Annotated in this window: 95 protein-coding genes and 5 tRNA genes (2 of these 100 cut by a window edge); 55 read left to right on the top strand and 45 right to left on the bottom strand. The window is 33.2% G+C overall.

The window, feature by feature from the left end:
• A protein-coding gene (locus ITJ86_RS09100; RefSeq protein ID WP_195871323.1) for an NAD(P)H-hydrate dehydratase crosses the window boundary here: on the top strand, positions 1-972 show its 3' portion. The gene continues 597 nt to the left of window position 1, outside the view; only the last 972 of its 1,569 coding nucleotides appear in the window; its start codon lies off the left edge, out of view; the stop codon is at positions 970-972.
• A gap of 59 nt (positions 973-1,031) precedes the next feature.
• Here the strand turns inward: ITJ86_RS09100 and ITJ86_RS09095 are convergent, their stop codons facing one another.
• On the bottom strand, positions 1,032-2,069 hold the full coding sequence (locus ITJ86_RS09095) for a TlpA family protein disulfide reductase (protein WP_195871322.1): 1,038 nt from the start codon (positions 2,067-2,069) through the stop codon (positions 1,032-1,034).
• 351 nt (positions 2,070-2,420) lie between these two features.
• Here ITJ86_RS09095 and hutH point away from each other — a divergent pair, with 351 nt between their 5' ends.
• Both hutH and ITJ86_RS09085 read left to right on the top strand, forming a co-directional pair.
• Positions 2,421-3,950 carry a histidine ammonia-lyase gene (gene hutH, locus ITJ86_RS09090; RefSeq protein ID WP_195871321.1) on the top strand — a complete coding sequence of 510 codons (1,530 nt, stop codon included), beginning with the start codon at positions 2,421-2,423 and terminating at the stop codon, positions 3,948-3,950.
• Between the two features lie 15 nt (positions 3,951-3,965).
• Entirely contained in the window at positions 3,966-4,451 is a 486-nt protein-coding gene (locus ITJ86_RS09085) for a hypothetical protein (RefSeq protein WP_195871320.1), read from the top strand.
• A 6-nt stretch (positions 4,452-4,457) separates the two neighbouring features.
• Here ITJ86_RS09085 and ITJ86_RS09080 read toward each other — a convergent pair whose 3' ends face one another.
• Positions 4,458-4,829: a hypothetical protein gene (locus tag ITJ86_RS09080; protein ID WP_195871319.1), complete on the bottom strand. Its 372-nt coding sequence runs from the start codon at positions 4,827-4,829 to the stop codon at positions 4,458-4,460.
• A gap of 79 nt (positions 4,830-4,908) precedes the next feature.
• Complete coding sequence (locus ITJ86_RS09075) at positions 4,909-7,458, bottom strand: ATP-dependent Clp protease ATP-binding subunit (protein WP_195871318.1); 2,550 nt, start codon at positions 7,456-7,458, stop codon at positions 4,909-4,911.
• 262 nt (positions 7,459-7,720) lie between these two features.
• Between ITJ86_RS09075 and gyrA the strand changes: the two genes are divergently transcribed.
• Positions 7,721-10,258: a DNA gyrase subunit A gene (gyrA, locus tag ITJ86_RS09070; RefSeq protein WP_195871317.1), complete on the top strand. Its 2,538-nt coding sequence runs from the start codon at positions 7,721-7,723 to the stop codon at positions 10,256-10,258.
• 26 nt (positions 10,259-10,284) lie between these two features.
• Positions 10,285-11,571 carry a tetratricopeptide repeat protein gene (locus ITJ86_RS09065; RefSeq protein ID WP_195871316.1) on the top strand — a complete coding sequence of 429 codons (1,287 nt, stop codon included), beginning with the start codon at positions 10,285-10,287 and terminating at the stop codon, positions 11,569-11,571.
• 52 nt (positions 11,572-11,623) lie between these two features.
• On the opposite strand, the gene ITJ86_RS09060 is transcribed toward ITJ86_RS09065, so the two are convergent.
• Both ITJ86_RS09060 and ITJ86_RS09055 read right to left on the bottom strand, forming a co-directional pair.
• Positions 11,624-12,373 (bottom strand): C40 family peptidase, encoded by a 750-nt coding sequence (locus ITJ86_RS09060; protein WP_195871315.1) that lies wholly within the window; start codon positions 12,371-12,373, stop codon positions 11,624-11,626.
• A 9-nt stretch (positions 12,374-12,382) separates the two neighbouring features.
• A complete protein-coding gene (locus tag ITJ86_RS09055; RefSeq protein ID WP_195871314.1) occupies positions 12,383-13,561 on the bottom strand; it encodes an acetyl-CoA C-acyltransferase in 1,179 nt (392 codons plus the stop codon).
• 223 nt (positions 13,562-13,784) lie between these two features.
• Between ITJ86_RS09055 and ITJ86_RS09050 the strand changes: the two genes are divergently transcribed.
• The 3 genes from ITJ86_RS09050 (at position 13,785) to tssD (ending at position 17,225) form a co-directional block, all read left to right on the top strand.
• Positions 13,785-15,836, top strand: coding sequence for an HD family phosphohydrolase (locus ITJ86_RS09050; protein ID WP_195871313.1), 2,052 nt, complete (start codon positions 13,785-13,787; stop codon positions 15,834-15,836).
• Positions 15,837-16,125: 289 nt separating this feature from the next.
• Complete coding sequence (locus ITJ86_RS09045; protein ID WP_195871312.1) at positions 16,126-16,815, top strand: hypothetical protein; 690 nt, start codon at positions 16,126-16,128, stop codon at positions 16,813-16,815.
• Positions 16,816-16,832: 17 nt separating this feature from the next.
• A complete protein-coding gene (gene tssD, locus ITJ86_RS09040; protein ID WP_195871311.1) occupies positions 16,833-17,225 on the top strand; it encodes a type VI secretion system tube protein TssD in 393 nt (130 codons plus the stop codon).
• 152 nt (positions 17,226-17,377) lie between these two features.
• On the opposite strand, the gene ITJ86_RS09035 is transcribed toward tssD, so the two are convergent.
• Positions 17,378-17,773, bottom strand: a complete 396-nt coding sequence (locus tag ITJ86_RS09035; RefSeq protein WP_195871310.1) for a hypothetical protein — start codon at positions 17,771-17,773, stop codon at positions 17,378-17,380.
• Between the two features lie 149 nt (positions 17,774-17,922).
• On the opposite strand from ITJ86_RS09035, the gene ITJ86_RS09030 reads away from it, so the two are divergent.
• Positions 17,923-18,915, top strand: a complete 993-nt coding sequence (locus ITJ86_RS09030; protein ID WP_195871309.1) for a hypothetical protein — start codon at positions 17,923-17,925, stop codon at positions 18,913-18,915.
• A gap of 12 nt (positions 18,916-18,927) precedes the next feature.
• On the opposite strand, the gene ITJ86_RS09025 is transcribed toward ITJ86_RS09030, so the two are convergent.
• From ITJ86_RS09025 to ITJ86_RS08985, 9 genes are all read right to left on the bottom strand, one after another.
• Positions 18,928-19,563, bottom strand: coding sequence for a response regulator transcription factor (locus tag ITJ86_RS09025; protein ID WP_195871308.1), 636 nt, complete (start codon positions 19,561-19,563; stop codon positions 18,928-18,930).
• A 6-nt stretch (positions 19,564-19,569) separates the two neighbouring features.
• On the bottom strand, positions 19,570-21,477 hold the full coding sequence (locus tag ITJ86_RS09020; RefSeq protein WP_230080260.1) for a tetratricopeptide repeat-containing sensor histidine kinase: 1,908 nt from the start codon (positions 21,475-21,477) through the stop codon (positions 19,570-19,572).
• Positions 21,478-21,560: 83 nt separating this feature from the next.
• Entirely contained in the window at positions 21,561-23,804 is a 2,244-nt protein-coding gene (locus tag ITJ86_RS09015; RefSeq protein ID WP_195871307.1) for a tetratricopeptide repeat protein, read from the bottom strand.
• Positions 23,801-24,460 (bottom strand): DUF1266 domain-containing protein, encoded by a 660-nt coding sequence (locus ITJ86_RS09010; RefSeq protein WP_195871306.1) that lies wholly within the window; start codon positions 24,458-24,460, stop codon positions 23,801-23,803. The genes ITJ86_RS09015 and ITJ86_RS09010 overlap by 4 nt, the downstream gene beginning before the upstream one ends.
• 4 nt (positions 24,461-24,464) lie before the next feature.
• A complete protein-coding gene (locus ITJ86_RS09005; RefSeq protein ID WP_195871305.1) occupies positions 24,465-27,017 on the bottom strand; it encodes a hypothetical protein in 2,553 nt (850 codons plus the stop codon).
• Positions 27,018-27,039: 22 nt separating this feature from the next.
• Positions 27,040-28,086 (bottom strand): SMI1/KNR4 family protein, encoded by a 1,047-nt coding sequence (locus ITJ86_RS09000; RefSeq protein WP_195871304.1) that lies wholly within the window; start codon positions 28,084-28,086, stop codon positions 27,040-27,042.
• Between the two features lie 90 nt (positions 28,087-28,176).
• Positions 28,177-29,313, bottom strand: a complete 1,137-nt coding sequence (locus ITJ86_RS08995; RefSeq protein WP_195871303.1) for an adenylosuccinate synthetase — start codon at positions 29,311-29,313, stop codon at positions 28,177-28,179.
• Complete coding sequence (locus ITJ86_RS08990; RefSeq protein ID WP_195871302.1) at positions 29,313-30,176, bottom strand: hypothetical protein; 864 nt, start codon at positions 30,174-30,176, stop codon at positions 29,313-29,315. Before ITJ86_RS08990 ends, ITJ86_RS08995 begins: the two co-directional genes overlap by 1 nt.
• A 2-nt stretch (positions 30,177-30,178) precedes the next feature.
• Positions 30,179-30,529 carry a hypothetical protein gene (locus ITJ86_RS08985; RefSeq protein WP_195871301.1) on the bottom strand — a complete coding sequence of 117 codons (351 nt, stop codon included), beginning with the start codon at positions 30,527-30,529 and terminating at the stop codon, positions 30,179-30,181.
• A gap of 184 nt (positions 30,530-30,713) precedes the next feature.
• Between ITJ86_RS08985 and ITJ86_RS08980 the strand changes: the two genes are divergently transcribed.
• The 15 genes from ITJ86_RS08980 to ITJ86_RS08910 all read left to right on the top strand — a co-directional run bounded on the left by ITJ86_RS08980 (position 30,714) and on the right by ITJ86_RS08910 (position 43,723).
• Positions 30,714-31,619 carry a DUF6892 domain-containing protein gene (locus ITJ86_RS08980; protein ID WP_195871300.1) on the top strand — a complete coding sequence of 302 codons (906 nt, stop codon included), beginning with the start codon at positions 30,714-30,716 and terminating at the stop codon, positions 31,617-31,619.
• A 105-nt stretch (positions 31,620-31,724) separates the two neighbouring features.
• Entirely contained in the window at positions 31,725-33,635 is a 1,911-nt protein-coding gene (locus ITJ86_RS08975) for a tetratricopeptide repeat-containing sensor histidine kinase (RefSeq protein WP_195871299.1), read from the top strand.
• Positions 33,636-33,650: 15 nt separating this feature from the next.
• Entirely contained in the window at positions 33,651-34,403 is a 753-nt protein-coding gene (locus tag ITJ86_RS08970) for a LytR/AlgR family response regulator transcription factor (RefSeq protein WP_195871298.1), read from the top strand.
• Positions 34,404-34,515: 112 nt separating this feature from the next.
• On the top strand, positions 34,516-35,226 hold the full coding sequence (locus ITJ86_RS08965; RefSeq protein ID WP_195871297.1) for a vWA domain-containing protein: 711 nt from the start codon (positions 34,516-34,518) through the stop codon (positions 35,224-35,226).
• 225 nt (positions 35,227-35,451) lie between these two features.
• On the top strand, positions 35,452-36,099 hold the full coding sequence (locus tag ITJ86_RS08960; RefSeq protein ID WP_195871296.1) for a hypothetical protein: 648 nt from the start codon (positions 35,452-35,454) through the stop codon (positions 36,097-36,099).
• 53 nt (positions 36,100-36,152) lie between these two features.
• Entirely contained in the window at positions 36,153-37,409 is a 1,257-nt protein-coding gene (locus ITJ86_RS08955) for a hypothetical protein (RefSeq protein WP_195871295.1), read from the top strand.
• Between the two features lie 220 nt (positions 37,410-37,629).
• Positions 37,630-38,781 carry a hypothetical protein gene (locus ITJ86_RS08950; protein WP_195871294.1) on the top strand — a complete coding sequence of 384 codons (1,152 nt, stop codon included), beginning with the start codon at positions 37,630-37,632 and terminating at the stop codon, positions 38,779-38,781.
• Positions 38,782-38,896: 115 nt separating this feature from the next.
• Positions 38,897-39,322 carry a DUF2262 domain-containing protein gene (locus ITJ86_RS08945; protein WP_195871293.1) on the top strand — a complete coding sequence of 142 codons (426 nt, stop codon included), beginning with the start codon at positions 38,897-38,899 and terminating at the stop codon, positions 39,320-39,322.
• 11 nt (positions 39,323-39,333) lie between these two features.
• On the top strand, positions 39,334-40,041 hold the full coding sequence (locus ITJ86_RS08940) for a DUF1963 domain-containing protein (protein WP_195871292.1): 708 nt from the start codon (positions 39,334-39,336) through the stop codon (positions 40,039-40,041).
• 33 nt (positions 40,042-40,074) lie between these two features.
• Entirely contained in the window at positions 40,075-40,830 is a 756-nt protein-coding gene (locus ITJ86_RS08935; protein ID WP_195871291.1) for a DUF2314 domain-containing protein, read from the top strand.
• A gap of 20 nt (positions 40,831-40,850) precedes the next feature.
• On the top strand, positions 40,851-41,264 hold the full coding sequence (locus tag ITJ86_RS08930; protein WP_195871290.1) for a C40 family peptidase: 414 nt from the start codon (positions 40,851-40,853) through the stop codon (positions 41,262-41,264).
• Positions 41,261-41,866: an SMI1/KNR4 family protein gene (locus ITJ86_RS08925; RefSeq protein ID WP_195871289.1), complete on the top strand. Its 606-nt coding sequence runs from the start codon at positions 41,261-41,263 to the stop codon at positions 41,864-41,866. Before ITJ86_RS08930 ends, ITJ86_RS08925 begins: the two co-directional genes overlap by 4 nt.
• Before the next feature lie 105 nt (positions 41,867-41,971).
• The gene (locus tag ITJ86_RS08920) at positions 41,972-42,481 is read left to right on the top strand and encodes an endonuclease V (RefSeq protein ID WP_195871288.1); all 510 of its coding nucleotides are present in this window, start codon (positions 41,972-41,974) and stop codon (positions 42,479-42,481) included.
• Positions 42,482-42,500: 19 nt separating this feature from the next.
• Complete coding sequence (locus ITJ86_RS08915; RefSeq protein ID WP_195871287.1) at positions 42,501-42,935, top strand: hypothetical protein; 435 nt, start codon at positions 42,501-42,503, stop codon at positions 42,933-42,935.
• Between the two features lie 323 nt (positions 42,936-43,258).
• Entirely contained in the window at positions 43,259-43,723 is a 465-nt protein-coding gene (locus ITJ86_RS08910) for a DUF4168 domain-containing protein (RefSeq protein WP_195871286.1), read from the top strand.
• A 193-nt stretch (positions 43,724-43,916) separates the two neighbouring features.
• Here ITJ86_RS08910 and ITJ86_RS08905 read toward each other — a convergent pair whose 3' ends face one another.
• The 10 genes from ITJ86_RS08905 to ITJ86_RS08860 form a co-directional block, all read right to left on the bottom strand.
• A complete protein-coding gene (locus tag ITJ86_RS08905) occupies positions 43,917-44,687 on the bottom strand; it encodes a hypothetical protein (protein WP_195871285.1) in 771 nt (256 codons plus the stop codon).
• A 33-nt stretch (positions 44,688-44,720) separates the two neighbouring features.
• Positions 44,721-47,096 carry a leucine-rich repeat domain-containing protein gene (locus tag ITJ86_RS08900; RefSeq protein ID WP_195871284.1) on the bottom strand — a complete coding sequence of 792 codons (2,376 nt, stop codon included), beginning with the start codon at positions 47,094-47,096 and terminating at the stop codon, positions 44,721-44,723.
• 70 nt (positions 47,097-47,166) lie between these two features.
• On the bottom strand, positions 47,167-47,541 hold the full coding sequence (locus tag ITJ86_RS08895) for a hypothetical protein (protein WP_230080259.1): 375 nt from the start codon (positions 47,539-47,541) through the stop codon (positions 47,167-47,169).
• A 76-nt stretch (positions 47,542-47,617) separates the two neighbouring features.
• Entirely contained in the window at positions 47,618-48,232 is a 615-nt protein-coding gene (locus tag ITJ86_RS08890) for a DUF1444 family protein (protein WP_195871283.1), read from the bottom strand.
• A gap of 198 nt (positions 48,233-48,430) precedes the next feature.
• Entirely contained in the window at positions 48,431-49,132 is a 702-nt protein-coding gene (locus ITJ86_RS08885) for a hypothetical protein (protein WP_195871282.1), read from the bottom strand.
• Positions 49,133-49,136: 4 nt separating this feature from the next.
• Complete coding sequence (locus ITJ86_RS08880; RefSeq protein ID WP_195871281.1) at positions 49,137-49,652, bottom strand: GNAT family N-acetyltransferase; 516 nt, start codon at positions 49,650-49,652, stop codon at positions 49,137-49,139.
• 118 nt (positions 49,653-49,770) lie between these two features.
• Positions 49,771-50,502, bottom strand: a complete 732-nt coding sequence (locus ITJ86_RS08875) for an SIMPL domain-containing protein (RefSeq protein ID WP_195871280.1) — start codon at positions 50,500-50,502, stop codon at positions 49,771-49,773.
• 22 nt (positions 50,503-50,524) lie between these two features.
• Entirely contained in the window at positions 50,525-50,857 is a 333-nt protein-coding gene (locus ITJ86_RS08870) for a hypothetical protein (protein ID WP_195871279.1), read from the bottom strand.
• A gap of 9 nt (positions 50,858-50,866) precedes the next feature.
• Positions 50,867-51,280, bottom strand: coding sequence for a hypothetical protein (locus ITJ86_RS08865; protein WP_195871278.1), 414 nt, complete (start codon positions 51,278-51,280; stop codon positions 50,867-50,869).
• Positions 51,281-51,399: 119 nt separating this feature from the next.
• Complete coding sequence (locus ITJ86_RS08860; RefSeq protein WP_195871277.1) at positions 51,400-56,403, bottom strand: DUF4132 domain-containing protein; 5,004 nt, start codon at positions 56,401-56,403, stop codon at positions 51,400-51,402.
• Positions 56,404-56,623: 220 nt separating this feature from the next.
• Between ITJ86_RS08860 and ITJ86_RS08855 the strand changes: the two genes are divergently transcribed.
• Positions 56,624-59,134, top strand: coding sequence for a leucine-rich repeat domain-containing protein (locus tag ITJ86_RS08855; RefSeq protein ID WP_195871276.1), 2,511 nt, complete (start codon positions 56,624-56,626; stop codon positions 59,132-59,134).
• Between the two features lie 79 nt (positions 59,135-59,213).
• The gene (locus ITJ86_RS08850) at positions 59,214-61,715 is read left to right on the top strand and encodes a leucine-rich repeat domain-containing protein (RefSeq protein WP_195871275.1); all 2,502 of its coding nucleotides are present in this window, start codon (positions 59,214-59,216) and stop codon (positions 61,713-61,715) included.
• Between the two features lie 76 nt (positions 61,716-61,791).
• Here the strand turns inward: ITJ86_RS08850 and ITJ86_RS08845 are convergent, their stop codons facing one another.
• The 6 genes from ITJ86_RS08845 to ITJ86_RS08820 all read right to left on the bottom strand — a co-directional run bounded on the left by ITJ86_RS08845 (position 61,792) and on the right by ITJ86_RS08820 (position 62,937).
• Positions 61,792-61,968, bottom strand: a complete 177-nt coding sequence (locus tag ITJ86_RS08845; RefSeq protein ID WP_195871274.1) for a histone H1 — start codon at positions 61,966-61,968, stop codon at positions 61,792-61,794.
• Positions 61,969-61,989: 21 nt separating this feature from the next.
• Positions 61,990-62,071: transfer RNA gene (locus tag ITJ86_RS08840), tRNA-Tyr, on the bottom strand.
• A 94-nt stretch (positions 62,072-62,165) separates the two neighbouring features.
• Positions 62,166-62,238, bottom strand: a tRNA-Gly gene (locus ITJ86_RS08835).
• Between the two features lie 373 nt (positions 62,239-62,611).
• A tRNA-Arg gene (locus tag ITJ86_RS08830) sits at positions 62,612-62,685 on the bottom strand.
• Positions 62,686-62,718: 33 nt separating this feature from the next.
• A tRNA-Pro gene (locus ITJ86_RS08825) sits at positions 62,719-62,793 on the bottom strand.
• A gap of 55 nt (positions 62,794-62,848) precedes the next feature.
• Positions 62,849-62,937: transfer RNA gene (locus tag ITJ86_RS08820), tRNA-Ser, on the bottom strand.
• 191 nt (positions 62,938-63,128) lie between these two features.
• Between ITJ86_RS08820 and ITJ86_RS08815 the strand changes: the two genes are divergently transcribed.
• The gene (locus ITJ86_RS08815; protein WP_195871273.1) at positions 63,129-63,722 is read left to right on the top strand and encodes a hypothetical protein; all 594 of its coding nucleotides are present in this window, start codon (positions 63,129-63,131) and stop codon (positions 63,720-63,722) included.
• 4 nt (positions 63,723-63,726) lie between these two features.
• On the opposite strand, the gene ITJ86_RS08810 is transcribed toward ITJ86_RS08815, so the two are convergent.
• The 7 genes from ITJ86_RS08810 to tsaD form a co-directional block, all read right to left on the bottom strand.
• Entirely contained in the window at positions 63,727-64,908 is a 1,182-nt protein-coding gene (locus tag ITJ86_RS08810) for a class I SAM-dependent methyltransferase (RefSeq protein WP_195871272.1), read from the bottom strand.
• Between the two features lie 7 nt (positions 64,909-64,915).
• Positions 64,916-66,004, bottom strand: coding sequence for an AI-2E family transporter (locus tag ITJ86_RS08805; RefSeq protein ID WP_195871271.1), 1,089 nt, complete (start codon positions 66,002-66,004; stop codon positions 64,916-64,918).
• 179 nt (positions 66,005-66,183) lie between these two features.
• A complete protein-coding gene (locus ITJ86_RS08800) occupies positions 66,184-66,687 on the bottom strand; it encodes a TrmH family RNA methyltransferase (protein ID WP_195871270.1) in 504 nt (167 codons plus the stop codon).
• A 304-nt stretch (positions 66,688-66,991) separates the two neighbouring features.
• A complete protein-coding gene (locus tag ITJ86_RS08795) occupies positions 66,992-67,633 on the bottom strand; it encodes a DUF4159 domain-containing protein (RefSeq protein ID WP_195871269.1) in 642 nt (213 codons plus the stop codon).
• Positions 67,634-67,637: 4 nt separating this feature from the next.
• The gene (locus ITJ86_RS08790) at positions 67,638-68,342 is read right to left on the bottom strand and encodes a 16S rRNA (uracil(1498)-N(3))-methyltransferase (RefSeq protein WP_195871268.1); all 705 of its coding nucleotides are present in this window, start codon (positions 68,340-68,342) and stop codon (positions 67,638-67,640) included.
• A complete protein-coding gene (locus ITJ86_RS08785) occupies positions 68,342-68,974 on the bottom strand; it encodes a peptidylprolyl isomerase (RefSeq protein WP_195871267.1) in 633 nt (210 codons plus the stop codon). Before ITJ86_RS08785 ends, ITJ86_RS08790 begins: the two co-directional genes overlap by 1 nt.
• 278 nt (positions 68,975-69,252) lie before the next feature.
• The gene (gene tsaD / locus ITJ86_RS08780; RefSeq protein WP_195871266.1) at positions 69,253-70,275 is read right to left on the bottom strand and encodes a tRNA (adenosine(37)-N6)-threonylcarbamoyltransferase complex transferase subunit TsaD; all 1,023 of its coding nucleotides are present in this window, start codon (positions 70,273-70,275) and stop codon (positions 69,253-69,255) included.
• A 138-nt stretch (positions 70,276-70,413) separates the two neighbouring features.
• On the opposite strand from tsaD, the gene ITJ86_RS08775 reads away from it, so the two are divergent.
• From ITJ86_RS08775 to ITJ86_RS08755, 5 genes are all read left to right on the top strand, one after another.
• Positions 70,414-74,835 carry a translocation/assembly module TamB domain-containing protein gene (locus ITJ86_RS08775; RefSeq protein WP_317190621.1) on the top strand — a complete coding sequence of 1,474 codons (4,422 nt, stop codon included), beginning with the start codon at positions 70,414-70,416 and terminating at the stop codon, positions 74,833-74,835.
• Between the two features lie 135 nt (positions 74,836-74,970).
• Positions 74,971-75,957: a 6-phosphofructokinase gene (gene pfkA, locus ITJ86_RS08770; protein ID WP_195871265.1), complete on the top strand. Its 987-nt coding sequence runs from the start codon at positions 74,971-74,973 to the stop codon at positions 75,955-75,957.
• Positions 75,958-75,988: 31 nt separating this feature from the next.
• Positions 75,989-76,990, top strand: a complete 1,002-nt coding sequence (gap, locus tag ITJ86_RS08765; protein ID WP_195871264.1) for a type I glyceraldehyde-3-phosphate dehydrogenase — start codon at positions 75,989-75,991, stop codon at positions 76,988-76,990.
• An 83-nt stretch (positions 76,991-77,073) separates the two neighbouring features.
• Entirely contained in the window at positions 77,074-77,943 is an 870-nt protein-coding gene (locus ITJ86_RS08760) for an N-acetylglucosamine kinase (protein ID WP_195871263.1), read from the top strand.
• Between the two features lie 118 nt (positions 77,944-78,061).
• Positions 78,062-78,244: a hypothetical protein gene (locus ITJ86_RS08755; protein ID WP_195871262.1), complete on the top strand. Its 183-nt coding sequence runs from the start codon at positions 78,062-78,064 to the stop codon at positions 78,242-78,244.
• A 53-nt stretch (positions 78,245-78,297) separates the two neighbouring features.
• On the opposite strand, the gene ITJ86_RS08750 is transcribed toward ITJ86_RS08755, so the two are convergent.
• Together ITJ86_RS08750 and ITJ86_RS08745 are read right to left on the bottom strand one after the other, a co-directional pair.
• Complete coding sequence (locus ITJ86_RS08750; RefSeq protein ID WP_195871261.1) at positions 78,298-79,563, bottom strand: MFS transporter; 1,266 nt, start codon at positions 79,561-79,563, stop codon at positions 78,298-78,300.
• Between the two features lies 1 nt (position 79,564).
• Positions 79,565-81,193: an acyl-CoA carboxylase subunit beta gene (locus tag ITJ86_RS08745; RefSeq protein ID WP_195871260.1), complete on the bottom strand. Its 1,629-nt coding sequence runs from the start codon at positions 81,191-81,193 to the stop codon at positions 79,565-79,567.
• A gap of 185 nt (positions 81,194-81,378) precedes the next feature.
• On the opposite strand from ITJ86_RS08745, the gene ITJ86_RS08740 reads away from it, so the two are divergent.
• From ITJ86_RS08740 to ettA, 6 genes are all read left to right on the top strand, one after another.
• Positions 81,379-81,909 (top strand): NADPH-dependent FMN reductase, encoded by a 531-nt coding sequence (locus tag ITJ86_RS08740; RefSeq protein WP_195871259.1) that lies wholly within the window; start codon positions 81,379-81,381, stop codon positions 81,907-81,909.
• A 3-nt stretch (positions 81,910-81,912) separates the two neighbouring features.
• Complete coding sequence (locus ITJ86_RS08735) at positions 81,913-82,194, top strand: GNAT family N-acetyltransferase (protein ID WP_195871258.1); 282 nt, start codon at positions 81,913-81,915, stop codon at positions 82,192-82,194.
• Positions 82,195-82,225: 31 nt separating this feature from the next.
• Positions 82,226-82,663 carry a MarR family winged helix-turn-helix transcriptional regulator gene (locus ITJ86_RS08730; protein ID WP_195871257.1) on the top strand — a complete coding sequence of 146 codons (438 nt, stop codon included), beginning with the start codon at positions 82,226-82,228 and terminating at the stop codon, positions 82,661-82,663.
• Between the two features lie 31 nt (positions 82,664-82,694).
• Complete coding sequence (locus ITJ86_RS08725; protein ID WP_195871256.1) at positions 82,695-83,420, top strand: pirin family protein; 726 nt, start codon at positions 82,695-82,697, stop codon at positions 83,418-83,420.
• A 93-nt stretch (positions 83,421-83,513) separates the two neighbouring features.
• The gene (locus ITJ86_RS08720) at positions 83,514-83,696 is read left to right on the top strand and encodes a CAL67264 family membrane protein (RefSeq protein WP_157361696.1); all 183 of its coding nucleotides are present in this window, start codon (positions 83,514-83,516) and stop codon (positions 83,694-83,696) included.
• A gap of 97 nt (positions 83,697-83,793) precedes the next feature.
• The gene (gene ettA / locus ITJ86_RS08715; RefSeq protein WP_195871255.1) at positions 83,794-85,485 is read left to right on the top strand and encodes an energy-dependent translational throttle protein EttA; all 1,692 of its coding nucleotides are present in this window, start codon (positions 83,794-83,796) and stop codon (positions 85,483-85,485) included.
• Positions 85,486-85,535: 50 nt separating this feature from the next.
• Here ettA and ITJ86_RS08710 read toward each other — a convergent pair whose 3' ends face one another.
• Together ITJ86_RS08710 and ITJ86_RS08705 are read right to left on the bottom strand one after the other, a co-directional pair.
• Positions 85,536-85,739: a hypothetical protein gene (locus ITJ86_RS08710; protein ID WP_195871254.1), complete on the bottom strand. Its 204-nt coding sequence runs from the start codon at positions 85,737-85,739 to the stop codon at positions 85,536-85,538.
• Positions 85,740-85,748: 9 nt separating this feature from the next.
• A complete protein-coding gene (locus ITJ86_RS08705) occupies positions 85,749-85,976 on the bottom strand; it encodes a hypothetical protein (protein ID WP_195871253.1) in 228 nt (75 codons plus the stop codon).
• Positions 85,977-86,290: 314 nt separating this feature from the next.
• On the opposite strand from ITJ86_RS08705, the gene ITJ86_RS08700 reads away from it, so the two are divergent.
• The 11 genes from ITJ86_RS08700 (at position 86,291) to ITJ86_RS08650 (ending at position 98,534) form a co-directional block, all read left to right on the top strand.
• Positions 86,291-87,637 carry a microtubule-binding protein gene (locus tag ITJ86_RS08700; RefSeq protein WP_195871252.1) on the top strand — a complete coding sequence of 449 codons (1,347 nt, stop codon included), beginning with the start codon at positions 86,291-86,293 and terminating at the stop codon, positions 87,635-87,637.
• Positions 87,638-88,246: 609 nt separating this feature from the next.
• On the top strand, positions 88,247-89,308 hold the full coding sequence (locus ITJ86_RS08695) for a hypothetical protein (RefSeq protein WP_195871251.1): 1,062 nt from the start codon (positions 88,247-88,249) through the stop codon (positions 89,306-89,308).
• A gap of 8 nt (positions 89,309-89,316) precedes the next feature.
• Positions 89,317-89,679 (top strand): four helix bundle protein, encoded by a 363-nt coding sequence (locus ITJ86_RS08690; RefSeq protein WP_195871250.1) that lies wholly within the window; start codon positions 89,317-89,319, stop codon positions 89,677-89,679.
• 243 nt (positions 89,680-89,922) lie between these two features.
• A complete protein-coding gene (locus ITJ86_RS08685) occupies positions 89,923-91,878 on the top strand; it encodes an AAA family ATPase (RefSeq protein ID WP_195871249.1) in 1,956 nt (651 codons plus the stop codon).
• Between the two features lie 137 nt (positions 91,879-92,015).
• Positions 92,016-92,600 (top strand): NUDIX domain-containing protein, encoded by a 585-nt coding sequence (locus ITJ86_RS08680; protein ID WP_195871248.1) that lies wholly within the window; start codon positions 92,016-92,018, stop codon positions 92,598-92,600.
• A gap of 132 nt (positions 92,601-92,732) precedes the next feature.
• A complete protein-coding gene (locus ITJ86_RS08675) occupies positions 92,733-93,968 on the top strand; it encodes a DUF6638 family protein (protein ID WP_195871247.1) in 1,236 nt (411 codons plus the stop codon).
• Between the two features lie 58 nt (positions 93,969-94,026).
• Positions 94,027-94,329, top strand: coding sequence for a GIY-YIG nuclease family protein (locus tag ITJ86_RS08670; protein ID WP_195871246.1), 303 nt, complete (start codon positions 94,027-94,029; stop codon positions 94,327-94,329).
• 107 nt (positions 94,330-94,436) lie between these two features.
• Entirely contained in the window at positions 94,437-94,979 is a 543-nt protein-coding gene (locus ITJ86_RS08665; protein WP_195871245.1) for a YqkE family protein, read from the top strand.
• Positions 94,980-95,092: 113 nt separating this feature from the next.
• Positions 95,093-96,787 carry a hypothetical protein gene (locus tag ITJ86_RS08660; protein ID WP_195871244.1) on the top strand — a complete coding sequence of 565 codons (1,695 nt, stop codon included), beginning with the start codon at positions 95,093-95,095 and terminating at the stop codon, positions 96,785-96,787.
• Between the two features lie 551 nt (positions 96,788-97,338).
• Entirely contained in the window at positions 97,339-97,947 is a 609-nt protein-coding gene (locus ITJ86_RS08655) for a hypothetical protein (protein WP_195871243.1), read from the top strand.
• A 116-nt stretch (positions 97,948-98,063) separates the two neighbouring features.
• Positions 98,064-98,534 (top strand): hypothetical protein, encoded by a 471-nt coding sequence (locus ITJ86_RS08650; RefSeq protein ID WP_195871242.1) that lies wholly within the window; start codon positions 98,064-98,066, stop codon positions 98,532-98,534.
• Between the two features lie 11 nt (positions 98,535-98,545).
• Here the strand turns inward: ITJ86_RS08650 and ITJ86_RS08645 are convergent, their stop codons facing one another.
• Positions 98,546-99,895 carry a DEAD/DEAH box helicase gene (locus tag ITJ86_RS08645; protein WP_195871241.1) on the bottom strand — a complete coding sequence of 450 codons (1,350 nt, stop codon included), beginning with the start codon at positions 99,893-99,895 and terminating at the stop codon, positions 98,546-98,548.
• 52 nt (positions 99,896-99,947) lie between these two features.
• A complete protein-coding gene (locus ITJ86_RS08640) occupies positions 99,948-103,484 on the bottom strand; it encodes a TraB/GumN family protein (RefSeq protein WP_195871240.1) in 3,537 nt (1,178 codons plus the stop codon).
• 140 nt (positions 103,485-103,624) lie between these two features.
• Between ITJ86_RS08640 and ITJ86_RS08635 the strand changes: the two genes are divergently transcribed.
• Positions 103,625-104,926 carry an anthranilate synthase component I family protein gene (locus ITJ86_RS08635; protein ID WP_195871239.1) on the top strand — a complete coding sequence of 434 codons (1,302 nt, stop codon included), beginning with the start codon at positions 103,625-103,627 and terminating at the stop codon, positions 104,924-104,926.
• A 106-nt stretch (positions 104,927-105,032) separates the two neighbouring features.
• On the opposite strand, the gene ITJ86_RS08630 is transcribed toward ITJ86_RS08635, so the two are convergent.
• Positions 105,033-105,722, bottom strand: a complete 690-nt coding sequence (locus tag ITJ86_RS08630; protein ID WP_195871238.1) for a hypothetical protein — start codon at positions 105,720-105,722, stop codon at positions 105,033-105,035.
• Positions 105,723-105,945: 223 nt separating this feature from the next.
• On the opposite strand from ITJ86_RS08630, the gene tilS reads away from it, so the two are divergent.
• The 5 genes from tilS to ITJ86_RS08605 all read left to right on the top strand — a co-directional run.
• Positions 105,946-107,259, top strand: a complete 1,314-nt coding sequence (gene tilS, locus ITJ86_RS08625) for a tRNA lysidine(34) synthetase TilS (protein ID WP_195871237.1) — start codon at positions 105,946-105,948, stop codon at positions 107,257-107,259.
• An 80-nt stretch (positions 107,260-107,339) separates the two neighbouring features.
• Positions 107,340-108,962, top strand: a complete 1,623-nt coding sequence (gene ade / locus ITJ86_RS08620; protein WP_195871236.1) for an adenine deaminase — start codon at positions 107,340-107,342, stop codon at positions 108,960-108,962.
• A gap of 88 nt (positions 108,963-109,050) precedes the next feature.
• Positions 109,051-110,958 carry a CocE/NonD family hydrolase gene (locus ITJ86_RS08615; protein ID WP_195871235.1) on the top strand — a complete coding sequence of 636 codons (1,908 nt, stop codon included), beginning with the start codon at positions 109,051-109,053 and terminating at the stop codon, positions 110,956-110,958.
• A 184-nt stretch (positions 110,959-111,142) separates the two neighbouring features.
• A complete protein-coding gene (locus tag ITJ86_RS08610) occupies positions 111,143-112,111 on the top strand; it encodes a YheT family hydrolase (protein ID WP_195871234.1) in 969 nt (322 codons plus the stop codon).
• Positions 112,112-112,135: 24 nt separating this feature from the next.
• Positions 112,136-115,343 carry the 5' portion of a T9SS type A sorting domain-containing protein gene (locus ITJ86_RS08605; protein WP_195871233.1) on the top strand. The gene runs 329 nt beyond the window's last position, so only the first 3,208 of its 3,537 coding nucleotides appear in the window; the start codon lies at positions 112,136-112,138; its stop codon lies beyond the right edge, outside the window.

Below are 115,343 nucleotides of genomic sequence, written 5' to 3'. Positions count from 1 at the left end.
ACAGAAAAATACACCACGCAATGGGAAGTGTTAGATATTGGTATAGATCGGGACTATTTAATGCAAACCGAAACCGAAGTTGAATTGATTTCTAAGCATGAAGTTTTACCCATTTATCAGCCAAGAAAAAAGTTTGCGCATAAGGGTGATTTTGGCCATGTTATGATTTTAGGAGGAAGTTATGGTAAAATCGGAGCTGTTAATTTAGCGAGTAGAGCCGCCTTAAGTGCTGGTGCAGGTTTGGTTACTGCATATACTCCTAAATGTGGTTATCACAGTTTACAAACAGCTATACCAGAAGTAATGGTTATTACAGATGACTCTGAAACACATATTTCAAATATTAATTTTGAAATTGAACCAACTGTCATTGGTGTTGGAGTAGGCCTTGGTACTTCGGAAGAAACGGTGAATGCCATTGAAGCATTTCTGAAGAAAAATAAAACAGCATTAGTTATTGATGCCGACGGCTTAAATATAATAGCACAAAACAAATCGCTCTTAAAACTGTTACCAAAACAAACCGTTTTAACTCCACACTTAAAAGAGCTAGAGCGCTTAGTAGGCCAATGGACAGATGATTTTGATATGCTTAAAAGGGTTAAAGCATTTTCAGAAAAGTATAATGTTATTGTCTTAATTAAAGGAGCACACTCTATTACAGTAAACAAAAACAAATTATATATCAACACCACAGGAAATCCGGGAATGGCAACAGCAGGAAGTGGAGATGTATTAACAGGAGTGATTTCTGGATTAATAGCGCAAAACTATTCTCCTTTGGCTGCAACTATTTTTGGTGTGTATTTACATGGAAAATCAGGCGATATCTCTATAGAAGATTACGGTTACCAAAGTTTAATAGCGAGACACATTATTGAAACTCTCGGAGAGGCTTATATCGATTTGTTTAAGCAACCAGAACAGCAACAGGAAGACAACCAACAAGAGCCAGAACAGAAAAAGCAATAAAAAAAAAGCCTATTTAAGATTGCTTAAATAGGCTTTTTTATAAATGTTGAGTTTTTAATTTAGATATTCAACTCGTTAAATAAATCTATTAAACTAGAACTAGAAGGTCTTGGAGCATCAGCACTCACGATATCTCCATTAGGGTCAATTAATATAAATCTTGGAATACCATTAACCTTATAGTCTTGGATAAACTGTGACATAAAACCATTGTCTGCTATTAATTGCATACCACTTAATTCTTTTTCATCTACCATTTTTTTCCAGCCTTCATATGCTGCATCAGCATCACCTTTGTAGCCACGACCTTCATCAACTGAAATGCTAACGAATTCAATGTTTTTGTCTTCGTATTGCTTTTCAACTTTTTTAAGCGAAGGTATTTCCTTAATACAAGGACCACACCAAGTTGCCCATAAATCAATATATACAAACTTACCTTTTAAGTCAGAAAGTGATGTTGATCCACCAGCGTAATTTTCATAATCCTCAAAGCTTGGAGATGGAGTCCCTTTTGGAAACGCATTAAGAGTCGCTTGTTTAGCCTCCATGAATTTTTTAATTTGATCCACAGACATGTTTATATTTCTGTCCATCATAGCAACATGAGTAGAATCTACATCTGTATATTTCTCCTTTAACGCTTCGTAAGCCGATTTATAATCTGCAATAGCTTCTTCTACTTTGTTCATATCGCTTGAACCGACGAGTTCTTCAGTAAAGTAAGTTTTAGAAATTAAAAACGATTGTACTGAAAAGTTATTTAGATCTGAAGCATCTCCTTTAAAAACCATAGAGTCAATAAAACTCTCATAATCAGTTTCTAAAGATGTTTCATTGTCGTTCTCTAAGTAGATTTGCCCATATTCTTTTCCATGTTGAAAGTTAAAATCGCCAGCCTCAACTTTTAGAGTATCGCTAAAAGTACCATCATCATTTAAGTTAATGATTTTTTCGTAATTATCTCTATTAAAAACCTTTAAGGTTTTACTTTCATCAGGATTTGCAATTTGTCCAGATAGTGTTACATAATTTTTAGGTTCTCCTTCGCAAGCAAAAATTGTAGCTGTAATGCAAAGTAATAATAATCGTTTCATGTGTTAGTTTATTTTTTCAATGTTTATAAGCAGGATACTGTTAGTTCATTAGTTAAAATGATTACAGTTTAATATGCTTTTTTACCAAAATTTGAAAACAAAAATAAGAATTAAAGCGCGAGGAGTATATTATAATTATGATAAAATTATCTATGAGTTGTTAATTGCTAAGAAATCAAAATTCAAGTGTAAACCGCTGTTTTTTTGTATAATTTGCAAATGAGTTGTGCTTATATTTTTAAATTATCAAAAAACCGAAACTATTTTGTGTTAGAATTCAATGAAATTTTAATTATTGTATGGTAAAATCCAAAATAATTCTCAATTTTGAAGACCTTTAATAAACTCTTCATGGATAATTATCATATTATTTCTTCAGATGCTTTAGATATTGTAACAATTTATAATATTTTTTATAAAAACAAGAAGCTAAAACTATCAGAAGCATCGACACATAAGATACAGAAATGTAAAACCTATTTAGATAATAAATTGGCGAATGAAAAAAAACCAATGTATGGCATTAATACAGGGTTTGGTTCGCTTTATAATGTAAAAATTTCTGACTCAGATTTAAGTCAATTGCAAGAAAACTTAGTGATGTCTCACGCCTGTGGCACTGGGGAACGGGTTCCAGAATCTATAGTAAAAGTGATGTTGCTTTTAAAAATTCAATCGTTGAGTTATGGGCACAGTGGAGTACAGCTAGCAACCGTAGAGCGCTTAATTGAATTTTTTAATAATGATATTTTTCCATTTGTATTTACGCAAGGTTCTTTAGGGGCTTCAGGAGATTTAGCTCCATTAGCTCATTTGGCATTACCGTTGTTAGGAAAAGGAAAAGTAGTGCATAACAATAAAGAATATGAGGCTGCTACACTTTTAGAAGAATTTAATTGGGAACCGATTAGGCTTGAAACCAAAGAAGGTTTAGCCTTATTAAATGGTACACAGTTTATGAGTGCGTATGGTGTGTATTTATTATTAATGTCTCATAAAACATCGTATTTAGCAGATATCATTGCTAGTATTTCTTTAGATGCTTTTGATGGACGTTTAGACCCTTTTCATGATTTGGTTCATGCCGTAAGACCACATCCTGGTCAGCGTAAAGTGGCAAGACGATTTAATGAGTTTTTAAAAGGAAGTGAGCTCATTTCACGCGAAAAAGAACATGTTCAAGATCCATATTCGTTTCGTTGTATTCCTCAAGTTCATGGAGCAACAAAGGATACTTTAGACTTTGTTGAAAAGGTAATTTTAACTGAAATCAATTCAGTGACGGATAATCCTAATATTTTTCATGAAGAAGATTTAATAATTTCGGGTGGAAACTTCCACGGTCAACCTTTAGCTTTAGCCTTAGATTATTTAAAAATAGCTATGGCCGAAATAGGAAACATTTCTGAACGTCGTGTATTTCAATTGGTATCTGGTTTAAGAGGTCTGCCAGCTTTTTTGGTGGATAATCCAGGATTGAACTCTGGTTTTATGATTCCGCAATATACAGCAGCAAGTATTGTGAGTGCTAATAAACAAATGGCATCTCCAGCAAGTATAGATAGTATTGTGTCTAGTAACGGACAAGAAGATCACGTAAGTATGGGAGCTAATGCAGCCACACAAGCGTATACCTTAGTTAAAAATGTAGAACGTGTTATAGCAATTGAGTTGATGAATGCGTCGCAAGCTATAGAATTTAGAAGACCTTTAAAAACATCACCATTATTAGAATCGTTTTTAGAGCAATACAGAAAAGTAGTACCTTTTATTAAGGTTGATGAAGTATTACATGATTCAATAGAAGCTTCAATTCAATTTTTAAAAGATGTAGATATAGAAATAGAAGAGTTATTTTTGAATTCTTATAACTTAAAATAAGACGAGTCCATACAAATGAAAATTCAACAGTTATTACTAGTCTTTATTAGTCTGTTTACTCTAAATTCTTGCTCAAAAGATGATGATAGTGTTCCTTGTCCTCAAACGGAATCTGCTACAATGAAAATTAACGGAGATATTATGGAATTTCAAATTTTTGGAAGAGGAATTGATTTAGATTCTGACGGTTCAGGTCATACGCTAAGTTTGTATATGTCGTACGGAGTTTATTCGCCTCAGCAAAATACACATGCAATAACTTTAAAGCTTCCGTATAAAAAAACTGGTTCTGATATTGTTGAAGAGTTCAATTATTTACGTGTTCAAAATGCAAGTTCAGCTGAAGGTGATTTTGTTCAATCAGAATTGCTAAGTAACGTAACTGTGAATAAAAACACTTGTTTTAGTGCTACATTCTCTGGAAGTGCTATAATTGGAGGTGACGATGTAATTATTACCGAGGGAGTTATCAATCATGTCTACAGTGACCCATTCGATTAGTATATTTTATTTTTCGGCAACTAAGTCTTCAGCCCAAGCTTTAGCATCGTCTAATTCTGAAAAAATCTCAAAAGGTTTCTTGAAAAACATTTTTTCAATTTTGGCATTAATTTTTGCTTGGTAATTCTTTGAAACTACAACCAAACCAATTAAATTCTTAATTTGAGCAGTTTTAGAATAAACTTCAGGATTTACAGAATAGGAATGGATTCTGTGTGTAATATAAACAAAGGGTTTGTTGGGAAAATAGGTTTCTGTTATTTTAATAAGTGTATTATTGTGTTCTGTAGAGACAATAACGCCTTCATTTACAACAACAATGACATAATGATCATAAATTGTCATATTACAAAAATCGAAGTTTAGGGTTTCGTTCATGTCTAATGTTGGTTTCAAACGTATAAGATAAAAAAAACTCTTTCGATTAGAAAGAGTTTTTTTAACAATTTGAGATCAACTAGGACTCTGTTGTTTTACTGGGAGACTTAATTTTAATACTTAAAACATCATTTTTTTCATCTAAATCCATTGAAATGGTATCACCTTCGTGAATTTTAGAATTAATGATTTCTTCGGCAAGTGCATCCTCAACATACTTTTGAATTGCTCTATTAAGCGGTCTTGCACCATATTGTTTGTCGAATCCTTTTTCAGCAATATAACCTTTGGCTTTACTTGTTAGTTTAAGATGATACCCTAAATCTTTAATTCTATCGATAAGTTTAGCCAATTCGATATCAATAATCTTAGTAATATCGTCTTTCTCTAAGGCGTTAAAGACAATAACATCATCTATTCTATTTAAGAATTCTGGTGCGAATGCTTTTTTAAGTGCATTTTCAATTACTGCTTTTGCATGGTCAGACTCTTGAGCTACAGCTGCTGCTGTACCAAATCCTACACCAGACCCAAAATCTTTTAGTTTACGCGCTCCAATGTTAGACGTCATTATAATGATTGTATTTCTAAAATCAATTTTACGACCTAAACTATCTGTTAAATACCCATCGTCTAATACTTGAAGTAACATGTTAAAGACATCTGGATGTGCTTTTTCTATCTCATCCAATAAGACAACAGCATATGGCTTACGTCTTATTTTTTCTGTTAATTGACCGCCTTCTTCGTAACCTACATAACCAGGAGGTGCGCCAATTAAACGAGAAATTGCGAATTTCTCCATGTATTCACTCATGTCAATTCTCACTAAAGAATCGTCACTATCAAATAACTCGCGTGCTAAAACTTTGGCCAATTGAGTTTTACCAACACCTGTTTGTCCTAAAAATATAAATGACCCAATAGGTTTATTTGGATCTTTAAGTCCAGCTCTATTTCGTTGAATAGCTTTAACAACTTTTGCAACAGCATTATCTTGACCAATAACTTTGCCTTTAATTAGTTCTGGTAATTTAGACAATTTATTGATTTCTGTCTGTGCAATTTTATTTACAGGAATTCCGGTCATCATAGAAACGACATCGGCAACATTATCTTCTGTTACAATTTCTCTGTGTTGTTTGGTTTCTTCTTCCCATTTTTCTTGTGCTGCAGATAGCTCTTTCTCAATACGCTTTTCGTCATCTCTTAATTTTGCAGCTTCCTCGTATTTTTGCTTCTTAACGACGCTATTCTTGGTTTCTTTAACTTCTTCAAGTTCCTTTTCTAATTCAAGAATTTGTTTTGGTACATCGATATTTGTAATGTGAACACGAGAACCAGCTTCATCCAAAGCATCAATAGCTTTGTCTGGTAAAAAACGTTCGGTCATATAACGGTTCGTTAATTTTACACACGCTTCAATGGCTTCATCTGTATAATTAACATTGTGATGTTCTTCGTATTTACCTTTAATATTGTTTAGAATTTCAACCGTTTCTTCAACAGAAGTTGGTTCAACAATAACCTTTTGAAAACGACGCTCTAAAGCACCATCTTTTTCAATATACTGTCTGTATTCATCTAAAGTCGTTGCGCCAATACACTGTATTTCGCCTCTTGCTAAAGCAGGTTTAAACATGTTAGAAGCGTCTAAGCTTCCTGTAGCTCCACCAGCACCAACGATAGTGTGTATTTCGTCAATAAATAGAATGATGTCATCATTCTTTTCTAGCTCGTTCATTACGGCTTTCATACGTTCTTCAAACTGACCTCTATATTTGGTGCCTGCTACTAAACTTGCTAAATCTAAAGTAACGACACGTTTATTAAATAAGGTACGAGATACTTTTCGTTTTACAATGCGTAAGGCGAGACCTTCGGCAATGGCAGATTTACCAACTCCAGGTTCTCCTATAAGTAACGGGTTGTTTTTCTTTCGTCGACTTAAAATTTGAGAAACACGTTGTATTTCTTTTTCTCGTCCTACGACAGGATCTAGTTTGTTTTCTTCTGCAAGAGCCGTTAAGTCTCTTCCAAAATTATCTAAAACAGGGGTTTTTGATTTCTTATTCGCTTTGTTAGCTTGTCCACCAAATGGATTTTGCTTAGCCTCTTCTTCATCATTCATATTGTCATCAGAAAACGATTCTGCTTTTGGAGTGTCTAAATAATCATCTTCGCTAGTAATCATAGATTTAAATTCTTCTTTAACGTTATCATAATCTACTTTAAGCTTATTTAAAAGCTTAGATGTAGGGTCATTTTCATTTCTTAAAATACATAATAGTAAATGTGCTGTATTAATGGAAGTGCTTTGAAACAGTTTTGCCTCTAAAAAGGTTGTTTTTAACGCACGTTCGGCTTGCCTTGTTAGGTGCAAGTTCTTTTTTTCGTTCGATTTGGTTACGATATTAGGATTCGCCGGACTTAATATCTCTACCTTACGTCTTAGGTGATTGAGATCTACGTCTAATGCGCTTAATATATCTATAGCCTTGCCATTGCCATCTCTTAATAGACCAAGCATTAAATGCTCAGTTCCAATAAAATCATGACCTAAACGCAAAGCCTCCTCTTTGCTGTAAGCAATAACATCTTTAACTCTTGGGGAAAAATTATCATCCATATTAAATTCCTTTCTGCTTTAAAAATAATAAAAACATATTGAGTATAAGGCAAAAACTATACCTTAATTATATGTTATAAACGAAGAGACTAAAAAAGTGTTTTAAATCAAAGGAAATAAACAGATACTTATCAACTAAAAAGATATCAAATATTGTTAATAAAAATTCCCAAAAATTGAATGGATTTTGTTTACAAACAGTAGTATTTTGGTTATCTTAGCGCGTTACGAAAACGTACGAAAAAACTAATTAAATTTATATATGTCAGAAGGAGAGAAGCTCATTCCAATTAACATTGAAGATGAAATGAAATCGGCTTACATTGATTATTCAATGTCGGTCATTGTGTCACGTGCATTACCAGATGTAAGAGATGGTTTAAAACCAGTTCATAGACGTGTACTTTATGGTATGCATGAACTAGGAATTAGGGCCAATTCGGCACATAAAAAATCAGCAAGAATAGTTGGTGAAGTTTTAGGTAAGTATCACCCTCATGGAGATACCTCAGTTTATGATGCTATGGTACGTATGGCTCAAGAATGGAGTTTACGTTACATGTTAGTAGATGGTCAGGGTAACTTTGGGTCTGTAGATGGTGATAGTCCGGCAGCAATGCGTTATACAGAGGCAAGAATGCGTAAGATATCTGAAGATATGTTAGCCGATATTGATAAAGAAACTGTAGATCATAAATTAAATTTTGACGATACGCTTAAAGAACCAACGGTCTTACCAACGCGTATTCCAGGTCTTTTAGTAAATGGAGCCTCTGGTATTGCCGTTGGTATGGCTACCAATATGCCACCACATAACTTAACAGAAGTCGTTAATGGAACCATTGCCTATATCGATAATAACGATATTGAAGTGGATGAATTAATGCAGCATATAAAAGCACCAGATTTCCCTACAGGCGGAACAATCTATGGTTACGATGGTGTAAAGGAAGCTTTTCATACAGGTCGTGGACGTATTGTAATGCGTGGTAAAACGATTATTGAAGAAGTACAAGGTAGAGAGTGTATCATTGTTACTGAAATTCCTTACCAAGTTAATAAAGCAGACATGATTAAAAAGACTGCAGACTTGGTTAACGATAAAAAAATGGATGGTATTGCATCTATTCGTGATGAATCGGATAGAAATGGTATGCGAATTGTTTACGTTTTAAAACGAGATGCTATTCCTAATATCGTTCTTAATAAATTATATAAGTATACAGCACTTCAAACGTCTTTTAGTGTTAACAATATTGCCTTAGTAAATGGACGTCCAGAGTTATTAAACTTAAAGGATTTAATCCATTATTTTGTAGAACACAGACATGAGGTTGTTGTAAGACGTACGAAGTATGAATTAAGAAAGGCAGAAGAACGTGCTCATATTTTAGAAGGTTTAATTATAGCTTCAGATAATATTGATGAAGTTATTAAAATTATTCGTGCCTCTTCAAATGCAGAAGAAGCTCGAAACAATTTGATTGAACGTTTTAAATTGTCAGAAATACAGGCTAAAGCTATTGTAGAGATGCGTTTGCGTCAGCTTACAGGTTTAGAGCAAGACAAGTTACGTGCAGAGTACGAAGACATCATGAAAACAATTATAGACCTTAAAGATATCTTAGACAGAAAAGAACGTCGTATGGATATTATTAAGGAAGAATTGGAAGTTGTAAGAGATAAGTATGGTGATGAGCGTCGTTCTTTAATTGAGTATGCTGGAGGAGACTTGAGTATCGAAGATATGATTCCAGATGCACAAGTAGTAATTACCATTTCTCATGCTGGTTATATTAAACGTACTCCGTTATCAGAGTATAAAACACAGCATAGAGGTGGAGTTGGACAAAAAGCATCAACTACGCGTAACGAAGATTTCTTAGAAGATTTATTTGTAGGAACAAACCACCAATATATGTTGTTCTTTACACAAAAAGGTAAATGTTTCTGGATGCGTGTTTATGAAATACCAGAAGGTTCTAAAACGTCAAAAGGTAGAGCAATTCAGAATTTAATAAATATTGAGCAAGATGATAAGGTAATGGCTTTCATCTGTACACAAGATTTAAAGGATGAAGATTACATAAATAGTCATTATGTCATAATGGCAACTAAGAAAGGTCAGGTTAAGAAAACGGCTTTAGAACAATATTCTAGACCGCGTTCTAACGGAATTAATGCCATAACAATTAAGGATGATGATGTTTTATTAGAAGCAAAACTAACAACAGGTGAAAGCCAAGTGATGTTAGCTTTAAAATCTGGTAAAGCCATCCGATTCGAAGAGGCCAAGACAAGACCAATGGGTAGAAATGCATCTGGTGTACGTGGTATAAGACTTCAAGATGAAAAAACCGATGAAGTTATAGGAATGGTTGCCGTAGATGATATGGAAAGCAATATTCTTGTGGTATCGGAAAACGGTTATGGAAAACGTTCTAGTTTAGAGGATTACAGAGTTACTAATAGAGGAGGAAAAGGTGTAAAAACTATTTCTATTACAGAAAAAACAGGTAACTTAGTGTCTATTAAGAATGTAACAGATGAAGATGATCTAATGATTATAAATAAATCTGGAATTGCAATTAGAATGGCAGTATCCGATTTACGAGTTATGGGAAGAGCAACACAAGGTGTTAAGCTAATTAACTTAAAAGGAAATGACTCTATAGCAGCTGTAGCTAAAGTAATGAAAGATGAAGAAGAGGAAATAGATATAGATGCTGAGGTTCGTGACAATGAGGATGTCAATGAGGATGGCACGGCTATTGATAATAATAACACAGAAAGCGAATAATTAACAACAAAACGATTTAATACAAGATGAAAAAATTACTGACAATAATGCTAGTTTTTGCAATTACTTCATTGTCTTATGCACAAAAAAAAGAGATAAGAGAAATTGAAAAAGCACTTAAAGATTCAAATTTTGCTGATGCTAAAGCAGCGGCTTCTTCAGCTGAAGCGTTGATTGGAAGCATGGATGATAAGTCTAAAGCTAAGTTTTACTTATTAAAAGCACAAGCATTATACGCCAATGGTGCAGGTACAAATGCTGAAATAGATGACGCTATTACAAGTTTAGATAACTTGAAAGATTTAGAATCTAAAATGGGGAAATTAAAATATACCCAAGAGGCTAATGAAATGTCGAAAAATATGGTTAATTCTTTTTTGACCAAAGCTAATGATGCTTTTACCAATAAAAATTATAGTGTAGCAGCAAAACGCTTTGAGAAAGTATATAGAATGTCTCCAAAAGACACCTTATATTTATATTACGCGGCCTCGTCTGCAGTTACAGAGCCAGATTATGATACAGCTTTAGAGTATTATATTGAACTTAAAAACATGGGTTATGATGGAGCAGAAATGAACTATTATGCTACAAATGTTGAGACTGGTGTAGAAGAAAGTTTTGGTGACAAAGTATCTAGAGATTTATCAGTAAAGGCCAAGTTACATAAGTCTCCAAGAGATCAAAGAAGTCCGTCTAAAACGGCTGAAATTGTGAAAAATATTGCTTTAATCTATGTCTCTCAAGGTGACAATGAAAAAGCCTTAGGTGCCATGGCAGATGCTAGAGAAGAAAATCCAGATGATATTGGATTATTACTATCTGAAGCCAATGTATATCTTAAAATGGGTAACAGAGAGAAGTTTAGAGAGTTGATGGAAGAAGCTACTGAAAAAGACCCAAACAATGCAGAATTGCAGTATAACTTAGGTGTATTAGCAGCAGAAGGAGGAAACTCTGAAGCAGCAATAAAGTATTACGAGAAAGCAGTTGCTATTAATCCTAACTATGTAGATGCTTATACTAATATAGCAGTGGTTATTTTAGAGGGTGAAGCTAAAATCGTTGAAGAAATGAATGGCTTAGGAACTAGTAAGGCTGATAACATTAAGTACGATGAATTAAAAGAAAAGCGTATTGAAGTTTATCATAGTGCAATTCCTTATTTAGAGAAAGCTTTGGAATTAAAAAACACAAACATTGATGCTGCTAGAACTTTAATGAATATTTATAGTGCTATAGGTGAAATGGATAAATTTAAAGCTATGAAAGCTAAAGTTGAATCTATGCAGGCTTCTGCAAATGGTAATTAAAAACAACTACTTAGTGTAAAAAAAAAGCGACTCTTAAAAAAGTCGCTTTTTTTTATACTATTTTTTTAATGACCCTTAGTTTGTGGGTATGTGTGTTCTTTTCAATATTATAAATACCACTATGGTCTAAACGATCAATTCTTACCTTTCCATGTGCATGAATAACGTAATTATCTTTCATTATAATGCCAACATGTGTAATATCACCTTCTACATTATCGAAAAAAGCTAAATCACCTGGTTCGCTTTCTTCAATAAAACTTAAAGCTTCACCTTGGGTTGCTTGGTCTGAGGCATCTCTTAATAGTTTATATCCATTAAGTTTATAAACCATTTGGGTAAAGCCAGAACAGTCAATGCCAAAAGGTGTTTTTCCTCCCCATAAATAGGGCGAATTCAGAAATAAAAATGCTGATTTTACAATATTTTCTTTCGGACTTTTTGAAGTTAGTGCAACACCATCAAATTGATGCTTAAATAGTGATAAGCCATTTAGGTCAGATCCAACCGGAATAGGATATAAGTTATTAGAATTATCTGAAACAAATTCAATTAAATCGTTAGATAAATGTATATCAGATGTATTTAAATCGTTATAATTAGATTCATCTATTTCGAGATATTGTTTATTATCTATCCAACCTTCATACTTATCGAAAGCAAAACGAATACGACTCCATTTTTTGCGTTGTTCTAAGACCTTAAAATAATCACCATACAAAGCTTGCGTTACCATTTCACTGGTATCGCTAGGTTCTAGTCGTATCGGTACAATTCCAAGATTGCAAATGCCGTATTGCATAAGGTTTAGTTAAGCGCGTTCTATTACAAATGCTGATGCTCCACCACCACCATTACAAATAGCAGCTGCTCCAAGTTTTGCATCATTTTGGTGTAAAACGTTGATTAACGTTACTAGAATTCTAGCACCAGAACAACCTAATGGATGTCCTAATGATACAGCTCCACCATTAACATTAACGTTACTATCTTCTAATCCTAAAATTTTCATATTTGCTAAACCAACAATAGAAAAAGCTTCGTTAAACTCAAAAAAGTCAACATCTTTTATATCAATATTAGCTTTTGCTAGTGCTTTTGGTAATGCTTTAGCAGGTGCAGTTGTGAACCATTCTGGCTCATGTGCTGCATCTGCATATCCTTTTACTATGGCAATGGGTTGTAAACCTAATTCTTCAGCTTTTTCTCTACTCATTAATACTAATGCAGCAGCACCATCATTAATCGTAGAAGCATTTGCAGCTGTTACTGTTCCGTCTTTAGAAAATGCAGGTCGTAATGCCGGAATTTTATCCATTCTCACATTCGCGAATTCTTCATCTTTATCAACGATAACAGGTTCGCCACGACGTTGAGGGACTTCAACAGAAACCACTTCTTCTTTAAACTTACCTGCTTCCCAAGCTGCTTTAGAGCGTTCGTAAGATTGAATAGCATAAGCATCTTGATCTTCTCTTGAGAATTTGTATTCTGTAGCACAGGCATCTGCACAAACTCCCATGGCATTATTATCATAAGCATCTACCAAACCATCTTTTTGCATACCATCTTCTAAAGTAGCAGGTCCAAATTTAGTAGCGCTTCTGGCGTGGTAATAATGTGGAATTAAACTCATGTTTTCCATACCACCAGCAACCACAATGTTTGCATCTCCTAGTTGAATAGCTTGTGCAGCTTGCATTACAGCTTTCATTCCAGAGGCACACACTTTATTAAGTGTTGTACAAGGAATAGTATTTGGTAATCCTGCATAAATAGCCGCCTGTCTTGCAGGTGCTTGTCCTGTACCAGCTTGTACTACATTTCCCATAATAACTTCATCTACCAATTCAGGTTTTAAGTTAATTTTATGTAAAGCTCCTTTAATTGCTGTAGCTCCCAAACGTGGTGCTGGCACTGTAGATAAACCTCCTAAAAAACTACCGATTGGTGTTCTTACTGCTGAAACTATAACGACGTCCTTATTCATTGTGATTATGTTTGATGTTATTTGATGCGAAATTAAACATTTTTTAAGAGATTTGAGAATGTATTAATGATATTAGCCGTCTAAAATTCTAATATTTATTACATTTGATTGTATATGAAACATTAGGAATTAAATTTTATTTCCTAAAGGTATAATTATATGGATGTTCCACCTGCCAGCCGGCAGTCTGGTGTGACCGTTAAAAAACGATGAGATTAAACATATGAATGTGTTCTACAATAAGTGGTATAAGAATCACGCTTTAGTCTATAAGATTTTGTTGTTCATTGTAACAACTTTATTTATCGTTTACCTGTTTCCCAAAACAGGAAAGTTTAGGTATTCATTTGAGAAAGGAAAACCATGGCAGTCTGAAAATTTATATTCGCCATTTAATTTTGCTATTAAAAAGTCTAACGCTGAAATTGAATCTGAACAGAATGAAATTAAAAACAGTAGTCTAGTTTATTTTGAAATTAATAGAGGTATAGAAGATGACGTCTTATCTGATTATTTAATGAGATTTAATCAGGTATTTAAAGACTCTAGTAATTTTAGTAATGAAAACTCTGATTTATATAATAAAGGAAAATCCATTATTACAAACTTATACAGTTCGGGTATATTAGATTTAGATTATAACTACGCTGATGACAGACCAGTAAAACTAGCAACCGCAAATAAAGTTGAAAAGGAAATTAAGTACGGAAGCTTACTGGAGCTTAGTAATCTACGCCAACACATTGAGGCTGACTTAGGTAATTCAATACCTACAGAATTAAAAAAACAATTAATTTCTGTTTTTTTCGACGTTATAAAACCGAACACTAAATTAAATAGTAGCTTAACAGATAAAGCACTTGAGGAAGAGTTATCCAGAATATCGCTGACTAGAGGTCGCGTAGAAAAAGATCAACTTATTATTTCAAAAGGACAAGTTATTGAAGATGCTCAGTATGAAATTTTAAGATCCTTAAAGTCTGAATATGAGTCTCAGGTATGGAATTCTGCTAATTACAATTGGGTGCTAATTGCGTATACGTTGCTGGTGGCATTAGCACTTTTAATGCTGCTATTATTTCTAAGTAAGTATAGAAAGGAAGTCTTTTTAAATAATACAAAGGTGACCTTTATATTTTTCAATATTGCCTTAATGATATTGTTAAGCACCTTGGTTATCAATTTTAATTCTCAGTTTATATATGTAGTGCCTTTATGTATTTTACCCTTAGTTTTAAAAGCGTTTTTTGATGCTAGGTTAGGCTTGTTTACTCATGTACTCACCGTTTTACTGTTAGGTTTTATAGTGCCAAATAGTTATGAGTATATGTTTCTACAAATTATAGCTGGTATGGTGACTATTTTAACGGTTTCAGAATTGTATAAGCGTGCCAATCTTTTTATTTCAGTAGGTCAAATAACATTTATTTATATCATAGCATACTTTGCATTTTTTGTTATTCACGAAGGACAATTAACAGGTTTAAAAATTGAAGTTTTTGGAATGTTTATTCTTTGTGGTTTAGCGACGTTGTTTGTGCAACCTTTAATCTACATTTATGAAAAAATCTTTGGATTAGTCTCTGATGTATCACTTTTAGAACTTTCTGATACTAATACCAAGTTGCTAAAAGAGTTATCGAATAGAGCACCAGGAACCTTTCATCATTCGTTAAATGTGGCCAATTTAGCTGAAGCATCAGCCAACGAAATTGGTGCAAATGCCATGCTAGTTAGGGTAGGAGCTTTATATCATGATATTGGTAAGATGAATAATCCAACGTATTTTACCGAAAATCAAAGTACAGGTATTAATCCACATGATGAATTATCGAATAAAGAAAGTGCGAAAATTATTATAGATCATGTGATAAACGGCATTGAAATCGCTAAAAAAAATAATTTACCTGATCGTGTTATAGATTTTATAAGAACGCATCATGGCACCAGTTTAGTTTATTATTTCTACATGAAAGAAAAGGCAGCAAATGAATCTGTAGATATTAAAGATTTTAGATATCCTGGACCAATACCATTTAGTAAGGAAACTGCAATTCTAATGATGTGCGATAGTGTAGAGGCGGCTTCAAAGAGTTTAAAAGAACCTACAACTACTAAAATTAATGATTTTGTAGAAAACATTATTAACAAACAAATGGAAAGTGGTCAGTTTTTAAATGCGAATATTACTTTTAAAGAGATTCAGTCACTTAAAAAAGTTCTAAAATCTAAATTGGCAAATATTTACCATTTAAGGATTGAGTATCCTGAGTAAAATAAAATTACCTCATTTATTATGTTCAATTCTGAATTAAAAAGAGACTTATCTGAAACCTAAAAACGGATACTATTTTTGTGCAATTAACTTTTTAGGACACTTTAATAAAGATTGTTATCTAAGCATAATACTCCTTGGGTTTAAGGCCTTTATATTCAATACAGTGCTTTTTAAGAAGCATACAGTTGTTGTAAACTAAAATTACTAATGTTACAATATCCCTGAATACGGTTAGAAAAGTATGTGTTTAAATGTTCAATTTTGTAAGGAACAAAAACTTACAAATATGGATTTTAAAACAATGTTACAATTACCGGTATTAGATACTAATGAGGTTTTAGCAATAGTACAAGAAATAGCAGATATAGAAAGAAAAGAAGAAAGACCGCGTATGCCTAAGGTTGCAATCTCTACACATTCAGACACTGCTTCTGGATTTTTTGTCAACTATGATGCAGAGAAAAAAGTAGTTTTATTATGTGATATTTATGATCGCGATGCGCAATTTCAATATATAGAAGTACGCTCTATTTCATCGATTTCTTTGAGTAACATAAATAAGCATACTTACCTTTTATCTGATGGAAATATTCCTTTTACTCCAGATGCAGATGATATACCAACAGTACTTCAGCTTAAGAAAGATATTAAAAACTTAGAATTAGAAACTAAAGACGCTTTAGAAAAAGAAATGTCTATTGGTTATGTGCACGACGGAACTCCTGAAGATTTGGATAAGTTTTATGCTTCAAAAGTTGTACCGTTATTAAAAGAAACGCTTTCTATAATAGCAACAGATCACTTGGCAAAAGCTGCTTTTACAGAGGCTTTTTCTACTATTAATTTCTGTTTAGGAAGCGAAAATAGCTTAAAACGAGATAAAGAGGTTGTTACAATTACAATAGATACCTCTAAAGGCTTAAAGAGTTTCTTTAAGGCGAAACAATTACAAGATCAAATCGAAAAATTTTTATAACCTTTAAATAAATCAATATGCAAGATTCTAATGTAGTAAGTCGAATAGAATTATTAATAAGAAAAGATAACAATACAACGAAATCTTTTGTCTTAAGTCATTGTGATTATAGCTTTAGTAATGATTATTATACAGAGGAAAAAAAACCGATAGAAGTCAGTTTTTCAGGGACAATAAAAATGATTAATGATCCTTTGTTTATGGAATGGATTTCTAATCAACCTGGCGAATGGTCTGGTAGTGCTAAGGTTTATCATAGAGATCAAGAATCAGCTTCTGTAACTATAGCATTTGAAAAGGCCACCGTAGTCAGTTTTAGTCAGTCTTTTTCTGAATATAATGCCCACAGTGATGCGTACTTTAACGTAATTATGAAAGGGGTGTCCTTTAATAATGTGAAACTAAGTTAGTACAAAGTTTTCCATAAACAATTATAAAAAAAAGCCTTTAAGGAATTATCTTAAAGGCTTTTTTTTATGCTACTATGACCCCTTTATTATTTGATAAAAAAAAGGAGAAACACAATCTTGGCTTCTCCTTGTTTTTAATTATAGTGTTGAGACTATAAATTATTTTCTAGATATTCACGGATTGTTAAATCTATAAAATAACCACTGTGATGACCACCCCAGCATGCTGTTAAAGAAAATACTCCATCCTCTAATTTTAATTCTTTTTTAGCTTCAGCCCCTTCATTTGGGATGCAGTATACTTCAATCGAATTTACACTCTCTGCCATTGCCTCTTTTCCCATATCGTCTTTACAAACCAATTTTATACCGTCAGTAAGACGTTGTAAACATACACTTGGCACAAACTTTATAAAATCTAATTCAAAAGTGTCCCAATTAATATGAATTGGCAATTCTTTACCGACAATCTCATTAATTTCTTTTTGATAATCCGCTAAATATTGATCCTCTATAGATTTTGCTGCTCTTTTTTCTTGTAATCCCATAATTCGTTATTTTAATTTAATTAATACTTCAAAGGTATAGGAAGTCATAGGTTTAAAAACACCCTTAATAAGGGAATAAAGAAACTCACTGAATTCCGTGAGTGCTTTGCTTATAGATTACGCTACATTTATTTTTTAATTTAAAAACCATGAAAATTACAATTATATCTATAGTTTGTTTTCTAATATTAATCCTTGTTTTAGCTGGGTGCTCCAAGTATATCGGAATTCCTAAAAAGAAGGCAGCACGTAATCTAGAAGAATATTTACAAAACAAATACAAAGGAAAACTCGGTTATAGTGATTTAAGTCTGTTTTTTAATGCCGCAACCATGGATCCTAATATGTACGGTGTACTTATATATGATAAAGATATTCCTGAAATTGCATTTTACACCCATCTTAACCTGAAGAACATATTAGAAAACGACACCTTGTCTATGTATGCTGCAGCAGATAGAATAACGGTAGACGATTTATATAAAGATGCAATTGCCCGTTACGAAGCTAGACAAGCTGTGGTTACCGATTTTAAAAATGATATTCCAGAAATAACCTTTTCTACAGAAACTATTGATTTAAATTTTAAACGAGATATAGAACCACAGGAATTAGAGGACGTAATAATGCGTTTCATTAACAGACTAAATAAATCGTTTAAAGAGATAAATACCGCTTTTCAATTTAGTTTACTAATTAAAACAGCGACACACCCTAATGGATTTATAACGATTCCATTAGAGGTAGACGATGATAAGTGGCAAGCAAAGTCGATGGTGTTGTCTAAAAAAGCAGCGGGATTTGAACGTCTAAAAACAATGGTTCTAAAAAACATACAAAGTAAATTAGAAATCCCATACCCTCATTATATAGCCACTGAAAATAGCAAAATTTATATGGATAAATCGTCTCTATCTAGAGGCGCCTGGTTACAGTATTTAGAGGATAAACGAATTGTAAATAACGGAAAAGGAAAATGGAGAAATCCACAAACAGGTCTTTATGTGGTATATTTTGATTTCGATACTAAATTTATCTATCGTGGCGAGTTATTAACTGATGCAAATGATACTACGTCTTACTCAGAAGAACTAAGACAAATAATAAGCACCATAGAGGCTGAAGGTATTAGAACAAAATAATAAATTATTTTGTTAATCAAATAGGCCAGATTCTATAGCATATTTTACAGCACCTGTAGTCGTTTTAGACCCCGTTTTTAAGAGTATATTTTTACGATGCGTTTCTACTGTATTAACCGAAATAAATAGTTTCTCTGAAATTTCCTTTGACGTCAATTCATCTCCCAAAAGACTTAAAACTTCTTTTTCACGTGGGGACAATTCTATGTTTTTATATTTTTTACGTTCAAAGACACTTTCCATATAGCGTTGTTTAATAATTTCAGAAAAATAGTGTTCATTATCCAAAACAGTTCTGACAGCTGTTTGTAACTCCTCTTTGCTCGTAAATTTAGGGATAAATCCATCGGCTCCTTTTTGAATCACTTTATGTACCGTTCTGTGATTGTCTAGCATGCTCAACATAATAATTTTTACACTATCATGTTTTTTCTTAAGCTCTGTAAGTAGCTCTATACCATCCATTTTTGGCATACTGATATCGCTAATAATTAAATCAATTTCAAATTGATTCAACAATCTTAATACTTGTTTGCCTTCAGTTGCTAAATGGACGTCACCTATTTCTTGCATATCGCTTAAAATGGTGTTTATACCTTCTAGAAACATTAAGTGATCGTCTGCTAATATTATATTTGCTTTTTTCAAAATATATTAATTTGTAGGAATGTCTATAGTTATAGAGGTGCCATGTCCTGAATTACTATCAATATCTAAAGTCCCTTTTATCTTTTGCAATCGTTCCTTAATATTTCGGAGCCCTATGCCTTGTTTTTTACTTTTTTGAAACCCTTTTCCATTATCATTAACCACAATATTTAAATGATCTTTATGTTTGGTGAGTTGCACATCTGCATGCGAGGCTTCCGCGTGTTTTATGATATTATTAATTAGTTCTTGAACAATGCGATAAACATCTGCCAAAAGTTCGTCTGGTAATAAATCAATGTCTTCTCTCGGAAATAAATACGTTTGTATATTAAGATCAGATTTTTTAATAACCTGATTAATGAAATCACTTAAGAAACTTGTAAAACCTATTTTTGAAAAGGGTAGGGGATGTAATTGATGCGATAAGCTACGTAAATCAATACAGGCGTTACTTATAGCGGTTGCAATGCGTTTCGATTTTAGGTCTTCTTCGTGCTGTTCTGTATAATGCTCAAAGGCAATTTTTATACTTGCCAAATCACTTCCAATACCATCATGAATCTCGCGTGCTAAGCGCGATCGTTCTTCGTCTTGTCCTTCTTGATAACGTTCAATCACTGATAGTTTGTGATCTTTCATCATTTCAGAAAGTTTCTGCTTAGCGTATTTCTCTTGCTGAACACTCAATTCTTTTTGAATACGTAAGCGCTTCACATACGATAATCTTAAAATAACAAGACTAATTAAGACCAAAATAAAACCGGCAATTAAGGCATTTCTTAAAACATGCTGACGCTTTACAGTTAATTCTGCTTTTTGCAATTCGGCATCGCTTAATTTCTGCTCTTTTTCTAACAGTTGAATTTTGGCTTCTTTTAACTCTGTCTCATAACGCTCTTGAATTTCTACGACGTATTTTTCCTTATCTAAAGAGTTCTGTTCAGCTACGCTTGCAACTCCCTTTTTATAAAACTCTAATGCTTTTCTGTAATTATTTTCTTTTTCATAAAGTTGCGCTAAGTTTTTATAAATGTCAGATTTATATTGAAATAAGGATTGTTTCTCTCCAATGGCTAAGGCACGTTGAAAATAATTGATGGCAGATTTTGTATGTCCTAGTTTGCTTTCGCATAGCCCTAAATCGTTTAATACAATAACAATGTCAGAGTGAAATTTGAGTTCTTCTAATAATACTAAGGTTTTTTTTAATGCAATTATGGCCTCTCTACATTTACCTTCGAGCACTAACATCTGTGAGAGATTAATATTTATATAAGCCACAACTGCATTGTTTCCTTCTTTTACTCTGTACTCTAAAACAGTTTGGTAATGTTTTCGTGCTTGCTCGAATTTACCTTGTTCTTTATAGATATTTGCAAAATTAAATAGGGTAGTGAACTCTCCGTCTACATCTCCTTTTATGCGATACAATTCCGCTGCACGATCTAAATTTTCTGCAGATTTTTTATAGTCTTTTTGAAGTAAATATAATGTAGCAATATTTTGATAGGCATTAGCCTCTTGCACTTGATTATTCGTTAGTCTTGCATATCGCAAACACTCCATAAAGTTATCAATAGATTTAGGGTATTCGCCTAAACTTTTATAAGCAGAGGCTAAAATATTATAACATGCGGCAAGCCCTTTCTCAATATTTGATGCTTTAAGTAAGGCAATGGTTTCATTGGTATACTTTATGGTGCTTTTATAATCGCCCATAATATTAGCCAAATTCCCCAAAGCATAAAGTGCTTGGGCTTCTTGAAGGTTTTTATTTAATCGTCTACTTTCCTTAAGCCACTGCAGTGCTGCTTCTTTAGCGGCTTGAGGTTTTGTATGTAAATTTCTGGAATAAGCACCAGACAACGAGTCTAATAGTTTGTCTTCTGTAGTTTGAGCAGAGATCGACAAGCTTATGCCTAGCATAAGGCAAACAGAAACAAAAAAATGTATAGGAAACAATTTCATGAAATGGTGTGTAAACGTAACACCTTTTAGTTGAAATGTAGATCCCTAATTTTAGATTTGGTCTTTTTTAACAGTTCTTTTTCTTCATTTTGAAAATCTTCATCGTGTTGTGAAAGTTCTTCTAATATATTATGTAGTAAAAAATCATCCGATGCGAAATGGGTTTTTACATGCGTTAATTGATCACATAAGGCCTGAACTGATGGTTTATCTTTACTTAAAAACATAGCGTTGTATTTGGTAAATCCGTCTACATCTTCTAATTGTTGAGATAGCATTTTATGGCTTCTCAACATCATATTATATTCATCCCTAGGAAAATCAAAAAAGGTGTAATCGGGATAACTTTGTATAGAATGCTGAAGTGTTTCTAATGCTTTTTTTGGCTCATTTTCTTCATTATAAAAATTATATAACTTAAAAAACGTTTTGTAATCGCTTGCTTCTGGGGCCTGCTCTTTTGCGGTTTTGTAAGCGGATAAAGCTTCCGCACTATCAAAACTATCTTCTGCACAACTCGCTACCATTTTAAGGTAAAAGGCTTTGTTATTTGCCATATGTGCGGCTTGACTAAGATTACCGATGGCGGCATCAAAATTATTTAAAATCCAGTGGATTAAACCATTATTTCTAAACTCTATAAACGTAGTTGGCATTTCAACCAAATCGGCTTCAGAGGCTGGTGCTAAATCTTCGGGTAATGGTAAATAATCATAATAACAAATCCACTTAAAAATAGGATACAATTCTGGTGCTAATTGTCCTTGTTCGTGATTATAAATGGCATATTTGTGGCATTCTTTATAATCGCTCATTTCTAAAAGGGCTTCCACACACAAATTCATAGTGCTGCAGTAATCTGTATCGCCAATCTTATAATAATTGATTTCAGATTGCATATCTTCAAAAAACGCGGTGTAGTTTTGATTATTCATATGAATAATCATTCTTAAATTATACAGCCAAGGCGCGTAAGAATGTGATGGTAACGGGAAATCTTCTAAGGCCTCATTCAAAACAACCAATGCTTCATCAAAACGCGACAATTTCACCAAAGCACGTGCTTTAAAAAATAAGGTTTTAAGCGTTGTAGGCTGTCTTCTATGAAATTGTTCCACAATATCTAAAATCCCTTGCCAGCTTTCTATACGGCTATTCACTTCTAGTAAATAAAATAGATACTCACTCATTCTAAGGCCGTTTCTAAAGGCGTCGTGATAAGCTTCTCCAGTTTGCTTGTAATTTTTAACAAAGAAAAAAGCACGTGCTTTTAAAACGAATAGGTTCGGGTTTTTAGGATTTAAGGTTAACCCCTGTTGTACACATTGATTTAAAACATTTCTGTCTTTGGTATGATAGTAAGCCGAATCGCCATAGCGTAGGTAATAATGCTGCGCCAATTGCCATCCCGAGTTTGCAAAATCTTGCATATAGATTTTAAACGCTTCAAAATTACTATAGTCTTCTTCTGGTAGCTGTGGCTCGCCAGGGTCTTTTATAATTTGAGACACCATATCGTACCTCATAAACGATTGGAAATAATCTACCAATAGCATACGGGTTTTATCCGTTATCTCTAAATGTTTCCATTCTGAATTCCACAAGGCTTTATTGTCTATAGATTTGTTTTCCCACATAGACACTTGCATATTGGCTAAAGTTTGGCTAGGTAGGTCTAAACGCTCATCTAATTGTAAGCCTTTTAAAACGGTTTTGTTGTGCGTTGCCGAAGCTAAATCTAATAACTCATTACAATCTGCCTCTTCATCAGCATCACAAATATGTTCTAATTGTGCGGCTTGGATATCCCAAAGTAAAAAACGAGCTTCTGTTAAGGCTGGATAGCACTCTAAAAGATACTTTAAAACCAAAATAGCGTCTTGGTAACGTTTTTCATTTTGCAATTTAAAAGCATAATGTAATTGTAAGCTGTCGTTATACGGATAACGAACTAAAGCATCCTCGTAAACACTTTGCTCACAGTCTTTGTAAAAACTACAGACGTATTCAAAATCTGATGCTTGTACTTGTCCACAATCTATTAAAGCTTGTAAATACGACTTTAAAACAGGCATATTCATTTCTTCATAAACGCCTAGATAGCGCATGTAAATGCGATAAAACCTGGCGAAATCTTCGGGTTCACTCAATAAAGTTACATATTCTTGAATTTTATCAATTACCGTCTGTAAAGCCTGGTACTGGTTATTTTTATAATACGCTTCTGCTTGTTCTATGTAGGTGATGATGTCTTTTGATGATATAATCATTTGTTCCAGTTTTTAAACCATTCGGCGTGTTCTATGTGTAAGCGTTGATAGTGATCCCATAAGGTGCTCATATTAGGAAATGTACTAACGTCCTGTTCTGTAACTCCTAATACATATTCATCTCCTATGCATACATTTCTATGAAATTCTCCCCAGCTTGAAAAGGTAGATTTTATGGTGGTATTTACTTCTTCTAAACGTAAAATCATTTCTTCGGTAGTGATAAAACCTAAAACTAGACCTAATCGCATTTGAAAAATATACATTGCTATTTCATATCCCCTTAGTTTTTGGTTTTTTAAACTAAAACGATATTTCCACACCGTTTTATAGGTGTTTTGTGTTTGAGGGTTATTTAAAGCTCGGTATTTGGCTTCAAAAGTTTCTGTGGTGTCGTTTCTAAACTCAGCTGCTAGTTTCTCAAAAGCTTGAGAAACCATTAATCCACTTTCGTAATGCTGTAAACTATTGCGCAAATGTAAGCCTGATTTTATACCTAAAATGGTTAATAATCTTTCGGCTTGCTTTACGTGCTTTTTATCTTCTAAGTTAAAGCCGGACCAACTGCTTAAGTTAGCTTGCTTATGATTTTTCTTTAAAATCAAGGCCGATAAATTTAATTGGTCTTGAATTTTCGGTGTGATATCTTGTGTCATTATGTTAAGCATTTAATTGGTCCGCCACTTGCAATAATGCATTGGCTAGTGGGTCTGAATAGGCTCCAGACTTTGAAATCGCTTTTAATCCCATAGCGTAAGAGTTCGCTAAATTGCTGCCTTTTACCAAGTGTACAAATATGTTTTTGCTAAGGTTACCGTAAGTTTCTAATGGGGTTCCTGGTGCTAAATCGACATCTAATAAAGTCATATATAGGGTTTGACCAAATCGCATTTCTAAACCAGTATCATCATTACTTAACCACGTTTTTAAATCTTCGATATGCGTGTTGAAAAAGTTTAACAGTTCGGTTTCACAACCTGCCGTTTTATAGGTTTCTAAATTGGTGAGTAGCGCCTCAATATAATGCTGATTCACTTCAATAGCATTTATATCAATCGTTGAAGAAGGAACAGCATTTACGAATTCCTCTGCGGATTCTGATTCTTGAGTTTCCTCAGCATCTTGTTCTGTGGCTTCTTCTAATTCAGCAGCTTCAGTTTCTAAAACAAACTGACTATAACTTTCAATTTGGTCGTATAAAGCATCATTACTACTGAAACGAGAATCGTCACTATTACTATATTCGTATAGATGCGTGATGGTGTTTAGATGAAGTTTTTCATTTTTTAACTTGCCTAGAAAATCAATTAGAAAGACTTCTATATCTGCGGAAATAGTTTTAAAAATAGGATTAGATGCTTCCTTACTTTTACAACGTTTATGAAAACTAAGCACGCGGTTTACCAAGCGGTCTAAAAAGAAACCTACATCTTCATTCTGAAGGTTAAAGTATTGCGCCACACGCTCACCTTGGGTGGTTAAAGCTTCGGGAACCCAAACGGCTTCTTTGGTTACACTGTAATAATAATCGCCTAAATAATTAAACCAAGCTTGAATAATATTTAGGGTTAGCGGACGGTTTTCGTTGATATAATGCTTACGTGCAAATTGGTTACAAACCTCAATCGCATTGGCATCTAAATCTTTAAGGGCCCAAATTTCATTAACACGCGTAAAGTTTCCTGTTTCCACACATAAAAATCCTAAGGCTTCTGCTATAAGCGGAATATTTTTTGCTCTAACAACAGCGCTTGCATCCCGAGATGAATAAGCTAAAGTTAATAAAAAGCGTTGTAATTTTTCTTGCTCCTCTGCAGGGAATAATTCTAATAATGCTTCACCAGCATCGCATAAGGCTCTAATTAAAAACTGATTTAAAGGGTTTTTTAGACCATCCATTTGTAAACGTTCAAACCAAAGCAATACGTTTGAATGCGATTGCGCTATGGTGCGAATTACAAATGATCCTGTAATCTGAACATCTTCGCCTTTATGTCGCATTGTGGGTAGTAAACCGAAACTGTCATCTTCTAAAAATAGTTTAGAAAAAAGAGAATTGAAGGTTTCAGAATGATTTTTAAATCCCGTTTGCGGATGTGCTATTTGAAACCAAAACGGAATACATTCTATAGGTAAATTGTTAGCGGTATTTTCGCTTAAAATTTTAATACCATAATCTTTAAAGGCTTCCGAGTTTAAGTTGGCACCACTATCGGCAATTAACCACTCTAAAAAATTATTATAACCTGCATCTTGTTGTCGCTTCGGGATATTTGTATCTCGTGTATTGAATAATAATACATCTCCAGAATCCCATTTTTTGTTCGCCAATGCTTGGATTAACGGGTAGTTCCCTTCGGCTGTTGTTAAGTGTAACAGGGCGTCACTTTGAGCATCTGCCCAAATTAAACGTTCCTTTAAAGCTTCAGTTGCATTCAAAGCACGGTTTGGGTTGACTTCATAATAAGAGGCCAAATCACTACTGAACCAAGGTGTCATAATATCGTATGCGGATTTCTCATACACACGACCAACCGGTAATAATTGATGGAATTTGTGAATAAACAGTTCCCAATTCCCTTCAAAAAAGCAATTAATAAAGTTGGAATCTATGGTGAAAGGAAACGTACTTATAGTATCGTCGTCTTGTTTTACGGCATAGGTTCCGGAAAGTAAATTGTGTTTTAAGCAATTCTGAATTAAATACTCAGAACTCAACACATCTCGAATATCAAAAATACGTAGTATTAAAAACTGAGCGATAGGCAATGCGGCTTCGGAAGGGCTTTTAGCCAAAATCTTTATAACTTGAAAGAGTTGCTGTTCTGTTGCTTCAGAAAAAGCTTCCGACTGAAAATAGCCTAGATTAAAAGTCAAAAATTCAACTAGCTTGTTTACACTTTTTTCATCTGGATAAATGCCTTCATTTAATAAAGGCAACCAAGCAGTGACAAAAGTAATCCCTTCTGTGGTGTCGGTATAGCGTTTAGGATGAAAGTAAATGTGTTGCGCGACTTGCGTTGTGAAATTAGTAGTAATTCCGCTGAAATCACTATTACTTTGTATGTTTTTATAAGCATCCGTATCTGTAGCTTCCAATAGTTCTAAAACCTGATGTATGGCTTTTGTTTCTGAAGTTTCTAAAGTATCAAGCTTTAGATTTGGGATGATATGTGTTTTAAAAATGGCAGACATATGCTGAGTGGTATTCAAAATTAATAGGTTTCTATCAAGGTTATTGAGCGATATAAAACCATTCGTTGTCTTCAATTTCGCTTTCTGGTCCTCTTAAGCTTTCAAAAAAGGAAACAAGGTCGTCGGCTTCGATATATCCAATTTCTTGATCAGCACCAAAACGAATAATTTGCCCTGCTTTTCCTTTGGTATTAGGCGCAAAATCAAAAGCTAAAAAATTACCATTTTCTAAATCAAAAAACGGAATCCAATACGACGTAGTATACATTAATAATGTTTTTCCCTCGTTAGTAGAATAGGTATCTAATAACTCTTCTTGCGTCCAATCGTCGTAAATATCTTTCCACTGTTTCCATTCTTCATAAATATCTTGAGCACTCATTATGGCACAACGGTCTATACCGTTATGAAGGCTTAAATAGTCTTTAATTATCTGCGGAAACGGATATCCGGCTTCCTTTTCAAATGCTTCATAAATAGCCTCGTTATTTGTAGGTGGATGAAGCGTTAATCTTTTTTCTGAAATTAAACCGATAAAAGAGGCGACCAAGGCTTTCATATCTATTTCTGCATCAAGTTGAATATGTGGTGCTAGAAAATCGGTTTTCTCTTTGGCCAATTGTTCCGCTATAAATGCATTCGGAATAAAATTATTTATAAAAGCCCCTGTATGTTCTGAAAACGTAATGTCTTTTAAGTTTGAAGTGGGTTGCGAATTATAGCCATTATCACTAAAATTATAGACTGTAGCACTTTTGTGCTGTTCATCATGAATAACGGTAAACCACGCTTCAAATGCTGTAGTATTTTCTATTTCAACAGTGAAAACAGTTTTGTCTTCTAAATACGCAACACCATAGAAATTATGAATGGTTTCATGATCTGGTGTAATAAAAATGAGGCTTAATAATTTCTTTCCAGACGCTTTTTCAATAGCTTCTAAAAGTGAATCTCTAAACGTAAAAGAATTACTATAATGTTCTGGATTTTCAAGTATTGGAAAGGTATCGATTTGAATGGTTTCAAAATTAAAATCTGTCCATTGTAAATCCTTAAACTCGTCTGAATATGCTATGTGATTGGCCATTTGCGCTTGTAAATTTAGAATGCTAAGGTACTTTGGAACATTGTTGTTTTTATCACTGAAACTAGTGATTTTGAAAAAAATGAATACAAATTATTTTAGAGAAATTCTCTTAATATCTTGACGTTTTGGCCCATAACTTCCATATACCGTATTGAATATACAATCTATTTTTTGAAGTAAATTACTATAAGAAAAACAAGGTAATTGATCTAAACACGTTATTACAAGATGTTTGTTGCGTTGTAAATCTTGATGATGAATGGCATCGCAAGTTAAGGCGTAATTCAGTAATTCGGCATCTAAAGCTTGTGTTCTAAATACGCCTTGAAATTCGTTAGTGACATTCGCCTCATTTTCATTATTCTGAAGGATTACAGCTTCGGTTTCTGCCATTGGGCCGTTGCCGTGACGCGTTTGGTAACAGCGGGTCACATAATAAATATCAATTTCTGAAATCGATTTTAAATGTGATTTGATAAGCTGAATCGCATTTTTAGATGTGGTATAACTCCACGTGGTATGCGGATGAAAACCGTGTTGGGTATCGAGTAAAATGCCTTGACTGCCTTCAAAAATAAAATGCTCGAACTGGTCTGCTAAATCAGATAATGAGGCGATCCTGTAAAACTTTTGTATGGCCGAACAACTTTCCATAAAATAGGCTTCGTTATAATCTTTCAGCTCGTTTTTATAATAGTCTTGTACAGCTTTTGGTTGACTTTCTAAACAGGTTTCGTAGTAGTTTTTGATACTTTCTAAACGTTGTTTTAAAACCCAATCAAACTGTAAGTCGTTTGCATATAGGTAAACTTCAGCTTTATGTCTCGCAATGGTCGTTCCAAAACCTAAGCCACAAGAGCCGTGATGCTGTTGCTTTTCAATCGCTCTATTAAAAGCAATATCATAAAATGTAGTGACCATCGTTAACGGATGGAAATATAATTTGGGCTGGTAACTTTTTAAAAATTCCCCTTCGCCTAAAACAGCAGGAGGGAAGATGGTAGTATGTTCAGAATAATAGGTTGGTACGCCTAATAAAGTCGCTGATCCAAAATTGCTAAACGTATGCGTTAGTGCCTCTGTACTTACAGTATGCCCAATTTGGTGTCCGCCCGAAAACCGAACGACAAGACTTTCTTCAGGATGTTGCGATGCCAGAAAATCGGTTGTTAAGCCTTTTCCAGCATCTCCAAATCCTAAATCTATAACTAAACTACACTTTGACATTACAACATGTTTTCTACTTCTGTACTATCAGAAGCGGTGTTGGTATCTGCTGAAGCATTATAAGGTTTATGGTTTTCAATTACCACATTAGCAATACGTTTAGCAACGGTTTTAAAGTCCGGGATCTCAATAAAATGATCACCTAAAAGTACTTTCCAGTTTCCTTTACGACTTTCTTGTTTTGCCCATTCGTTATGCTCCAAATGCATATGAAATACATTATATTTTTCTTGAGCTTCTGCAATAATAGCTTCTGTAGTTATCGTTTCTGCTTCGTCTACGGATGTATATCTTTTAATAATTTCAGCAGGAATAGTAGGGAAAACAGGCTCGTCTCCAATAGTAAATAAAAAGCCTTTTTGTTGTCTTTTTTCCCAACAATCAATCGAAGTATGACGCGCAGCAAACAAATGTGCCAAGTTATACCCTTCTTGATTGTTTCCACCGCCACCGCCTTCTAAATAAACGCGCGTTAACCAGCGGTCAAGCAATTCTGCAGACGATTCAAATTGCCCGACTTGCAACGGCGCATGATCATAAATAAAATCGCCAATCCCTAAAAATAAGACTTGCGGATCTTCAATTCCGGCTTCCATTAAAGAGCCAATAAGGTCTGGTAAAGCTTCTTTAACAATATGTTCTGGTACAAAGCCCATACTACCAGTAACATCTAAGGCTACAATAATAGATACGGTTTCCGGATGTTCTTCAGAGTCTCTAGACTCTCTAACTATGGCTTTTGTTGGATCCATTTCTGGATCTATTTCTCTAGAGGTAAAAATCTCTTCTCTAGACTTATTGCCGTAATCTTTTATTTTTCTTAATCGTTTGTAAGCATCGTTACTAAATCTTCCTCCTCCCATAATTATAATTCGTTTATTGTGCCTCCAAATAAATGCGCATAACGCTTTTTGGCTAATTCTAATTTAATTTCTAAGTTTCTTATTTTAACCGACATTTCTAAGTCTTTTGCCACATAATCTCTCGCATCAAAATCAGACGCCAGAACCAAACTGTTGGCATCTGTCGGGCTCATATCTAGCATATTTTCTTGTTCACGTTTTAAACGTTTTAAAGCCAGGGCTAAATCTTCGGTTTCACGTTTGTACATTAATTGTGCATCTTCTGCAATAGCATTGGCACGATCGTCTCTTATTTTATCGTTGTTGCGTTTTAAAGATTCTAAAAACGCAGCCGTTTTGGTATTATCTTCCATAAAAAAGGTTTTCCACAAAGTTAAATTATGTCCTCTTGGTTTTTATCCCTGAAAACTGTGATATTTAATTTCAGATGGAAACTATTTAATTGAGTTAGTCTTATTCACCACGAAAAAATCACGGAATACAGGCATTACTTATTTCAAGAAGCAACTTACTTTTGAAACTCTTAAAAACTAGCTTATGATTGCATTACATTTATCCTCAAAAGGGTTTCAAATTAATTCAGAGACCATCACATTTCCAGTGTCGTTAACACAGTTAAAAGCGTGTTTGAATGAAGATTACAGAACTACAGAAGGAAAAAATACGACGGTTTTTACTTGGGACGACTTAGGAATTTTGGCCTATTCTAAAAATAGAGAGGTAGCAGAATCAATAACTGTAGCTTTAAAATTGGAGGGCTATGAATTTAGTCCGAAGCAAATTTTTGGTGGTATATTTTATTTTAACAATCAGGATATTGTACAGTATTATAAGTCGCATAAACAGCAGCACGTTAAATTATTTAAAGGAGATAGAAGTGGTGCATTGGTAGTCAATGACATTAGTGCTTGGTTTGCTGTAAGAAGCGAAAAAACTGAGGCTATTGAAATTAGTGAATACACGCCTTATGTACGTGGCGCTGGAATTCCTAAAGATAAATACATCATAAAACCTTTAGAAGAAGAAGTCCTGACGTTTGTAGATTTTGGGTTTAAATTATCTATAATTGAAGAGTTGATGTATATGAAAGAACTGATGCAACCTGTATTTGATCTGTATGAATTTGCAGATTGGTTTCAAGGTCGTGAGATTGATATTGATGAAGAAGGTTACGAAACCATTGCGGAAGTCACCCAATATTTTAAAGATCTACCGATACCAAAACGCTTAGCTTCCGAAATTACCGATTTTTACCAAGACGGCGGAAACGATATTTATATGAATTTATCTCCGTTTTCTGGTGGTGATGTGGAGTATTGGGATATTAAAACCGCTATAGATGCCAAGCAATTTCCTAACTTAAAAAAAGTAACTTTGTGTTATGCTACCGATGAAGCTTATAAGGAGTTTGAGCAGATGGGGATTGAAGCGGAGTGGTTGTAAGTTTTTTGACCACTGAAATGAATCTTGGTTTTTTTAAGCTTGTGTATGTGCAGAAGGTTAAAAACGTAAGTTCACTAGTATAGAATTTTATAAATTAATTAAGTTATGACCCATCGGGCAGTCAAAACGTATAGCATTGGCTTTAAACTTACGTATTATACAAGCAGAATGTCTACAGGTGGGATGGGGTATTTTTATATACTATTGCTTTTCGTTCTATGTGGAAGATCTTATGTATATTCACAAAACACTCCTAATGAAATTGCTGAACTCTTAGAGCGATCTAAAACTTTAGCACAAACTCAAATTGACAGTTCGTTTCTTTACGTCAATAAGGTTTTAAAAATTGCAACAACTTTAGAAAACGACACCTTATTAGCCCAAGGACGTTTACAAAAAAGTGGACTTTATATATTGAAAAACGACTTTTCAAAATCGGAAGCTCTTCTTCATAATATGATAGCGGGTCCTTTGTCTAACCGTTTTAAAGGTTTAGCGTTACATAACTTAGCAACGATTCAGTATTACGAACAAAATTTTGAAGCTGCGTTAAGTTTGTTTATGCAAGCTGCAGAACTTTTAGAGCAAACGGCAAATTCTCAAAAATTAGTGAGTACTTACTCTAATATCGGGACCATAAATGCAACCTTAAAAAATTTTAAAAATGCCCAGATTTATTTTGAAAGAGCCTTAGAATTAAGTGACTTTAATACTGGTATAAAGCTTCAAGTATTGGTGAATTTATCGAGTGTTTATTACAGTAAGAAGGAATATTCAAAATACTTAAAACACCTATTTGAAGCCGAAGAATTGGCCTTAGAACTTCAGGCGACTAAAGTGTTAGCAACCATTTATACCAATTTGTCCTTATACTATTCTACAGAAGTTAAGGATTATGTCAAGGCTATATATTATGGTGAAAAAGCGCTCGGCTTAAAAAAAGCATCCAACAAGATTAATACGCTAAGTAAAACCTATAATAATATTGGTTATGCCTATTTAAAGAAAAAAGAATTTTCAACGGCGATACGATATTTAGATAGTGCGCTTGTAGGGGCGGAAATTAATTTAAAGCCTCATATCTATAATAGTTTAAAAGCTTCGTATCAAGGTTTGCAGAAGAATGAAAAGGCCTTGTATTATGCCGATTTAAAAGACGAGATAAAGGATTCTATTGTAGAGGCCCATCAAAAGGAAAAGGTAGCGGAACTCACAGAAAAATATGAATCTGAAAAAAAAGCGCAGCGTATTACTGTATTAGACACAGAAAACAAATTGCAAGCACTGACCATTGCGCAACAACATAATCTACTATTAGCATTAGGACTATTTGCGATATTGATTGCTGTATTAGGCTATTTTGGGTTTAAAAATTACAAAATGAAACAACAGCTGGATAAAGTTTTGTTACAGCAACGCTTAAGAAAAACACAGTTAAATCCCCATTTTCTATTTAATGCCTTGCAAAGTATTCAAAATTTTATTCAACAAAATGATAAAGAAAAATCTAAAACCTATCTTACGAGTTATGCAAAATTAATTCGGCTTGTTTTAGAAAAATCAGATGAGGATTTTATTAGTGTTGAAGATGATAAAATAGCTTTAGAATCTTACCTTAATTTACAATTACTTAATTACAATAAGGCCTTTACTTATAGCATTGATGTTGCGGACTCCGTTACCGAGGATTTTGATTTGCTGCCTACATTAATAACACAACCTTTTGTTGAAAATGCCATTTTACACGGTTTAAACGCTAATCATGAAGGGCATATTGCGGTAGCTTACTATAAAAAGGAAAGTGTTTTATATGTGTCTATTTCAGATAATGGTAAAGGGTTTGAGGTAAAAGAAGATGAGGCGAAACGCTTACATAAATCCATGAGTATGGCCATCATCCGTGAGCAACTAAAAAATCTTAATCGAAGCTCAAAGGGTTTTAAAGGGACTATTTCGGTCACCTCAGACACGCAAGGAACAAAGGTGATTTTAAGTTTTAAGACCATTGAAATGTAGTATCTTTGTCGTCTTATGCAACAACAAATTTCTTGTTTTATAGTAGAAGACGATCCACAAGCTTTGGCTTATGCTTCAACCATTTTAGAGGCATATGACAATATTAATGTCATCGGAAACGCCAAAACTATTGTAGAGGCGGCTAGTGCAATACAATTAAAACAGCCCGATTTTATAATTTTAGATGTGTTTCTAGACGATGGCAATGCTTTTGAATTCCTCGCCCTTTTTAAGACCATTGATTTTAAAATTATTTTTACCACCTCTTATGCCAAATTCGCGATTGAGGCGTTTAAGTTTAGCGCAATAGATTATCTGTTGAAACCTTATGACGAAACAACCTTAATAACAGCTATCGATAAAGTTTTTAAAGCCTTAACTAAAACTAATTACCAACGTCAGCTAAAAGCGTTAATGCATAATGTTTCTGAAAAAACGACTTCAAAAAAGTTGGTTTTAAAAACTTCTGAAGCCATTCATATCGTAGAGCTTAAGGATATTTTATTTGCCCAATCCGACAACAACTATACCTCATTTTTACTCAAAGATGAAAGTCGAATTTTAGTTTCTAAACCACTTAAGTCTTTTGATGAAAAATTAAAGAAGGATCATTTCTTTCGTGTCCATCAGAGTTTTCTTATCAACTTAAATTACATTTCATCTTACCATAAGCGTCGAGAAGAAGTTGTTTTAGATGGAAACCATGCGATTCCGGTGTCTCAAAGTCGAAAAAAAAGTTTGTTGGAATATATCGATGCTTTAGTCTAGTTGAATTCTCTCTCAAGTAGGGCATTTCCTAAATACTTACCGTCAAATTCTTATGCAAGCCTATACGAATACGATATAGGGTTAAATTTGTGCTCTAAAATAAATTTAATTGATGATTGATTTCAAAACCATAACCAAAGCTGTCACATTAATAACCTTGTGTGTTTTATTACATTCGTGCTATGCTGTGAAAACATCCGATGAATTTTACGACATTAAAACTTCAGAGTTAAATACGCTATACCTCATTGATATTTCAGGAAGTATGGAAGGTATTGATGAAGGTTCTGTTGAAGATCAGGTGATGAGAGAAGTTGGAAATACAGCAGGAAACAAAGTTAGTAAAGCTATTGGTGGAAAAATAGGCGGCATATTAGGGAAGCAAGTGACTAAAGAGGCTACCAAGTTAGGGGCTGTTAAACGTAATTTAATACCGGCAATAAAAGGCTTGCCAGATGGGAAAAAGTTTCTAGTTTTTGCGTTTAATAATTCAGTTACAAAACAATCTAATACGTTTAAGGTTGCAGATAATATGGCGCGAACATCAGCTAATTTATTTGTGAAGAACTTAACGGCTCAAGGCGGGACTGATACCTTAGAAGGTTTGCTACAGGCTATAGCTACGGAAGACGTTCAGGAAATTGTTTTAATGAGTGATGGCTTACCTAATGACAATCCCAATACGGTAATAGAGGAAGTTAAAAAAAGAAATACAAATGATGTTATTATTCATACCATTGCTTTCGGGGAAGATGCAGACTTAAATTTTATGCAAACTTTGGCTGAAGATAACAATGGAACTTTTATTACGTCAAAAATGTAAGGGATAATGGGGGTTAATTGGCATAGAAAGATAAGGGGCTTCTAATGCTGGGTTTTACTAGTTTAATTAAAAAACACGCTATTTTTTAGCGTGTTTTTTTGTGCGTTTTAGGACCTTAATTATCTAAGGCAAATATTCACGATTTAAAATTATCACTAGATTCAGTGATAAAAAGCGTCACGTTCCGCTCTAATTTTGTCATGTAAAAATAAAACAAGCAATATTATGGGATTAGCAATTACGAGCGGCATTTTAGCAGACTTTATAGAAAACGAACCAGAAGGGTATCAGGCTTATAAAGTGATTTTTGAAAATATCAATAGCATCTTAGCTAAAAATAATGTAGAACCACACCACGAGCCAGAAACTTTAGATCGAGCATCTTTACATTCAGGAGGTTTTCCTTATCTGTTTTTACATTTTTTAAAACGTTTTGCTGCACACGTATGGGAAAATAGAGATAATGAAAATTGGGATTGGACGCCAACACCATTTCCTATCGATGATGAACCTGGAGAAGATCCTATTTTAGAGGAGCACTATTCGTATATGTCTAGTCATCTTTTAACACACTCTGATGCAGAAGGTTTTTATCTTCCTGTAGAATTACCTGAGGTTCTTTTTGATAATGATGAGCATCCTGTTCCTGGAGCGATGATTGGGTCTTCTTATGATTTGTTGAGAGAATTAAAAAGCTTAACCAAGTACTTAGATATTCAGTTAAACGAAGATGATATCATCTCTAATTTATCGGAAATCAATCAAAAAATACAAGATAAAGGCGATTTTTGGGTGGAAACCTTGGTTTGTGCTACACTTTTAGATGCTGCTAAATTTAGCCTTATCAACAAAACAGCCATCTTATTTCACTAAGCCCACAATTAACATAAAGCCACATTAGTTTCACTATTTCAACATCATAACACATGGAAAGGACAAATAAAGATATGCAACAGATTAAAGACGAATGGAATCGACAGGGACGTAAATATGCTACTGATGTCAATGCTATGGTTGAATTTGGTGAAACTAAAGGTTGGGAAAACTGGAAAGGCGAAGAACCTAAGGATGATAGAGGACATTTAAGCGAAGCGATTTTTCAAGGGTTAAAAGCGGCCAATGAGAATAATACAGTGACTCAATTCAGAGCAGATTTTCCGCCTGCGCACACGCCTTTAGTTGAATTAATGAAAGAGAAAGGGCAAAGTATTATGCAGTTACAATTTATAGATGAACAGAAAATTATATTTGTAACAGGAACAGCCTATGAGCAACGACAGGCTTACATTCTTAATAATAAGGATATTTTAGAGCTTGATGCTTCTATTAATGCTGTTGGAAAATCGAAACAAAATAATGTATTTGCAATTGCAACAAATAACACCATTAGTACCACACAAGGTTGGGAAGGAGATATTATTGCAACATTCCGTTTAGATAAAGCAAAAGATATTGGAATTACAGAATTGATTCCTTTTAACGACGGACTTAAAGTGCTCTTAGTATCCTCTGACGGAATTTATATTATTTCAAATACAGATGAAAATATGATTCACCCCTTACCAGATCCTGAAGATGACGAGTGGGAACCTTATATGGACATGGAAAATGCAACGCTTTCTAATGACAATAAGTACATTGTAGTTGGCGACCAATGTTATGACCATAGGGTTTTAGATCATAATGGTAAAGAAATTACAGAAATAGGCACGCAATCTGCTTATCCAGATTTCTGTATGTTCTCTAAAGACGATAAACAGTTAATTACCAATTCGTGTCATTTTTATAACGGTATTACCATTGGTGTAGCCACTTCTGATTTTGAAAACATTAATATTCCAGCCTATGAAGCCGGTGAAGATTGTATCACTATTGACGATGGAATGCGCGTTTACTGTGGTATTTCAACTTCAGAATTCTATATTTTAGGAGATGCTTTTGGTTATATAAAAGCCGTTGATACTAAAGGAAATTCTATTTGGAAACACTTTTTAGGATCTACAATTACCGGAATGACCATTTCTGATGATGAGAATACGTTGTGGATTGGTGCTGCTTCAGGCATGCTTCATAAATTACAATTAAACAAAGGTCTTAGAGATAATCATACCATTGGGACCGCAAATCATTACGAAGACTTCCGTATGATTTTCTGGAAAGATGAACCCGTTATAAAATGGTAGATCTATAATAAAGATGAATCGGATGTTTGTCATAAAAGTAATGACACTTTATGGTAATATGTAGCAAGAAAAGCACGTTTGTAAAAATGTGTTTTTTTTGTTTTAAACGGTCTTTATAATAGATTAACCTGAATTCAGTATGTATCAAATTCACTAGTTTCAGGGATAAAATAGAGTGGTGTAAATTCTAATTTTGAATTGTTAAATAAACACATTCAATATGAAAAACTCTTTACTTTATATAGTGCTAATCTTAGTCCTATGTTCTTCTTGCAGTAAAAAAACGTATTCAGCATTATATCAGGATAATTTGGTTTTAGAACCAAATGACACGAAGTACTATTTACCCAAAAACCTATTAAAATTTGAAATTATTTATACACTAAATGAGCCAAGGTATCAAAAAGGAGACGTGAACAGAGTCTTAAAGGTGCAACCGACAAAAATTACGATTGAAGATCCTATCGTTATAACAAAGCTTTCGGTGCCTGATACATCTAGAGTATTTGTAATACAAGGGAAACAACTGTCGGATGCACGTTTTGTAGATATGGAGTTAGATTCAGAAAACGCTGCTTTAGAAAAAATAACAAATACGTCTGTTGAAAACAAGGGTAGTAAAACACATGATTATTCGTTATTTACAACGTCTCATTTGGAAACAAAAATGTATGATGCAGTCACGGAATTAAAGAACAAATTACCTGAAATAGTATCTAAAAAAGAAGCAGAACGCTCTTTAAAAACTATGTCATTCTATAAAAGTCAGTTAAAAATCCTGAATGAAGATTTTCAACCTTATATTAAACAGTATAAGGTAAAATATACTGTAGTTATCGATCCGTTACAGCTCTATTATGAAGACGGAAATTGGTCTAGTATTGAAGGGGATAATATATACCATTCTATTTTTCCAGAACATATTTTTGAAGATAAAGGTGATTTAACTGATATCGTAACAGTAAAAATAACAAAGCCTAAACGGTCGTCATTAGATGAATTGTTAAACAAAGAACCTGTAGAAGGTATTATTTATCGAAATAACTCTCCGTTAAATATAGAAATAGCATTAAATGATTACACCATTTCAAAAGAGACCTTCTCATTGACTCAATCGGAAACATTTAAAACCATCTCTGCTAAGCGATTTGAAACTGAAGAACCGACATCAATATTGTTGTTTAAACCAAAGTCATCTACAAATGTTGCAGATGCTATTCCTGACTTTCTAGAAAGTGTAGAGTTTTTAGATTTTGATTCTGATAAAATCAGCGAAGTGTCGCAAACAGCTATTAAAAATAAATATGAAGAGAAATTAAAAAGTATCGACTCGCTCATTCAAAGTCTTAAAGCGCATAAAGCAACCTTGTAAAGCTTCTCATATTACAATATCACTGAAATCCGTTACTTAAAAACACAAGGAAAGTTTAATCTTTGTTAGTGTACTTAACAATAACTTAAACCTGTTGTTATTTAATATATTCAAAATGAAAATAACAGAAGATACGCTCAAAAAAGATCCACGAAGTGAAGATTGTTATAGAACAACAATTGAATTAGATCAGAAAAAAATTGATATCAGCCTTAATTTAGAAGACATTAGTTTAGAGGACATGATTGCTTTAGGAAATTCATTTTTTGAAGATTTTGAAGATAAAAAGAACAAAGCTACAGATGAAATCGTAAGTGCGTTTTACGAAAATTATAATGAAAACTGGGCCGATGAAGACAATGGATATCCAGAGTTAAGCAAGCCAGAATTCAGAGAGAAGTTAACGATAACAGCTATTCATTTTTACGCCAAAGATTTGATAGACGTCATTTATAATGAAGATGGCATGTTTGGGAATCATTATTTAATTGCACAATCTTACGATGGTAAAACTTTTGAGGATAGCACCATGTTTGGATAAAACACACACAAATGACTGTAGAAGACCTAAAAAATAAAATATCTAAACCGATTACCAAATTTACCACAGGCGGCTTTAGACCAAAAAATACCATTGAAGAAAGTTGGATTGGTAAAGTCTTTGCTTATCACGACGATGAAGACATTCCGTTAGATAAAAACGGAGATCAAATGTTTCCGTTAGCGCAGTTTTACCTTCCTAATTTGCCTTACGTGCATCCAAGTTTTAAGCATACAAAACTCATCACCGTTTTTGTTTCTGCAGAATGGCCAGAATGTTTTGAAGATATGGGAGACCGTTGGGTAATAAGAGAATATAGCAACTTAGAAAATATTCAAATTAAAAACCTAGAAAATTCAGACTCGTTTATAAATGCTTTTCCGTTACAGGCAGAATTAGACGACAATGATTTCCCGTTATGGGATGGTGGCGGTTTATCTCTAGAGGATGAAGCCGAAATTTTAAAGCTAGAAAACGAAGGAGTTATCGACGATTATTTTGATATCACAGATCATATTTACGATCATAAAATTGGTGGTTATCCCTCTTTTTGTCAATCTGGTATAGGAGATGCTGATGGTTTTGGAGAAGGCTTTCAGTTTGTGTTTCAAATTGTATCAGATTATAAGGCAAATTTCAACGTGGTTGATGGCGGCAGTTTAATGTTCGCCAAAAATAACGACACCAACCAATGGAGTTTGTATTACGACTTTTATTAAATCACGATAATTAAACTTAAAAAAAATAAAACAATGAGTCAAGACAACAATATCGTTTTTGCTAAACAAAACGAAAAAATGAAAGCAGCTTATCTCAAAGCACAAGACACGTTTAACTATTTCTGGAGAGAACTATATTGGGAAGCAAAACGTGTGGTTCCTGCACATAATTTAGCGTTGGTAAAGATTCCTTTTCAACAAATGGCAGAAGGAGATGACCAACCTACTGTAGAACATATGTGGATTAGCGAAATAGCTTTTGATGGGGAACATATTACTGGTGTTTTAATGAATTCACCTAACCTATTAACTAATGTTGCCGAAGGCGATACGGTTACCAGAAAAGTTTCAGAAATATCAGATTGGATGCTAGCTATAGACCGCAAAACGTATGGCGGTTATACCATTCAAGTCTTACGTTCTGATATGACGGAGGAAGCTAGAAAGCAACACGATGAGGCTTGGGGATTAGATTTTGGAGACCCTAACAATATTCTAGTGGCTTATCAGCAGGAAGACAATGAAGAGAACCTTATTGAGCACCCAATGAGCAAAGTGATGGAACAACCTGCTAAAGACTATTTTGAAGCTAATCTAGATGTTGTAAAAGCTGCAGATAAAAATGGAGTCACGAGATTACACACAGAAACTATTGCGGGAAATAAAATAGCTGTAGACATTTTATTAGAATTAGGTGCCGATAAAAACTTAAAGACCAACACAGGAAAAACAGCTTTAGACTTTGCAACAGCTTTAAATTGGGAGCATATTATTCCTGTTTTAAAATAATGTAACGCATTCTTTTTAAAATGAAAACCACATTTACATACATTTTATTAGTGATTCTATCCCTACTTGCATTTTCTTGGTTGTTTTTTAACTGTCAGGAAGATGTAAGCATGGATTTAGTTTTTGATAAAAAAATTATACATGGCGACCTTGTTTTTCGTTCTGTAAATACGGGTACTTTAGACGCAACACATTATAATGAGTTTGGGGTTATCGAAAAATCTTTAGGTAAATTATATGTCTGGGATAACCAGAATACCATGAGAAAAAGTTTTCAAGACTGGGTAAAAGAAGGAAATGGTGGGCATATTAAAGTTTATAGTATAAAATCTTCAGATTTTTATATCGATACGTTAAAACTACAAAATGGATCTTATGATCATGTAATGAATTCCGATGTATTAGAATTTATAACTGAAAAAACAATAGAATGAATAACACTGTAGACAGATACATTTCTGGATTAAAAAACGCTTATTATAATGCTAAGGGCAAAGCCATTTGGGATCATTTTGAAAGCGTAAAACACGGTGCGTCTCAAGACAAAATAAATGAGCTTAAAACCGATTGTCCTGCGATCCCTGAGGCATTAATTCATCTATTACAGTATGTAGATGGCACGTATTGGAGAACCTATGGCGATGAAGATATTGCGTTAACCTTATTGGGTTCAGATCTGTTTAAACTTGATTATTATTTATTGTCGTCTCAGCAAATTTTAGTTAACCAAGGTGATGCACCCTATAATTTTCAAGATTATTTATATGAAGGATATGATGGTGTAGACATCGATGAAAAACTCTTAAAACACGCAAAAGACCTTAATTGGCTTCATTTTGCAAATTGCACAAATAACGGCGGAACCTCTCAGCTTTATATAGACTATAGTCCTTCTGATAAAGGAAAAATAGGTCAAGTGGTGAGGTATCTTCACGATCCAAATGAGTTTGAAGTGATTGCAGATAGTTTTGAAGCCTATTTACAAATGCTGATGGATAAAGAATTCTCTTTTATTCGAGAAGGTTACTTAGAATAGAATAATCTTTAACCAAGTCATAAAATGAACTTAGAAAACACCATCACACAAATTGAAAACTTCCAAGTTAATGACGCTATGGAAAATGAAAACTAAACTAAAATTATGATACTCGCTTTTGATACTTATTATTACGACGGAAAAGCCAAAACCATAGCGGTAAGTTTTAACGATTGGGAAGACGACGTACCAATAAAAATTTACACTGATATTATTGAAGGTGTAGAACCGTACGAACCTGGTTCCTTTTATAAGCGCGAATTGCCGTGTATTTTAAGTCTGCTTAAACAAGTGAATTTAGAGGAGGTAGACTTAATTATCGTTGATGGTTACGTGATTCTAGAAGAAAAACATTTGGGTTTAGGGGGCTATTTGTACCAAGCTTTAGACCATAAAATTCCGGTTGTTGGAATTGCGAAATCTGAGTTTGTGTCTAAAACGTCTGTATTTAAGGAAGTGTGTCGTGGCGAAAGTAAAAAACCATTGTATGTAACTTCTATTGGTACAGATAGAGATGAGGTTTGTAACGCCATAGAGCGTATGCACGGTAAATACCGAATGCCAACATTACTACAAATTGTAGATACAAAAACAAAAGAAAATACGAAGAACTAATATTAAAAAAAATATAATTATGAGTACAGATTTTATTATAGAAAGCATTGATCTTGCTAAGAACTTGTTTAGAAAAAATTATAGAGATTTCATTTCAGAAAAACCGAGAACAGTTACTGTAGAAGATGAAGATTTTAAACTATTTAGTTTTGAGAAAATGATTTCCTTAACAAATATTGATGGTATGGAAGTGAGTGAAGCTCGTGCCTTAAGAGCTCATGCCATTACATTAAATGATATTATGGGATCTACGATGTACGACCAAAAAGGAAAACAATGGTCTACTTTAATGTTATCTGCGAGCATCACTATTGGTAAAAATTCAGAAGGGGATTTGTTATTTGTTGATAGACACGATGGTAAAACACTTTATATTTTTCGTCACGATGATGGAGGTTTATTTAAAACCAAAATGACGTTACACAAATTAATTAAAGCCTATTCAGCAGAATAAGCCTTAAGAATAAAAATACTGTTACTCAATTTAAGAAAGTCCAATAACGCCATGTCATTGGACTTTTTGATGTATTAATACTTAACAGCTTTGACAACAGTGTGAGTACTAAACCCTAATAGTTCTTTAAGGGAGATTTTATTTATGATACTAAATTCCCGATGCGCCTTATAGTTTAAAGTAATATTCTTACAAAATATTTTGCCTATTAAAGGTTTCTTAAAAAGCCTTAAATTATTATAAAGTAACGTTAAGACCGACGTTTTAATTGTTGGTATATAATATAACTTATAAGTTTGAGTAAATCTTATAAAACAATTACTATGATTAAATCACTGAAAAACAAAAGTTTATTTCTATTCGCCTTTATTGTGGGATCGATGAGTCTTTTTGCTCAAGAACAAGACGTTTCTGATAAGGAATTGGGACAATTTGCTGATGCCTTTACAGAGGTTCAAATTCAAAATCAGAAATCCCAACAGAAAATGATAGCCGTAATTAAAGAAGAAGGTCTAGAGGTAGAGCGCTTTAATGAAATTCAACAGGCGGTTATGGATCCAAATAAAGAATCGGATGCTACGGAAGCTGAAAAAGAAAAGCATGGAAATGCAACAAGTAAATTAGAAAAAATGCAACCTGAAATTGAAAAAGAGGTTATTGCGAGTATAGAGTCTACAGGAATTTCTATAAATGATTACGAGTCTCTTGCTGCAAAAATTCAACAAGATCAAGGTCTTCAACAACGATTACAAGCTATTATTGTAAAGCGTCAAGGCGATAAGTCTTAAGCTTACGAGATATAACAGAAATTAATTGTAATTTTAGTTATAATATAAAAGCCAAGTTTCTTTCTTCTGAAGAAACTTGGCTTTTATATTTTTAGGTAAGGCAATATTAACTTCTCATAACTTTACATGAATTCCATATAGAGAATATTATATGTTATGACGTGTTTAATTTGCTTTTCTTTTAGTCCTGAAATTACTCTGTATATCTTAAAAACAAATGATTTTTATCTTTAATGATGTCTGCTAATTTTTCAAACTCTGATTCTGTGGTATTATACAATTTTGCTAAGTCAATTACCAATGTTTTTAATTCATTGTCTTCTAATTTTTCATTTCTAATAAATCCTAAAAAAGAAGCCCCTATGCCAAAAAGTTCAAGATTATAGGTGTCAAAGAGGTGTTTTGATAACGCATAATTTTCAAAAGGACTGAAGTCGGCATCAAAATATCCATTCGGAAAGCCAGTAAGTCCTTCGTATGGTTTATCAACAGGAAGAATTTTAAGAATCACCTGTTGGTCTAAAAAAGCCAATGGAGATTCATTAATGTTTTCTAAATCTAAAACATCGTCATCAGAATTGTCTATGCCTTTTTCACAAATGGTTTTAAAATCAATACCTTTTGTTTGTTTCAAAAAGTTTTCTCGGATAATAAAATATTCAGAAGGTGTAGAAAGGTGCCCCAAATGCTCGTCATCTTCATCATAACAAGCTTCATCGAGTCCAGATAAATCATAACCGTCTGTATCTAGCAGAGAATTGTAATCACAAGCATGACCGCTAGTATATTCGGCTTGACCTAAATCATCAAGCGTTAGGATTATGGTTTTGTCAGGATGATTTTGTTTATAGGTTTGATAAACGTCCATAAGTTCTTCGTACGACTTTATGTTTTCGATTAAAAAACTGTCAAATAATTTTTCTTGGTAAGGCTCTCGAGTTCTAATTAATTTTTCTATGTTCATAGTTTTGGTTTAAATACTAAATAGCATCAAAAATTATACATTTGCTTCTTTACTGAATTCTTTTTTCAACTCCGTATAACCTGGTGTTATTAAGTTGTTGTATTTTTTTTGATTCATATTATATCCATCAAAACCAGAGATGTAATATTTTAGTTCTTTCAGTTTTAGTTTCTGAAAGTATTCTGGCACGGCATTTTCAAACTTACAACCATCAATATCTAAACGTTCTAAATGAGGTAAATCGGCTATCCAAGTTGGTAAATCTACAAAGTCATTTCCGCCTAAGGATAAGGTTTTTAAAGTGGTCATATGCTGAATGAATTCTGGCAACACTTCAAATTTATGGTTGATTAAAAACTCGGTTAGTTTTAATTCTGAAATACGCTCCGGAATACTATTTACCTCGTCACTAATGCCTCTAAAACTTAATTTTTTCAAGGCTTTAAACTGATTTAATTTTGAGTAGCCTTCCATTCCAAATTGATAACTTAAAGCGATGTATAAAGATTCTAAAACAGGTGCTTCTAAAGTTTCAAGACTTTCAAAAGTGGTATAACTTAAATCTAAAGCTTTTAAATTCGGCAACGTTACTTTAGGAAACGTAGTTGAAACGTCATAATGTGCCATATTTAAGCCCTCTAAATTGGGCATATTTTTAATAATAGATTCTAAGTTGTCGCCTTTATAAAAATCTAATTTAAAATATTTTAATTGAGGCGCAGGTTTAGACGTTAAAGGCACAAGACTAGCTTCATTATTATCTAAATGTAAATGCTCTAAGTTTATACAATAGAGAAGTACATCTTTAAAATGACCGGTATTGGTATAAGCTTTTAGTGTGGTTAATAGTTTTGGTTTTGGTAAGTATTGCGTTAAATCTTCTTGCGTATTTTCGCATTCATTAATACCCGAAAAATGAAGCGATTTAGTTATTAAGTTGCTAAATAAAACCTTAGGTTCTTCAATAGCTAAATTCCCAAAATAAGCCTGTTCTGTTTCAAGTAATTTTTCAGCAGGAACATAGGCTTTAATATCAAATAGGTATAATTCTTTTATTTTAGAAGGTAAATTAGCAGCATTTAATACCAATTCACGACAACTATTAAAACTTAAATACTCTAAATATTCCAAGTCTTTTAAACCTTCAGGAATACTATCTATACTGGCGCCGTACATTTTTAAATAGCGTAATTGCGTACATTTTTCAATATCTTGAAACAAGGTTTCCATATGAATTCCTTGATGAATATCGATAGCTTTAAGTGTTGTTAATTGTCCGAAACCGAGTGTGACTTCAGAAAAATCTGTGATATATTGAATTATTATTTTTTCTAAAGAGGTAAAGCGTTCAGGATGAGATAATACGTAATTTAAGGTTTTAGTATCTCTGATTAATAATTCAGTATTTGGAATGACCGTATTTCCTGGTACAATTTGTAAACTATCATCTAAAGTGATGTATTCACAGCTCTTGGTAAATATTTGATTGTCTTCAATGGTTTTAATTAGAGGAATTGCTTTAAACTTAAGAACAAAAAGCTTGTTTAAATTGTGAAAGACCTTTGGTATTTCAACTAACAGTGGACATTTAAATAAATTAAACTTTTCAAGGTTTACGAGTGTAGCAATACTTTTAGGAAGATTTGTTAAGTGTTCTAATCTTATAAAATCTAATTCTTTTAAACTTGTAGGAAGTTGTAATTGAGAAGTGTCTTTTAAATTGACGACGTAGAAGCCTAATTCTTCTAGTTTTGTGAGTTTTTCTAGCTGAAGCGACGCTTGGAAATCTGTTTCTATGTCGCTTAATTCTAGTTCTTTTATGTTTTTTAAAGACCAAAACGATTCAGGAAAGGAAGCGAGTTTTGGTAATTCTAGAGTAACACTTTCTAGTAGTTGTAAATTCCCTATGGAAACGGGTAATGCTTGGTAATCGCCTTTAATTTCTAAAGCCGTTAAAGAAGTAATATCACAAATTTCTCTTGGCAAACCATTAGTAAATACATTGGCTATTTTTAGTCTGGTAACACCGTTTAAACGCGAAATAAGATCGGGTTGCTTTTCTAGTGTTTCTGCAATACTTTTTGTTCTAATAGAAAGCAAAGAAAATTGAAAAGCGTTGTAGATTTTACCTATGGGAAATAATGGGTCTTTAAGTCCATACTTAAGCAAGGTCTCTAAGATTTCTCCTGAATTTTCACCATCTTCAGGCAATTTATTACGGGTTTTAAAAGCCGCAATAATCTCTGCTGTACCATATTGCTCTATAGTTTTAGTAATTTCTGAAACAATAATTTCATCTCTAGACGTTTTACCAATAGCAAAAAGCTCATATAAATAAGCTTTTGGATAATTGGGTTGCGTCTGTAATTGCTTGTAATATCTAGTAAGGTTGGAAGGGTTTAGAATCATTGTATAAAGTTATAATCTAAAGCGTTAGTTATTCTTAGGTTAAAAAGAATTTAGGTAATGTGAAAAGATATTAAGCCGACATACGGTTAATTGCTTCCATACGTTTTAAAATAATAGGCACAAACAAAGCAAATTTTGCATTAAATTCTTCTTGTGTTTTAGCCGTGTTAAGGTTTTCACCCATAGTTACCCAGGTAGCAAACAAAGCATCTTCAAAATTAGCCCCATTGGTATCTATATTTAAAGCTTTAATAAGATTGAAATTTTCATCTTGGTTGTAAAATCCTGATGCATTCACAATGTCGAAGACGAGCTCAAAAATGCTTCTTGTATCTAAAAGTTCATTGATTTTAACTTCGGTTTCCTTGGAAGCGCTCACCGACTCAAAAACATCTACCATTAAATTTTGTACTCTACCGTTAATACTGAAATCTAGATTTTTCAATTGTTGTGTGTTTAAGGTTTAAAATAATTACCGATGCTTGTACATCGGTAATTATGGTTTTAATAAATTCTAGAAATTATAAAGGAATATGTCCTACAATACTACCGTCTTTTACAATAAAAAATGAATTTGTAATAGGTGCGTTACCAAAACTATCATCTTGCCAAGTATGGTTGTGCAAAAAAGCAAACTTATTAATAGTGTCTTCATCTGCTTGTCTAGAAATAATAGTCATACAAGTTCTTCTAGGGATAGATACTAGTAATTCTTCAGCGTCTAACATAGCATGTGCTTTTAGCATATGCGTTCTAGAAAGAATGGCTTCACTAGAAAAGTCGTTTCCGTTAGCACCAACGGCTTTATTATCTAATGCTCCAACAAATTCTAATCCTGGATCGCAGTTCTCTAAATTGGTGAAGGCTTCTTGCGTAATTTGTTTAGCATCCATAGTTTCTAAATGCTGTTTGGTTAAAAACACAAAGTTGTCAGGTGTATCCATACCGTAACCAATTACAACTTCAGCACCATCTTCAGACGGAATTAAAGTTGAACTCAATGCGCCTGCTTTTAATCCAACCCAGTCGCCAGGTTTTAAAATAGGATAGATTTTTTTATCGCTATTTTCAGTTTGCTCTACTATTTTAGCTATTTCTTCAGGTGTTTTTTCTGGTCCGTGAATGGTATTACTCATAATATTGAATGTTTTTTGTTTCATACAAAATTAGAGCAACACTTCTTTTTTTTTATCACTGTTTTCAGCCATTATGAGATTTAGTGGTTTATCTAAACAGGATGTTTTTATTTAATTTATTGAAAAAGAAAAGCTGTTCTTACGAATAAGAACAGCTTAATTATATCTGACAATTAGCATGTTTGGTGCTGACGATATTTACGGACAGTCTAATGACGAAATTAAAAACAGGCCATCTTTATTTTTACTTATTGCCACACTGCGTGTGATGCCTACTCCTTTAAATAGGTATTGGTTGTCTTTCTTTTCTATAAACTTAGGCATGAGAATAAAATTTCCTTTTGAAGTGATATCAATTTTAGGATTATGCACAGGTAATTGGTGATAGACTTCATGCAATCTCATGTCTTTATATAGATACGTGTTCTCAAAACAATCATTAAAATCGGTATAGGTATGAACGATATGCTCATAGGTGGTTATATCTTCCTCAATTTCAAAAGGCTTATTGTTAAAATTTTCAATTCTTTTATCCGTTGTTTTATGTATTAGTTTTCCTTTAAAATCAGGAATAAAAACGCTATCGTATACCTGTTCTAATTGAGGTCTAAAAGTTGTCAAGTCTGAACTGTGAATAAAGCCAGAACAGCCTTGATGTTTTACTTTAATAAAATGTCCATGAAGTCGAAAGCCTTCACCAATGTGTATGGATTGTTTGGTTTCAAGAATGTGCTCTGCAACAATTTTATCTCCAACGGTTATGCGTTTTATCAATTTTGAATCTAACGCAGGTTTATCGTAAAGTTGCGCTCCAAAAACATTGATGACAAAGAAGGTGTTTTTGTCACTTTTCTCTTTTGAAGAATTATCCGTTGTCGTTTCAAGACCTGCGCTTTTCATTGTTTTAATATTCTAAATACATAATATGATTAGGATTGCTATGCGTCTCCGATATTTTAAAATCAAAAGCGCCTACAATTTTAAAGCCCATGGTCTGATAAAATTTTACAGCCTTTTGGTTTTCTGTCCAAACCGCAAGCCAAATGCCATTCTGATGCTGTTTTTTTGATAGTTCAATAGTAAATTGAAACAATTTAGCCCCTACTTGTTTGCCGTGAAACGCTTCTAAAAGATAGATGCGGTCTAACTTCGTAATTTTTAAATCAGCTATGTTTTTGTTGGTTGTATCTAATTGAATTTTTGAAAATCCTGCAATAACACCATCACAAGAAATAAGATGATAACAGACTTTCTCATTGTTAAATTCTTCTAGGATAGCTTCCTTGTTATACGTTCTAGAAATATAAGTTTCTATGTCGGCTTTAGAAGCACTATGTCCGTGAGACTCTCTAAACGCTTGTGTTCCGATGTCTACAATGAGTTTAGAATGTGAGGCGTTTGCTTTTATAATTTCAACCATTGTAATGTGTTTTACTTCGCTCTACTGAAGGTCTTTTTTGAATATTTAATTTCAGATATAAAGAAAGGTATTCTCATGGATAAGAATACCTTTTTTAACATATAAATCGAGTAGGGGATTAGTCTACTTTGTAAACTAATTTCATAGTAATAGAAGCTGTTTTTTCTCTAGAACTGGTGTTTAAAGTACCACCCCAAGAATAATCTTCGCCTGAATTTTGTCCTGTAATTTGAAAGATTCCCATTTTAGCCGATTCTAAATCGCTCAATTCGCCTCCTGAAAACTCTGCAATTTTTTCGGCACGTAATCTCGCGTCTTCGGTCGCTTTAGAAATCATTTCAATTTTAAGGTCAGCTAATTTGGTGTAATAATAGCGTGGTGCTTGCGAATAGAACTGAACACCTTGATTTAATAATTCGGTGATCTCTCTAGAGACTTTCTCTATTTTATCGACGTCCTCAGATTTAATTTCTAAAGACTGGGTTAATTCATAACCCACAAATTCCTCGCCTGCATAATCACCATTAATAGTGTATAATTGCTTGGTTTTTTGTCGGGTTTGCACAGCAGAATAGACAATCTCTTCAGATGGAATTCCTTTCTTTTGTAAATAGGTATTTATAATACTTTTATTCTCCTCTAGAGAGATATAAGCTTGTTTTAAATCTATACTTGTAGAACCAAAACTCCCTTCCCAAACAATTAAATCGGAAGAGAAATCTGTTTTTCCTAGGCCTGTAACTTGAATTTCACCGTCTTTTTTATTTCGGTCGGTATAGGCTTTTCCTAAGAAAATGGAAGATGCAACGATGGCTATTCCAAAAATAATGGCGTTTGAATAATTTTTCATGATGTTTATATTTTGAATTTGTTTATTTAATGGTTGTGATTTTATCTGTATTTAAAGTTTTAAGTTCAATAGTTTTGGAATCTTTAGATTGAAACGTGCCGTGTCCGGAAACCTGTTTTGTGTATTGGGAATGGTCATCACCAAAAGATAATCCAGCTTCGACATCAAATTGAAAATTAGCGTGTTGAAATGTGAATGTTTTATCATCACTATTTATGGTAACATCTTCTGGTTTTAGAGTGACGTTCCATAAGCTTGAAGCATAATTCCCCAAATTGGTATTGGCTAATAATGCTGCCCAAACCGAATGCTCATTCATGATTTGTTCTGCTAAGTCTTGTTCAAAGGTTTTCATAGCTACAATTTACCAATAGGTGCCGACTAAAAATGTAAGTCTGATAAAGGCAACGACACTATTAGACGTAAGTTGTAGCGGTGCTTTTAAATCGGTGATTTCATCATCGTTTACAAAAACCACGAATAATCCGTCTTTAAAGGCTAGCAAGACATTGTCTATAGCTTCTTGATAATTGGCTAGTGTTGTGTTGGAAATCTCTCCAAAATCAACTTTACCCCTTTGGGCTTGTTCTTGTATTTCGGCTGGACTTAAAAATCCGATGACGTTTACTTCGGTTCGTTTTTTATTATACGCCTCTACTTGATGGTTGACACAGCCAATTAATAATTCTTCTAAGTTTTTAGGATGCGATTCTAAGGTAAAAGGCACTTCTTTTACTTTTTTCTTTCCTAGTCTTTTAAGTTGTAATGTCAGTTCCATTGGTATACGGATTTTTTTTGCGTTAGGGATTGCCGTGGAAAGCCCACAGTGCGATAGCACGAGGACTTGTAACAGAAAGCCCGACCTCGCCTAAGCGAGGTAACGCCCTAATACTATTATTAACTATTAATTTGTGCCAAAATCGTTGGATCTTGGATTTTGTTATCTTCTGCAAGTAATTTCATTTTAGAAATAATTTCTGCCGATTTTGGATCTTCGTCTACAAATGGCAAGAACATACGTCCGCGATGCTGACTGTGCACCGGAATGATGGATAATGCCAATCCGTTTTTGCTCACTAAACCACTACCTAAATGAATGGTATACTCGCCTAAAGTTCCTTTTATAAAAATATGACGCTCTTTAACCGTGATGTTTGGAAGCTTGAATAATTGAGCCGAAGCTTTGGCCAAGGCAGCACGCATTTCCATTGTACTATGGCTGGCTTCTGGGTCTACACCACCAACGTGCGCAACGCTAACTACCAAATCAATGTCTCGCAAAATTTCGCTAAAAATTACTGGCGGAATCTCTGTAAGTGGAATGTTTTTATAGCTATCTATAGCGTGAAATTGAATCACTTCTAAAGTTGGTGCTTCTGTGTCTGATGGTGAAAACCAATCTGCCATAGCGTACATTGTAGCAATAAAACCTTGCTTGTGATATACTTTTTGTAAGCCGTCCTCCATACTCACCGTCCAACCACGACCACGTAATAAAGCAATCGTTTTTTTAGGTTGAATTTGATGCCCTTGGTAACGCTCAGACCTGTTACTATGCTCACGCTCGTCATTAGTGATTAAATACAGCTCTCTAAAAATTTGTTTAAAGGGTTGGGTAATGCGCTCTGCAAACACATATTTCTGATACAAATCCCAAGCAACCGATTGGTGTAGATGAGAGGCGTGTGCAATAAGCAACACATCGTCTTCTGCCAATGCTTGTACTTTACCATCGGTATCTACCAAGGTGCCATTGTTGTAAAAACCGGAAATTTCTTTTTCTGGCACATACAATACTAAGTTTTGCAACATGGCTTTTACAATAGGATGTTGCATTAACTCGTGAATTTCTTTAGCCGCAAATTCATCTTCATTAACCATTGCGTTTTCTAATGATAAACGCGTTCTGCTGTATTGTTTAGATAGGTAGTTTTTATTTTCTTTTAAAGCGACGACTTGCTTGTCTTTACGCAGTTTTGCTGGTATGTTTTTTAGAGTTTTACCGGCTTTGGTCACTTTAATTGTGGTTTTACCTAAGTCTGTAATACCAAGTTCTATAACTGTTTCATCTATAGTGACTACCGCGTTTTCCATAATGGCTTGTGTGCCTTTGGCCTCCATTGCCCAACTGAAACGCACGCGGTCTTTATACCCTGCATTACGAGATAAATTGTCTAATGCAATTTCTACAGCGGTAGCTTCACTTTCTTGACGTTGCGCTCCAAATTGTTTGCTTTCTTTTAAAAAGGTTTGCAACAGGTTGTAACGTTTTAATAAATCTTTTTCTGGTACGGTTTTACTTAACGGAATTAAACCTAAAGCGCGCACGTAATCTTTATCACGTTTGTCTTTAATTTTCTTTAGTGTTTCGGTGATTTTAACTTCACCAAGCATCACGCTAGAATAGAGTTTTACTTGTCTATGCCCATTACCATCGGTAATATATTTGGCGGCATCGTGAAGCAGTTTCCAATTAGTTTTTCCTAAATTTTTGTACACTTTATTAAACCAATCGATATCTATGGCACCAAGTGCAAAGTCGTTTTTAGGAATGTTAGAATAACGCGCGATAATGGTTTCTTTTTCGCTATTCATATATTCTGAAGCGTGCGCTTGAAACCACCAAACGGCATTTTCTAGATTTTCAATTTTTAAATATTCACCCACAACATTGGCCCATTGTGTGGCGTAACATGCTAATTCTATCAAGCGTTTTTTACTTACTTTAGAAGCATCGGCTAGTTTGGCAAAATCGGCATAAGATTCTGTATCTTTAAAGGCCGTTCGTTTAAGAATTGTACTGAATTTTGATTTTTTACTGTCGCCGTAATAACTATAACCACGCTCAAACGTATCTTTTCCTAAACGTTCTAAAATGCGAAACACATAATCTACTCCTTCTACACGATGAATACTACTAATATAGCCAGAAGCCGGTGTTGCTAAATCACCACGTTCTAATTCTGTTTCTAAAAGGTTGGTTTTTAAAGGTAGAAAAACGTGTTTTGGGATGCTATTACGTTTTAATCCTTTATTAAAGTTCATTCTGTAATTAAAACCACCATCCATAATGCTCATTATAGAATGATTGTTCAGCGATTGGAATAATAAATCGTCATCATTTATTAAACCGTATCTGTATAATTTTAGGGTAACTTCTACCTCTGGAAACTTTAACGTTCTCTTATTGATATTCTCTTCGGTAAGCACTTTAATGGTAGTGGCCTCACTAGGATGTTCCATATTTTGAGCCGATAAATACATTTGAATTGCCCAATATTTATACAGTTGCTCGTTAGTTAGTTGCTCTAGATTATCTAAACCAAAATTAGGTGTATTTGCTTGTACTATGCTTGTCCAATTATAAGTTACGGTACTGTAATAGCTACTTTTCTCTTGATATTGAGTGAGTTTGTATTTTTCTGGAAAATTAGCAATCATATCCTCATATAGCTTAAACTTAAAATCACCCACCATTTTATCATCTGCGAATGCTCTAAACAAACGCTTTAGAATTTTGTTGTAGGTTTTAGATTTAGAATAATAACTTTGTGTTTCTCCTAAATTTAAACCAGACAAATCTGGATAATATTGTTGTAAATAAGGCTGAAGAATCGTGTAGGCTCCAAAAGGGGCTTCTCTGTTATTGATGTAGCGAATGACCGAATACATTTCAAAATCGTTAAGCTTGCTTTTTTCATACCAAGAAATCCAAAGGTCGGCTAGAGGTAAACTATGCAGTTGTTCTAAAGCTGTAGCATCTTCCCCTAAGTTTTTCATATCGTGAATCCCTTTGTTAAGGTACGTGGTACGCATTTCACCATCGTAGGCTAACATTTGATATTCGTGGTCGCGATGTTCTATGACTATATCAATTAATTGATTGACTTGAGTCACAATTTTCTTTACATCAATAAAATCTTTGAATTTAAACCCAGAAGCCTCTGAAGTGGAAATTCCTAGCTTATCAAAAATATTGGTCTTGGTTTTAAAATGTGACTGTGGGATGTAAAGCGGGGATAAATTATCATAATCTATAGCCCCAAAACCGTTAGTGTAATTATATTCTTCTGTGTTGTCAGAAAATTTATCGAGATAAACTTGCTCGTTTTTAGTGATTTTAGGGCGCTGTTTATAAAGTGCTATTTGCTCTTCAGTAAAATTAGACTGTCTGTTATTATCGTGTAAAATCGTTAAAATTTCTAAAGCGGCTATACGTTGTTCTATGTTTTTAGCCTGAATTAAATTAGTGGTGCTATGACGTAAAGTATCTACAGGTAAGTTTATTAATAACTGTATTAGCGAAGTCCGTAACATTTTACTTTTTCGCCTTAATAAATCTTCAATAATCTCTAACTCGGTATCGTACAAGTGCATTTTAAAGAACAGGCTTAATCCTGTAGCCATTACCAATTCGTTTCTGTTATAAATGGCTCGTCTTGCTAAAGCGCGTTTCCAAGAATTCTTATCGTAATTTAATTCTACTTTGTGCTTTATTTGTTCTTTGTTGTAGTATAACGAATAGCTGTAGTTTTTAGGAAATACTTTTCTAAAATAAGCCTCTCTAAATTCTGAAGGAAAGTCTTCAAAATCAGGTGCCATTAATTCTAATTGTGCTTCCGTAGCACTATTCATTATAAAATTGAAGAAATAGTCTGACCTTGGGATAAAACTCCACCACGAGAATATTTTACTTTCGTAAACCTTTCCTTTATCTGAAGCATTTTTAGCGACAGTAAGTAATTTTTCAAACGTAGTATCATCTAAAGACGTTTCTGGTAAGTTTACCGCCATCCAATGGTCTAAGGCGTAATCTTTTCCAATATTCTCTATAAAATAAGGTACTAGCGCATCATTTGTTTTATCAGTTTGACTCATAAAATACAACGCGAGTATCTTTTTATTTCGGTCGTCGTTGTCAAATACAATGTCTAATGCTTTTCTATTGGCTGTATCTACATCTAAAATACCAATGGCCCAAAGCCCAACAAGCACTTCAATATTATCTTTACTTTTTAAATAAGTATCTACTTCTTTTAAGTTAAAAATTAAAGATTGCGCAAGGGTTAATATACGATTGATAAGCGCTTTTTTAGGCGTTTCCCAATTCAGATTAAACCAGGTACAAACCGCTCTATTTACACTACTAAAACGGGCTAGATCATTATCTATAATAACTTGTAACATATATTTAAATGCAGTAAGACTACAGCTATCCAAAGCTTCTATTATGGTTTGGCGTAAACCTTCTTGACGTTGCGCTGCAAGTAGTAATTTGGCAACCATTTCCCAATGTTTCTCCTCTTCAGAATACAATAAGGCCTTGATAATATCTGAACTTACGCCACCAATCTCATCTTCTCCTTGAATAATATCGTCAAGCAAGGCATCAAATGCGCCTTCTGCATTGTGTAAAACAATGGCTAGAAAAAGGTCTTGGTTACCAGAAAAATACGTGTTGTATTGAAATTGTTCCACTAAAGATAATCCACCAAATCCCATTCTACTAGAATTCAGAAATGCTCTAAAACTGACTATTTTTTTGTGTATAACATCTTCGCCATCTCGCGATCTAAAGGCTTGCCTGTTATAAGAATCTTGATACGGTAAGGTGTTTATAAAATCCCACATTGCTGCTAAGTATGGCGCTTGAATAACACCATATAATTGCATTCCTAAACGCATTCCTTCTGGTGTGGTCCAAGGATTTATATTGAATGGATCTTCAAAGGCGGCAATAAAATCGTGCTGATTATAATAAACGTGTTTCTCTTTTTCTATACCACCAAGTACTTTTGCTAAAACACGATAAGGCTCAGAATACGCACGAAATTCAAACCGGTCTACGGCTGGTTTTGCGTATTTCTCCAAGTGTTTTCTAGCATCTTCTATAGGGATCATATCTCTTAAATATTTTTAACTATGGTCATTAACAATGGTTTGTCTTTTTCTAAACAAACTGAATTACTGATGGCAAGGTAAAAGAAATCTGTTTGTTTAAACTCACGGTATTTAGTGATTTTTATAAAGGCTTTTTTTTTAGGTTTCAAATATCACAGAATACAGTGACAAAACACAGCTACATTTAAAATAGGTTTGTAACATAAACTTAAACGGCCTTATGATACTTGCTAAACACGAATTTGGTTTCAACTTTTATGAAGACGAAACATCTTTTGAAAAAATTAAAGGATGTAAAAATTACCCAGAAGATTTTTATTACGAGATTTTTGTACTTGCTAAATCTACTAAAAACAAGCAGATTAGAACCGAATGTGCCAATATCATAAAAAAACAGGCACCAGAAGCTTTACAACTCGCCTTTAAGAGCCGAAAAAAAATAACGACAATACAAGATTCTCAATCTTTTAACAAGAAGCTGATCACTATATTAGAGTACGGTGTACTTTCAGAAGACTTAGACCTTTGTAAACTATACACACTTGTTTGTAAGCGTTTAACGCTTTCGCTTGAATATAGAAGTAAAGAAGTTATTGAACTTTTCATAGAAACACCACGGCTTTTAAGTCAGTTTAATGGCATTAAAGAATTAACAATTAACACTTCTAAACAGAAAGAAGGTTTTAGTAACGTTGTAAACAACATAACGCAACTTACCTCATTAGAGAAACTTGAGCTTGAAATTGATTATAAATACATACCAGAAGAACTAGAACGATTAGTTAACTTAAAAGAGTTTATACTAGCAGCACCTAATTTGGTATGGATTCCCGTAGGAATAACCAAGTTAAAAACACTTAAAAAGTTGGAGTTTAGGGGGAGTTTTTCTTTTGGTAATGACGAGCCTAATCCTAACATAGTTAACTTTACTTGGCTTAAAGAATTGACAAGTTTAAAGCATTTAAGAATAGGTTCTTTTACGGTACAAGACCTCTCTAATGTAGAGCTTCCGGCAAGTTTGAAAAAATTAGAGCTTTTTAGGTTAGAAAATATAACCGCTTTACCAGAAACACTTGGTCACTTACCAAAACTAAAAACATTAAGGCTAAGTGGTATGAGGGAGCTAGAACACTTTCCTGCATCTGTTAGTGAATTTAAAACCTTAGAGGTTTTAGAAGTTATTCATTTATCTAAATTAAAGAAAGTTCCAGCATCTTTTATTTTTGGACCAAATATTAAATGTTTACTAGGTTTCCATACAGAGTTTATGCCTTACGGTGAAACACCTGTAACTAAGCTAAAAAGAATCGATTTCACTCATCCAGAGCTTCTTAGTTTTGTATTAGATAATGCCTTGTCTTTTACTAATTTAAAAGAGATAGAAATTAATTGTGATGCACCAAAAAGAAGAAGTGCACATACGCTTTCTGCATTTAAAAAACTTAAAAATCTTAAGTATAGATTAGCACATCATTTAGAATGGGTTTTAGAGGGTGTTCACGAATGTAAAAAGCTAGAAGACGTTCTTATTTTCGGAATATACGATGCGACTAATGCCAAAATGACAAACGCTGATGTTGCTAATTTCCCTCAAGCATTTTCTAGAATAGAGCATTTGCAAACCTTAAAAGTGCACCGTGCAAAAGCATTAGTTTTAAATACAGATTATTTACCTATAAAGACAGATAGTCTTACCATTACAGATATAAAAGTCATTGAGCCAGGTGTTGAAGATTTTGAGGTAAATCATATAAAAGTAATAGATACACCTATTACCGCATTGCAAAAATTTTATTCGGTAATACGTGCTAAAAAAATGAAGTTAGGCGATGAAAATAGAGTTAAAAATGAGATTCTAGATTTTGATAATTTTAAAGACCCTGAAAACATTAAAAATTTCATATTTAATAGTAATGTAAAAGGCTTAGATAAGGCATTAAAAGCACTTTGTAATTTACAAACACTAACCATTGATTTTAATAAAGATAATGCCGAACAAAACAATGGTTTAACCGCTTATACACACCATAATTTAAAAAACTTAACCATTAAAAATTTTAATGGTGACACTAGTGTTATTAAATTATTATTAGAGCATACGCCTCATCTAGAATTTTTAGAAATTTACGATTGTGTAGGACTTGCCGACTTACCTAAAGTTACTTTAAACAAACTAAAAACACTGAAATTATTTTATAGCGATGATATACAGTCTATAGAAAACTTAACAGTGCCCAACATAGAACTTTTTAAAGTTTTATTCTGTGACAATTTTGGTTACAATGCTATGGTTACGGCATCGCATTGGAAAACGCTTAAGTTTCTTTGGTTAGAACACATTAGTAAAGATCTTGAAACCTACCCAGAGACCATTGCAGACTTAAATTTAGACACCTTTTTTATTGATGGATTTTTAACTAAAAGACAAATACCAAAATGGATAGGCAGAATGAAATCCTTACGAGTTCTAGGAATAGAACAGTTTTATTGTCCATTACCAGAAGAATTAGCCGAATTAACCCAATTAAAAATAATGAGTATCAGAGGCTGTGATTTTACAGAACAAGTCTCTGATAAATTTAAGAATCTGAATTTAGAGGATTTAATTTACAGGTATTCAAAATTTAATGGAAACAATATGAAATCCTCTAAATTTTACGCATTAGCTGGAAATAAAATATTAAAAGAGGATTTTGATAACAGAGATGAAAAATATAATCTGTACTGTTAAAGAAATTAAAGCACAACCTACCGCAATTCAAAAAAACTGTTTCAAAAAGAAATTTATACTTTAAAAATTAACGATTACTATGACAAAACCAGTAGAAACACCTGTTTTCAAGTTTTATACAATGGATGAATATTATGAAGACATTAAAAAGTGTAAAAACTTTCCAGAGGATTTTTATTATGAAATTTTTGTGATTGCAAAAGCAACATCTAATAAAAAAAATAGAACAGAGTGTGCTAACATCATAAAAAAACAAGCCCCAGAAGCTTTGCAATTAGCTTTTAAAAGTCGAAAAAAAATAACACAAAAAGGAAAGCGCGTAGCCAGAATGATTTCTATTTTAGAATATGGATTGCTATCTGAAGACTTAGACCTTCTTAAATTATATAACCTAATTGGTGGAGCATCAGAACTATGGTTTTTTCATTCTTCGACAGATTTTTTAGATCGCTTGTTAGAACATCCACATATATTAAGCCGATTTAACGGCGTAAAAAGTTTAGAAATCCATTTAAAACGACAAGGCAATAAATATGATAGTATTATTAAAGAGATATCAAAATTAACGTCTTTAGAAGAAATAGATCTAGAAGGTGATTATGAACAGCTACCAGAAGATTTTGGTAATTTATCAAATTTAAAAAAACTAAAGCTTGTTGCGCCTTCTTTAAAAAAGTTTCCAAGTACAATGTCTCAGTTAACAGCCTTAAAAAAAATACGTATTGAAGGTGATTATTGGATTGGAAAAATTATTCCTAATATGAATCTAACCGATTTTAATTGGCTAACAAACCTTACTGAATTAAAAGTATTCAAACTACGTTATGTAGGCGTGCAAGACCTGTCTCAAGTCGTGTTTCCTGCATCTTTAAAACGTATAGAATTGTTTTACTTAAATGAATTAACAGCATTACCTAGAGATGTTAGCCATTTAAAGAAACTAAAAGAGTTTCAGGTTTTATCTAAAAGCATAGCTAGCTTACCATATGGTTTTGAAGATTTACCAAAATTAGAACTTTTTGAACTTCATGCCCCTAAGATAGATTCCATATCATCTACCTTATTTTTTGGAGATGAGTCTAGACCTAAATTAGTGACCAAAATTGGGAATAGTTATATAAATATTGCACCAATGACGGAAGTTAGTCTGCGAGAGTCTATAGGAATAGATTCGCCTAAACTTCTGAACTTTGTGTTAGACAATGCTTCGTTTTTTCCTAATTTAAAGACGATTACAGTAGATTGTGAAGCACCAGAAATTCCGCATAAAACATCATTAGCTGTATTTAAGAATCTAACTACGCTTCATTACAAACTAGAGCATAAATTAGATTGGCTTTTTGAAGGTATTGAGCAATGTACAAAACTTAAAAATGTAGAATTATACAGATTTAAAGAGTGGCATACTAAAGATATAAAATTAGCTGTTAGAATTTTTCCTAATGTGTTTTCAAAAATAACGCAGTTAGAAAACCTGACCATTAAAAATGCGAGTGCTTTAGTTGTAGACACCGACCATTTACCTAAACATATTACCAATTTAACTATTTCAGAAATTAAAGGCATAAAAGCAGGAACAGAACAGTTTGATGTGTCTCATTTGGAAGTTAAGGCCACACCAATACTTAATTTACAAGAATTTTATACGGTAATTGGTGCTGCTAAATTTGATTTAGGACATAGAAATGATGATGTAAATAATGTATTAGATTTTGAAAAATTTAGGTATCCAGAAAAAATTGAATCGTTTGATTTTACCAGTGATGTGAGTCAATTAGGAAGTTTACTTAAAAACTTCGTGAATTTAAAAACGCTCACGATTACGTTTAAGAAAGACAATCCAGAACATAACAATGCATTAACCGTTTTTAAACACCCGAATCTAAAAGTATTACGAATTGATGATTATAATGGAAGTACCGAAGCTTTAGAGCATTTATTAACACATACACCAAACCTTGAGTTTTTAGGGGTATTTGAAGCCAAAGGTTTTAATGCTTTTCCTGCTGTAACTTTACCGAAGCTTAAAAAATTAAGAATGCAAAGTGTCGCGCTTAAAACCATAGACAATCTAAATGTTGATACTATTGAAGCAGTGAAACTGATACATTGTAATAACATCAGTGATGAAAGTATTGAAGCAATATCGCGTTGGAATACTTTAAAGCACCTTTGGTTAGAAGGGTTAGATGAAAATGGAGATAAATATCCTGAATCGATTTCTGAGTTGAATTTAGAAACGCTTTTTATCAGAGCACATCATAAAGAGGAAAAAATACCAACTTGGATTGCCAATCTAAAAAATCTACGTGTTTTAGGAATAAACAATTTCAAACAAGTTGTTTTACCGGTAGAACTAGCATCATTAACACAGCTGGAAGTATTAAGTATTAGCGGTTGTGAATTTTCTGAAAAGGTATCCGAAGACTTTAGAAACCTTAACCTACAAAAATTAGTGTATTGGACCTCTAAATTTAATGGTAGCAATATGAAATCTGAACTCTATGAACCTTTAGAACATAAATTAGTGTCTCAACGTAATTTTGATGATATAGATAGTGAAGTACCTTTTAGGGTATAAACGGGAATAGAAATTAATAAGTAATTACTTTGTAAAAAAAAACTCCTCTTTATTTTTAAAGAGGAGTTTTTAGTAATTATTTTTTAGATTCCGCTACAGAAACCTTACGGAATTCTTTTAAAAGCTTTTCTAAAGCTAAAGAAGCTTTTCTAGCTCGTGTACCTGCTGCTTTATTTCCACTTTCTAATTGTGAATCTGCATCAGAGTTAAAAGATTCGTAAGTACTTTGGATATTTTCAATAAGTTCTTTCATAAGTTTTGTTTTAAATTATAGTGGGGAGAGCAGGATTCGAACCTGCGAAGACGTAGTCAGCAGATTTACAGTCTGCCCTCGTTGGCCGCTTGAGTATCTCCCCCAAAGCTTAAAAATCTATATTTAATACACTATAAAATTAATTAATGTGTGTTTTATAAATTTAAAAAGACTTCATAAACTGATGAAGTCTTTTGAGCGAGAGACCGGGTTCGAACCGGCGACATTCAGCTTGGAAGGCTGACGCTCTACCAACTGAGCTACTCTCGCATTTTTGGTAAGCGAGCGCAAATATATAAATATTTCTTAGAAATACTGTGATTTTTTTAAACTATAAAAAATATTGTTCGTCCAACATAGAACTTGTTTTAGGATATTGTGAATAAAATATAGATTGTAGAATACGTACCGAAACCACACTAAAAAAAGCCTCACTATTTCTAGTTAGGCTTCTTGTGATCGCACTAGGATTCGAACCTAGGACCGTCCCGATTATAAATTGGGATGCTCTATTTCATAAGGTCATTAATCCGTTTATGTATAATCTCTTTTGCTTTTTATTTTTTAATTCAGAATAAAATATAGCTAGTAAACATCATTATAAAACACAAAAAAGCCTCAACATAAATGTTAAGGCTTCTTGTGATCGCACTAGGATTCGAACCTAGGACCGCCTGCTTAGAAGGCAGGTGCTCTATCCAGCTGAGCTATGCGACCATTTAGAGTAAAACTCTAAAAATTCAATAAAAGTCGGGGTGGCAGGATTCGAACCTGCGGCCTCCACGTCCCAAACGTGGCGCGATAACCGGGCTACGCTACACCCCGAAAATGATTATCATTAATATTACTTACAGAATCGCATAAGCTGCAGTAAAACTAGCGGAGAGACAGGGATTCGAACCCTGGGTAAGTGTTTCCACCTACGACGATTTAGCAAACCGCTCCTTTCGGCCACTCAGGCACCTCTCCAATATATAAAAGAACATTCCTTCAAATGCGGATGCAAATGTAACGCAACATTTTAAAGAACGCAACAATTTTTTTGAGTTTTTTTATAAAATTTTATATCATTTATTTAAGTGTATATTTATCAGATTGGTATAAGAATAATTTGTGTTGTAAATCCACCAAAAGTAAAACTATAACTTTGAAATTTTAAAATGTCTAAATATAAAAATGATAGAGCTTTTACAGATTATGTGCATAAACATATTGCATTACCTAGCATTTATAAACCCATTAACTGGAAAGAAGTTAAATTAAAGAAAAGTTACGCTAAATATATTGATATGACTGTCGGTATTGATTACGTTTTTTTAAATGAAAATGTTGTAAAAACTGTGCAAGAACGTTTTAGAGAAAAGACATATAAATCTTTTACTGATTTTACAATTCGTTATAGGCGTGATGAAAATAAACACCAAGACCGTCACGAATCAGAATACTTTAAAATGAAAGCTCATTATTTTACTTACGGAATTTTAGATTGCTCAAAACAGGAGGTAAATGAGTCTTCCAAATTTCTAAAATTCGCGATTATAGATTTAAAAAAAGTGTACGAGAAAATTGATTCTGGTGTTATCTATATTTCTGATAATGGTAAAAATAAATCTGAAATTTTAGACGGTAATCGTATAGAATGTCCCGTGAAATATAATACAGATGGCTCTTCATCCTTCTTTCCTATAGATATTTCATATTTAGTAAAACTTTGGGGAAATGAAATGGTTATTGCGCAAAAAGGCTTTTTGTAATAACTTAATTAACCTTTGAACAAACTAAAACTATTTTTTCTTCATTTAGGTTTGTTGTAAAAAACAAATACGTATGTCCTCCGTCTTTGATTTTTAGTTTTTTTCGAATATCATTTACAGACAATGGAAAATTACGAGTGGTAACATTCGCTTTTGTTATGTTTTCTTTTGAAAAAACCTTTTTGTTATAAGGCAATACCTTTTCAATTTTAAATTGTCTACCAGGAAAATCTATAAGCTCCTCTGAAGTATATAAATGAGAGTGCTTGTGCAGTTTATCAACTTTTAGAAGTTGACTTACAGAGTTAAAACCACCCGATTTTAAAACGGCAGCATTTGGCTCGTATAAATAGGTGAGTGGTTCATTGTAAGTTTCTATTGCTTCAGGCTCATCACTAAATTTAAAACTAAAATACTGCGTGTTCGATTTTTGAATGTTAACCGTTTTTATCTCAACATCTCCTTCAAAATGCCGTTCTAAAATCCATAGTAACTCTTTAACCTCATTATGTACTGCAACCACATAAATCGTTTTGACGTTTGTTATATCTAAAAGTGTCGCTGTTAAATCTAACAATGGTGAGGTTTTAATCATCACATTTTTAGCATACTTTAAAAATACATCTTGATGCGTTTTTATGTTAGGTTCACAATCGGAAAGCAGAAACACTTTTTGTTTAGAATCGTCGCGACGCGATGGATCTACATAAATCCAATCGAATGGTTTATCGATATCTTTTAAGGCTTCAATTCCATTGTCGTTAATGCATGTAATATTAGAAATGTTGAGCGTTTCTGCATTATGTTTTACTATTGCTGACAGTTTAGAGTTAATTTCACAATGCGTAACATGATGTACTTGTTTTGAGAAATAATACGCATCAACCCCAAAGCCTCCTGTGAGATCAATAAGTGTTTTTCTAGCAACTAAACTTGCTTTAAACTCAGCAGTTGTTTCTGAAGACGTTTGTTCAATATTTAGCTTATTAGGATAGTATATGTTCTTAGCGTTAAACCAGGTCGGTAACTTTTTTTGGCATCGTTTTTTTGCTTCAATTTGTTCTATAATTAATTTTGAATCAACGGTTTCAAACGGTACACCTTTTAATAATAAGTCTAAAGTGTTTGAGTTTATATTATCAGTTATAAAACTCTGAATATCAATATGTAGTAAGGATTCGTTCAATCTAATACTATAAGTTTTTAGTGAATTTTTTAACGATATTGTAATCTGATAAAAACTCTTTTAAAACAACCTTTATAGCTGTGTACGTTGGAATAGCTACAATCATACCAACCACACCAAATAAAATACCTGCTATGATAATTACTAAGAAAATTTCCAAAGGATGAGATTTTACACTTTTCGAAAAAATGTATGGCTGACTAAAGAAATTATCGACCAATTGTGCAATAATAAAACCAATCATTACATAAGTCGTTTTTGGTAAAATAACGTCACTAAAGCTTTCACCTAAATTGCTTGACATACTTAGTAGCAGCATTAAAAACCCACTTACTAAAGGGCCAACATAAGGCACAAGATTAAGTAGCGCACATAAAAATGCAATGACTATGGCGTTGTCAATATCAAAGACTAATAAAATGATGGTATAAATAACAAATAGGATTAAAATTTGAAAGATAAGTCCAACAAAATAGCGCGATAATAAGTCTTTGATAGTTGTAATTGAGCGTTTAGAACGTTTTTCATTTCCACTTGGAATAAAAGTCATTAAACCATCTTCAAATAACTTGCTGTCCTTTAAAAAGAAGAACGAAATAAAAAGTACTGAAAACAAACCAATACTAAAACTACCTAAGCCACTGATAAAGCTGTTTAAAAAGTTAGGTATTACTGCAAAATCTAATTTTGAGAGCAAGTGCGAGTCTTCAATTGATTGTTCAATATCTATTTGGTTAAATTGAAAATAGGTGATTATTTGGTCGTATAGATTTTCAATATTTACTTGAAGTTGCTCAATATTTAGTAAGGCTAAATTTTGCCCTTGTTCAATAATTAAAGGGATAAAGAGACCAATGAGACCCACAAAAAGACCTAGTAAAACCACCATTGTGGTTACTACAGCTACGGTGTTATTGAACTTTAATTTTTCTCTTAAAAATAAAATGATTGGTCGTCCGATTAACGAAATAACAACAGCTAAAAGAATGTAAACGATTACAGACTGAATTTTGAAAAGGAAATACAAAACTAAAATTACGGCCAGCATAATTCCCACTGCTCTTAAAATACCGTTAGCTATTATTTTTGAATTCATGTATTCGTATTTATTGCTTTTAATTAGCTCCTTTTATGGGTTAAATATAGTTAAAGATGTTGAATAGCATTGCTTGGTAGCTATCTGTTCACAATTCAGCAAGGACTTGTAGACCTTTTAGGTGTAATTTTTAAAATTATATTTCATACCAACAGGGTATTTTAAACCTTTCAGGAAAACTAATTGTTAAGTTGTTTTGTGATTTCATAAAGTGCAATACCTGTGGCTTGTACCACATTCATACTACTATTATTTCCAAACATATTTATATGAACTACAGCATCCACTTGCTTTAGCACAGCTTCTGCAACTCCAAAATTCTCATCACCCAAAATTAATGCAATAGGTTGATTAGTTTGTATTTTAAACTCTGTTAATGGTTGACTGTTTTCAGAAATTTCTAAAGCAATTAAATAATAATTATTAGCTTTTAAAGCTTTAATTTGAGTTTCAATTCCGTCTTCAATACGATAGCTAACATACTTTTCAGTAGAACGCGACGTTTTTGTCATGCGTTTTCCAAATGGAATATCTGAACCACAAAAAATGAGTTCTTCTACACCAAAGGCATCGGCAATTCTGAATAAGCTTCCAATATTTGGAGCATTGGTAACATTATCGCAAATGACTTTAATTGGGTGTTTTTGTTTTTTGAAGTTGGAATTGTAATGGTTGAGTTGCATAAAATTAGAAGATAGAAACACGAAGCATGACGTTTCGCTGATTCAAACGTTACTTTGATTATTTAATTAATATGATTCGCTTTTCCGCATTTATAAATAGAATGGTAGGAATGACCAAAACAACACGTTATTCCTTTTGGGCAATCTTCATGAAAGTTTGATAAACCAGTAGCGTAAGTATGGCTATTAATAGATTCCATAGTTTGAAATGTAAAAGCCAAAACTAATAGGAAAGCAACAATTTTATATTTAAGAGAAAAGCTCTTCATAATCTGTTTAGTCTTTGTTCTTGATTCCAATAAATCTAATTCTCAAAAACATACTTTACGATATTAGCTCCCATTTTAAGTGCTTTTTCACGTACATCTTCAGGGTCGTTGTGAACTTCTTGATCTTCCCAACCATCTCCTAAATCACTTTCAAAAGTAAATAATAAGACTAATCTGCTGTCGTGAAAAATCCCAAATGCTTGTGGTGTTTTTCCATCGTGTTCATGAATTTTAGGTAATCCATTCTGAAATTCAAAAGCCGCACTAAATAGTTTATGATCCTTAGGAATTTCAATTAATTCACTATTCGGAAATACTTTTTTTAGCTCCTTAGTAATGTAAGGTTCCATGCCATAATTATCATCAATATGAAGAAAGCCACCAGAAATAAGGTAGTTTCTTAGGTTTTCTACATCATCATCGGAGAAAAACACATTGCCATGACCTGTCATGTGTAATAAAGGAAATTGAAAAATATCAATACTTCCTACTTCTACAGTTTGAATACTTTCGTTAATATTAGTACCAATATTATCATTACAATACTTTACTAAATTAGGTAAAGCTGTAGGGTTACTGTACCAATCTCCACCACCTTTATATTTTAAAATGGCGACGTCTTGAGAAAACAAGAACAAAGTAAAAAGTGAAAAAAATATAGTAAAAATGAGTCTCATTAGTCTATTCATTTAAAAACGCCACAGAATGACAAGCAACAATGGCAGCTGTTTCTGTTCGTAAACGTGTCTCACCCAAAGTTACAGGAATAAACTGGTGCTGCAAGGCCATTTCGATTTCTTTAACGCTAAAATCACCTTCTGGTCCAATTAAAATAGTGATATCTACCGCAGGTTGTAATTGCGACTTTAAAGATTTTTTATCTGTTTCTTCACAATGCGCAATAAAAATCTGTCCCTTTAAATCTTGATTTATAAAATCTTTAAAAGTAATTGGCGCATTTAATTTTGGCAAATAATAGTGCAGTGATTGTTTCATGGCAGATTGAATTATTTTTTCAAAACGTTCAATCTTTACAACCTTGCGTTCGCTATGATCGCAAATTATTGGGGTAATACTTTCGACACCAATTTCAGTAGCTTTTTCTAAAAACCATTCGTATCTATCGTTCATTTTTGTTGGTGCAACAGCTAAATGAAGATTGTAATTACGTTTAGGCTCTTTGCTTTTAGATAGAATAGAAACCGTACAATGTTTTTGATCTGCTAATGTGATTTCGGCAGTAAATAACCAACCATTACCATTGGTAATATGTAAGGTGTCTCCAATAGTTTTTCGTAAAACTTTTGCAATATGTCTGCTTTCGTCTTTATCAAAACTAAAGCTGGTATCGTTTTCGGAAATATTTGCGTTGTAGAATAACTGCATTACTCAATATCTTCTGTGAATTTTAAAACTGTAATTTCTTCAATAGGTGTTCTATTTTCAGTTTTAATAGCGAGGTAGTATTTTTTATTTTCAATGTCATCAACCGTAAAAACATCGTTAATGCCATGGTTTTCATTAAGTGCAACAGCATCAAAAGCCGCTGACATATCGCCTGCTTTTATCCAACCTGTATCTCCTTTTGTTTTTGCGGTATTTCCACTAGAATGATGTCTAGCTAAATCTTTAAATCTATAACCTTCGTGGTATTGTGCGAGTACTTTATTGCGTTTAGATATGGCTTCTTTGCTTGATGATTTTGAGGCATCAATGACAATGATATTGAATTTATAATAATCTACTTCAGCCTTATCTATTACTTTATAATAGGTTTTTTTAAAGTCTGTTCTAATGACTTTTTTTCCACCTTTGGACAAATTAAACAGGTCGTTAGCTAATCTGGTTTTATGTTTTGCTTTATTGAACGTAAACAATTTGCCTTTACTAGATCTGTTTTCTTTTATAAATGATGTCGCTTCTTCTGAGGTTGAAATTGAATCGAGTTGTTGTTCAAATGCGTCTTGAGAGAAGCTAAATAAAGGTATAAAAAGTAAAAGTGTAAATAAGTGTTTCATAATTGAATTGAATTTGGTTTGATTTGGGTTATTGCAAAACAACTAAATTTTAAGACACTATTGAAGTAAAGGTTGTAAGGATGTTAACAGATGTTTTAACAATTTTGAAAATAGATTTTCTTAAGATGTAATTTTCTGAATTTAACCGAGGTTATGATTCTATTTCTCATTTTTCCGTGCATCTCATTTTCTCCGTGTATCTCTCCGTTATTGTAATTACACTGATACACATAGAGTTCCACAGAGATACACAGAGAACGTAAATGGTGTTTTTAAAATTACAGTTTCAATCGTGCAGTTGCCATCACATCAAAATCAGAAAAATCTTTTTCTAAATATTTCAAGTAACCAACAATAGCAATCATGGCGGCATTATCTGTAGTGTATTCAAATTTTGGAATGTAGCTTGTCCATCCAAATTTCTGTTCAGCATCTTTTAAGGCTTTTCTAATACCCGAATTTGCAGAAACACCTCCACCAATGGCAATATGTTTTATACCAGTTTGTTTAACGGCTAGTTTTAACTTCGCCATCAAAATTCCGATGATGGTATATTGAATTGAGGCACAAATATCATTGAGATTTTCTTCAATAAAATTAGGATTCGCTTTCACTTCACGCTGAACAAAATAAAGGATATTAGTCTTTAATCCTGAAAAACTAAAATTCAAGCCATCAACTTTTGGTTTTGTAAACTGGTAGGCTTTCGGATTTCCAAGTTGTGCACGTCTGTCTATTTCCGGACCAGCAGGATAACCTAAGCCTAAAACTTTTCCACTTTTATCGTAAGCTTCACCAACGGCATCGTCAACCGTTTCTCCAAGAACGTCCATTTCAAAATAACTAGACACTTTTACAATCTGTGTATGTCCACCAGAAATCGTCATGGCTAAAAATGGAAATGGTGGTTTGTTGTGATCTTTTTCGTCTATAAAATGTGCTAAAATATGAGCTTGCATGTGGTTAACATCAATCAACGGAATATCTAAACCATAAGCTAATGATTTAGCAAAAGACGTTCCCACTAATAAAGAACCCATTAATCCAGGACCTCGTGTAAAGGCAATTGCACTTAATTGCTCTTTTTTTATGTTTGCTTTTTCAAGCGCTTGGTGAACAACAGGAACAATATTTTGTTGGTGTGCTCGCGACGCCAATTCTGGAACAACACCTCCATATTCGGCATGTATTTTTTGGTCGGCAACTATATTGCTTAAAATCTGGTTATTACAAAGAATTGCAGCACTTGTATCGTCACAAGATGATTCAATTCCAAGGATATAAATATTTTCTTTTTCCATAGTCGATATTAGGCACAATAATTGTTAATTTTACCAGGTAAAGTCCATTACCTTATTAACAACGTATTGTAAGGACAAAGGTAATAAGAAATCATAAAGTAAATCATCAAACGGATACTCAAAATATTAGGGAAAATTGTGGCAATTATACTGCTGCTTTTTTTCATTTTGTTTTTGGTGCTATCGATTCCGGCTGTACAAACTAAGTTAGGAAGATACGCAACCGATAGAGTAAATAACGATTTTAAAACAGATATAAATATTGGTCGTGTTGGGCTTCAGATCAATGGTGATGTTGAGTTGAAAGATATACTGATTAGAGATTACAAACAAGATACGCTTATTAGTGTTGGCGAATTAAACAGTTCGATTATTAGTTTTCGGAATTTGTTGAACAGTAAACTCAATTTTGGGGATATTGATCTTCAAGATGTGTTATTTAACTTAAAAACCTATAAAGGAGAAAACGATACTAATTTAGATGTTTTTGTTGCGAAATTTGACAGCGATAACCCAAGAGTTGGTCCTAGTGAGTTTCTATTTTCTTCGAGCGATGTTTCTATTGAAGGAGGAATATTTAGACTAACTGACGAAAATTTAGAAACACCAAAAATATTTGAATTCACAGAGTTATATGCAAATACCACTAATTTTTTAATTAATGGTCCTGAGGTAAGTTCTCGTATTAATAAGTTCAGTTTTATAGATAGCAGAGGCATTGCGGTTAAGAATTTAATGGCAAATTTTGAATATACACTAGATCATATGTCTTTTGGAGATCTTAACATAACCACTGAACAATCTGAGTTAAAAGGGGATTTAAGATTTAATTACAACCGAGAAGATTTTAAACAATTTACAGACAAGGTTAATGTAGTCGCAAGTTTTAGAGAGTCGGATATTTCCTTAACAGAACTCAACGTGTTTTTTGATGAATTTGGTGTTAGTCAGCATGCAAATTTCAATGCAGATTTATCTGGTACACTAAATAATCTTGAAGCTAAAAATCTCAATATTAGTACAACTACAAATACCAGAATCATTGGTGATATTACGTTTAAAAATTTATTTAGTAAGGAAGATGATAGTTTTGCTTTGCGTGGAAATTTTCAAAATTTAGCGTCAAACTATAGAGACTTAACAGCGTTACTACCAAAACTGTTAGGTAAGTCTATTCCAAGTGTGATTTCAAAAGTTGGTAATTTCAAAATAACCGGAACATCATTTATTACAGCTAAACGCGTTGAAGCCGATTTAGATATCGATACCGATTTAGGTTTTATTAAATCTAATTTACAACTTACAAACATAGATAATATTGATAATGCCAGTTACATCGGAAACATTGTTTTAGATGAATTTAATATTGGAGAACTCATCAATAATCCATTGGTAAAAACGACCTCTTTAAATTTAGATGTTGATGGGAAAGGGTTTACAGTAAAAAATTTAAAGACAGATGTAAAAGGAGATGTCTTTGTGTTAGATTATAACGGTTACACGTATAGAGATATCACACTTTCTGGAGATCTTGGAAATAGTATTTTTAACGGTATAGTAAAAGTAGAAGATTTAAACTTACAAATTGATTTCAATGGTTTAGCTGATTTTTCTGAAGACCTTAAAAAATTCGACTTTAAAGCTAACGTTGGTTATGCTAACCTAAGCAATTTAAATTTTGTTACTAGAGATAGTATTTCGGAGTTTAGAGGATTAGTAACTATGTCTGCAACAGGTACAACTTTAGATAATGCCGTTGGAGCTATTAATATTAAGAACACAACGTATAAAAATCAAGATAGTAATTACAATTTTCAAGATTTTGATATTGTATCCACCTTTGAAGATAATGAGCGTACAATTTCTATAAACTCACCAGATATTATAGATGGTAAAATTACAGGACAGTTTAAAACTAAAGACCTCTTAGGTTTAGTAGAAAACTCTGTTGGAAGTATTTACACTAATTATGTTCCGAATGTCGTTGATGCCAATCAGTATGTCGATTTTAGATTCAATATTTATTCAAAAATTGCCACCGTATTTTTCAAAGATCTCATCCTTGGAAAAAATACTTTTATTGAAGGCCGTATTGAAACCGACGAAAAAGGCTTTGAACTTACCTTTAATTCGCCTGAAATTAAATTTCAAGATTATTTTGCCACCAATATTAATATAGATGTTGATAATAGTAATCCCTTATATAATACCTATGTAGAGATTGATAGTCTAAGTGCTGGGATTTATAACGCTTCTCAATTTAGCCTTATAAACGTTACAAAACGAGATACTTTATTATTTAAGTCTGAATTTAAAGGAGGAACAAATAATGCTGATGATTTTAATTTAAATCTGTTTTACACTATAGACGAATCTAATAAATCTGTAGTAGGCATTAGAAAATCTGACTTAAAATTTAAAGGGTTTGATTGGCAGTTAAACTCTGAAAAAGACACCTTAAATAAAGTAACGTTTGATAGGGACTTTAAAACATTCGACATTTTTCCAATCAGAATAACCCACGATAGCGAAGAAATTTTAGTATCAGGAAAAGTAACAGATTCAACCAACAAAGACTTTAATGTAGATTTTAAAGATGTTGAGTTAGTAAAAATTACGCCTCGCATAGATAGTTTGGCACTCAAAGGTATTGTAAATGGTAATTTAGATGTGGTGCAAAAAGACGGAGTATATTTACCAAAATCTAACGTAGAAATAAGTGGCTTTTTTGTAAACGATTACGATTTAGGAAATCTTAAAGCCAATATTGAAGGTAATAATTCTATAACCAACTATAATGTAGATGTCACTTTAATTAATGATAATTTAAAATCATTAGACGCAAAAGGAACCATAGATGTTGCCGATAATAACCCTGAGATAGACCTAAATGTTAATTTCGAAGAGTTTTTATTAGATCCATTAAATCCATTAGGCGAAGGAGTTATTAGTAATATTAGAGGCTTGGTATCTGGTTATGCCAATGTAACAGGTAGTTTAAAAAAACCCGCAATTTATGGCGAGTTGTTATTAGATAGAGCTGGTTTATCTATTCCGTATCTTAATGTAGATTATGGATTTGATTTTGACTCTAAGGTATCGCTAAGAGGTCAGCAATTTATCTTTAATGATGTTGCTATGACAGATTCTAAATACTTTTCTAAAGGAAGTTTAAACGGAGTTATTGCGCATAATAATTTTTCAGATTGGAAACTAGGATTAGAATTAAATACAGACCGACTTTTAGTGTTAAACACAGAAGAATCTGAAGACGAATTGTACTATGGAACAGGATTTATTTCAGGAAGAGCTGAAATTAAAGGACCAACAGATCAATTAACCATCAAAGTTATAAATGGAAGAACTGAAGCCGGAACTGAATTTTTTATTCCGCTTAATGATTCTGAAAGTTTTGGGGATAATTCATTTATACACTTTTTAAGTCCTGAAGAAAAAGCAGCCAGAGTTAAAGGAGAGCTAACGGAAACTATAGAAGTTAAAGGATTGGTTTTAGATTTTGATTTAAATGTAAACCAAAACGCAACCATAGAAATAGTAATAGATAAAGAAGCCGGAAGCACCATAAAAGGTAGAGGAGTAGGAGGATTAAATTTCTTAATTAATACCAATGGAACCTTTAATATGTGGGGAGATTTTGTGGTTTACGACGGAACCTATAATTTTAAATACGGTGGTTTTGTTGAAAAGAAATTTAAGGTGGAACAAGGTGGAAGTATCGTTTGGGAAGGAGATCCTTTGGGCGCAGAAATTAACCTCAAAGCTCTGTATGCTGGTAGCGCTAACCCTTCTGTGTTATTAGATAATCCAATAAATCAAAGTATTGATGTCGAAGTGGAAATCCATTTAACAGGTCAGTTAGAGCAGCCAGATCCTCAATTCGATTTTAGATTTCCAAACGTAAGTTCAACGGTTAAATCAGAGCTAGATTATAGGTTGGCTTCTAAAGATGAACGCGATAATCAAGCCTTAATATTTTTAGCAACAGGAGGGTTTTCAAGTAGTTTGGGTGGTGCTAATTTTACGGGTACTATTTCAGAACGATTAACAGGAATTGTAAATAATCTATTTGGAACAAATAACGGAAACTTAGATATTGGCATTGATTTAGAACTAGGACAAGACACACCAGAATTACAAACCAATAATAAATTTGGATTAACACTTCAAACCAAAATTAGCGATAAAGTATTAGTAAATGGTAAGGTTGGTGTACCGTTTGGAAGTGCGAGTCAAACAGTAATTAGTGGTGATGTACAGATCGATTTATTATTAAATGAAGATGGTACGCTTAGAGCTAAAGTGTTTAATAGAGAAAATAGTATTAGAAACTTTGGTGAAGAAATTGGTTATACGCAAGGTGTCGGTTTGTCTTATAATGTAGAGTTTGATACGTTCAAAGAATTACTTCAAACTATCTTTTCTGGAAAAAACAAAAAAGATAAAAGCAGACAGAAGGAAAATAAAAAGGAAGAAAATGAGGATGATTTATTGCCAAGTTACATGACAATGAAAGAAGAAAAGTCAAAATCGAAGCCTTAAATCCTTCAAAATCTTCATAGTTATTAAATACTTATTAACGAAAACGTTTGAATTGTTTTTTAGTAATTATTTTTATGACAATAGTCACTTTTTTATATGAAGAGTTTCTTAATTTTACTGTAAATAAATACGTAAATGCTACAAACAATAAAAAAAATAGGTGTTTTAACTTCTGGAGGAGATGCGCCAGGAATGAATGCTGCAATTAGATCCGTAGTAAGAACTTGTGCTTTTCATAATATTCAATGCTTCGGTATTTATAGAGGATATGAAGGTGTCATTGATGGAGATTTTGTTGAAATGGATGCACGTAGTGTTAAAGGTATCATTAATAAAGGTGGTACAATTTTAAAATCTGCACGTTCTAAAGAGTTTAGAACAAAAGAAGGTCGACAAAAAGGTTATGACCAATTAAAAAAAGCAGGAATTGATGCTTTGGTGATCATTGGTGGAGATGGTAGTTTTACAGGAGCCATGATTTTTAATCAGGAATTTAACTTTCCAGTTATGGGGATTCCTGGAACCATTGATAACGATATTTTTGGTACAACGCATACATTAGGATACGATACAGCTTTAAATACAGTTGTAGATGCTATCGATAAAATTAGAGATACAGCCAGCTCGCATAACAGATTGTTCTTTGTTGAAGTGATGGGTAGAGATGTCGGGCACATTGCATTAAATGTTGGTATAGCAGGTGGTGCTGAAGAAATCTTAATTCCCGAAGAAGATTTAGGATTAGACAGGTTAGTTGAATCGCTGAGACGAAGTAAAAAATCTGGAAAATCATCGAGTATCGTTGTCGTTGCCGAAGGTGATAAAATAGGTAAAAGTGTTTTTGAACTTAAGGATTATGTCGATGAGAATATGGAAGGTTACGATGTAAGAGTATCTGTACTTGGACACATGCAACGTGGAGGTGCACCTTCATGTTTCGATAGAGTCTTTGCAAGTAGAATGGGAGTAAAAGCTGTAGAAAGTATAATTACAGGAAAAAGTAATTACATGGTTGGTATGAAAAACGATGTTATTGATTTAACACCATTTGACCAAGCTGTAAAAGGAAAATCAAAAATAAACAAGGAACTTTTAAGAGTTTCTGATATAATGTCAATATAAATAAGAACAAAAATTAAACAAAGATAGAGTAATGGCAAATTTAAAATTAGGAATCAACGGATTCGGTAGAATAGGAAGAATTGTATTTAGAGCAACTGTAAAGCGTAACGACGTTGATGTTGTTGCAATTAATGATTTATTAGATGTAGATCACTTAGCATATTTATTAAAGTACGATTCAGTACATGGTAGGTTTGATGGAACAGTAGAGGTAAAGGACGGACAATTAATAGTAGACGGAAAAACAATTCGTGTAACTGCTGAAAAAGATCCTAAAAATCTTAAATGGGATGAAGCAGGAGCAACTGTAGTTGCAGAATGTACAGGTATCTTTACTTCGCTTGAAACAGCACAATACCATATTGATGGTGGTGCTAAAAAAGTAGTAATTTCTGCACCTAGTAAAGATGCACCAATGTTTGTAATGGGTGTTAATGATAGTAAGTTAACTGCTAATGATACTATTGTGTCTAATGCATCTTGTACAACAAACTGTTTGGCTCCAATTTCTAAAGTAATTGAAGATAACTTTGGTATTGAAGAAGGCTTAATGACAACAATTCACGCGGCAACGTCTACACAGTTTACTGTAGATGCACCTTCACGTAAAAATTACCGTTTAGGGCGTTCTGCAATTAACAATATTATTCCAAGTTCTACAGGTGCTGCAAAAGCAGTAGGTAAAGTAATACCTGAATTAGACGGAAAGTTAACAGGTATGGCATTTAGAGTACCAACTGTAGATGTATCTGTTGTAGATTTAACGGTTAAAACAAAGAAAGCAACATCTTTAGAAGCTATTAAAGCGGCTATGAAAAATGCCTCTGAAACTTCTATGGAAGGTGTATTAGGTTATACAGAAGATGCTGTAGTATCTCAAGATTTTGTAAGTGAAGAACGCACTAGTGTTTTTGATGCAGATGCGTCAATTGAATTAAACTCTACATTCTTTAAGTTAGTGTCTTGGTACGATAATGAGTTTGGTTATTCAAACAAATTGGTTGATTTAGCTCAAAAAGTAAACAGCTTATAATATATAACATTGTAATAATTCTAAAATTCCGTAGGATTATGAATTAGTCATAGTCTACGGAATTTTTATTATACTTTAATTTCATGATTTTAATTACAGACGGAGGGTCTACAAAGTGTGATTGGATTGCCATTGATGACGATGGTAAACAAAGCGTTGATAAAATCCGCACCAAAGGATTAAACCCAGCCATTGTTGCAGAAAAAAAACTAAATAAAATTATTCGAAAGAGTAAAGAGTTAATGGCTCTTGCTGATGAGGTGACTCATATTTATTTTTATGGAGCAGGTTGTGGTACTGATAAGCCAACTTTACTACTAAAATCAATACTAGAGTTTTACTTTAAAAACGCCATTGTAGAAGTTAGAGAAGACACCTACGCTGCAGTAAGAGCATGTATTGAGTCTAATGATGAAGCTGCTGTGGTTTGTATCTTAGGAACCGGATCTAATTGTAGTTATTTTGATGGTAAAGATCTACACCAACGTGTATCTAGTCTTGGCTTTATTTTAATGGACGATGCCAGCGGAAATTATTTCGGTAAACAACTCATTAGAGACTATTTCTTTAATAAAATGCCAGATACCATTAGTGTTGCGTTTGCGCATAAGCATAATTTAGATGCAGATTTTATTAAATATAATCTTTATAAGCAAACCAATCCAAGTGCCTATCTCGCAGATCATGCTGAGTTTATGTTTATAAATAAAGATTCAGAATATATAAGTAATATTATTACCAAAGGCATTCGGTTATTTGCCGAAAATATGATTCTTCAGTATAAAGATGAATTAAAATCAGGTGTTCCAGTTCACTTTGCAGGTTCTATCGCTTATTTTGGTCAAGCTGAAATTAAGCAAGTTGCAAAAGAATACGGATTTAAAGTGGGTAATTTTGTAAGACGACCAATAGAAGGCTTAGTAGATTATCACGTTAAAAATTTAAAACAATAAAAAAACTTTACAACGCAGTTTTGTTCATTTCCTGTTAATAAAACACGGCTTACCTGTTGTAAAACTTATTAATTGGTTATATCTTTGTACCAACAAAACGTAAAAAACGACAATTATTATGTTCGACTTTGATCAGTACTTAGGATTTTTAGCATTTTTAACCATATTAACAATTGGGTTTTGGTTAATGATTTTCCTTATGACTTTTGTAATCCCTTATTGGTTATTTGGTTCAACAATGGAACGTTTAAAAGAAATGAAAGCAGAAAAGAAAGCTAAGCGTGAAGGTTTAACGCAGTAATAGTTTTATATCATATTAAAAAAAGAGCGCAATTTGCGCTCTTTTTTTATGCCTTATCTTTTCTTGGTAGTACGGTAAAAACCATACGAAGCTAATAACCCAATACAACTAAATAATACTAATACCATAAAGGTGTTCTGTAAACCTGTGATTTTATCCGGATTATCTAATAAAATTCCAAAAAGTGGACCTGAGAAAATTTCAGGAGTATAGCCAATTACAGAAATCAATCCAACAGCAGTTCCGGTTAAAGCAACGGGAATTTTTGCTTCATCTAAGGTTGCAAAATACAACACTCGACAAGAATAAACTCCAATAGCTAAAAGCAAAATATTGATGGTAAATAGCAACGTCGTATTGGCATTAATAAGATCAGACGTAAATAACAAGCTCGATATTATAGAGACTATAAATCCTATCATAAGCCATAAAGACGGTTTCGTTTTATCTGCCAAAAGCCCAATAACCACTCCAATAACTGGTCTAATATATAAAAGGAAAGTTCCAATAGCTGCAGAATCAATAGGATCGTATTTCATTACGCTAGTAGCGTAAAGTGTAAAAATATCAGTCGCTTTATAACCTGTATAAGCACAAATAATAATGAGCATCAACAACCAAATAGATGGCATTTTTAATAATACTTTAAAACTTGACCTGTCAAATAATTCTGATTGCTTCTGAGCTGATTTGGTTTGTAGTGGTTTTAAAAAGAAATAAACCAATAAAGCTATTAATGCAACAAGTATAGAACAAACTAGGATTACTTGTTTAAAAGCTTCTTTACGTTCTATAAGTGTACTATTAGAAATATCAGTCGCAATAAATAATGTAAATACAAAGACACCAATAGAGCCAAATGCAGCTGCTACTAAACCACGACCACCATCTAAGAAGCCAAAAGCCAAACCTTGCTTTTTGTCGCCTCCCCAAATTCTAGTGGCTTTAATCATTGCTGCCCAAAATAAAAAAATGGTTGTAAAACCCCAATAGCCATATAAAATCTTTAGCTCAAAATAATTAGGGAATGTCGCCAAATATAAACCGCCAACAGCAGTTAAGAGTAGTGCTAAAGCCATCAACTTATTGGGGTGAAATTTATCAGCTAATGGACCACCAAACAAATAGGAGACCAGTGCTACAATACCATAAATTGAAAAGCAATATCCAATATCTTCATTATTGATAGCAAGGACTTCAAGAAATGTTGGTCTAAAAATACGTTGCAATACAAAAGGTAAAATAAAAACAGCCTCAGCTGCTAATATCAATAATATTATAACATACAAAGGCTGTTTTTTTATGTTGTCTTTCTGCATGTTATACTTGCAGAACTCCCATATTAAAAGGTTTCTCAATAGGAGCGTGGTTAGCGGCTTCAATGCCCATAGAAATCCAAGTTCTGGTATCTAAAGGATCAATAACGCCATCTGTCCAAATTCTAGAAGCTGCATAATATGGAGACACTTGGTCATCGTATCTCGATTTTATCTTGTTGAATAATTCCTCCTCTTTTTCCTTAGTAATGGTTTCGCCTTTCTTTTTAAGCGAAGCCGTTTCAATCTGAAGCAATACTTTTGCAGCAGAATTTCCACTCATTACAGCGAGTTCTGCACTTGGCCAAGCAGCAATCAACCTTGGGTCGTAAGCTTTTCCGCACATCGCATAATTTCCTGCACCATAACTATTTCCTAAAACAATAGTAAATTTAGGTACTACAGAATTACTAACGGCATTTACCATTTTAGCGCCATCTTTAATTATTCCGGAATGTTCAGACTTACTACCCACCATAAATCCTGTTACATCTTGAAGAAATACCAAAGGAATTTTTTTCTGATTACAATTCGCTATAAAACGTGTGGCTTTATCTGCAGAATCGTTATAAATAACTCCACCGAACTGCATTTCGCCTTTTTTAGTTTTTACTAGTTTTCGTTGATTAGCCACAATACCAACAGCCCAACCTTCAATTCTCGCATAAGCAGTGATAATGGTTTTACCATAATCTTCTTTGTATTCATCAAATTCAGAATTATCAACCAAGCGCTTTATGATCTCTTTCATATCATATTGGTCCGCTCGACCTTTTGGAAGAATGCCGTAGATATCTTCAGGATTCTCTTTAGGTTTTTTAGAATCGGCTCTATTGTAACCTGCTTTATCAAAATCACCAATTTTATCAACTATAGATTTTATTTTGTCTAAAGCAGCTTTGTCATCTTTGGCTTTATAATCTGTAACCCCAGAAATTTCACAATGTGTCGTTGCACCTCCTAGAGTTTCATTGTCTATTGATTCTCCAATAGCAGCTTTTACCAAATAACTTCCAGCTAAGAAAATACTTCCTGTTTTATCAACAATCAACGCTTCATCACTCATAATAGGTAAATACGCTCCACCTGCAACGCAACTTCCCATAACAGCAGCAATTTGGGTAATTCCCATACTACTCATTACGGCATTATTTCTAAAAATGCGTCCAAAGTGTTCCTTGTCTGGAAAAATTTCGTCTTGCATTGGGAGGAAAACTCCAGCGCTATCTACTAAATAAATAATCGGTAATCGGTTTTCAATAGCAATTTCTTGAGCACGTAAATTCTTCTTTCCTGTAATAGGAAACCAAGCTCCAGCTTTTACTGTAGCATCATTGGCCACAACAATGCATTGCTTTCCTTGTATATAACCCATTTTTACAACCACACCTCCAGAAGGGCAGCCTCCATATTGTTCATACATACCATCACCTGCAAATGCACCTATTTCTATAGATTTAGCTTTAGGATCTAACAGGTAGTTTATGCGCTCACGAGCCGTCATCTTACCTTTACTGTGATGTTTAGCGATGCTTTTTTCGCCACCACCTAATTTTACCTGAGCGAAACGTTTTTTTAGATCAGAAACTAAAAGTTTATTGTGATCTTCGTTTTTATTGAATTTGATATCCATATTTTTTTGCCCACAAAAGCGGGTGTCTTTTATAAGGTTATAGCTTTACTTTGTTTTGTACGAATTTACAAAACGAATCCATGTTTGGAAAGTGAATGTTTTGTTAAAATATAATACAGGGAATTATATTCCTTGGGATATATATGATTTTATTGTAAATTTAAACTTCAAAAAAAACAATTTTAATGAAACATATAATAGCATTTGCTGGTAGTAACAGTTCCGATTCAATCAATAAACAATTAGTAACCTATACAGCATCGCTTGTAGATAATGCAAAAGCTACAATTTTAGATCTTAATGATTTCGATTTACCAATCTTTAGTAAAGATTTGGAAGCCAAAGAAGGTATTCCAGAAAATGCCATCAAATTTTTAGATATCCTGAAAGAAGGGGATGGCATTATAGTATCATTAGCAGAAAATAATGGATCATATGCAGCTGTATTTAAAAATTTATTCGATTGGTTGTCGCGAGCAGAACAGAAAAATTGGTTAGGAAAACCTATGTTATTAATGGCATCCTCACCAGGAGCTAGAGGCGGACAATCGGTTTTACAAATAGCTTTAGATCGTTTTCCGCGACATAATGCTGATATCGTTGGAAAATATTCACTTCCATCTTTTAATGATAACTTTTCTGAAGGAAAGATTACCAATACAGAGTTAAATAATGAATTATTAACGCAAGTCAAACAATTTAAAAATAGTATTTAAATCATGGAATTAAAACATATAGAATCAAAATCAGAAAATAAATTTTACCTGTTAGACGGAGATAAAGAGATAGGTGAGATGACTTATGTATATACCGAAGACCAAACTATTGACCTTAACCATACAGAAATTGATAGCGCTTACCGAGGGCAAAGTCTAGGACAAAAACTGATTAATGCTGCCATAGATTTTTTAATAAAAAACAATTTAAAAGCGACAGCAAGTTGTCCTTATGCTAAAAAGATGTTAGAGCGAAGCGAACAGTATTCTGCTGTAAAAGTTTAAACTCCATCTCTTCAAAAGACCAAAGACTTATATGGGAAACATAGCAAAAGATATCAATTCAACCTTCGAGAATAATCGAATTAAAGCCATGCTGAATATCGTTTATACAGCAAATTGGATTACGAGTCGTCAGAATATATTTTTTAAAGACTATGGCATCTCTCAACAACAGTATAATATATTACGAATATTAAAAGGCGCTGACAAACCACTAAGGGTTAAAACCATTAAAAGCAGAATGTTAGAGCGTTCACCAAACGCCACGCGATTAATGGATAAACTTTGTGCTAAAGACCTCATTGAACGGTTTCCGTCTGAGAATGATAGACGTGTTGTAAAAATTGCAATCACCAAAACGGGTATGAATCTCTTAGAGTCCATTCCAGATGATTTTAATAACGAGATTATTAAAAACCTGAATGAAGATGAGGCCAACCAGCTAAGTGACTTGTTAGATAAAATGCGTTGACCAATTCCTACGAATGCAGTAATCTCATATCATGAAAAAAATAATACATAAAGCAGAAGACAGAGGGTTTGCAAACCATGGGTGGTTACAGGCTAATCATTCGTTTAGTTTTGCAAGTTGGCATAATCCCGAAAAAGTACATTTTGGAGCTTTAAGAGTTTTAAATGATGATGTCATTGCACCAAAAATGGGCTTTGGTACACATCCACACGATAATATGGAAATTATTACAATGCCATTACAAGGCATTTTAAAACATCGAGATAACATGAATACTGAATGGCAAGCTGTAGTTCCAGGTGAGGTGCAAGTAATGTCAGCAGGAACAGGAGTTCAGCATTCTGAAATTAACGGATCTGTTGATGAACATTTGAGTTTGTTTCAAATTTGGATTATTCCCGAAAAACGAAATGTAGAACCTCGTTATGATCAAAAACGGTTTAATGCAAACGCTAGAAAAAATAAACTTCAAACAGTAGTAACGTCTTTTAAAGATGCGGATAATGAGAGTTTGAAAATTCATCAAGATGTAAAAATTTCACGTATTGACTTATCTAAAGGAACGTCGTTCAAATATAAATTGAAAAGTGAAAAACACGGAGTTTATATGATGAATATCTTTGGATCCATTGAAGTGGAAGGAGACATTTTAGACGCTAGAGATGCTGTCGGAATTTCAGAAATTGATAGTTTTACTGTCACATCATATTCCGACAGTGAATTATTATGTATTGAAGTTCCTATGCTAAAATTGTAATTTATTTATGATAGAAGCATCACCAATTGTGGCATTTTGTTTATTTAAAATACGATATTTGTAAATTAACTAACTATTAAACTAAGATTGATTATGGCAATGAATAAAAATACAGTACTGTCTTGGGCTACCTGGATTATGATATTTGTAGGACTTGGGCTTATTGCTCTTGGAGCATTTAGGTACGATGATGTTGCAGGTTGGGGATTCGCAGCTGTTGGAGGCGGTTTTTTCTGCATCGCATGGGTATTTAATGCGCTAAAGGGTAGAGTTTAATTTCTTAACTGTACTTTATAACAACCGCTTTTTTAAAAACATTATTAATTCTAAAACTTTATATCTCTTTGACTAAAGTTTAAAAACTAACAACCAAATGAGTGACGATAAAAAAGTAATTTTCGCAATGTCTGGTCTTACAAAGACCTTTTCAGGAGCAAACACTCCTGTTTTAAAAAATATATACTTAAGCTTCTTTTATGGAGCTAAGATTGGGATTTTAGGTCTCAACGGATCAGGTAAATCTACCTTATTAAAGATTATCGCAGGAGTCGATAAAAACTACCAAGGTGATGTTGTTTTTCAACCTGGTTATTCGGTTGGATACTTAGAACAAGAGCCACAACTAGATGATGAAAAGACGGTTATGGAAGTCGTTAAAGAAGGTGCTGCTGAAACGGTTGCCATTCTAGATGAATACAATAGTATTAACGATCAGTTTGGCTTAGAAGAAGTTTATAGTAATCCAGATAAGATGGAGAAACTTATGAACCGTCAAGCTGAATTGCAAGATCAAATTGATGCTGCAGGAGCATGGGAATTAGATACCAAGCTAGAAATAGCCATGGACGCATTAAGAACTCCAGATGGAAATAAAAAAATTGGAGTGCTTTCTGGTGGTGAACGTCGTCGTGTAGCGTTATGCCGTTTATTATTACAAGAACCAGATGTGCTATTATTAGATGAGCCTACCAACCATTTAGATGCAGAATCTGTGCATTGGTTAGAACATCATTTAGCACAATATAAAGGAACGGTTATTGCTGTAACACACGATAGATATTTTCTAGATAATGTGGCGGGTTGGATTTTAGAACTCGATAGAGGTGAAGGTATTCCTTGGAAAGGAAACTACTCGTCTTGGTTAGATCAAAAATCGAAACGTATGGCGCAAGAAAGCAAAACAGCTTCTAAACGTCAAAAAACCTTAGAACGCGAGCTCGATTGGGTACGTCAAGGGACAAAAGGTCGTCAAACAAAGCAAAAAGCACGTTTGAAGAACTATGACAAACTTATGAGTCAAGATCAAAAACAACTCGACGAAAAATTAGAAATCTATATTCCTAACGGTCCACGTTTAGGAACTAATGTTATTGAAGCCCTTGGTGTTGCTAAAGGTTACGATGATAAATTATTGTATGATGATTTAAATTTTAATTTGCCTCAGGCAGGTATTGTTGGTATTATTGGACCAAATGGTGCTGGTAAAACAACCATTTTCAGAATGATAATGGGAGAAGAAACACCAGACAAAGGAGAATTTAAAGTCGGAGAAACAGCTAAGATTGCTTACGTCGATCAAAAACACTCTAACATTGATCCGGAAAAAACAATTTGGCAGAACTTCAGTGACGAGCAAGAGTTGGTTATGATGGGTGGAAAAGAAGTCAATTCTAGAGCCTATTTAAGTCGATTTAATTTCTCTGGTGGTGAACAAAATAAAAAGGTAAAACTACTTTCTGGTGGTGAGCGAAACCGTTTACATTTAGCAATGACACTAAAAGAAGAAGGTAATGTATTACTTTTAGATGAGCCTACTAATGATTTAGATGTTAATACATTACGTGCGCTAGAAGAAGGTTTAGAAAACTTTGCAGGTTGTGCCGTTGTTATTAGTCACGATAGATGGTTCTTAGATAGAATCTGTACGCATATTTTAGCTTTTGAAGGTGATTCACAAGTCTATTTCTTCGAAGGAGGATTTAGTGATTACGAAGAAAATAAGAAGAAACGTTTAGGTGGAGATATCATGCCAAAACGAATTAAGTATAGAAAATTAGTGCGATAATTTTAATTGCATTTAAACGAAAAAAAGAGCCAGCAAATTGCTGGCTCTTTTTATTTATCACTGTAGATGTGATTATTATTTAGGTAATAATTGTTTTCAATATTTAAGTTTTGTAAGTCTTCAAAATTAGACTGAAAATTACCTATTTCCCTATTTATAGATGCATCATGCTCATGTGCGTACAAATCAGCTTTACTATAAAAGATAAATATGGCAAAAAATATAAAAAAAGGAATTAATACTATAAGACTCATAGTCATTTATTAATTATCATCATAAAGATGACCGCTTGATAAATCTTCACCAGATTTTTCATAATCCGTATAAGCGTTAGTTTGCATTAACTTTCTATTTTCTGCTTTGAGCTTATACATCTTAAGGATTGCTACTAAAATAAAAACAAGAAAAATCGTTGCCACAGCTATTAAAATCATTGTAAGTTGTGTTGTCGTCACAATTATAGCCTTTGAAAACAGGTTAATATTTATCATTTTACTTTGTAGATTTGGATTCTATAATGTAAATATAGAAAAAAAGTTGATGTTAAATACTTAATATTAAAATATTTACAATCTTTTAGTTCATAATAACACCGATAAACTGTTAAAAAAGTCCGTTAAACCACTGTGTTTTTAAGGGAAACAGAAAGTTATCTAACTGTTAAGCAAATTTAATATTTTTTATTTTTTGTAACATTTTCAAAATATATGCTACTTATATTTTAGCAATTAAAGTTTTTATAGTCTTAAAAATTTACCGAAATTGTTATCCTTTAAATTGTTCAACTTAATAACACTAGACAAATATGCCTGATGATTTTGATTTATTAGAAACCAATTCGCAAGAAAAAACTGAAAAAGTTGATGTCAATTGGGGAAAAGCGATTGACCAAATGAAGTCAAAGCTGGCTCAAGAAGATGACCCAGAAAGTCGTCAGAAAATATTAAACGCAACATTAGACAATGTTGTAGATATGGCAGAAAAAGATAGAACTACTTTATTAGATGCCATTAAAGACTTAACAGATTACCAAGATGAAGTAGGTATAATGTTTGAAGGCTTTTCGGCCCTAAATGCTGCAGAACAAAAAATCATTGACGATGCTATTAAACGTTTAGAGCGTGCAAAAGTTGAACTAGAAGACGCTAAAAACAAACCAGATACGTGGTGGAATAATCTTTGGGGACGAAAAAGTAAAATAAGAGATGCAGAACAAGAACTTCAAAATGCACAGAAAGAGCGCGATGCTTCAGACAACAAAGCAAAAGCTATGTTTCAGCAACGTATCGAAACTGCAGATGTTCAGACGTTATTAAACGAGTTGTCATTTAAAAGTCAGGCGGCAATCCAACGTTTAAAAGATAGAGAAATCGAAATAAAAGAAGTTGAAGAAAGTCTTAAAACGGCCATAGTAGAAGCTTCTAATAATCATACAAAAGCCCTTCAAAAGAAACAAGAAGTAGAAGATAAGCTCGAAGAGCAGTATGCACTTTTAAAACAAGCACGTCAGGCTTTAGAAGAAGTAGCAGATAAACAATCTACAGAATATTCAGATGCCTTAGCCAAAGTAACCACTTTAGAGCAAAAAGTTGAAGAGTTAGAAGGTCTCAAAAATGCTTACACCACCTTAGCAGCTTCAAAGGATAGTTTTGTGCATAAGCATAATCTTACCATTAAAGTGTTAACGTCGTTACGTAGTAATTTACAAACACATCGTGCAAAATTAAAGTCAGATACAGACGAGCGACTTAAATATTACGATGGTTATGTGGTAGCATTAAAAGCACGTACAGATCAAGAATTCGCAGCTATTTTAGAGCATTTAGGGGTTAAAACCGATGAGCATATTGGAGAAACATTGGCTGCCATGCATACCGCAAGTGCTAAAGCGCGTCAAGAAATGATGGATAATATACCGGTTCACGAAAAAGTAATGCAAGGTGTTTACGGCAGTTATGCAGAAGCCTTAGGAGAAATCAGAACTAAAGATGCAGAAATCCAAAAGAACTTTGCAGACCGTTATGGTATTGACATGAAAGAAATTTTTGATGAATATTATAAAGTAGATCCAAATGCACCAACTGGTGATGGAGGAGGAGAGCCAGCAGGCCAACCAAAACCAGAAGCTAGTGAAGATGATCTTTTAGGGTAATTTAATAATGGCGTTACCTACTTTTGTTTTTAATGACAAAAGTAGGTCAGGCTTTCACTACTCGCTCTCTGCGAGGAGCTCAAACAGGCCGTTCAATCCTTAACGCAATAACTCGAGTTCATAGAAGGAAACAATTACTAATTATAACAAAATAGAAAGAACTATGACTAATAGAGGATTGCTACTATTTTTAATCATATTCTTTGTGTTCTCGTCAATTGGAAATTATATGTTTCGGCATGAGAAAGATATTATTTCTTCAATAGCAATTTCTGCAGTTTCTTCATTAGTCGTTCTCTTGATTTTTATTGTAAAGCGTGAATGGGATAAAAACAAAAAAAAGTGAATGTTGAAAATTAATTGAATATGAATAAATCTATCAGTTTTTCTGTTATAATAGTGTTACTTTCAATTGTGACTATAATATTTATTAGTAGATCGAATAATCATTTAGAGTGTGACACAAAATCAGAAATTACATACGGGAATAATGGAGAAAAAATAATTTCTGAAATCCATTTATGTAAAGAAAAGTATAATTTGTAATAAAATATAAAGATTGGTATTCATGATTTATTGGAAACAAAATACTACCAACGGCCTACAAAAATGATAGTTACACCTTTAGACTCCGCAATATTAGATTCCAAAGAACAATATGTGTTCTATCACAAAATGATAGATTTCACATTAAAGGAACTCATTGTTGCTGTTCAACAAAAACAAATATTAAATCAGCAAGAAGTACTCTTGTTTAAACAATACAGCGATTTATTGTTGTATTCTATTGAAGCCATGCGTGTAAAATATATGTATGACGAAGAGGAAAACATGAAAGTCGATTTAACCGACTCTAGCTTTCCTAATTATTTAGAATTCCGCTATTTGTTTAACGATCTCGCCTTACGAGAAGATTATTTAGGTAAACTCACAGATGTAGATACTTTAAAAGAAGAGTTTTTAGATACATTAATGCGAAAGAAAGAGCCAATTTCTAAACGCAAACTCTTTCAAGCGGCATCTATTGTTTATTATACATCAGCAAAGAAAGAATATATTTTTAACCGTTTTGTTCAAGGTAAAATTATAACAGCTCCAGAAGGTTCGCCGGCAGAATACTTAGTCAGCTGGAGTTTCTACGATGTGTCGCATAACAGACCATTTATTTGTTACATGTACTTTAATTACGATGGTAAAGATCCTTTAAATGACCGCAACGAAATTTACAGGGCTTTAAAAACTATTGCAGATAGAGAAATGGCTTTAGATACTATGGCATATGGCATTGATAAACGTTTACCTAAAGTGCTACCTAAATTAATTAAGCGTGTCGATTTAGGACCAATTCATAATGTATTTGCTAAAGACGAAAACAAAGTGACTCATGCTATTTTACAGAGTATCGCAAATAAGGAAATTCCGTTAGAATCGTTTGCAGTTTCATTTAAGGTAGACGAGTTAAAATCCGGAAGCGAATTTAAAGAGGGTGGCTTTTTTAGTAAGCAAACCTATCAACGTTGGGATGCCGCATATAGGCAACGGTATATTTTTGCACCACATAGAATAATTCAAATGCTATATAATAAAACACCTGAGGTTATGAATAAGTTGGCGATGGCACCAGTGCAAATAAGCAGTTTAGAGTCCTCAGTTAGCAGTTATAAAAAGTAAAGTATAATATGTCGTTTAAAACATTGTTGGCATATCAAAAAGGATTTGAATCAGCTATGGAAATATTTCATATGACTAAAAATTTTCCTAAGTCCGAAATGTTTGGCTTAACATCACAAATGGTAAGGTCGAGTAGAGCGGTTTGTTCCAATATTGCTGAAGGATATAGAAAACGTCAATATGAAAAGCATTTTAAAAGCAAATTGTCAGATGCAGATAGTGAAAATTCAGAGACTCAATTGTGGTTAGATTTTGCATTAGCATGTGAATATATAACTGAAACTAAAAAACAAGAATTACAATATAAAAGTGAAGAAATAGGAAAACTTATCAATTACATGATGAAGAATCCTGGTAAATTCGGATTATAAATACAAAGTAAGTCCTCTAGTTGGCAGTCCTCAGTTGGCAGTCCACAGTTGGTGTAACATAATGTGATTTTTCAAAATAAGATTAAATGATTTAAAAAACTGAATACTAAATTAACGCAACAATAAGCCGCAACAGTAAGTACTGAATACTGAAGACTGCCAACTGAATACTAAATTAACGCAACAGTAAGCCACAACAGTAAGTACTGCGAACTGAAGACTGAAAACTGAAGACTAAAAACAATGGAACACAACTCAACCTTCCCAATAAAACAAAACGAATTAGATATGCTTCGCGATGAAGCAACCTCTTATTTAAAATCCATTCAATGGGAGCAAAGTCAACGTGCAAAGAATAGAGATAATGATGCCAAAGACGAATCAATTTTATTGTATTTATCGAGAGCCAACAATGGGAGCAATGTTAATGTAACGTCGGTTTCAAAAACCATTTTAGCGTTAAAAAAGCGGTTATTACCAGAATCGGTTGCACTGCCTATTTATCTAAATCAATCCTTGTATGCTGTTCAAGAAGGCATAAACTTAGGGCTTTGGATTAAGGATTCGTATTACGATGCTTCAGGTTTATCGAGTTTAAGTGAGAACAAATCGGCATTAGATAATTCTGGAAGACGTGAGTATGAAAGTAAAATGCATACAGCAACCGCTTTCATGTTATTTGCAACGGCTTATAAGATTCTTCACGATTTAAAACCTCATGCTTCAGACGATTTATCTGTAATGAAACAGAAGTTTGCAGGTATTCCTGAGGTGTCACTATTAACACCTTTAAAAGGTATATCGTGTCAATTGTTTTATTACGACAAGTATTTAGGGCATCCTGAGATTATAAAATCAGATAAAGATGTTATTGATTTTACAGTCGTTTATTTTGAGGCTTTAATAGATGAAATTCAACTTCGAAAAAGTAGTTTAGAATATACAGAAACCGTTTCAGACAGAACTTACAAATTAGAAAACAGTGATTTTGCAGTTTCAGGATGGGAAAATGTATTTCAAGGTACAGCAAAAAGTATCGAATTCAATAAAATACAATTCGAACAAATTGTAGGAAACCGAGATGCCAAGCATTTTGCACGTCGTTTAACTGAGCGTTTGTTGAGTTATGATATTGAAGCAAAGAAAAACCCATTTCAAGAACTAGGTGGTTTTATGCCTGTGTTTATGGGTTACGGCATACCAGGAACAGGGAAAAGTATGTTAATTGCAGCTATTGCAACCCGATTAAAAGAACATTCCGATAATTTAGAGATTCCATTTTTATTCCACCCAATGCCAGATACATTGATATCTACATTTCAGGGTGGTTCTGCCGAAAAAATGGTGGAGTGGATGAAACCTTTACAAGATCCTACACGCTTAATTTTTGCACCAATTGACGATGCCGAAAATAACCTACAAGAACGAACTGCACAAGGTGTTTCGGCTGGTGTAAAAGAAGTGATTGGTGTGTTTTTAAGATATACTGAAGGAGCTTATGCGGTGAATTATGGTAACAGCTCTATTGGTTTATTTACCAATTTACCAGAAATGTTGGATAAAGCTGTGATTTCGCGTGTACAAGGAAGATTTAAAATTGATGGTGCACGTACGGAACACGATTTTGTAGATCAAGATTACATTTGGTGGAAGAAGTTAAAGGAAACCATGCCCGATTTTGTAAACATGAATGATCCTGAAGTATATAAATATTTGTCCGACCAAGGTTTAGCAAATAGTATGGGCGAAATCTTAAATTTGGTAGAACATCCAACAGAAGCGCGTGTACATGATACCTTTGATAAAGTTGAAAAGTTGCATCAAAATAACGATCACATGTTTTATGCCGCTTTATACAAAGAGATTCAAAAAATATTTCCGTTTTTCTCTTCGAGAGATGTTAGAAACATTCAGTCAGCAATTTCATTACGATTAACAGATTTCGATCTAGAAAAAGATTGGTTTGAGAATCCTGAAACGTATTTCAAAAAGGATTATGATACCAAATTTAAGATGCTTCAAGAATTGATGAAAGCGAATATGAAAGGTTTAAACTTTTCAGATATAAGACGACAAGAGGTTATAAGATATTTAGATAACGTGGCAACCATTGCAGATACTGATTTTAAACGAAAAGTAGATGCAAGAGTGAATCAGTTAAATATTGAGACTGAAGCGAGAGCGCAGTTTGGGAAGTAAAGGTTTGGAAATAGAGAAATGAGAATTTAGAGATTAGAAGTTAGAGAAGTATTTAATGTAAAAACAAAGGAAATTTAAAGAACAATAACGTTAATATAGTCCTTTCTTATGGAAAGGATTTAGGATAGGCTTTTAATATGAATAACAACCTAAAAAACATAACCAAAACAAACCTATCAAATGATTGGGCAAAACTAGATAGAATAGATTACGATTATCAATTCGAAAATGGCGAATGGAAACGTTTATCAAGAGAGTGTTATAATCGTGGAAATGGTGCGGCCATTTTATTATATAATCCAGAAAAAAGAACGGTAATTTTAACCAAACAATTCCGCATGCCAGCTTATGAAAATAACAATACAGATGGCATGTCAATTGAGGCTTGTGCTGGTGCAATTGATAATAACGATAGTGCTTTAGAAACTATTATTCGAGAAACTGAGGAAGAGGTAGGCTATAAAATAAACGATGCTGAGCAAGTATTAACTGCTTATACGTCACCAGGCGCTTTAACGGAAAAGATGTTTTTATTCGTAGCCGCATATAATGAAAACATGAAAATTGCTAAAGGCGGTGGTTTAGATAGTGAAGATGAAGAAATAGACATTCTAGAACTTCCGTTTTCTAAAGTTATAGAAATGATTACAAATGAAGAGATTATTGATGCTAAGACCATTATGTTAGTACAATATGCTCAGATTAATAAATTATTAGAATAGTTGTTATTCCTGTAAAAACAGGAATCTAATGAATTAAAAAATTAAATAATAACAATAAACTCTGTGTATCTCTGTGTTACTCAGCGAAACTCAGCGTAAAATATGAGATTACCACTTTTGTGGGATATAACTATGCAAAAACTAAAACAAGCCAACTTATACCGCAGCGAACTTATTCCCATAAGCGGAAAACTAGTGGAGCGTTATAACAAATGCTTAAAAACGATGGGCTTTGCAGAAACCAAATTGAAGTCGTTTTTTATTGATGGTATGGGTTGGAGTCCAGAAGTAGCTGAAGAACATAAGAATATGCATTACCTTAATCATGGTGAGGCAAATCCACATGGCATTATTATTACACCATTACAAAAAGGTAAACCGGTTTATTTGCCATTTCACTCGTTTGATAAAGAAATGATGCAACATGTGTTTAGAACCCATGGTCAAAAAATTAATGATATTACCAGAGATTCTGCTATTTGCATAGATTTTGACCAAAATATTGATGTCTTTTACGAGCCATTAGATGTTTTAAAATATGACAATATCAATATCACTTTTAGGCTTATTGATCATCTAGAACAAGTTCAAAAAGACCAATTAGCATTAGTTGATATCTTTAAAACCGGTAACAATTTTATAGATGAGAATATTCATCAGCAACTTTTAGATTCGGCAAATACATATGGTGATTTAAGACATAGGGACTTAAGCTTACACCCTTTACATTTTTCTACTAATTCATTTTTTACTAGAGCTTTTGGTGGTGTGTATGTACTGAGAGACTTTATAAAACCTATTGTGGTTTTTGAAAATAAAGAAGCTTATAAAGAAGCTATAAAAGATACGATCCATGATGTGTTAATTTACCACATTGCGCAACCAGAATTAGTCGATAAATTAAAAGACCATTTAATTATTGAATGTGATTTGGAAGACATGGTAAAAACACCAAATTACGACCGCATTAAAAAATATGAATTGGCACAGTTTTTAAAAGAAACGGAACATCCTATTAATGATATTTTGAATGATAATGTACTATTTAAAAGTTATTTAAACAAAATAGATATCAATGCTAGAAAACAAGTGATGAGCGTGGAAATCTATCTTGAAAAATTAGAACGTAGCAATGCTTATAAAATTGAAGACATCGTAGATCAAACCTTTTACTTTGCGTTACATCAACCGCATTCGTCATTATCTTCTGAGCATCGCGATTTAATCCATAAGCTGTTAATTAACATTGCACCAAGGGATGTTTTATTTTTATATTGGTACGATAAGGAACAGTTTTATAAGAGTTATGAGACTTGGGAGGATTCTTTTAGGGATTGGGTAATTGGGAGGATTGGTAATAATATTTAAGTTTTTTAGACTAATTTTATAGAAACTGTCATTCCGCACTTGATGCGGAATCCATAATATGAAAAGAAATGGTCATCAATACTATATTTATATTTTATCCAATATGAAAAATGGAACATTATATATTGGTGTTACGAATAGTTTAGATCGAAGAATGTATGAACATAAAAACAAATTAGTGAAAGGTTTTACTTCGAAGTATAACATAAATAAATTAATGTATTTTGAATCTTTTCAATATATAAACGATGCCATTAAAAGAGAAAAGCAATTGAAAAATTGGAATCGTCAATGGAAAATTGATTTAATTGAACAGGATAATAAAGATTGGATAGATTTATCAAAAGATTGGGAATATTAATGGATCCTGAATCAAGTTCAGGATGACAAACGCTAGTAATATTAGTATAATATTTGTCATCCTATACTTGACGTTGAATTCAAAATTAAATTTAAAACAAAACAACCATGGGAATAGAACTCGTCATATTTATAGCAGCCATTTTATTTGGAATTTTTCTGTACTGGAGAGAGTCCAATGGAAATGGTGCCTATCGCTTTTTAAATAAAATAGTGAATAGTAAAGAACTACAAATGAAAGCTAATAATCCTAAAGGATTTGTGTATAAACAATCGCTTTTACCGCGTCTTATTTTTGTGGTAAGTCTGGTGTTGGTTGCAGCTTTAATTATTGAGTTTTTAACACCAATTGCTGTATTTAGCAGTTATAACGGGATATCCGCATTTGCCTCATTTGCCGTGGGCACACTTATAGGTACTTACTTGGCTAGTTTTATAATTAAATCGTCTGAAGTTATTGAAGAACAAAGCGTATCCTTGGAAGATAAATTTGATGATGTTGTTGAAAAAGGAAAAGATTTTTTAGAAGACCTAAAAAACAAGGATAACAAAGCCGTAGAAGAAGCTAAAAAAGAAATTGAAAACGAACCTGAAGCAAAAATGAATGAAAAAAGTGCTCGGGAACGTTTAAAGGATAAAGGACTTATGTAATTCTAAATGTCATTCTGAGCACAGTCGAAGAATCTCATAAAGCATTTGAAACTTAAATAATTAGAAATATTAATTTAAACTAGGAGATTCCTGCTTTCGCAGGAAGCATTACCATGATAAAAAACTACTGGAACAAAGGAGGCAAACAAAAACGAATCGTAATATTCACGGCATTGCTATTGGTTGTGTTATTGTTCTTTTTTAGGGACGATTATCAACCTGTTTTATTATTTCTACGCAAATACATATTCGTCATTATAATCAGTTTACTGGTTTTATTTTTGGGTTTACGAAAATTCAGAAAATCAGCAAATGTCAGTAGTCGTTTAGGTATTTTAGCCTTATTAATTGTGTTCTTCGGAATTCTATATGTTGTTGGTTGGCACTATAAAATGTACGATTACATGAAAACTTACAATGTTTTTAATGATCTCAATAAAGTAGAAATTAACGAATTACCATTAACGCAAAACGAACGTATACAGCCGTTAAGAAATGTGTTTTCAATGGCCAACGAGAGTGTTGGTGAAACCAAGGATGTGTCTTTACCACATTTGGTGCGCATTGGTACTGAGAATAAATGGACCATGGCCATTCAGCCTAGTGAGAAGTATGTGATGCAGCGTATTAGTGATAATACTGAAGAAGTGTTTTCGGTAAGTAGTACAACGCCTTTTCCAAGATTTTCTAATGAAAACAGAATTGATGTCACATTTTCAATAGGTGAATCCTTAAAATTCAGTAGAAACACCTACAATGCCGTTGTGCAACGTTTTAATCCTTGGATGCTATTTAATTATGAACCAAGTGATACATTTTATATGAAGAATGATGCCGGTAATTGGGTAGAAGTGGTCAGCTTAATTAAGTGGAAAGGTTTCTTTTTTCCATACCCAAGTTTTGGTGGTGTAATGATTATTGATAGCGGAGAACATGACTTTAACGATTATTTAGAACGAATTACCATCGGAAAAGGAACTTTTGTAAGTCCAGATGATATAAAGAACTATCCATTTTTAAATAAACAAAATACACTAGCGGAAGAGGTATCTCAATTACAAGCCGAATCCTTAAAGTTTTTAGGAGGCTTTAGCGACCCTTTGCCATGGAATATGAAAACAGCGGTTAAAATACCGTTAATGCCTAAAGACCAGAATCAACAACCTTATGTTACTGATTTTGATTTTTCAGGATCAAATTCCGATGCCTACAGTGGTTTATATCATTGGTTTGGATTAGAACCTGTAGGTGATGAACGTACCAGTTTAAGTTATAGTGTGTTTGTACCTGCAGACGGAACGGATGCCATGTTTTACTACGATCATGCTACTAAAAAGCAAGGTTATGCAGGTGTGTCTGCCATGCCACTTAAAGTTAAAGAATCGCGGAAGGAATACGATTGGAGTGCGAGTACACCTGTTGAATTCAGACCTTATATAAAAGATATCGCCGGGAGAAAACGTATGTTTTTCTTAGGAACCATTTCTTCCATCAGTTCTACAGACGCACAACAATTTGATGGTTCTGCAACACCAGATTTGGTGTTGATTGATAGTGAGTACAGAGATGTCATTTGGATCGATGTAAAACATCCAAGCACTTGGGATGAAGAAGTATATAAGCAATTAAACGAAGCGTGGAGATCTAGTGAAGGCATTGGCTATTACTACAAAGAAGAACCAAAGGATGAAGATATTGTGGAACAAGTTATTGATTCGTTAATGCGTATTCCAAAGGCTGAAGATAATTCAGATAAGATTAATGCGTTGCAACGAGAGTTGGATTCTTTGAAGGCTGTTAGCAATTAGAATGAAATGGTTTAAGCCAGTATATATTGTTTATGTTATAATACTTCTAATATTTATTGTTTACTCAATTAGTGCTATAATTCAGTTTCCAGAATTACATAGTCGGAATGAAAATGAATATAATATGACGTCCATTCTGAGAACATTGAGTTATTATAGTCTATTTAAACCGTTGCTATATTTGTTAATTCCCGTTTTTGCAGTTTTATATAAGAGTAAATTAAGTTGGTTTCTATTACTTAGTTCCTTTTATTTACTTAAATGCAACATTTTTGCAGTTTCATTATTTGATATGACGTATGAAGTAATGACATTCGACGTCGTTTATATTCTCACAATTATTGCGGTTTTGATTCTTCCGATTATTTCAATTTATATATTAAATAGACAAAACACCTATAAAAATTTTTACGGCATTGAAAAAAAATCACTCTTAATTTTTAATCTAGTTGCGTTTATACTTGGTTGTGGAACAAGTATATTATTACTTATCAAAAGATATAATCTTTATTATAATACATTCTAACCCATTAAATAATCTGTAAAAAAGTATGTTATTTTCATTTTTCAATACATCAACAAAAGAAGAACGGTTTTGGAATTGGGTCGTTAAGAATAAAACAAAACTCGAAGCCTTTATTCACTCAGATTTTGAAGATTATACCGTTTATAATGGATTAAGTAAAGCACTTAAAAAGTACAATCCGTTATTGTTTCCTGAAATGACACTTTCTGATGAAAAAGTAGTTCTAATTATTACACCAGATGGCATGAAGGATGGGATTCTGCCAACACAAAAACTATTTGACGCCAAACCAGATTTAGACAATTGGATTGTGAAAAAGTTTAGGCAACCTAATGACGAAATAGAGTTGAATTTTGATGGAGTAGAATATCCAAGTTCAGATATTAAAATACGAACAGTAATTAATGAAAATGAAGAAAAAGTAGATATTGAGATATATATCAAAAACATGGATTCAGATCCAAACAAACATAAAACTTTAGCTTTTTTATACCTAGATCATATTTTAGGAGAATTTAATACGATTACTAAAGTTGGTTACATTGATTTTAAACATTGGAGTGACGAGATGGATATTGATGATGGTATTTCAATTTTGCAACTGAGAAAACTTATAGAACAGGAATTGTATTGACAACTAATGTCAGACCTGTCAGGTTTTTCAAAACCTGACAGGTCTTTTTTGTTTTTTACAACGAAATAGCTGTAACAAAACCCTCACATTTGCGACCTATAAGATAAAGCAACGTTATGGGTTATATGGGTTTAGGATTGCAAAAATGGATTTACGCTATGCGACCGCGTAAGCCATTTTCTATGCAACGAAAAGGCTCATTTACTGCTGTTCCAACCTATAGTCGAGAATTTAAACTTCAATATTCAAATAATGAAGGCAGTTATAATTTTGGTATCATCTTGTTTTTAATAATGGTTTTAGTAATTGCGTTAGCAATTCCACGTTGGATAGAAGATTCTAGATTACGTCACCAACAAGAATTGGCTTGGGCGATTCAAAAAGATAATTATGCCTTTAACTTCTTATTAAAATCTGGAAAATGGAGATTAAATAAAGGGAGAATTTCTGGAGCGTATTCAGAATTTAAATTGGCCTATGCAATTAAACCAGATAATGTAGAATTGAACGCGCTACTTTTGGAAACCTTAGAAATTCTGTGCTTAGATTATAATCGTCACTGCGATGATTTATTAACGCTAGAGTAGAAGCTTAGTTCTTATTTCTTATTCCGACGATTGTAATTCTTATCACCTCTAGTTTTTGGCTTCTTATATTTTGCGGCAATTTTAAATTTGTAAGAACCACCTAAATTTTCCTTTTGGTTTTTTTCCTTTTTCTCATGGAATGCAGGTCCAGGTGCATCTTCATCGCGACGCTTTGTTGGGTTATTACGTTCTCTAATTTGTGGACGTTCTTCCTCGATCAATTCCGTTGAAATTGTAACATCTTCAGGAATTTGGAGCGTTTCAATGTTCATTTGCATTAATTCCTCAATACGTTCTAAACCTTCTTGTTCAGTTTCTGTAGAAAACAATATGGTGTGTCCTTCTTGTTCTGCACGACCAGTTCGTCCTATTCTATGCATATAGTTTTCAGGATAATCTGGTGTGTCAAAATTAATAACATGAGATACATCTTCTATATCCAAACCTCTTGCCATAACGTCTGTAGCCACTAATAAGCGATTTTCACCTTCTCTAAATTGCTCAATACTTCGCAACCTGTAGTTTTGCGTTTTATTAGAGTGAATAACACAAGTTTCACTTGGAAATAATTCTTCAAGCTTATCAAAAAGTCGGTCAGCCATTTTCTTATAAGCCACAAAAATTAAGACTCTTGAAAAGTTGTCTTTATCGCGAAGTAAATGTTCTAATAAATTGACTTTGGTATAAAAATTAGGCACATCAAAACGTTGTTGCTTTATGTTTTCTAATGGAGTACCAGAAACAGCAATTGCTATTTTTGTCGGATTTTTAAAAAAGTCTGTAATTAAATCATCAACATCTTTTGTCATCGTTGCCGAATACATAATGTTCTGACGACGCGGAGGTAGAATATCAAAAATATTAAGGAGTTGATGTCTAAACCCTAAATCGAGCATCACATCAACTTCATCTATCACTAATTTCTGAATGGATTTTAATTGTAAAACTCTGCTCACAGCCAAATCGTACAAACGACCAGGAGTCGCAACTATTATGTCTTGACCTTGTGCTACAGCTTGTTTCTGCGTATTAATATTAGTGCCACCATAAACACCCAACACACGATTGTTTATGTACTTAGAAAATTTTTCAATCTCACTAACCACTTGTACAACCAGTTCTCGTGTTGGTACCAAAACCAAAACCCTTGGGTTATCTTGTTTAGAGAATTTTAGATTTCGTAAAATAGGCAACATATAGGCAAGAGTCTTTCCTGTTCCTGTTTGCGCAATACCAACGACATCTTTTCCAGAAGCCACCACACTAAATGATTCTTCTTGAATTGGAGTAGGAGTTGTAAACCCTAAGTCGTCTAAGGCGTTATATAAAGGTGTATTTAAATTAAGATCTTGAAAAGTCACGTTGCTGATTTAAGGTGCAAAGATAGTTGTTAATAGCTGAAATTTTCTACAACTATAAAAAATCTGTAATTAGTGTCTCTATTTTAGCTTCCCATTCATCATCATATTCATCCCAATAGGTGTAAGAATCATACATTTTAAATTCAGTAGTTTGAGCTACGTTTTCAACAGGACCAACAATACCTAAATATGATGTTGTTTCTTTAGACGCTTCATCAATATAGTCGAATTTAACAGCGTAAAACTCAGCACCATCTTTCTTAATGTTCTTCAAAAACGTGATGTCATCTGGATAGCCTCCGTCACCACCTGCATAATTGTAAAAGGACAGTTTAGCAAATTCTTTTTCTTTAAGGTACTTTTTGTCAATAGCTTCAAGTGTATTGATTTTATGAAAAGCTTCCATAATCTCAAACCTGAAATATTTATCTTCCAAATAGTCATGTAAAAGCGTGTCTGAAATGGAGTAGTTATTATACACACGAGCAGTAATAGCCAATAACCTCAGCCATTTATTATTATCATCTTCTTTTAAAAGTTTTGAGGTGAAAGCATTACTAATACTATCGTCATATTTTACGGTATTAAAACTACTTAAGTAAGCCACCATTATATTATAATAGGTGTAATCATATTCGTGTTCGTTTTCATCTGAAAGTGGAGGCAGATTAAAATACACTTCAGCATCTTTAGTTAAATAATCTAGTATTTTGTTATAATTTAAAACGATAACATTCTCAGTGTCTAATCCGGAATCATAAAGGTCATTTGAAATATAAATAAGGTCGTCTCTGTATTTAGTTATAGGTAATAATGTTAACAGCTTATTGTAGTTTTCTAAGGTATAATTTAAGGAGTCTCTAAAGGGTTGCAGCAAGCTATATTCATAAGAGCTTTCTTGTGTTGGAGGATTTGAAAACAATAATTTATTGTAAAGAGGTAACGATTTTTCTGATTCAATATCTTGAATAGCAAGCAGAATGGCTGTTTTTAAATCGTCTGAAGTAGTGGTTTTGTTATAAAATGTTTCAAGGTCTTCTAGAGAGCTTTCATCGTTAATTAAGCTATATTCATTAATTAAATAAGCCTTTATAACATCGTTAGTTTCATCTGAAAACTTGTGATTAAGCGCTTTATTTATAACTGGCAAATCATCTTTATCAAACTCATAATACTCAAAAGCTCTTAAAGCATAATTGTAAACTGTTGAATCTTTTGACTTTAAGTCTTCAATAATGTATTGCGCTTTAGATTCAGAAATATTAATTTTAGAGCTTACCGGTTTTACATCAATAGAGCTAAATATGTCTTGCACAATACCCGTTTGCATTTCTTCTTCTGTTACAATAGCTTTAGCAATATGCATTCTGTAGTTGTTGTACCAAATCTGGTTAACCGTAACACGACTCGTCTTTTCAAATAATTTGTTTTTCACTGTAAACTGAATCAATGAATCGCCATTCTTAACTATGGTTTTTTCATCAACTATGCTATCATTATATTCGAGGATGCCATTTTTATAGTCGTCAATAAACTTTTTATGAGATTTTAATCTGAAGTATTTACCAATATTATTATAACCATACTGATAAATGCTACCAGTATTTGGGTTTACAGTTGTGTAGTCGTGAGAATCAATAACATTAGAGTCGCCAAGATCTAGTGTATCTATGGTTTCACTTACCCTTTCAAACAGCTTTATTTTAAAATCTTTATTTGGTGATTCGTAATCGGTAAGTTTTGATTCTTTATATGGTAATAATTTAAAACTATCGAAAAAGAGGTCGTCTACACTAACTTTATCTGTTTCATTAAGTTTTTGTTTTAGTAATAGATACGTTCTGTTTCCTCTGAAATAGGCACGTACAATACAATGGAATTTGTTGTTAAGTAGTATTTCATATTCTCTACCTTCAAAACCATCTAAATCAATAACTTTAGGTTCTGACAGTAATTTAGAGGTTTGTGTTAATCCATTTTCGGTTTCTTTAAATGCAACGGCAGGATTTTGAAGAAAATATCCCATGGGTTGGTCGTTATACCGAATCAAATAGTTATTTAAGTTTTTGGTGTCAGTGGCCATATAAAGGTTAAGGAAATAGGGCTCACCTTCAGGATCAATAGGATTTGCTTGTTCTCTAGAGACCTCTTTTGCATCCGCAGGTATTTGAATGGTGAAAGCACCATTTTCGCTTTTAAATTCTCGCCATCCTGTAGTTTTCTTTTTAGGCTTTATACCATCGATAGTAATTGAATTAAAGTAACGATCAACATAGTTTTCGTTGATTTGTTCTTTTGTTGTTTCAACTGAGAAATAATAAAAATGATTATACTTAATAACAAATCTTGCTTTTATAATTTTGTTGTTTGATATTTTGTACAAAATATCGTAGCCATATTTATCTGTATCAGTTAGTTTTTCACGACTAATAATTTCACCTTCTCTTTTTTCAATAATGTTAGAAATCATAGCTTCTAATAAGGTGTCAATTTGAGGCTGTGCTAAATTGTAACCCGTGTCAAATCCCATAAAAAGGTAGCTGGTACTTGTTGGAAAATCGCCATAGCCATGGATAATAAACTTATCGAAATCTTGATGTATGTTTGGTGCTTTTGGAACTTCAAGTTTAAACCCTAATTCTTGATCTATATAGTTATACCAATAGCCTTTTGATGTGTCAATTTTATAAGTATCTGCAACACCAGTAAATTTGGCATCAACGACGCTCACATTGTAACCTTCCTTTTGTAACAGTTCAATAACATTTTCTTTTCCAACTAAGTGAGCTGCACCAACACCAGCAAACAGACTGCCTTTTTTCATAATGTCTATAATGCTATTTTTCATCACTCTATTTCTAGAGATCATGACATCATCAATAACATCGTGTTCATTTATAAACTCTTCGATTTTATCTAAATTACCAGTAGCATATATTTTGGTCATTATTTCCTTTGTTCTATTAATGCTATCTACATCAACATCTAAATGACTTAAAATTTTATTTATTTTTTGATCATCCGAAAGGTTATCAAAATAATTAATTTGGTCATCAATATCTTCTAAACCAACAATAGTTTTATTCATTGTTTGTGCCTGACTTAAAAGGTAAAAATCTACAAAAGTTGCTTTGTCATCATCTTTGTCAATATCTGGAATAAGCATGCTTACAATCTGATCTGGACTCATAATTTCTGAATCCACTAAAGAATACTCATTAACCTCTTCAAAACGTTTTAAAAGTCGTTTATAATCATTGGGTTGTAGTAGGTTTTTATAGAAATCATTTGCAGTGATGTCGTACTCTTTTCGCATTATAGCCGTCATTAGAGAGTCGGCATTAACTTCTAAAGCAAAGAACTCTGAACTTTCTATGGCAGGCATTACAGCGTCACTAAAGTTAAAAACTCTAGCATCATCTATATGCATTGTTCCGAAGAGGTACGACGGAGATTCTAAGTTGTTGCCTTCTATTTTCCAAAGTAATTCATAAGGGCTGTGCTCTTGTGAAAAACCAGAATACGATAAGAAGAAAACGAAGATTAAAATGTAAAACGAAACATTTTTATTGAAGCGGCAACAATTCATGTTTGAGATTTAATAGGTGAATAAGTAGCAAAATAGTATACTTTTTAGGAAAATGCTCAATTTGTTAAAATAAAATGAAAAGATATATTATATTTTATTTCAAAGTATTCTGATTAATTTTGTGGTCTACAACAATAGTATTGAGAACCGTAAATTTCCATAGTATAACAAATGCCGACACATTTAAACTTCAACTTTTAAGTTGGAGTCAGCAATTTGATGATGTCGTTTGGTTAGATTCTAATAACCACAAAGATAAATACAGTAACTATGATGCTGTTTTGGCTGTTGATGCTTTTACAACGATACGTACCGATTATTTTGATGCATTTGAACGTTTAAAAGAATATCAATCCATAACCAATGATTGGATATTTGGTTACCTTACTTACGATTTAAAAAACACAACAGAACAGTTAGAATCCAATAATTTTGATGGTTTAGGTTTTCCTGATTTGTATTTCTTTCAACCTAAAAAGCTCTTTTTAATTAAAGATAATTGCGTTGAAATTCAATATCTAAAAATGGTAGATGATGAGATTGAGGATGATTTACGTTCTATTCGCTGTATTGTCACGTCGAGCGCAGTGGAGAAGTCTCAGAATCTAGATGCTATCAAAATCAAACTAAGAATCCATAAAGATGATTATTTTGAAAAGCTAAACCGAATGCTCGCTCATATTCATAGAGGAGACATCTACGAAGCTAATTTCTGCCAAGAGTTTTATGCTGAAGGTAGCGAGATAAACCCATTGGAAACATTTAAGACGTTAAATGATATCTCAAAACCTCCATTTGCAAGTTTCCTGAAATTTGAAAGTAATTATATGTTGTCTGCCTCTCCAGAGCGCTATATTCAAAAAACGGGAGATACTGTAATATCTCAACCTATTAAAGGAACCGCGAAACGTTCTGATAATGAGATTGAAGATTTAAAACTCGCCCAAGACTTATCTAAAGACCCTAAAGAGCGTAGCGAAAATATTATGATAGTAGATTTGGTCCGCAATGACTTATCGCAAACAGCAACAAAGGGAAGTGTAGAAGTTAAAGAATTATGTAAGGTGTATTCGTTTTTACAAGTACATCAAATGATTTCTACAATTCAATCTAAGGTAAAGCCAGAAACCCATCCAGTTGATATTTTAAAAACCACTTTTCCGATGGGAAGCATGACAGGAGCTCCGAAAATTTCAGCCATGAAAATCATTGAAGCTTTAGAAGAAACCAAACGAGGCTTGTATTCTGGCGCAGTAGGTTATTTTACACCACATGGCGATTTTGATTTTAATGTTATCATTAGAAGCATACTTTATAACAGTTCAAAACGCTATATTTCTTATTCTGTTGGTGGAGCCATTACAGCAAAGAGCGATCCCTTACTAGAGTATGAAGAGTGCTTAATAAAAGCAAAAGCAATGCGTGAAGCTCTGGAAGGATAGCTTTTAATCTCAGTTTCCAGAAATACTATCATTTAGAAAAATTTCTCTGTGCATCTTCGTGCCTTCAGTGTAGCTCTGAGTAATATTTTAATTTTCTTAACATCTATTATTCTATATGTCGTCTAAAAGTACGCTTAACCTTATCAAATATAGCTTCAACACGTTTTTGTTCAATCTTCTTAACCTTGGCAATAGATTCAAAATCTAATTTTCCAATGATGTATAAATCCACAATATTAGACACATTAAAAGGCAACCAATTGTAAAACTGACTAAATACTTTTGAAGACTGCGATGCAGAAAGGTCTTTAACATCAAAAGCATGTAAAATGGAAGCTTCCTTGTCTGAATATAAATTTAAAGAAATGTCCTCATCTTGATGGTAAGATATATCGTTAAGCTCTGTATTAAGTATATAATCAAAATCACCATCAACAGTATAATCTTCACTTAATTTAGAGATTTCCTTTTTAAGAATTTCATCAGTACTTATGGTGTTTTTATGATAGGCTTCGTTCTTAAATAGCACATTCATAAAATTATCTACAATTCTAAAAAGTTCTAATTTTATAGCCATTGCATCCGCTTCAACATCAAAATCATCATTGTATAAAATAATAATACTTTCATCGATAAGTCCATTGGAGGAAAACATGTTTTTTGGTAAAATACCTGTGGTTTCAGCGATGTAAATTCTGTGTTTTACGTATGGATGAAGATGTGGTAGTGCAGAAAGAACCTTTTTATCAAAGGTAGTTCGTGCAGATTTTTCTAATAATTTTTCTGAGACACTCATAAACCTATAATTTTAAATTCTCTTAAAGATAATTAAAAAGCGATTAGGTTGTTATGATTATTGTCAGTTTAACTTTAGTAGTCAGTCCACAGTCCACAGTCCACAGTCCACAGTCCACAGTCCACAGTTCTCAGTCCACAGTTCTCAGTCAGAAGTTATCGTTGTCTCATTTCTCATCTCTAATTTCTTATTTCTCATCAAATAATTTCAATACCTTTGAGAAGTGCTAGTAGAATTCAAAAATCATATCGATAAAAACCTTTCCTTTTTAAAGGAATGCAAGCTACTCATTGCTATTTCTGGCGGTATAGATAGTGTAGTATTAGCACATTTATGCCAAACATTAGGACTCAATTTCTCCCTTGCGCATTGCAATTTCAATTTACGAGAAGAAGAAAGTAATAAAGATGAAGACTTTGTGATTGATTTAGCCGAAGGATTAGATGTTGAAGTTTTTATTCAAAATTTTGATACAGAAGTCTATGCAAACCAACACAAACGCTCTATTCAAATGGCTGCTCGTGAATTGCGCTACGACTGGTTTAAAGATTTAGCAGAGCAATTAAATTTCGATTATATTCTAACAGCACATCACGCTGACGATAATCTTGAAACCTTCCTGATTAACTTTACAAGAGGAACAGGCTTAAACGGGTTAACCGGAATTCCGATGATAAACGCTAATGTGGCAAGACCATTATTGCCGTTTTCTAGAGTGCAAATTGAAGCTTATGCAAAAGATAAAAATATAAGGTGGAGAGAAGATGCGAGTAATGCCTCTAGAAAATACCTGAGGAATAAGTTGAGACACGAAGTTGTGCCAATTTTAAAGGAAATCAATCCGCAATTATTAGACAGTTTTCAGAATACGTTGAGTAATCTTAGTGATACCGCGTTAATTGTTGATGAGCAATTACGTGATTTTACTGAGCGCGCTATTGTGTCTAAGGATAACCTTGGTACAACGTATAGAATTTCAGAATTTAAAAACACAAGCAATCCAAAAGCGTATTTGTTTGAAGTTTTTAAACCTTACGGATTTCCAGAATGGAATGATGTCGTGGATTTATTAGAGGCGCAATCTGGTAAATTGGTAAAGTCAAATACGCATCGATTAATTAAACATCGCGACCATTTAATTTTAACAGCGTTATGTCGTTCTGAGCCAAGTGAAGCATCTCTTATAATTGAAGAAAATAATACTAAGACTGAAACACCGTTTGGACACCTATTTTTTGATGAAGTAGATGCCATTTCTGGAACCTCAAAACACATCATTTACGTTGATAAAGACCTTTTAAAATTTCCCTTGGAATTACGACTTTGGAAAGAAGGAGACCGTTTTCAACCGTTAGGAATGACAGGAAAAAAGAAAGTCAGTAAATACCTTAAAGACGAAAAAACCTCTTTAGTAGAAAAAGAAAATACTTGGGTTTTAACTTCAGGTGATTACGTGATTTGGGTAGTGGGAAAACGTGCAGACGAACGCTTTAAAATCACTAAAACCACAAAATCAATACTTAAAGTTAGTGTTTAGTTAAGTGGTTGTAACTAATATATTACAAAGCAAATAGGTTTGTTTATTTGTTTATGTGATAGTAATATAAATTATATAGTTTGAAATTAAAAGGAAACATAGTAGACATTATAAATCGTAAAATCTTCAAAGGAGAAATTACCATCGAAAACGGTAAAATAAAATCCGTTGAAGAAAAAGAGTGCGAAGAAAACCATTACATTTTACCGGGTTTTATAGATGCACACATTCATATTGAAAGCTCTATGTTAGTGCCTTCGGAGTTTGCTAAAATTGCTGTAAAACACGGCACAGTTTCAACAGTTTCTGACCCTCATGAAATCGCAAATGTGCTTGGAGTAAAAGGTGTGGAATTCATGATTGAAAACGGAAAGCAAACCCCTTTTAAATTCAATTTTGGAGCACCATCTTGTGTGCCAGCAACGAGTTTTGAATCGGCTGGAGCTATTATAGATTCTGACGCAATTAAAACGTTGATGGCAAATCCGGATATTAAGTATTTAGCCGAAATGATGAATTATCCTGGTGTTATTTACGATGATGCCGAAGTTTTAAAGAAAATAGACTGGGCAAAACAGTATAATAAACCCATTGATGGTCATGCACCAGGATTACGAGGCGATGATTTAACCAAATACATTTCTGCTGGAATTTCAACAGATCACGAATGTTTTACTTACGAAGAAGGTCTAGAAAAATTGAACAAAGGCATGAAGGTCATTGTCCGAGAAGGTAGTGCCGCAAAAAACTTTGAAGCCTTAATTGACTTACTAGACGAGCATTATGAGGATATGATGTTTTGTAGCGATGACAAGCATCCTGATGATTTGTTACTTGGGCACATTAATCAAGTCTGTGCTCGAGCTGTGGCTAAGGGAAATGACATTTTTAAAGTATTGCAGGCAGCTTGTGTGAACCCTGTTAAACATTACAACTTAGATGTTGGTTTATTACATGTTGGTGATGATGCCGATTGTATTGTGCTAGAGGATTTAAAAGATTTTAAAACACTTCAAACTTATATAAATGGTGACTTAGTTTACGATAACGGAGTTTCAAAAATAAAACATGTTGCGTTTCAAAACTTAAATAATTTCAACACGGCTAAAAAAGAAGTTTCTGATTTCAAATTTGAATCTAAGGCAAAAGATATCAGAGTTATTGAATGCTTAGATGGTGAACTCGTAACTAATGAAATCATTGCCGCGTCTACAATTAAAAATGGCAATCTAGTGTCAAACACTAAAACAGATATTTTAAAAATGACGGTTGTAAACCGTTATAATAACGATAAACCTGCATTGGCTTTTATAAAAAATTATGGTTTAAAAGAAGGTGCTATCGCAAGCTCTGTTGGTCATGATTCTCATAATATTATTGCTGTTGGAGTTTCAGACGAAGCTATTTGTAAGGCGGTTAATCTTTTAATTGAAAATGAAGGAGGTATTTGTGCTATTAGTGACACCGAAGAAAAAGTAGTGCCGTTACCAGTTGCTGGAATTATGAGTGATAAAAATGCAGAAACCATAGGTAAACAATATTCCGAATTAGATAAGATGGCAAAACAGTTAGGAAGTCAGCTTCATGCACCTTATATGAGTTTGTCGTTTATGGCTTTGTTGGTTATTCCGGCTTTAAAGCTGAGTGATAAAGGGCTTTTTAACGGTGGAAAATTTGAGTTTACTTCAGTTGAAGTTGTATAAAACGCTATTATATCCTGTAAGGTTTCTAAAACCTGACAGGTATAATCTTCAAAATTAATTACCTTAGAACCATTAAAATTTAACCAAAATGATTTTCCAAAGAATTTACCTTTTCTTATTATTTATTATTGCATTTTCAAGTTGTAAATCAGTTGATAAGCCTTCGGATAAAGGCTTTAAAACAATTGAAAAACCTGCCATAGTTGAGGTTGTAGATATCTATAATCCACAAGACCATTACACAAAAAAAGAGGTTATGGTAGAAATGCGAGACGGTATTAAACTCCATACGACTATTTATGCCCCAAAAGATACGTCTAAAACCTATCCGATTTTAATGATGCGTACGCCATACAGTTGCAAACCATATGGAGAGGATCAGTTTAAATCTAAAATAGGCCCTAATAAATACCTTATGGAAGAAGGTAATATTATGGTATATCAAGATGTTCGAGGCCGTTGGAATAGTGAAGGCGTTTACGATAATATGCGTGCTTATATCCCGAATAAAACAGGAACACAATTTGATGAAGCCAGTGATACTTATGATACTATTGAATGGTTAGTAAACAATGTAGAAAACAATAATGGTAATGTTGGAACTTACGGTATTTCTTATCCAGGATTTTATGCCACCTATTCGTTATTAGATGCGCATCCTGCCTTAAAAGCGGTTTCACCACAAGCTTGTATTGGAGATTTCTTTTTTGATGATTTTATTCATAATGGTGCGTTCTTATTAAGTTATTGGAGAGCAACAGCATTATTTGGTGCTATGAAAGATGAACCAACAACTGAGTCATGGTATAGTTTTCCGAATTTTGGCACAGAAGATCAGCATCAGTTTTTCTTAGATCACACACCCTTAAGTAAATTGAATAAATTTTATGATAGTACCAATGTGTTTATGGAACAAATAAAAACACATGTCACTTACGATGAATTTTGGCAGAGTAGAGGTATTATTCAACATTTAAAAGATATAAAACCAGCAACAATGGTTGTTGGAGGTTTGTTTGATGCCGAAGATTTATACGGTCCATTCAGTACGTATAAAAGCATAGAAAAACATAGTGACAATTATAATACGGTGGTTTTCGGACCTTGGAGTCATGGAGATTGGGCAAGAGGAAGCGAAAGACAAGTGGTCGGGAATATCTATTTTGGAGATGAGTTATCAGATGATTTTCAAAAAAATGTTGAAACTAAATTTTTTAATCATTTCTTAAAAGGTGAAGCGACTGGAGAAACAGGGCTACCAGAAGCGTATATGTTTAACACAGGAACTAAAACTTGGGAGTCGTTTGACACTTGGCCACCTCAAAACACGACTAAGGAAAACTATTATATGCAGCCTTATGAACGTTTAACACAGCTGCCAAATAAAATGTATGCTGCTTCTGAATTTGTTAGTGATCCTAAGAAACCAGTTCCATATACCGAAGATATAAAAGTAGGTTTTACACCTCGAAAATTCATGACTGACGATCAGCGTTTTTCATCTCGACGACCAGATGTGCTAACGTTTGAAACTGAAGTTTTAGAAAACGACGTTACACTTGCAGGTGATATTTTGGCAAAACTAAACGTATCTACCACAGGAACCGCGGCCGATTGGATAGTAAAAGTGATTGACGTTTTTCCGTCGGATACTAAAAACACAGCAGATGTTCAGGATCATTTAAAACTGAGTAATTATCACATGATGGTGCGAAGTGAAGTCCTGAGAGGACGTTTTAGGAATAGTATGTCTCAGCCTGAACCATTTGTGCCAAATGAGAAAACTGCAGTTAATTTGAAGTTGCAAGATGTGTTTCACACGTTTAAAAAAGGACATAAGATTCAAGTGCAAGTACAGAGTACATTCTTTCCGTATATCGATGCCAATCCGCAGACTTACGTAGATAATATATTTGAAGCGAAGGAAAGTGATTTCAAAAAGCAAACGCATAAGGTGTTTAATGACTCATCAATAGAGTTTACTGTGCTTAAGTAATGTATAACAATCACATCATAGTTGTCACTTCGGGTGATTTCGAAGCATGAAAAATTGTATCGAGAAGTCTTTAGTCATAAATGCTTTAAATAGTTCTCGATACAAAATTGAAAAAAGTCAATTGCACTCGAACTGACGTATAGCATAACCACTTTATTAAAAAACTAAATACAGAATACGGATAATGCCAATTATAGAATCCACCTACAAACCACCATTTTGGGCTAGAAAGAGTTTTGTGTCTACTGTTTTTTCGGGTTTAGCTCGAAAAGTTAATGGTGTAGAACAAACTAGAGAACGTATCATTTTAGAGGATACTGATTTTCTCGATCTAGATTGGAGCTACGCGAAAGAAAAATCTAATAAAGTCATTATTCTGCTGCACGGTTTAGAAGGCAGTGCTCAGCGTCCGTATATTACAGGTGCTGCAAAACTATTTAATGAAAACGGTATCGATGCTTGCGCTGTAAATTTCAGAAGTTGTAGTGGTGAACCTAATTTGTTATTTAGAAGTTATCATTCTGGAGCTACAGAAGATTTAGATGCCGTAGTGCAACATGTTTTATCAAAAGGTCAATACGATGAAATCTATATCAAAGGCATTAGTTTAGGAGCTAATATGGTATTAAAATATGTTGGAGAAGGTAGAGCACTTCCTAAGGAATTAAAGTCTGTAATTGCGGTATCAACACCTTGCGATTTAAGAGGGTCGTGTGGAGAATTAATGAGTTTTAAAAACAAACATTACGCGATTCGATTCTTAGCGCATTTAAAAGATAAGTTAAAACCGAAATTAGAGCAATTTCCTAATAGTATATCAGTTACGGATTTTGATTCAATTAAAGCTTTAATTGATTTTGACGATGTTTATACGTCAAAAGCACATGGTTTTAAGGATGCGTTAGACTATTACGAGAAAGCGAGTTGTCTGCAATTCTTGCCAAATATTAAAATACCATCCTTAATTATTAATGCACTAAACGATTCCTTTTTATCAGCCGAATGCTACCCTGTAAAAGAAGCGAAACAGAATTCTAATGTATTTTTAGAAATGCCCAAATATGGTGGGCATGTTGGGTTTATTCAAAAAGGGAAGGTGTATTATAATGAGCAGCGTGCTTTGGAGTTTGTTAATGATGTTGAGAAGAGTTAATTTACCGATTATAAATTTATATATATGAAACAGTTTTACGTTACCCTTATTTTGGTTTTTTGTTTGCAGTTTGGTTTTGGGCAGATTGGTTTCTATCCAACAGTTCTTGCAGAAGAAGAATTAGGTGTTAATGCACCCAATTCTTTATTTTTAGTTGATATTGATGGAGATGGTGATTTAGATTTGCTTTCGGCGTCATCTACCGATGATGAAATCTTTTGGTATGATAGTATTAATGGTCTAGGTTATTTCGGATTGCAACAAATTATTGCTGTAAACGAATCCATATATTTTGATAGTCTTATATTTCCAGCGGATATTGATGGAGATGGAGATATAGATGTTTTATCTTATTCGTCAGAGGGTAATAAAATTGCAGTTTATAAAAATACAGATGGCCAGGGTAGTTTTAGTTCACAAGAGAGCATTTCTAGCACAGCTTTGGGTGTTGAATCGATTTATACTGCAGATATCGATGCAGATGGTGATTTGGATATAATTTCGAAGGAAGAAGATTATCTTGTGTGGTACGAGAACCTAGACGGTATGGGTAATTTTAGTGAATCTAATATAATAGTATCCACTGAGTCTTCTAATGGTAATATTGATGTTTCAGATTTTGATAATGATGGTGATTTAGATGTAATCTCAAGGTCATCTTTAGGGCAACATGTTTCTTGGTATGAGAATACAGATGGTTTAGGAGATTTTACTGAAAATAATATTTCAAACACACTTTCTTATACATCTTTTAAGTATTGGCAAGTTTCTGATATCGATAATGATGGTGATATGGATGTTTTAGCATCATCTTCCGACCGAATTTACTTATTTGAAAATCTAGATGGACAAGGAAATTTTGAAAGTATGCTAGTTAGTTACGTAACTTCTGGTTTTGGTAAAATAGTTTTATCAGATATAGATGATGATGGTTTTGAGGATATTATAATACCGACGACAGATCGTTTGAGGTGGTATAAAAATTTGGGTGAACAAAACGGTTTTGGAGATTATGAATTTATTACTTCTCCAAATAATCCAACCACAGAACTAGTTGTTGCTGATGCTGACAATGATGGTAATAAGGACGTGTTTTTTGTTTCAAGATCTGATGATAAAATTGGTTGGTTTAAAAACAATAACGAACAAAGTGAATTTTGGGAATTTATTTCCATTTCATTTAGTTACATAGGTAATTCTAATTATGCAACTGCAAAGGATTTGGATGGTGATGGCGATTTAGATATTCTTTGCGCAGAAGAAGATTTATCATGGTATGAAAATTTAGACGGTCAAGGTAGATTTGGATTTAAGCAAATTGTAGGTTTCAATTCCGCTTTTGCAGAGGCCGTCGATATTGATGGTGACGGTGATTTAGATATTTTATCCCTTACCAACCAACAAGGCTTTATAGTATGGCATGAAAATTTAGATGGTCTTGGTAATTTTGGTGATCAACAAGTTATTGATGATGTAAAAAGTATTGCGAAAAATGTAAAAGCAGCTGATTTTGATGGTGATGGTGATTTAGATGTGGTTGCATCATCAGCTGGTAACAGTAAAGTTGCTTGGTATGAAAACTTGGATGGACTTGGTGATTTTAGTGAAGCACAAATTCTTGACTGGAATTCTAATAGTTCTAGGTATGTTTTGCCTGTGGATATCGATGGTGATGACGACTTGGATATTCTAATTGCTAAACATAATACATTAATCTGGCTTGAAAATTTAGATGGTCAAGGTAATTTTGGCGATCTGCAGTCGATTTTATCTAACTTAGAGTTGATTAAGGATATTTCTGCTGAAGACATGGATAATGATGGAGATATGGATATTATTTTCTCTACAAATACTGAAGGTGGTTATCAAATTCAAGATTCGATTTCGTGGTTAGAGAACTTAGATGGGCAGGGTAGTTTTGGGGAACAACGATTTATAGTAACTTCCTTAGGAGAAGATTCTTTTGATATTGCCGATATGGATAATGATGGTGACTTAGACGTTATTTCGAGTGGTTCTAATTATGGTACCGATATGTTTATGAGTTGGTTTGAAAATATTGACGGCATGGGTAATTTTAATAATACACGTTTAGTTATAGATTCAAATAACTCAAATACCTTTGTGAATGTTGCAGATATTAATGGAGATGGCGATATGGATGTAATTTCAGGTAGATTTGGTAAATTATCAATATACAAAAACTTAGGTGTTTTAGGTAATGAAATTAACGGAACTATTCAAGTAGATGTTAATAGTGATGGCTGTGATGAATTAGATGCTTATTATCCAAACATTCTAGTAGCAGCGAATAATGAATCTGTAAGTTTTGGAACATTTACTTTAGCCAATGGTTATTATCAAATACCTGTAAATTCTGGTAATTTTACAGTTACTATTGGAGATAACTTACCTCCATATTTTACAGCATCTCCAATATTATATAGTTTCAATTACTCTGGATTAGGAAATGTTGACACAGCAAATTTTTGTTTAGAACCTAATCAGCTGATTAATGATATTAACATAAGTATTTACCCATCTATAAATGACCCAAGACCAGGTTTTAACACTACCTACCAAATAGTTTACAACAACATCGGTACAACCCAATTAAGTGGTTCTGTGGTTTTTGAGTTCGACGAATCAAAACTAAACTTTTTAAACGCAAGTGAAACCACCGCTTCTCAAACAACAAACGCACTAAACTTCGATTTTACAGACTTAAACCCTTTTGAAACAAGAACCATAGATTTAGAATTCAACGTTTTTGCACCACCAACAACAAATATTGATGATATTCTTGTATCAACAGCAACCATAAATCCAGTTTCTGGTGACGAAACAGAAGAAGATAACGTATTCACTTTAGAGCAAACCGTAATCGGTTCCTACGACCCAAACGACATCACAGTTTTAGAAGGCGACGAAATCACTATTGAAGAAGCGGACAAATATCTACACTATTTAATCCGTTTTCAAAATACAGGAACAGCAAGTGCCATCAACGTAAGCGTAGAACATATTTTAGATGATAAATTAGATTGGACCACGATGCAATTGGAAAGTTTAAGTCATGTAGGTAGAGTAGAGATAATGGACGAAACCGATGTCAGCTTTATATTCAATAACATCAATTTGGCGGATAGTACCAATGACGAACCTAATTCTCATGGTTACATTGCTTACAAAATTAAGCCAAAAAGTAATGTAGAAGTTGGTGATATCATTA

This window comes from Winogradskyella marina, assembly GCF_015645385.1.
GTDB lineage: Bacteria > Bacteroidota > Bacteroidia > Flavobacteriales > Flavobacteriaceae > Winogradskyella > Winogradskyella marina.
The sequence above is the reverse complement of the archived record's forward strand: the minus strand, read 5'-3'. Positions and strand labels throughout refer to the sequence as shown.

Excerpts from the sequence above, each read along its gene's own strand:
- ITJ86_RS09095 (WP_195871322.1), bottom strand. The coding sequence starts at position 2,069 with ATGAAACGATTATTATTACTTTGCATTACAGCTACAATTTTTGCTTGC.
- hutH (WP_195871321.1), top strand. The coding sequence starts at position 2,421 with ATGGATAATTATCATATTATTTCTTCAGATGCTTTAGATATTGTAACA.
- ITJ86_RS09085 (WP_195871320.1), top strand. The coding sequence starts at position 3,966 with ATGAAAATTCAACAGTTATTACTAGTCTTTATTAGTCTGTTTACTCTA.
- ITJ86_RS09080 (WP_195871319.1), bottom strand. The coding sequence starts at position 4,829 with ATGAACGAAACCCTAAACTTCGATTTTTGTAATATGACAATTTATGAT.
- ITJ86_RS09075 (WP_195871318.1), bottom strand. The coding sequence starts at position 7,458 with ATGGATGATAATTTTTCCCCAAGAGTTAAAGATGTTATTGCTTACAGC.
- gyrA (WP_195871317.1), top strand. The coding sequence starts at position 7,721 with ATGTCAGAAGGAGAGAAGCTCATTCCAATTAACATTGAAGATGAAATG.
- ITJ86_RS09065 (WP_195871316.1), top strand. The coding sequence starts at position 10,285 with ATGAAAAAATTACTGACAATAATGCTAGTTTTTGCAATTACTTCATTG.
- ITJ86_RS09060 (WP_195871315.1), bottom strand. The coding sequence starts at position 12,373 with ATGCAATACGGCATTTGCAATCTTGGAATTGTACCGATACGACTAGAA.
- ITJ86_RS09055 (WP_195871314.1), bottom strand. The coding sequence starts at position 13,561 with ATGAATAAGGACGTCGTTATAGTTTCAGCAGTAAGAACACCAATCGGT.
- ITJ86_RS09050 (WP_195871313.1), top strand. The coding sequence starts at position 13,785 with ATGAATGTGTTCTACAATAAGTGGTATAAGAATCACGCTTTAGTCTAT.
- ITJ86_RS09045 (WP_195871312.1), top strand. The coding sequence starts at position 16,126 with ATGGATTTTAAAACAATGTTACAATTACCGGTATTAGATACTAATGAG.
- tssD (WP_195871311.1), top strand. The coding sequence starts at position 16,833 with ATGCAAGATTCTAATGTAGTAAGTCGAATAGAATTATTAATAAGAAAA.
- ITJ86_RS09035 (WP_195871310.1), bottom strand. The coding sequence starts at position 17,773 with ATGGGATTACAAGAAAAAAGAGCAGCAAAATCTATAGAGGATCAATAT.
- ITJ86_RS09030 (WP_195871309.1), top strand. The coding sequence starts at position 17,923 with ATGAAAATTACAATTATATCTATAGTTTGTTTTCTAATATTAATCCTT.
- ITJ86_RS09015 (WP_195871307.1), bottom strand. The coding sequence starts at position 23,804 with ATGATTATATCATCAAAAGACATCATCACCTACATAGAACAAGCAGAA.
- ITJ86_RS09010 (WP_195871306.1), bottom strand. The coding sequence starts at position 24,460 with ATGACACAAGATATCACACCGAAAATTCAAGACCAATTAAATTTATCG.
- ITJ86_RS09000 (WP_195871304.1), bottom strand. The coding sequence starts at position 28,086 with ATGGCCAATCACATAGCATATTCAGACGAGTTTAAGGATTTACAATGG.
- ITJ86_RS08995 (WP_195871303.1), bottom strand. The coding sequence starts at position 29,313 with ATGTCAAAGTGTAGTTTAGTTATAGATTTAGGATTTGGAGATGCTGGA.
- ITJ86_RS08990 (WP_195871302.1), bottom strand. The coding sequence starts at position 30,176 with ATGGGAGGAGGAAGATTTAGTAACGATGCTTACAAACGATTAAGAAAA.
- ITJ86_RS08985 (WP_195871301.1), bottom strand. The coding sequence starts at position 30,529 with ATGGAAGATAATACCAAAACGGCTGCGTTTTTAGAATCTTTAAAACGC.
- ITJ86_RS08980 (WP_195871300.1), top strand. The coding sequence starts at position 30,714 with ATGATTGCATTACATTTATCCTCAAAAGGGTTTCAAATTAATTCAGAG.
- ITJ86_RS08975 (WP_195871299.1), top strand. The coding sequence starts at position 31,725 with ATGACCCATCGGGCAGTCAAAACGTATAGCATTGGCTTTAAACTTACG.
- ITJ86_RS08970 (WP_195871298.1), top strand. The coding sequence starts at position 33,651 with ATGCAACAACAAATTTCTTGTTTTATAGTAGAAGACGATCCACAAGCT.
- ITJ86_RS08965 (WP_195871297.1), top strand. The coding sequence starts at position 34,516 with ATGATTGATTTCAAAACCATAACCAAAGCTGTCACATTAATAACCTTG.
- ITJ86_RS08960 (WP_195871296.1), top strand. The coding sequence starts at position 35,452 with ATGGGATTAGCAATTACGAGCGGCATTTTAGCAGACTTTATAGAAAAC.
- ITJ86_RS08955 (WP_195871295.1), top strand. The coding sequence starts at position 36,153 with ATGGAAAGGACAAATAAAGATATGCAACAGATTAAAGACGAATGGAAT.
- ITJ86_RS08950 (WP_195871294.1), top strand. The coding sequence starts at position 37,630 with ATGAAAAACTCTTTACTTTATATAGTGCTAATCTTAGTCCTATGTTCT.
- ITJ86_RS08945 (WP_195871293.1), top strand. The coding sequence starts at position 38,897 with ATGAAAATAACAGAAGATACGCTCAAAAAAGATCCACGAAGTGAAGAT.
- ITJ86_RS08940 (WP_195871292.1), top strand. The coding sequence starts at position 39,334 with ATGACTGTAGAAGACCTAAAAAATAAAATATCTAAACCGATTACCAAA.
- ITJ86_RS08935 (WP_195871291.1), top strand. The coding sequence starts at position 40,075 with ATGAGTCAAGACAACAATATCGTTTTTGCTAAACAAAACGAAAAAATG.
- ITJ86_RS08930 (WP_195871290.1), top strand. The coding sequence starts at position 40,851 with ATGAAAACCACATTTACATACATTTTATTAGTGATTCTATCCCTACTT.
- ITJ86_RS08925 (WP_195871289.1), top strand. The coding sequence starts at position 41,261 with ATGAATAACACTGTAGACAGATACATTTCTGGATTAAAAAACGCTTAT.
- ITJ86_RS08920 (WP_195871288.1), top strand. The coding sequence starts at position 41,972 with ATGATACTCGCTTTTGATACTTATTATTACGACGGAAAAGCCAAAACC.
- ITJ86_RS08915 (WP_195871287.1), top strand. The coding sequence starts at position 42,501 with ATGAGTACAGATTTTATTATAGAAAGCATTGATCTTGCTAAGAACTTG.
- ITJ86_RS08910 (WP_195871286.1), top strand. The coding sequence starts at position 43,259 with ATGATTAAATCACTGAAAAACAAAAGTTTATTTCTATTCGCCTTTATT.
- ITJ86_RS08905 (WP_195871285.1), bottom strand. The coding sequence starts at position 44,687 with ATGAACATAGAAAAATTAATTAGAACTCGAGAGCCTTACCAAGAAAAA.
- ITJ86_RS08900 (WP_195871284.1), bottom strand. The coding sequence starts at position 47,096 with ATGATTCTAAACCCTTCCAACCTTACTAGATATTACAAGCAATTACAG.
- ITJ86_RS08890 (WP_195871283.1), bottom strand. The coding sequence starts at position 48,232 with ATGAGTAATACCATTCACGGACCAGAAAAAACACCTGAAGAAATAGCT.
- ITJ86_RS08885 (WP_195871282.1), bottom strand. The coding sequence starts at position 49,132 with ATGAAAAGCGCAGGTCTTGAAACGACAACGGATAATTCTTCAAAAGAG.
- ITJ86_RS08880 (WP_195871281.1), bottom strand. The coding sequence starts at position 49,652 with ATGGTTGAAATTATAAAAGCAAACGCCTCACATTCTAAACTCATTGTA.
- ITJ86_RS08875 (WP_195871280.1), bottom strand. The coding sequence starts at position 50,502 with ATGAAAAATTATTCAAACGCCATTATTTTTGGAATAGCCATCGTTGCA.
- ITJ86_RS08870 (WP_195871279.1), bottom strand. The coding sequence starts at position 50,857 with ATGAAAACCTTTGAACAAGACTTAGCAGAACAAATCATGAATGAGCAT.
- ITJ86_RS08865 (WP_195871278.1), bottom strand. The coding sequence starts at position 51,280 with ATGGAACTGACATTACAACTTAAAAGACTAGGAAAGAAAAAAGTAAAA.
- ITJ86_RS08860 (WP_195871277.1), bottom strand. The coding sequence starts at position 56,403 with ATGATCCCTATAGAAGATGCTAGAAAACACTTGGAGAAATACGCAAAA.
- ITJ86_RS08855 (WP_195871276.1), top strand. The coding sequence starts at position 56,624 with ATGATACTTGCTAAACACGAATTTGGTTTCAACTTTTATGAAGACGAA.
- ITJ86_RS08850 (WP_195871275.1), top strand. The coding sequence starts at position 59,214 with ATGACAAAACCAGTAGAAACACCTGTTTTCAAGTTTTATACAATGGAT.
- ITJ86_RS08845 (WP_195871274.1), bottom strand. The coding sequence starts at position 61,968 with ATGAAAGAACTTATTGAAAATATCCAAAGTACTTACGAATCTTTTAAC.
- ITJ86_RS08815 (WP_195871273.1), top strand. The coding sequence starts at position 63,129 with ATGTCTAAATATAAAAATGATAGAGCTTTTACAGATTATGTGCATAAA.
- ITJ86_RS08805 (WP_195871271.1), bottom strand. The coding sequence starts at position 66,004 with ATGAATTCAAAAATAATAGCTAACGGTATTTTAAGAGCAGTGGGAATT.
- ITJ86_RS08800 (WP_195871270.1), bottom strand. The coding sequence starts at position 66,687 with ATGCAACTCAACCATTACAATTCCAACTTCAAAAAACAAAAACACCCA.
- ITJ86_RS08795 (WP_195871269.1), bottom strand. The coding sequence starts at position 67,633 with ATGAGACTCATTTTTACTATATTTTTTTCACTTTTTACTTTGTTCTTG.
- ITJ86_RS08790 (WP_195871268.1), bottom strand. The coding sequence starts at position 68,342 with ATGCAGTTATTCTACAACGCAAATATTTCCGAAAACGATACCAGCTTT.
- ITJ86_RS08785 (WP_195871267.1), bottom strand. The coding sequence starts at position 68,974 with ATGAAACACTTATTTACACTTTTACTTTTTATACCTTTATTTAGCTTC.
- tsaD (WP_195871266.1), bottom strand. The coding sequence starts at position 70,275 with ATGGAAAAAGAAAATATTTATATCCTTGGAATTGAATCATCTTGTGAC.
- pfkA (WP_195871265.1), top strand. The coding sequence starts at position 74,971 with ATGCTACAAACAATAAAAAAAATAGGTGTTTTAACTTCTGGAGGAGAT.
- gap (WP_195871264.1), top strand. The coding sequence starts at position 75,989 with ATGGCAAATTTAAAATTAGGAATCAACGGATTCGGTAGAATAGGAAGA.
- ITJ86_RS08760 (WP_195871263.1), top strand. The coding sequence starts at position 77,074 with ATGATTTTAATTACAGACGGAGGGTCTACAAAGTGTGATTGGATTGCC.
- ITJ86_RS08755 (WP_195871262.1), top strand. The coding sequence starts at position 78,062 with ATGTTCGACTTTGATCAGTACTTAGGATTTTTAGCATTTTTAACCATA.
- ITJ86_RS08750 (WP_195871261.1), bottom strand. The coding sequence starts at position 79,563 with ATGCAGAAAGACAACATAAAAAAACAGCCTTTGTATGTTATAATATTA.
- ITJ86_RS08745 (WP_195871260.1), bottom strand. The coding sequence starts at position 81,193 with ATGGATATCAAATTCAATAAAAACGAAGATCACAATAAACTTTTAGTT.
- ITJ86_RS08740 (WP_195871259.1), top strand. The coding sequence starts at position 81,379 with ATGAAACATATAATAGCATTTGCTGGTAGTAACAGTTCCGATTCAATC.
- ITJ86_RS08735 (WP_195871258.1), top strand. The coding sequence starts at position 81,913 with ATGGAATTAAAACATATAGAATCAAAATCAGAAAATAAATTTTACCTG.
- ITJ86_RS08730 (WP_195871257.1), top strand. The coding sequence starts at position 82,226 with ATGGGAAACATAGCAAAAGATATCAATTCAACCTTCGAGAATAATCGA.
- ITJ86_RS08725 (WP_195871256.1), top strand. The coding sequence starts at position 82,695 with ATGAAAAAAATAATACATAAAGCAGAAGACAGAGGGTTTGCAAACCAT.
- ITJ86_RS08720 (WP_157361696.1), top strand. The coding sequence starts at position 83,514 with ATGGCAATGAATAAAAATACAGTACTGTCTTGGGCTACCTGGATTATG.
- ettA (WP_195871255.1), top strand. The coding sequence starts at position 83,794 with ATGAGTGACGATAAAAAAGTAATTTTCGCAATGTCTGGTCTTACAAAG.
- ITJ86_RS08710 (WP_195871254.1), bottom strand. The coding sequence starts at position 85,739 with ATGAGTCTTATAGTATTAATTCCTTTTTTTATATTTTTTGCCATATTT.
- ITJ86_RS08705 (WP_195871253.1), bottom strand. The coding sequence starts at position 85,976 with ATGATAAATATTAACCTGTTTTCAAAGGCTATAATTGTGACGACAACA.
- ITJ86_RS08700 (WP_195871252.1), top strand. The coding sequence starts at position 86,291 with ATGCCTGATGATTTTGATTTATTAGAAACCAATTCGCAAGAAAAAACT.
- ITJ86_RS08695 (WP_195871251.1), top strand. The coding sequence starts at position 88,247 with ATGATAGTTACACCTTTAGACTCCGCAATATTAGATTCCAAAGAACAA.
- ITJ86_RS08690 (WP_195871250.1), top strand. The coding sequence starts at position 89,317 with ATGTCGTTTAAAACATTGTTGGCATATCAAAAAGGATTTGAATCAGCT.
- ITJ86_RS08685 (WP_195871249.1), top strand. The coding sequence starts at position 89,923 with ATGGAACACAACTCAACCTTCCCAATAAAACAAAACGAATTAGATATG.
- ITJ86_RS08680 (WP_195871248.1), top strand. The coding sequence starts at position 92,016 with ATGAATAACAACCTAAAAAACATAACCAAAACAAACCTATCAAATGAT.
- ITJ86_RS08675 (WP_195871247.1), top strand. The coding sequence starts at position 92,733 with ATGCAAAAACTAAAACAAGCCAACTTATACCGCAGCGAACTTATTCCC.
- ITJ86_RS08670 (WP_195871246.1), top strand. The coding sequence starts at position 94,027 with ATGAAAAGAAATGGTCATCAATACTATATTTATATTTTATCCAATATG.
- ITJ86_RS08665 (WP_195871245.1), top strand. The coding sequence starts at position 94,437 with ATGGGAATAGAACTCGTCATATTTATAGCAGCCATTTTATTTGGAATT.
- ITJ86_RS08660 (WP_195871244.1), top strand. The coding sequence starts at position 95,093 with ATGATAAAAAACTACTGGAACAAAGGAGGCAAACAAAAACGAATCGTA.
- ITJ86_RS08655 (WP_195871243.1), top strand. The coding sequence starts at position 97,339 with ATGTTATTTTCATTTTTCAATACATCAACAAAAGAAGAACGGTTTTGG.
- ITJ86_RS08650 (WP_195871242.1), top strand. The coding sequence starts at position 98,064 with ATGGGTTATATGGGTTTAGGATTGCAAAAATGGATTTACGCTATGCGA.
- ITJ86_RS08640 (WP_195871240.1), bottom strand. The coding sequence starts at position 103,484 with ATGAATTGTTGCCGCTTCAATAAAAATGTTTCGTTTTACATTTTAATC.
- ITJ86_RS08630 (WP_195871238.1), bottom strand. The coding sequence starts at position 105,722 with ATGAGTGTCTCAGAAAAATTATTAGAAAAATCTGCACGAACTACCTTT.
- ITJ86_RS08615 (WP_195871235.1), top strand. The coding sequence starts at position 109,051 with ATGATTTTCCAAAGAATTTACCTTTTCTTATTATTTATTATTGCATTT.
- ITJ86_RS08610 (WP_195871234.1), top strand. The coding sequence starts at position 111,143 with ATGCCAATTATAGAATCCACCTACAAACCACCATTTTGGGCTAGAAAG.